Genomic DNA, 112,955 nt, shown 5'->3' with positions numbered 1-112,955 from the left:
GATCGAGCCGGCAGGTACGAAACGGATGTCGGCGACCGAAAGGCCGTGCACATCGGCGACCGCCGCGCGGATCGCCGCGATCGCCGGCGCCGGGTCAGCCCGTCGGGTGCCCGAAGCGCGTTCGGCGATGATCACCACATCGTCGACGTCGGCGGTGAACGCCGCCACGTATCCGCGGCGCACCATCGCCGACGCCTCAGCGACCGTGTTCTCGATGTCGTGCGGATAGTGCTGGCGACCGTCAACGACCACCACATCGGCGCGGCGGCCGGTGACATAAAGCTCACCGTCCAGATAAGTTCCGAGATCGCCGGTGCGCATCCATGCCGCATCGGCGGGTGCGCCGTGGGCGTGGCTGCCCTGGTCCAGTCGCGACTGCAGTGTGGCGCCGAACGTCAGGCGGGACTGCTCGGGCCGGGCCCAGTACTGTCGCGCGACGTTGTCGCCGTGCAGCCAGATCTCCCCGACCCGGGCGTCGGACTGTTCGGCGTGGGTTTCGGGGTCGACGATCACCGCCCACTGGCTGCGTGCGACCTGCCCGCACGACACCTGTGCCAGCGCGGTTTTCGCATCGGCGGCCACCGGTACCGCGCGTCCCTCGGCGAGCTGCGCGCGATCGAGGTGCACGACGGTGGGGGCGGCGTCGGGCGCGATGGTCGACACGAACAGGGTCGCCTCGGCGATGCCGTAGGAGGGTTTGATCGCCGTGTCGGGCAGCCCATATGGAGCAAACGCCGCGGCGAATGTCGAGATCGCGTCCACGTCGACCGGTTCGGAGCCCACGATCATCACGACGTTGCGCAGGTCGATGTCCTCGCCCGCAACGGGCAGGCCGCGTTGGGCGGTGTACTCGTAGGCGAAGTTGGGGGCGGCGGTGACCACCCGGCCCCGACGGGATTCGTCGGAGAGCGCGTGGATCCAGCGCTCGGGTCGACGCAGAAAGGCCGTGGGCGACAACAGCGTCGAATGACCGCCATACACCGCGGGAAAGCCGATCATCGACAACCCCATGTCGTGGTAGAGCGGCAGCCAGCTGACCCCGTGGGTGTTTCGGTCCAGCAGGTCGATGGACAGGATCATCTGGATCAGATTGGTGCCGACGGCGCGGTGCGTGATCTCCACGCCGACCGGGGCTCGTGTCGATCCCGAGGTGTACTGCAGGTGCGACACATCGTCGACATCCAGATCAACCGGCGTGAACGCCTCACTGGCCGAATCCGGGATCTCGTCGACCACGATGAGCTCGGGTCGGGGCTGGAACGCGTGCTGGGCCAGGAACGCCTCGACGGCGTCGGCGACGGCGCGCGTCGTGAGGATCACCGCCGGGCGGGCGTCGCTCAGGGCGGTGTCCAGGCGTTCGGCGTGACCTTGAAGTTCGGGGGCGAACAACGGCACCGCGACCATGCCCGCCTTCACCGCGCCGTAGAACCCGGCGACGTAGTCCAGGCCCTGCGGCGCCAGGATCGCGACCCGATCGCCCAACGACGCGACGCGTTGCACCGCCGCGCCGATCGCCCTGATGCGAAGCCCCAGCTCGATCCACGTCAGCTCGACGGCTCGACCGTCCGCCGATCCGGTGTAGTCGAGGTATCGGTAGGCCACCGTGTCGCCGAGGTGGGCGATATTGCGGTCGATGAGCGAAACCAGCGTCACCCCGGGCGGCAGAACGACGTTGCCCTCGGCGTCGAGGCAGTCCTCGATCTTCAGCAGACCCCTATGGTCGATAGATGTGGCCACGACCCCGAGTGTAATTAACGTGACGCGCAGTATCACGTATCTACACCCGGTTGTGACGCACAGTTGTCGAGAAGTGAGGAAACCATGACGTCACCCACGCCGCTGGTGCCGCCGTTCACCCGCGAGACCGCCACCGCGAAGGTGCGCGTCGCCGAGGATCTCTGGAATACCAGAGACCCGGAACGCGTCGCGAGGGGCTACACGCCCGACAGCTGGTGGCGCAACCGGTCCACCTTCGTGCAGGGACGCTCTCAGATCGTCGAATTTCTCACCGCGAAGTGGGCCAGCGAACTCGAGTACCGGCTCATCAAGGAGCTCTGGGCGTTCGGTGACGATCGCCTTGCCGTCAGATTCGCATACGAATATCACGACGACACGGGCCAGTGGTTTCGCGCCTACGGCAACGAGAACTGGGAGTTCGACGCCGGCGGACTGATGAAGACCCGTCACGCCAGCATCAACGACGTCGCCATCACCGAGGCCGATCGCCTTTTCCATTGGGACCGAAGCGGTCCGCGGCCGACCGACCATCCGGGCCTCACCGAGCTGGGGCTGTGAGCGCAGCGGTCGTGGCGGAACCGGCCTGCCGATAGGATCTCGTCATGGCTCAACTGGTGCAGGAGTACCTGGACCAGATCCGTGCCGAACATCTCGCCAACACCGACGGCGCGCTGGCCGACTACATCCCGGAATTGGCCCGCGTCGATCCCAATGCGCTGGGGCTGTCATTATGTCTGGCCGACGGATTCGTCTATGAATGTGGCGATTCGGCAATCGAATTCACGATCCAGTCGGTGTCGAAACCGTTCACATATGCACTCGCCCTCGACCGCATCGGCCAGCAGGCGGTGGATGCGAGGATCGGCGTCGAACCCTCGGGCGAGGCGTTCAACGAGATCAGCGTCGACGAGACCACCAAGACACCGAAGAACCCGATGATCAACGCCGGTGCCATCGCCGCGGTTTCGCTGATCCCGGGCAACAGCGCCGATGACCGGTTCAACCAGATCCTCGAGTTCTATTCGGCGTTCGCGGGGCGGCCCCTGTCGGTCGATCTCGACGTGTACGCCTCGGAGAAGGCCACCGGTAGCCGCAACCGCGCGATCGCCTACATGTTGCAGAGTTTCGGCGTGCTCGACGGCGATCCCGACGAGATTCTCGACGTCTATTTCCGCCAGTGCTCGATCAACGTCACGAGCACCGATCTGGCCAGGATGGCCACGACGCTCGCCCGTGGAGGGGTCGAACCCCGGTCCGGGCGGCGCTTGACCAGCGCCGCGGTGGTCCAGCGCACGTTGAGCGTGATGGTCACCTGCGGGATGTACGACGCCGCGGGGGACTGGGTAAGCGCGGTGGGCATGCCCGCGAAAAGCGGTGTCGGCGGCGGCGTCACCGCCGCGTTGCCCGGACAACTCGGGATCGGCGTCTACTCACCGCTTCTGGATGCCAAAGGCCACAGTGTCCGCGGTGTAGAGGTATGCCGCAGCCTGTCGGCCAACCTCGGGTTGCATTTCATGTCGGTCACCCGCGAATCCCGCTCGACCGTCCGGGCGTCCTATGACGCCCGTCCCGGTGTTCGGGTCTACGAACTGCACGGTGATCTGTTGTTCGCCGGGGCCGAGCAGGTGCTGCGCAACATCGAGCGGGAATACGACGAGTTCGACGTGGCCATCCTCGAGGTCTCGCGCGTCGACGACATCGACGCGACCGCCCGCCGCATGCTCGCCGGTATGCGTGAGTTCCTCACGGCGGCAGGCAAAAAGGGCTTTGTGGTCGATCCTGACGACACGCTGCGGTTGGCCGGTGTCCCGGACTCCCGGGCCACCGTCTTCACCACACTCGATGATGCGCTGAGCGCTGCCCCAGCCCGGAGAGCGTCAGACGGGTAACGCCAAGCGGGTGGGCTCGTCAAGGCCCCGCAGCGTCACCGTATCCCCGAAGGTCCAATGCGCACGTTCGCTTTCGGATGCGTTCAGCACCGTGGTCGACGAGGCCAGAACGTGGCAGGGCTGGGTCTTGGCCAGCTCGCAGAGCCGAGCCGCCTCGTTGACGGGTTCTCCGATCACGGTGTACTCGAACCGTTCTCGCGCACCGACGTTCCCGGCGACCGCGACGCCCGACGCGATGCCGACGCCCGCCTCGACCTCGGGTGTCTCCTCACGGATCCGCCGCACGATGGCGCGCCCGGCGGCCAGCGCGGCGTCCTCGGGAGACGGCAGGTCGTTGGGTGCACCGAAGACGGCCAACGCGCCGTCGCCCTCGAACTTGTTGACGAAACCCTGATGGCGGTCGACCTCTTCGACGACGACGGCGAAGAACCGATTCAACAGATCGACGACCTCGGTTGCCCGCAACCTCGTCACCAAGTTCGAAGAGCCGATGATGTCGACGAAGATTACCGCGACGTGCCGTTCTTCGCCGCCGAGCTTGGTGTGCTGTTTCTCGGCGGCGGCGGCGACGTCGCGGCCGACATGGCGGCCGAACAGGTCGCGCAACCGCTCCCGTTCCCGCAGCCCGCGCACCATTCTGTTGAATCCGCGCTGCAACTCGCCAAGCTCGGTGCCGTCGAAAACCACCAGCTCGCAACTCAAGTCGCCTTCTTCGACGCGCCTCAGCGCGGTGCGCACCACCCGCAACGGGGTTGCGAACAGCCAGGACAGCAGCCACATCAGCAGGAAACCGAAGCTCAGCGCGAGCAGTGCGATGATCATCACGGCGATGGCGAGCTGGGTCTGCGTCAGGTTGCGCAACCACACCGAGAACAGCGCGGTGATCACGATGCCGATCATCGGCACGCCCGAGCTGAGCAGCCACACCGTCATCGTGCGGCCCATGATGCCGCCGGTCAGTCGGCGCGGTGGCGGGGCGTACTCCAGCGCCTGCGCGGCCACGGGCCGCAGCGCGAACTCCGTCGTGAGATAACCGGCGGTGGCGACGATGACACCCGGGAACGCCAACGAGAACAAGAACCGGGGGATGAAGATCGTGTCGATCATCCCGTAGAGCGTCGTGAACAGCGCCGTTCCCACACCCCACAAGGCCAGCAGCGCCAAGGCCACCCGCCACGGAGCCGTGAACGTGTTGCGGTGATCCGCCGCAGTGGGCCGGCGTAGTTCGATGGCCCAGCGCAACGCGTTGACCGTGCGTTTGGTGATCCAGAAGACGCCGACCACCAACGCTGCGCCGATGTAGGCGGGCACAACGCCGAAAGGCAGCCAGGCGGGCACGTCGCTGATCGCGCTTGGCACCGGGAACGCCACCACCACCAACAGCAACGAGACCGCGATGCCGAGAAGGTTCCACGCCAACACGAGAACGGTCAGGATGATCTGGATTCGCACCCGACGCCGGGCCTGGCTCTCGGAGGCCTTGCCGAGCAGCCACGAGCCGTACTCGTGGCCCTCGGGTAGCCGCCCGCTCTGCCGGGTGAGGGTCTCGGCGATGCGGCCCAGGCGGCGCGCAAGACTGCTCTTCTTGGCGTTCATCTCGGCCTAGCCTAAATTGCCCGGGCCGCCCCCTAATGTGGTTCGGGTGCGTCTCGTCATCGCCCAGTGCACTGTGGACTACGTCGGAAGGCTAACGGCCCATTTGCCGTCGGCGCGCCGCCTGCTGCTGATCAAGGCCGATGGCTCGGTCAGTGTGCACGCCGACGACCGGGCCTACAAGCCGCTGAACTGGATGAGCCCGCCCTGCCGGCTGACCGAGCACCTCGACGGCCCCGCGCCGGTCTGGGTGGTGGAGAACAAGACGGGCGAGCAGCTGCGAATCACGGTGGAGGAGATCGAGCACGATTCCAGCCACGAACTCGGCGTCGACCCGGGGCTGGTCAAAGACGGCGTGGAGGCCCATCTGCAGGAGTTGCTGGCCGAGCACGTCGAACTGCTCGGGCCCGGATACACGCTGGTGCGCCGCGAATACATGACCGCGATCGGCCCCGTCGACCTGCTGTGTCGGGACGAGAACGGCCGTGCGGTAGCCGTGGAGATCAAGCGCCGCGGTGAGATCGACGGCGTCGAACAGCTCACCCGATACCTCGAGCTGCTCAACCGTGACACGCTGCTGGCGCCGGTGGCAGGCGTCTTCGCCGCCCAACAGATCAAACCGCAGGCGCGGACCCTGGCGAGCGACCGTGGAATTCGTTGCGTGACGCTGGATTACGACCAGATGCGCGGTATGGACAGCGACGAGTTCCGGCTGTTTTGATGCCTCGGCGTGGCAGGCCCTCCCGACGCAGGCAGTCGTCGACGCCGTTGCCGCCGATGCGCCGAATCGAAATCGGCCCGGACGGCTATGAGTACGAAGTCAGACCGGTCCCGGGCTCGCGTGCCACGAAGACCTACCGGTGTCCGGGCTGTGATCATGAGATCCGCGTCGGCACAGCGCATTTGGTGGTGTTTCCCGCAGCGGGCGGCGAGCAGGCCGTCGACGACCGCCGGCATTGGCACACCCCGTGCTGGACGCACCGGGGTACCCGCGGTCCGACCCGCCGGTGGTCTTAGTGGGTGGAGTCGTCCTCGGCGGGCTCGACCAGCTCGATGAGCACCCCGCCGGCATCCTTGGGATGGATGAAGTTGATCCGTGAATTGGCGGTGCCGCGCCGTGGTGCGTCGTAGATCAGGCGCACCCCGTCGGCGCGCAGGCGCTCCGAAAGCGCGTCGATGTCGCTGGTGCGGTAGGCCAGCTGCTGAATCCCGGGGCCGCGCTTGTCGAGGAACTTCGCGATCGTCGAGGTCTCGTCGAGCGGCGCCATAAGTTGGATCTGGGCGCTGCCGACCGGGGCGCCCCGCACGGCGAGCATGGCTTCACGGACGCCCTGGTCCTCGTTGACCTCCTCGTGCAACACGATCATTCCGAGGTGGTCGTGGTACCACTTGATGGCGGCGGCCAGGTCGGGCACCGCGATGCCGACGTGGTCGATCGCCGTCACCAAGGCGCTCGCGAGGACAGGACGGGCATCAACCTGCTCGGCGGTCATAACGCAACGGTAACGTTTACTAGAACCGTTTGCATATGCGTGATCGGTCACATCGGCGCAGACGATGCCTGGAGGTACTGAAATGACGACGTCGGTAATTGTTGCTGGAGCGCGCACTCCGGTAGGCAAACTCATGGGTTCGCTCAAGGATTTTTCCGGCAGTGACCTCGGTGGCATCGCGATCGCCGGCGCCCTGGAAAAGGCCAAGGTCCCGGCTTCGGCGGTCGAATACGTGATCATGGGCCAGGTGCTCACCGCCGGTGCCGGGCAGATGCCGGCCCGGCAGGCCGCGGTTGCCGGCGGCATCGGCTGGGACGTGCCGTCGCTGACCATCAACAAGATGTGCCTGTCCGGCATCGATGCGATCGCGCTGGCCGACCAGCTGATCCGGGCCGGGGAGTTCGACGTGGTGGTCGCCGGGGGCCAGGAGTCGATGTCGCAGGCGCCGCACATGCTGATGAACAGCCGCTCGGGCTACAAGTACGGCAATTTCACGGTGCTCGATCACATGGCCTACGACGGCCTGCACGACGTGTTCACCGACCAGCCGATGGGCGCGCTCACCGAGCAGCGAAACGAGGTCGACCGGTTCACTCGCGAAGAGCAGGACGAGTTTGCTGCGCGGTCGCACCAGAAGGCCGCCGCGGCATGGAAAGACGGCGTCTTCGCCGACGAGGTCGTGCCGGTGCAGATCCCGCAGCGCAAGGGTGACCCGATCGAGTTCACCGAGGATGAGGGCATCCGCGCCAACACCACCGTGGAGTCGTTGGCGAGCCTGAAACCCGCCTTCCGCAAGGACGGCACCATCACCGCCGGGTCGGCGTCGCAGATCTCCGACGGCGCGGCCGCGGTGGTGGTGATGAACAAGGACAAGGCCGTCGAAATGGGGCTGAGCTGGCTGGTCGAGATCGGCGCACACGGCGTCGTCGCCGGCCCGGATTCCACCCTGCAGTCACAGCCGGCGAACGCCATCAAGAAAGCGATTGCGCGCGAGGGCATCTCGGTCGATCAGCTCGACGTCATCGAGATCAACGAGGCCTTCTCGGCGGTGTCGCTGGCCTCGGCCAAGGAGCTCGGCGTGGAGCTGGACAACGTCAACGTCAACGGCGGGGCCATCGCCATCGGGCACCCGATCGGGATGTCGGGGGCTCGGATCACCCTGCATGCGGCGCTCGAGCTGGCCCGGAAGGGTTCCGGCTACGCGGTGGCGGCGTTGTGCGGGGCGGGCGGCCAGGGCGACGCGCTGGTCCTGCGCGCGGGATAGCGCCTACGACGCTGCGTAGTAAGCGCGGCGGGTTTCGGGCACAATGGCGGCCATGATTCGCGCCTTCGATCCCCGCCCGGTTGCCGGCTGGTTCCGGTTCGTCGCCCTGCTCGAGGCGGTCAGCTGGGCTGGGCTGCTGGTCGGGATGTACTTCAAGTACCTGGGCACCCCTCGGACGGAGATCGGGGTCAAGGTGTTCGGCATGGCGCACGGGCTGATCTTCGTCGCGTTCGTCGCCGTCGTCCTGCTGGCCGGAGTCGCGTTCAAGTGGACGCTCAGCACCTGGTTGCTGGCGTTGCTGTCGAGCATCGTGCCACTGGCCAGTGTGATCTTTCTCATATGGGCCGAGCGCAGCGGCCGGATCGGCGTCGGCGCGGCCGGTGGGGCCCTTGCACAACCGGGCCTGCCCGCACCCGAGTCGACGTGACAAACTTGTAGGCGTGACTCGACCCCGACCTTCCATCGCGGCCTCGATGGCCGGTGCGGTTGACCTGTCGGCGCTCAAGCAGCGGGCGTCAGCGGGCGACGGCGGTTCGGCAGCCCCATCGGGTGGTGTGGAGATCACTGAGGCCAACCTTGAAGCTGAAGTGCTGGTGCGGTCCAGCCAGGTGCCTGTCGTGGTGTTGCTGTGGTCGCCGCGCAGCGACGCCAGCGTCCAACTGGGTGATGCGCTGGGCAGTCTCGCGTCCGCCGACGGCGGAAAATGGTCGCTGGCGACGGTCAACGTCGACGCCGTGCCCCGGGTGGCGCAGATGTTCGGCGTGCAGGCCGTCCCCACGGTGGTCGCGCTGGCCGCCGGTCAACCGCTGTCGAGCTTCCAGGGTGCGCAGCCTCCCGAGCAGCTGCGCCAGTGGATCGACTCCCTGCTGAACGCCACCGCCGGGAAGCTGTCCGGCAGCGGGGATCCCGATCAGCCCGAGCAGGTCGACCCGGAACTCGCACAGGCGCGCGCCCATCTGGACGCCGGCGATTTCGAAGCGGCGCGCAAGGCGTACCAAGCGATCCTGGACGCCAACCCCGGCCATGCCGAAGCCAAGGGCGCGGTGCGCCAGATCAGCTTCCTTCAGCGTGCGACGTCGCGTGCGCCCGGGGCGATCGTCGCCGCCGACGCCAAGCCGGACGACATCGAGCTGGCCTTCGCGGCTGCCGACGTCGAGATCCTGCAGCAGAACGCCGCGGCGGCTTTCGACCGGCTGGTCGGGCTGGTGCAGCGGACCTCGGGCGACGATCGCGCCAAGGTGCGTACCCGGCTCGTCGAGCTGTTCGAGCTCTTCGACCCCGCCGACCCCGACGTGATCGCCGGCCGGCGCAAGCTCGCCAACGCGCTGTATTGATTTCCCGGCGGCTCGCTGTACCCCGCCGAGATCGACGAAATGGCGAAAACTACTCGCACTTTCCCGCCCGTTTGTCCCTTTGGGCGCGAAAGATGGGCGAGACCTCTCAGTCGGCGGGTTCGAACCACAGCGCGGCCAGCGGCGGCAGCACCATGACCGCCGACGCGGGGCGGCCGTGCCACGGCTCGGCGGTCGCCTCCACCGCGCCGTAGTTGCCGATGCCCGCGCCGTTGTAGATGTCGGCGTCGGTGTTGAGCACCTCACGCCACGTGCCCGCGTGCGGCAGGCCGAGCCGATAGCGCGTGTGCTCGGCACCGGCGAAGTTGAACACGCAGGCCATCACCGAGCCATCGTCGCCGTAGCGTAAGAAGCTGATCACGTTGTTGGCCGAATCGTTGGCGTCGATCCAAGAGTAGCCCTCGGGGCTGGTGTCGCGCGACCACAGCGCCCGCCGGTCGCGGTAGATCCGGTTCATGTCGTGCACCATGCGTTGGATGCCCGTCGAGTAGCTGTTCTCGTCGAGCTGATACCAGTCCACGCCGCGTTCCTCCGACCACTCGGCGCGCTGGCCGAAATCCTGGCCCATGAACAACAGTTGCTTGCCCGGGTGCGCCCACTGGTAGGCCAACAGGCCGCGCAACCCCGCGGCCTTGACGTGGTCGTTGCCTGGCATGCGGCCCCACAACGTGCCCTTGCCGTGCACCACCTCGTCGTGGCTGATCGGCAGCACATAGTTCTCGCTGAACGCATACAGCATCGAGAACGTGATCTCGTGGTGGTGATAGCTGCGGTGGATCGGGTCGCGTTTGATGAACTCCAGGGTGTCGTTCATCCAGCCCATGTTCCACTTCATCGAAAAGCCCAGGCCGCCAAGGTTTGTCGGGCGGGTGACACCTGGCCACGACGTCGACTCCTCGGCGATGGTCACCACGCCCGGGGTCACCTTGTGCACGGTCGCGTTCATCTCCTGCAGGAACTGCACGGCTTCGAGGTTCTCCCGCCCGCCGTAGATGTTGGGTGTCCAGCCGCCTTCCGGACGCGAGTAGTCCAGGTACAGCATCGAGGCGACCGCGTCGACCCGCAGGCCGTCGATGTGGAACTCCTGGCACCAGTAGAGCGCGTTGGCGACCAGGAAGTTGCGCACTTCGGCGCGGCCGAAATCGAAGACGTATGTGCCCCAATCGAGTTGTTCACCCCGGCGCGGATCGGAGTGCTCGTACAGGGCGGTTCCGTCGAACCGGCCCAGCGCCCAGGCGTCCTTGGGGAAGTGCGCGGGCACCCAGTCCATGATCACCCCGATGCCGGCCTGGTGCAGCGTGTCGACGAGGAAGCGGAACTCGTCGGGCGTGCCCAGCCGCGAGGTGGGGGCGTAGTACGACGTCACCTGATAGCCCCACGAACCGCCGAACGGATGCTCGGCCACCGGCATCAACTCGACATGCGTGAAGCCTTGCGACACCACATATTCGGTGAGCTGCTCGGCCAGTTCCCGGTAGCTCAGCCCCGGTCGCCACGACATCAGATGCACCTCATAGGTGCTCATCGGTTCGAACACCGGGTTCAGTTCGGTGCGCTTGCGCATCCACTCGTCGTCGGCCCACCGGTACTCGCTGCGGGTCACCTTCGACGCCGTCTGCGGCGGCACCTCGGTGGCAAACGCCATCGGATCGGCACGATCGCTGATCGAACCGTCTGCGCCGTGCACCCGGAACTTGTACAGACCCCCGACCTCGAAACCGGGCCAGAACAGCTCCCACACCCCTGTGGAGCCGAGCACCCGCAATTGCGCCTCGGTGCCGTCCCAGTGGTTGAAGTCCCCAATCAGGCTGACGCCCTTGGCGTTCGGGGCCCACACCGCGAACGACACCCCGTCGACCTCCCCGTCGGGTGTGGAGAACCGGCGCGGATGCGCCCCCAGCACCTCCCACAGCCGTTCGTGGCGGCCTTCGGCGAACAGGTGCAGGTCGATCTCGCCGAGGGTGGGCAAGAACCGGTAGGCGTCCGCGACGGTGTGCCGGTGGATCTTGCCGTCCTCACCGGCATAACCCACCTCGAGCCGGTAGTCGATCAGGTCGGTGAACGGCAGCGCGACGGCGAACAGCCCGGCCTCGACATGGGTGAACGCATACCGCTCACCGCCGATCAGCGCGACCACCTCACGCGCGTGCGGCCGGTAGGCGCGGATGACAGTGTGGTCGTCGTATTCATGTGCGCCCAGAATCGAGTGCGGATCGTGGTGTTCGCAGGCCAGCAGCCGGTTGAGATCGGCGGTATGCGGCCGCAGATGAGGGCTGGTGCGTGGATTGGTCTGCGTCATGCTCACTCCCTACGCAGCAGTTTCAGTCGGTGCTCCGGGGACAGCTGCGGCATGTTCAGCACGTGCGCCACGGCCTTGCCCGGATCGATGCGGACGTAATTGGCGTGGCCCCACTGGTATTCCTCGCCGGTGATCTCGTCGCGAACCCAGAAGCGGTCATGGGGCTCCATGCCCAACGCCGCCATGTCCAGCCACAAGGTGGCCTCTTCGGCGCCGAACGGGTTGAGCGTCACCACCACCAGCACCTGGTCACCCGTCACGGGATCGAACTTGCTGTAGGAGAGCAGCGCGTCGTTATCGAGATGGTGGAACTTGATGGTGCGCAACTGATGCAACGCCGGGTGGACCTGCCGAATCTCGTTGAGCTGGGTCAGGAACGGCTCCAGCGACTCACCGTCGGCCAGGGCGGCCTCGAAGTCGCGCGGACGCAGTTCGTACTTCTCGGAGTGCAGGTACTCCTCGCTGCCTTCGCGCACCGCGCGATGCTCGAACAGCTCATAGCCGGAGTACACACCCCACGACGGGCTCATGGTCGACGCCAGCACCGCGCGGATCGCGAACATGCCGGGCCCACCGTGTTGCAGGCTCTCGTGCAGGATGTCGGGGGTGTTGACGAACAGGTTGGGCCGCGCATAGTCGGCGTGTTCGACGATCTGCTGGCCGAATTCGATCAGCTCCCACTTCGCGGTGCGCCAGGTGAAGTACGTATAGGACTGCGTGAAGCCGAGTTTGGCCAGCCCGTACAGCCGGGCCGGGCGGGTGAACGCCTCGGAGAGGAACAGCACGTCGGGGTCGTGATTCTTCACCTCGCCGATCAGCCAGGCCCAGAAGTCCGGCGGTTTGGTGTGCGGGTTGTCGACCCGGAACACCTTGACGCCGTGTGAGATCCAGAACTTCACCACCCGCAGCACTTCCTGGTACAACCCGGCCGGGTCGTTGTCGAAGTTGAGCGGATAGATGTCCTGATACTTCTTCGGGGGGTTCTCCGCGTAAGCGATGGTCCCGTCGGGCAGCACGGTGAACCACTCCGGATGCTCACGCGCCCACGGGTGATCGGGCGCGGTCTGCAACGCCAGATCCAGCGCGACCTCCATGCCCTCGTCGCGGGCCGCGGCGACGAAATCGTCGAAATCCTCGATGGTGCCCAGCTTCGGGTGCACGGCGTCGTGCCCGCCTTCGTCGCTGCCGATCGCCCACGGTGAGCCGACGTCGTCGGGGGCCGCGGTCACGCTGTTGTTGCGGCCCTTGCGGTGCACCTTGCCGATCGGATGGATCGGGGGCAGATACACCACGTCGAAGCCCATTCGCGCGATCCTCGACAGCGCCTTGGTCGCCGTGGCGAAGGTGCCGTGAACGGGGTTGCCGCTCGCGTCCCACCCGCCCGTCGACCGTGGGAACATCTCGTACCAGGCGCTGAACCGGGCCAGCGGCCGGTCGACCCACACGCCGTACCGCTCGCCGCGGGTGAGAAGTTCGCGCAGCGGAAACCGCGACAGCAGCTCGGCCACCTGTGGCGACAGCGCCGCGCCCGCCCGCACGAACGGATCGCCGGGTTCGCGCAGCCGGGCCGCCGCGTCGATGAGCGGAAACCGCTCCCGCCTCGGCACCCCCGCGGCGGCGCGCTCCAGCAACCCGGCGCCGACCAGCAGGTCGTTGGACAGCTCACCCTCGCTCTGCCCGGCGTCCAGCTTGGCGGTCACGCTCTTGCGCCACGTCGCGATCGGATCGCCCCAGCCGTCCACCCGGAAGGTCCACAGGCCGACGGCGTCAGGGGTGAAGTGACCGTGGAACACATCCGGAGTCGTGCCGGTCGACATGGGCAGCAGCTGCGGTTTGATGCGCGACGTCGGGGTGACGACCTCCTCGACGGGCACCGCTTCCGGGGCCCGAACCAGGCCGGGGGGATCGTCGACGAGTTTCGGATACGCCGCGCCGTGGTAGCGCACCACCAGCGTGGCGGCCACGGCGTCATGGCCCTCGCGCCACACCGTCGCCGACACCGGCACGACTTCGCCGACGACGGCCTTGGCCGGGTACCGGCCGCCGGAAACGACAGGCGCGACGTCGTCGATTGCGATCCGACCGGTCACCCCACCACTCCTTACGTTCTGGACGTTGCGTCCTCGGCACCGCCCGGTCCGGCGTCGTCTGCGCGCGCCTCGAGAACCTCCTGGCCGCCCTATACCCACCGTAATGCGCGGCCCAACCCCCGGGGCGCCGAAGCGATCAGGGTTCCGGACTGCGGTGCGGCGAAAGGTCAGTAAGGTGGAGTCGCGTGAAAGCCCTGAGACGGTTCACTGTGCGCGCGCATCTGCCCGAGCGATTGGCCGCGCTCGAACGGCTGTCCATCAACCTGCGGTGGACCTGGGACAAGCCCACCCAGGATCTGTTCGCCGCCATCGACGAGGAGCTGTGGTGGCAGGTCGGTCGCGACCCGGTGGCGCTGCTGGGTCAGGTCAGACCCGGACGCCTGGACGAGTTGGCGGCGGACGAATCGTTTCTGGGGCGGCTCGACTCGCTGGTCGCCGATCTCGACGACTACCTGACCCGTCCGCTGTGGTATCAGCAGCAGCTGGAGGCCGGGGCCGAACTGCCCAACGGCATCGCCTACTTCTCGATGGAGTTCGGCGTGGCCGAGGTGCTGCCGAACTACTCCGGAGGCCTGGGCATCCTGGCCGGCGACCATCTCAAGTCGGCCTCTGATCTGGGTCTGCCGCTGATCGCCGTGGGGCTGTTGTACCGCTCGGGGTACTTCCGCCAGTCGTTGACCGCCGACGGCTGGCAGCGCGAGAGCTACCCGTCGCTGGATCCGCAGGGCCTTCCGCTGCGACAACTCATTGACAGCAGCGGCGATCCCGTGCTTGTCGAGGTGGCGATGCCCGATGACTCCCAGCTGCGCGCGCGGATCTGGGTGGCCCAGGTGGGCCGGGTTCCCCTGCTGTTGTTGGATTCCGACATCCCCGAGAACGACCACGGCCTGCGGGGGGTGACCGACCGGCTCTACGGCGGGGACCAGGAGCATCGGATCAAGCAGGAGATCCTGGCCGGCATCGGCGGGGTGCGGGCGATCCGGGCGTTCATCGAGCTGGAGGGCCGGCCGTCCCCGGAGGTGTTCCACATGAACGAGGGACACGCGGGATTCCTTGGTGTCGAACGGATCCGGGAGCTCATCGACGCCGGCTTGGATTTCGACACCGCGTTGACGGTGGTGCGCTCGTCGACGGTGTTCACCACCCACACGCCGGTGCCCGCGGGCATCGACCGGTTTCCCGTGGAGATGTTGCGGCGGTATTTCGGCGGTGCCAGCGACGGCCCGGCGGGGGAGATGTCGCGGCTGCTGCCCGGGGTTCCGCTGGACCGCATCATCGCCTTCGGCGCGGAAGACGACCCGACGAAGTTCAACATGGCGCACATGGGCCTGCGGCTGGCGCAGCGGGCCAACGGGGTCTCGCTGCTGCACGGCGAGGTCAGCCGCCACATGTTCAGCGCGCTGTGGCCGGGGTTCGATCCCAGCGAGGTGCCGATCGGCTCGATCACCAACGGCGTACACGCCCCGACCTGGGCGGCGCCTCAGTGGTTGGAGCTGGGTCGCGAGCTGATCGGGGCCAACCCGCAGGGGGAGCCCGCGGTGTGGGAACCCGCGGTGTGGGAGCGGCTGCACCAGGTCGATCCCGGGCACATGTGGTGGATCCGCTCGCAGCTGCGCAAGCAGCTCATCGAGGACGTGCGGGTGCGGCTACGCCGGTCATGGGCCGAACGTGGCGCGGCTGACGCCGAAATGGGCTGGATCGCAACGGCTTTTGACCCTGAGGTGCTGACCATCGGCTTCGCGCGGCGAGTGCCGACGTACAAGCGGCTGACGCTGATGCTGCGCGACCCCGAACGCTTGGAGCGGTTGCTGCTCGACGAGGAGCGGCCGATCCAGCTGATCGTGGCGGGCAAATCCCATCCCGCCGACGAGGGCGGCAAGGCGCTGATCCAGCAGGTGGTGAAGTTCGCCGACCGGCCTGAGGTGCGGCACCGCATCGCGTTTCTGCCCGACTACGACATGTCGATGGCCCGCCAGCTGTACTGGGGATGCGATGTGTGGCTGAACAACCCGCTGCGACCGCTGGAGGCCTGCGGCACGTCCGGGATGAAGAGCGCACTCAACGGCGGGCTGAACCTGTCGATCCGCGACGGCTGGTGGGACGAGTGGTACGACGGTGAAAACGGTTGGGAGATACCGACTGCCAGCGGGCTGGCGGACGAGAACCGACGCGACGATCTGGAAGCGGCCGCGCTCTACGATCTGCTCGAACAGTCGGTGACGCCCAAGTTCTACGACCGCGACGACCGGGGCATCCCGACCCGGTGGGTGGAGATGGTGCGGCACACGTTGATCGCGCTGGGACCGAAGGTGCTGGCGTCGCGCATGGTTCGCGATTACACCGAGAAGTACTACGCGCCGGCGGCCCAATCCCTGCGCAGGACGGTGCAACCCGGCGCGGACGGGGAGCCGTTCGGCGCGGCCCGCGACTTGGCGATCTACCGGCAGCGCGCCGAGGAGACCTGGCCGAAGATCCAGATCACCGACGTCGACAGCTCGGGGCTGCCGGACACCCCGCTGCTCGGCTCGGAGCTGACCCTGACCGCGATTGTGCAGCTTGCCGATCTGCGACCCGATGAGGTCACGGTGCAGGCCGTGCTGGGGCGCGTCGACGCGAGCAACAACCTGGTGAATCCGGTGACCGTGCCGATGCAGCACACGGAAACGACCGAGGGCGGCAATGCCAGGTTCTCGACGACCACGCCGCTGCCGGTCGCCGGTCCGGTCGGGTACACGGTGCGGGTGTTGCCTCACCATCCGCTGCTGGCCGGTGACAACGAACTCGGCCTCGTCACCTACCCGTGACACCCGCCCTCAAGGTGCCGATCGACGGCGGGCCATACGCGCTGGCCCCCGGCCCCGACGGCGCGCTGTGGGTGACGCTGGTGCACGCGGGCGCCATCGCGCGGGTCACGACGGCCGGTGATGTCACGGTGTATCCGGTTGCGCCGCAAAGCCGTCCGTCGATCATCACGGCCGGCCCCGACGGTGCGCTGTGGTTCACCCGCACCGGTGACGACCACATCGGCCGGATCAGCACCGCTGGCGAGTTGAGCGCGTTTCCCCTCGGCGAGGACCGCGGCCCCTACGGCATCACCGCCGGGCCCGACGGCGCGTTGTGGTTCACGGCCATGACATCCGGTGAGATCGGGCGCATCTCGGTCGACGGCGAGGTGACCGAATGGCACACCGTCGGCGGGGCACCGTCGATGATCACCGCCGGGCCCGACAACGCCCTGTGGTTCACCCTCAATCAAGCCAATGCGATCGGCCGGATGTCACCCACCGATGGACTGACCGTGCGCGAATTACCCACTGCCGCAGCCGGACCCGTGGGCATTGCCGCGACACACGACGACGCGGTGTGGTTCACCGAGATAGCCGCCGAGAAGCTGGGCCGCATTCCGATGCACGACGCGATCCAGGAGATCGACCTGCCAGGAAAGCCGCACGCGGTGGTGGCCGACCCCGGCGACGGGGTGTGGGTGACTCTGTGGGGCTCACACCAGATCGCCAGGGTCAGCGGCGACGGTGCGATCGTCACGATCGACCTGCCGCGGGGCAGCGAACCGCACGGGGTGGCGATCGGCGCCGACGGCGCCCCGTGGGTCGCGCTGGAGGCGGGGTTCGTGTTGCGGGTACCGGTCTGAGCAAATACTGGACACCTGTTCAGTGGTCGTGACGGCCCGGGTAGGTTGCCTTGTAGTGCGTCAATTAGCGCGACGTGTGGCGAAGGAACTTCAGCAGTGACACTTGGGACTGTGCTGCGGCGCGGCGTCGCCGTGTGCGCGATCGGGGGAGTGGTCGGTGGCCTGCACGCCGCGACGGCGGCGGCCGAACCGGCGGCGGAACCCGTCGTCGACGTCGTCCCGGGAGCACCGGCTCCGGAGGCCGCACCGGCACCCGAGGCGGCACCTGACGGCGCGCCACCGCCGCCGGATGGGGCGGTCGAGTCCACGCCGCCGGCGGTGACGGACACCCCCGACGGGTGGACGCTCACGCTGTCGGCCGAGGACGAGACGCAGGCCCCGATCCCGCCGCTCACCACGGCGCTGTCGACCCGCGAGTACGTCGTCGGCGGCACCTACACCGGTTCGATCACCGGCCCCGACGACACCCCGGCCGGCGGGACTCTCGAGGTCGGCTACGAGATCGGCTGCGGCATCGACATGAGCACGTCCAACGGCGTCTCGCTGACCGGCACCGCGGGCATCAACCCGTCGATGGGCATCCTGGGCATCGACGCCGCCGGCCCGATCGAGATCGGCGTGCTGCCGACCGTCGGCGCCAACATCGGTGGTGGCATCACCGTCGGCCTCAAACCCGGACTGGTCAACGTGGTCCCGGTGACGAAGAAGGAGTTCACCGGGGCCGACCCGTGGGTCAAGGTGAGCAACTTCCGGGTCCGGATCGACGGCTGCGTCGGCGAGTCCTTCATCCGCTCGTATGCGTTCCTGACCCGCTCGACCGACATGTCCGAAGCGGTGCTGGCCTGGTACGGCGTCACCAAGAAGGTCTAGCCCCTCCTTCGGGCGAAATAGCATTCCGGGTCGTCACGCGCGCGAATTGGCGACCCGGAATGCTATTTCGCGGGCTGCGGTAAGCACGCCGGTCAGGAGAAGCGCTTGAAGCAGCGCTCCTGGTCGCCGAGCACCCCGACGCGAAACGCGTCGATCCGCGAGAACCCGGACGGCACCGACTCGCCGTTGACGTCGCTGGCGACCAGGCCGTTGGTGAGGATGCCCGACACCGCCTCGTCGAGATCACCGGCGGTCAGCGCGACGGTGTTGCCGTCGGAGGTGGTGACCGAGCGGGACAGCTTCGTGGTGGCCACGCCGGTGAGGCAGGCGGTGCGCAGCGCGGACGCGGCGTTGTCGAGCGCGACGCCGCCGTGCTCGTGCTGGATGGCCTGCATGAAGCGCGACACCAGCACCGAATAGGCGGTGTTGTCGCCGCTGGCCAGCCCGCCGTCGCCGGTGATGTCGGCGGGGGTGCCCATCTCGGTCAGCTCATCGAGGTCGACGGCGATCGTGTTGGTGGCCGGGCAGTACGACACCGCCGGGCTCGGGCGGACGCCGGGGCAGTCGGCAGGCGCGAAGCGCAGCTGTGGGGGGTTGCCGGGCTGGAAGAGGATGTTCATCGCGTCGACGATCGCGCGCACCGACGACTCGCTGACCTCCCACTCGCCGGTCTCGTCCTCCCCGAGCAGCACGGGCAGATCGCCACGGCGCTGGCCGATCTCGCGCATGTCGATCGATTTGCACGCGGCAGCGCCGTCGGTGAAGCCGAACTGGAACGCCGAGAGCCTTTCGAACGCCGACCCGTGCTCGTCGATGCCGGCGGTGGGGTCGGTCTCGGTCATCAACGGGTCGCGGAACGCGATCACCGCGGCCAGCACGTTGTTGAGCCCCTCGCCGGTGGACAGGGTGAACCGCGATGAGTTGTCCTCGGCCACCCACCGCATGTAAACCCCGGCGAGACAGTCGGCCTGCTGTTCGGCGACCAGCGTGGGGGTGGCGATGTCGGCCAGCTCGGCCTGGCGTTGCACGTCGTGACCGTACTCGTGGGCCAGCACCATCGTGACGCCCATGTCGCCGTACGTCCGCTGCAGGTCGGGCAGCAGCTCGCCGCGATCCCAGCCGATGGTCCGGTCGTCGTGGCAGAAACCGGCGTTGACCAGACCGTAGGTGTCCTCGCCGCAGAACTGGACATTGTCGAAGCCGTTGGCGTCCCAGGAGTACAGCGCCTTGGCGCGGCGGAACGTGCCCCCGAACGGTTCGCTGAACGCGCCGTCCCAGAACTCCTCGACATCGCTGACGGCCTGGCGTGCCAGCTCGTCGATGTCGCTGCCGTCGGTGCCCTGGACCTTGCGCGTCGGTTCCGGGGCGTCGGAACGCAGCCCCGAAGGCCCGTCGGTCGCGGGCATCCCGGCGACCCGGAACGGGTCGGCGAACACCGAGACGGGTGTGCCCTGCAGCGTGGTCGAGCAGCCCGCCACGAGCACGGTAGTCGTCACCGCGATCGCGGCGCCCACCAGGTGTCGTCGCCCCATGGGGATATACCTAATACGCCCGATTTCGCCCAAAGGGACGTTTGGGCGTAATAGTGCGAGTGATTTTCGCCAATACGTCGATCTCGACGCAAAGACGCAAAGAGATGCGAAGAGATCAGGCGTCACGCAGCCGTTGCAGCGCCTCGCGCACCCGCGTCCGATCGGTCGTCGCCCAGAACGGCGGCAGTGACGCGCGCAGATAACCGCTGTAGCGCGCGGTGGCCATCCGCGAGTCCAGCACCGCGACGACGCCGCGGTCCTCGACGGTGCGCAGCAGGCGGCCCGCGCCCTGCGCCAGCAACAGCGCCGCGTGGCTGGCGGCGACGGCCATGAACCCGTTCCCGCCGCGCGCGGCCACCGCGCGTTGGCGCGCGGTGAGCAACGGGTCGTCGGGCCGCGGAAACGGAATGCGGTCGATGAACACCAGCGACAGCGACGGGCCCGGCACGTCGACGCCCTGCCACAGCGACAGCGTGCCGAAAAGCGAGGTCTCGGGATCCTCGGCGAACCGCTTCACCAGCGCCGACGTGGTGTCCTCACCCTGACACAGCACGGGGGTGTCCAGGCGCTCACGCATGATCTCGGCGGCGGCCTTGGCCGCCCGCATCGACGAGAACAGCCCCAGCGTGCGCCCGCCCGCCGCGGTGACCAGCGCCGCGATCTCGTCGAGTTGTTCGGCGTTGTTGAATGTCGCCGACTCCGCGGCTCCGGCGTTGAATGTCGCCGACTCCGCGGCTCCGGCGTTGAATGTCGCCGACTCCGCGCCTCCCGCCCCGCTGCCGCGATGCCCCGGCGGCGGCAGATGCGCGGCGACATAAAGGATGCCCGACTTCGCGTGCTCGAACGGCGACCCGACGTCGATGCCGCGCCATTTGGTGTCCTCGTCGCTCAGCCCCCACGCCGAGGCCATCGCGTCGAAGGTGCCGCCGATGGTCAGCGTCGCCGACGTCAGCACCGTCGTCGAGTGCTCGAACAGCCTGTCGCGCAACAGTGCCGCCACCGACAGCGGCGCCACCCGCAACACCGCGCGCACGTTACCGCGGTTGTCCTCGTGGTCCAGCCACACCACGTCCGTGCGGTCGGGGATCGCCGGGACGAACGAGTCGAGGATGCGCGACGCGGTGTCGGCGACGTCGGTCAGCGCCGTGACCGCCTCCGCGCGCGCCGACGCCGCCTTCGGATCACTCGGGCTGGTGTCGATCGCCGACCGCACCCGGTGGGCGGCATCGCGCAGCGCGGTCAGATACGTCGCCGTCTCGTCGTCGAGCCGGTCGATGCGACCGGGCGTGGCGTCGTGGATGGCCCACGAGATCGTCGCGGTCGCCGCCTCCAGCCGTTGCGCGAGTTCGGCGTCGACGAGACGCGCGGCGCGCCGGTGCGCTATCCCCAGCGAGGTCGCCGACAACTCGCCGGTCGCCACCGACGTCACCCGGTCGACCAGTTCGTGGGCCTCGTCGACCACCAGCAGGCGATGCTCGGGCAGCACGGCGGCATCCGAGATCGCGTCGATGGCCAGCAGCGCGTGGTTGGTGACGACGACGTCGGCAGCGCCGGCCTTCTCGCGGGCCCGTTCCGCGAAGCAGTCGGTGCCGAATGGGCAGCGCGACACCCCTATGCACTCCCGCGCCGAGACGCTCACCTGTGACCACGACCGGTCCGGCACCCCGGGCGTCAGCTCGTCGCGGTCCCCGGTGTCGGTGTCGGATGACCACGCGATCAGCCGCTGCACGTCGCGGCCGAGCGCGCTGGTGGCCATCGGTTCGAACAGCTCTTCCTGCGGCCGGTCCTCCGGCTCGGCCGCAGCTCCGTTGTGAATCTTGTTCAGGCACAGGTAATTTCCCCGGCCCTTCAACAGTGCGAACGCCGGGGTCCGGGGCAGGTTCTCGGCCAGTGCCTCCGCCAGCCGGGGCAGGTCGCGGTCCACGAGCTGGCGTTGCAGCGCGATGGTCGCGGTCGACACCACGACCGGTCCGTCGATCTCGAGGGCCCGCGCGATGGCCGGCACCAGGTAGGCCAACGATTTCCCGGTCCCCGTGCCGGCCTGCACCGCGAGGTGCTCACCGGTTTCGAAGGCGCGTGCCACCGCCTCGGCCATCTCGATCTGGCCGCTGCGCTGACTTCCGCCCAATGAGGCGACCGCCTTGGTCAGCAGGTCGGTGACGTCCGAAGTCGTGGTGCCTCCTAGGTTGCCCGCGCGACCATGCGGGTCGGGATCGCCGGCTCGCCGCGGGAGAGGGCCAGGCCGTGCCACGGCAAGCATTTCAGTCCGGCGCGGACCCGTTCGCGCGCGGTTTCCAGGCTGAGGTCGCCGACCGGTTCGCCGCCACGCACCAGCGTCTCGGTGAGCGGTCGCTCGAGCAGTCCGCGCTGGCTCGCGGGCGGCTCTCCGTACGGGTGGACGACCTCCTCGACCATGGTGCCGGTGGTCTTGGCCAGCCGGGTGGCCTGCTTGCGGCCGCCGTGGGATTCCTTGTGGCTGCTGCGCTTCTCCACCGGCATGCCGTCGACCTCGACCAGCTTGTACACCATGCCGGCGGTGGGGGCGCCCGAGCCCGTGACCAGCGCGGTGCCGACGCCGAAGATGTCGACGGGTTCGGCGCGCAGCGCGGCGATGCCGAACTCGTCCAGATCGCCCGAGACCACGATGCGGGTCCGGTGCGCGCCCAGCCGGTCCAGTTGGTCGCGGACCTGACGGGCCAGCACACCGAGGTCGCCGGAGTCGATGCGCACCGCGCCGAGGTCCGGACCGGCCACCTCGACGGCGTTGGCCACGCCGGCGGAGATGTCGTAGGTGTCGACCAGCAGCGTGGTGCCTGTGCCGAGCGCCTCGACCTGTGCCTTGAACGCCGCCTTCTCGTTCGGGCCGTCCGCGGTGGAGTACAGCAGCGTGAACGCGTGGGCGCTGGTGCCCGCCGCCGGGACGCCGTAGACCCGCTGCGCCTCGAGGTTGGAGGAGGCGCTGAACCCGGCGAGGTAGGCGGCCCGCGCGGCGGAGACGGCGGCCCGTTCGTGCGTGCGCCGCGAGCCCATCTCGATCAGCGCGCGCCCCTCGGCCGCCGACACCATGCGAGCGGCCGCCGACGCGATCGCGCTGTCGTGGTTGAGGATCGACAGCGCCAGGGTTTCCAACACGACGCATTCGCCGAAGGTGCCGTGTACCGACAACACCGGCGAGCCCGGGAAATACAGCTCCCCTTCGCCGTATCCGTCGACGTCGCCGCTGAACCGGTAGTCGGCGAGGTAGGCCAGCGTCTCACGGTCGCAGAACTCCGAGAGCAGCGAGAGGGCCTCGTCGTCGAAGGTGAACTGTGCCAACGCATCAATGAACCGTGCCGTACCGGCGACCACGCCGTACCGGCGGCCGTCGGGCAGACGCCGGGCGAAGACCTCGAACGTCGTGCGGCGGTGAGCGGTACCGTCGCGCAGGGCCGCCGCGAGCATGGTCAGCTCGTACTTGTCGGTGAGCAAAGCCAGGGACATCCCCGTGGACGTCGAGACCACACCGCAACCGTAGTAGTTCCAAGCCGCCCATATGCCCCGGCTATCCTTAAACGCATGGTGACGCCGGCCAAAGCCCGACCGGGGACCCGCGAGGAACGTGATGTCGCCACCTACGAGGCGACGGATGTCCCGTGGGTGACCATCGTCTGGGATGACCCGGTCAACTTGATGACCTACGTGACGTACGTCTTCCAGAAGCTGTTCGGATACAGCGAGCCGCACGCGACCAAACTCATGTTGCAGGTGCACAACGAAGGCAAGGCCGTGGTGTCGGCGGGCAGTCGTGAGGCGATGGAGGCCGATGTGTCCAGACTCCATGCCGCCGGCTTGTGGGCGACCCTGCAGCAGGACCGCTGACAGAACAGTGCGTAAATGGAAGCGGGTCGAGACTCCCGACGGCCCGCGCTTCCGCTCGGCGCTGGCCTCGCACGAGGCCGCCCTGCTGCACAGCCTGGCCACCTCGATGATCGGCATGCTCGACGAGCGCCAATCCTCTGCTCCCGCAGACGAACTCGAACAGATCACCGGGATGCGCACCGGAAACTCGGCGCCGCCGCAGGACGAGACGATGAAACGCCTGCTGCCCGACTTCTACCGCGCCCAGACCGATCATCCCGCCGGTTCGGGCACGGCTGAGTCGCTCAACAGCGCGTTGCGCAGCCTGCACGAGCCCGCGATCATCGACGCGAAACTGCAAGCGGCACAGCAGCTTCTGGACACTCTGCCGCGCGATGGCGGCAAGTTCGAGCTGCGTGAGGACGACGCGCACGCCTGGGTCGCGGCGGTCAACGACATGCGGCTGGCGCTGGGCACCATGCTGGGGGTCGAGGCGGGCGGACCGGACGCGTTGCCCGCCGACCACCCGCTGGCCGGGCACCTCGACGTGTACCAGTGGCTGACTGTGCTGCAGGAGTATCTGGTGCTCGGGCTCATGGGCAAGTCGCGTTGATCGGCGCGTGCGGACACACTCGCGAAAAGAGAACACAGTGACGGGTTCCATCACCGACGTCGCCGGCATCCTGGTCGGACAACACCACCGCGTCGACGCCGACGCCACGCTCGGGTCGGGGTGGGCCAGCGGCACCACGGTGGTGCTGGCGCCGCCGGGCACCGTCGGCGCCGTCGACGGACGCGGCGGTGCGCCCGGCACCCGCGAGACCGACCTGCTTCACCCGAGCAACTCGGTGCGCCACGTCGACGCGGTGGTGTTGTCGGGTGGCAGCGCGTTCGGGCTCGCCGCCGCCGACGGCGTGATGCGGTTTCTCGAAGAACAGGGCCGCGGGGTGGCGCTGGAGGGCGGGGTGGTGCCCATCGTGCCCGCCGCGGTGGTCTTCGACCTGCCCGTCGGCGGCTGGGCGTGCCGGCCGACGGCGGAGTTCGGCTACACCGCCGCCCGCAGCGCCGGCACCGAGGTGGCCCTCGGTACCGTCGGCGCGGGCACCGGCGCGCGGGCGGGCGTCCTCAAGGGCGGCGTCGGCACGGCGTCGACGACGCTGGAGTCGGGCGTGACGGTCGGGGCGGTGGTGGTGGTCAACTCGGCCGGAGACGTGGTGGACCCCGCGACCGGGCTGCCGTGGCAAGCCGAGGACATCGAGGCGCTGGGCCTGGTGGCGCCGCCGGCCGACCAGATCGCGGCCTACGCCGACCGGCACACCGAGTTCAGCCCGCTCAACACCACGGTTGCCGTCGTGGCCACCGACGCGGTGCTGAGCAAGGCGGGATGCGGACGCGTCGCCGTCGCCGCGCACGACGGGCTGGCCCGCACCATCCGGCCGTGCCACACCCCGTTGGATGGCGATACGGTGTTCACGCTGGCCACCGGCGCCGTCGAGGTGCCGCTCGACCCGGAAACCCCGGCGTCGATGTCGCCGGAGACACCGCTGCTCACCGGGATCGGCGCGGCCGCCGCGGACGTTTTGGCGCGGGCGGTGCTGGTCGGTGTGCTGGCAGCGGAGTCGGTGGCTGGAATACCGACGTACCGGGACCTGTTGCCCGGAGCGTTCGGGTGACAGCGCCGCACCGGCATTCCCGCAGCGCTTCACTCGGCGTTTCGCTGCTGGAATACAGTTTTGCGGCAGAAAGGGAGTGACTGTGCTGGTGATTCGGGCCGACCTGGTGGACGCCATGGTCGCGCACGCCCGCGCCGACCATCCCGACGAGGCGTGCGGGATCATCGCCGGGCCCGAGGGCTCCGATCGGCCGGAGCGGTTCATCGCCATGGTCAACGCCGAACGGTCCCCGACCTTCTACCGCTTCGACTCGATGGAGCAGCTGAAGGTGTGGCGGGCGATGGAGGAGGCCGGTGAGGCGCCCATCGTCATCTACCACTCGCACACCGCGACCGAGGCGTATCCCAGCCGCACCGACATCTCTCTCGCTTTCGAACCCGACGCCCACTACGTGCTGGTGTCGACCCGCGACCCCGACGAGCACGAGCTGCGCAGCTACCGCATCGTCGATGGTGTCGTCACCGAAGAACCCGTCAAGATCGTCGAGCATTATGAGGAGCATCCATGACCGTGAACGTCTCGATTCCGACCATTCTCCGCACCCACACCGGCGGAGACAAACGCGTCACCGCATCCGGTGACACGCTGGCGGCGGTGATCGACGACCTCGAGGCGAACTATTCGGGCATCCGCGAGCGGCTGATGGACAAGGCCAATCCGGGCAAGCTGAACCGTTTCGTCAACATCTATGTCAACGACGAAGACGTGCGGTTCTCGGGCGGGCTGGACACCACGATCGCCGACGGCGACTCGGTCACCATCCTGCCCGCCGTGGCCGGCGGTTGATCTTGGCGCGTTACGAGTCGCTGCTGGAGACGCTCGGCCACACCCCGCTGGTGGGGCTGCGCCGGCTGTCGCCGCGCTGGAACGACGAGGCCGATGGCGCGCCGCACGTGCGGCTGTGGGCCAAGCTCGAGGACCGCAACCCGACCGGTTCCATCAAGGACCGGCCCGCGCTACGGATGATCGAGGACGCCGAGCGCCGCGGCCTGCTGACACCGGGGGCGACAATCCTCGAGCCGACGAGCGGCAACACCGGCATCTCGATGGCGATGGCCGCGCTGCTCAAGGGCTACCAGATGATCTGCGTGATGCCGGAGAACACGTCGATCGAACGACGTCAGCTGCTCGAACTCTACGGCGCGCGGATCATCTTCTCGCCTGCCGAAGGCGGGTCGAACACCGCGGTCGCGCACGCGAAAGAGCTTGCGCAACAAAACCCGTCGTGGGTGATGCTGTACCAGTACGGCAACGAGGCCAACACCCTGTCGCACTATGAGGGCACCGGTCCCGAGCTGTTCGCCGACCTGCCCGAGATCACCCACTTCGTCGCCGGACTCGGCACCACGGGCACGCTGATGGGCACCGGTCGATACCTGCGCGAGCAGGTGCCCGATGTGCAGATCGTGGCCGCCGAACCTCGCTACGGCGAAGGGGTGTACGCGCTGCGCAACATCGACGAGGGGTTCATCCCCGAGCTGTACGACCCCGACGTGCTGACCACCCGCTATTCGGTCGGCTCGTATGACGCCATCCGGCGCACCCGCGAACTCGTCAAGGTCGAAGGCATTTTCGCCGGTATCTCCACCGGCGCGGTGCTGCACGCCGCCCTGGGCATGGCGGCCAAGGCGGTCATGGCCGGCGAGCGCGCCGACATCGCGTTCATCGTCGCCGACGCCGGGTGGAAGTATCTGTCGACCGGTGCCTACGCCGGTAGCCTGGATGAGGCCGAAGACGCGCTGGAAGGACAGCTATGGGCGTGACAGGCGGCTATCCCGGCGCGTCCGGGCCACCGCAGCGCAAGAAGCGCCCCGCCTGGGTGGTCGGCGGCCTGACGATCATCAGCTTCGTCGTGCTGCTCTGGTTGATCGAGCTGTGGGATTCGCTGACGGGACATCGGTTGGACGACAACGGCATCCGGCCGATGGAAAGCGACGGGCTGGTGGGCATCCTGTTCGCGCCGCTGCTGCATTCGGACTGGGATCACCTGATCGCCAACTCCGTTCCCGCGTTGGTGCTCGGCTTCCTGATGACGCTGGCGGGCATGTCGCGGTTCCTCTTCGCCACGGCGATCGTGTGGATCCTCGGCGGCCTGGGCACCTGGCTGATCGGCAACGTCGGCGTGCACTGCCCCTACGTCGGGGTGCCCTGCGAGACCAACCACATCGGGGCGTCGGGGCTGATCTTCGGCTGGCTGGCGTTCCTGATCGTGTTCGGCTTCTTCACCCGCAAGATCTGGGAGATCGTGATCGGCGTGGTCGTGCTGCTGCTGTACGGCGGCATCCTGCTGGGCGTGATGCCCGGCACCCCGGGTGTCTCCTGGCAGGGTCACCTGAGCGGGGCGGTGGCCGGCGTCGTCGCCGCCTACGTGCTGTCGGGGCCCGAACGTAAGGCGCGCGCACTTCGGCAGCCGGTCCAGTCGCCGCGCCTGCCGTCGTGACGGCACCGGCGGAACGCGCGGCGCTCCCTGTCGGCATCTTCGACTCGGGGGTCGGCGGGTTGACGGTCGCCCGCGCGATCATCGACCAGCTGCCCGACGAGGACATCATCTACGTCGGCGACACCGCCAACGGGCCGTACGGTCCGCTGACCATTCCGCAGATCCGCGCGCACGCGTTGGCCATCGGCGACGATCTGGTGTCGCGGGGAGTCAAGGCGTTGGTGATCGCCTGCAACTCGGCGTCGTCGGCGTGCCTGCGTGACGCCAGGGAACGCTACGCTCCGGTGCCCGTCGTTGAGGTGATCCTGCCCGCTGTGCGACGCGCGGTGGCCGCGACCCGCAACGGTCGCATCGGCGTCATCGGTACGCAGGCCACCATCGCGTCGGGGGCGTATCAAGACGCTTTCGGCGCCGCGCGCGACACCGAGGTGCACGCGGTGGCGTGCCCGCGGTTCGTGGATTTCGTCGAGCGGGGAGTGACCAGCGGACGTCAGGTACTCGGCCTGGCCGAGGGTTATCTGGAACCGCTGCAGCGCGCCGAGGTCGACACCCTGGTCCTGGGCTGCACCCACTATCCGATGCTGTCGGGCCTGATCCAGTTGGCGATGGGCGAGCACGTGACCCTGGTGTCCAGCGCGGAGGAGACCGCCAAGGACTTGCTGCGGGTGCTCACCGAACTCGATTTGCTGCGGCCGCACCCGGAGGATCCGGGCGCCCGTGGTGCACAGCGGGTCTTCGAGGCGACCGGTGATCCTGAGTCGTTCACCACACTCGCCGCCCGGTTCCTCGGTCCGTCGCTTGACGGTGTTCGACCTGTGCAACGTCACGTCGGCGCCCGGAAGTGATTTAGCGCAAGAAAGGGTTGCAAACGGGCAATGTCTTCGTCACACCGGTGTCGGGCATGGCAAGCTAGTGGGTGTGCGAATCACCGTACTCGGTTGCTCCGGCAGCGTCGTCGGGCCTGATTCGCCAGCCTCTGGATACCTGATCTCCGCGCCGGATACTCCGCCATTGGTCGTCGATTTTGGGGGCGGCGTACTGGGCGCGCTGCAGCGCTATGCCGATCCCAACGATGTGCATGTGTTGCTTTCGCATCTGCACGCCGACCATTGCCTCGATCTTCCCGGCTTGTTCGTGTGGCGGCGTTATCACCCGGCACCGGCCCAGGAACCCGGTGTGCTGTACGGCCCGGCGAACACGTGGGCGCGGCTGGGCGCCGCGTCCTCACCCGAGGGCGGGGAGATCGACGACTTCTCCGATGTTTTCGAGGTGCGTCACTGGGTGCACGACCAACCGGTGACCATCGGTTCGCTGACCGTGGTGCCGAAGCTCGTTTGCCACCCGACCGAGTCGTACGGTCTGCGCTTCACCGATCCGTCCGGTGCGACGTTCGTCTACAGCGGCGACACCGGCTACTGTGACGCGGTCATCGACCTGGCCCGCGACGCCGACGTGTTCCTGTGCGAGGCGTCGTGGACGCATTCTCCGGACCGGCCGCCGAACCTGCACCTGTCGGGCACCGAGGCGGGCCGGGCGGCCGCCCGCGCCGGCGTCGGCGAACTGTTGCTGACCCACATACCGCCGTGGACGTCGCGCGAGGACGTCATCAGCGAGGCGAAGGCGGAGTTCCACGGGCCGGTGCACGCCGTGGTGTGCGGCGAGTCATTCGACGTCCCCCGCAAGTGAGCTTTTTCGCCCAAACGGACATTTGGGCGCCACAGTGCGAGAAGTACGCGACAAAACGTCGATCTCGGCGATGACGGACCCACCCGATAGGGTTGGCCCGTGTCCACACGAGAAGACGGTCGGCGCGACGACGAACTGCGGCCGGTCCGCATCACCCGCGGCTTCACCACACATCCCGCCGGGTCGGTGCTGGTCGAGTTCGGCGAGACCCGCGTCATGTGCACCGCCAGCGTCACCGAAGGTGTGCCGCGCTGGCGCAAGGGCACCGGGCAGGGCTGGCTGACCGCCGAATACGCGATGCTGCCCGCGGCCACCCACCAGCGTTCGGACCGCGAGTCGGTCAAGGGCCGAGTCGGCGGGCGCACCCAGGAGATCAGCCGGCTCGTCGGCCGGTCGCTGCGCGCGTGCATCGACCTGGGCGCGTTGGGGGAGAACACCATCGCGATCGACTGCGACGTGCTGCAGGCCGACGGCGGCACCCGCACCGCGGCGATCACCGGCGCCTACGTCGCGCTGGCCGACGCGGTGACCTACCTGGCCGCCGCGGGCAAGCTGTCTGACCCCAGGCCGCTGTCGTGTGCGATCGCGGCGGTCAGCGTCGGCGTTGTCGACGGACGCATCCGCGTCGACCTGCCCTACTCAGAAGACTCCCGCGCCGAGGTCGACATGAACGTCGTCGCCACCGACACCGGGACGCTCGTGGAGATCCAGGGCACCGGCGAAGGCGCGACATTTCCGCGCTCGACGCTGGACAAAATGCTCGACGCCGCGATGGCGGCCTGCGAGCAGATCTTCGAAATCCAGCGCCAGGCACTGGAATTGCCGTATCCGGGGGAGCTGCCGGAATCACCGGAGCCGCCGAAGAAGGCGTTCGGAAGCTGACCTCGCTGCTGGTGGCCAGCCGCAACCGCAAGAAGCTGGCCGAGCTGCACCGCGTCCTCGACGCCGCCGGGGTGTCGGGGCTGACGCTGCTGTCCCTCGACGACGTGGCGCCGTTCGATGAGGCACCGGAGACCGGCGCGACGTTCGAGGACAACGCGCTTGCCAAGGCGCGCCAGGCGTTTCGGGCCACGGGGCTGGCGACCGTCGCCGACGACTCCGGGCTGGAAGTCGACGCGCTCAACGGGATGCCGGGGGTGTTGTCGGCGCGGTGGTCGGGCGTGGCCGGCGATGCCGCCGAAAAGGACCGAGCCAACATGGCGTTGCTGCTGGCGCAGCTTCGCGACGTGCCCGACGAGCGGCGGGGTGCCGCGTTCGTGTCGGCATGCGCACTGGTGCACGACGGGGGAGAGGTCGTCGTGCGCGGGGAGTGGCCGGGCAGCATCACCCGCGAGCCGCGCGGCGAGGGCGGCTTCGGCTACGACCCCGTGTTCCTGCCCGCCGGATCGACGAGGACCGCCGCCGAGCTGAGCCCCGCCGAGAAGGACGCCGTGTCGCACCGCGGGCGGGCGTTGACGGCGCTGCTGCCGGCGTTGCGCGAACTGGCCGCTCGAACGTGAATTTTGTATAGCCGATCTAATCGGTAGCATGCCCGGGGTGCGTGGCCGCCCCTCTTCTTCCGGCGTCGATGGCGCACGCACCCGGCATCCGGCCGTCATCGTCGCGGTCCTCGCCGCAGCCGGCATCAGCGTGTCGCTGATGCAGACCCTGGTGATCCCGCTCATCCCCGAACTGCCCGCGCTGCTGCACACCAACGCCACCAACGCGTCGTGGGTGATCACCGCGACGTTGCTCACCGCCGCGGTGGCGACGCCGGTGTTCGGCAGGCTCGGCGACATGTACGGGCCCAAGCCGATCCTGCTGATCTGCACGGTCCTGTTGACGGCCGGTTCGTTGCTCGTGGCGACGACGAACGCGTTGGTCCCCGTGATCGTCGGCCGCGCGTTGCAGGGCTTCGGCATACCGATCATCCCGTTGGGCATCAGCGTGCTGAGGGCGACCGTCCCGCCGCGCCGGGTCGGTACGGCGATGGGGTTGATGAGTTCCTCGCTCGGGGTGGGCGGGGCGCTTGGGCTTCCGCTGTCGGCGATCATCGCCGACCGGTTCGACTGGCATGCGCTGTTCTGGTTCGCCGCCGCGCTCGGGGTCGCATCCGGCCTGCTGTTCGCGGTGCTGGTGCCCCGGATTCCCGCGACGTCGAGCGACCGGTTCGACCCGCTCGGCACGATCGGGCTGGCCGCCGGGCTGGTGACGCTGCTGCTCGGCATCTCCAAAGGCGGGGACTGGGGCTGGACCAGCGCGACCACGCTGGGGATGTTCGTGACGTCGGTCGTCGTCTTCGGCTTCTTCGCGCTGTGGCAGTTCCGCACCGCCGCGCCGATCGTCGACCTGCGGACCACGTTGAAACGTCCGGTGCTGAGCACGAACATGGCGTCGATCGCGGTGGGGTTCGCGTTGTTCGCGATGTCGTTGATCGGACCGCAGGTCCTCGAGCTGCCGCCCGCGACGGGCTACGGGCTGGGCCAGAGCATGCTGCAAGCCGGTCTGTGGCTGGCGCCCGGCGGGCTGGCGATGATGGTCTCCGCGCCGATCGCATCGCGGGTGGCGGCGGCGCGCGGGCCGAAGTCCACGCTGATCATCGGCAGCCTGGTCGTGTCGGGCTCGTATCTGGCCGGGTTGGCGCTGATCGGCAGCGCGTGGCAGGTGTCCCTGTTCAACGTGCTGGTCAGTGTCGGGGTCGGGTTCGCGTTCGCGTCGATGCCCGCGCTGATCAACGCGGCTGTGCCGATCTCGGAAACCGCCGCGGCCAACGGCATCAACGCGCTCGCGCGGTCACTGGGGACCTCGATCTCCAGCGCCGTGGTGGGTGCCGTGCTCGCAGGCGCGACGGTCTCGGTCGCGGGCCACGAGTATCCGTCGCTGGCCGCGCTACGGATCGCGTTGGTGATCGCTGCGGGAATGGCTGCGCTGGCCGCGCTATTGGCCGTGCTGATTCCGGCGACAGTCGGCGGGGCCGACGACGGCGTCGTGCCGGAACGGGAGCCGGTCACAAGCCGAAGCGTTCCTTGATCTCCTTGGTCTGCACCTGCTCGACGATGATCCCGACGAGCGGAATGGTGCCCGCCAGCAGCACGCCGATGGTCTTGGCGATCGGCCAGCGCACCTTCACCGCGAGGTTGGCGGTGAAGAGCAGATAGACGAAGTACACCCAGCCGTGGACGACCGCGATCCAGTTCAGGCCCTCGACGTCGTAGACGTACTTCATCACCATCTCGTAGCACAAGGCGATCAGCCAGATACCGGTCGTCCAGGCGAGAACGCGGTAGCCCAGGAGCGCCTTGCGGATGGCGTCGATGGGGGTGGTGGGCGCGGGGGTTTCGGTCATGACGTCGGCTGTTCCTTGTCTTTCTGGGCGTCTTTCTCGGCGAGCTCGGCGAGGTAGGCGTTGTACTCCCGCAATGCGGGATCGGCGTCGGTGTCCGGTGGCGGGGTGTGGCGTTCGGGCAGGAGGCCGGCGGGGAGCTCGGTGACGGCGTCGTTGCCGGACTGCTCGGGTGGCGCCTCTTCGTAGCGGACGAACTTGTAGTAGGCGTACACCAGGAAGCCGGCGAACATCGGCCACTGCAGCGCGTAGCCGAGGTTCTGGAAATCGCCGGACGTGGACTCGAAGCGGGTCCACTGCCACCACGCCAGGGCCAGGCAGCCGGCGGCGCCGACGATCACCAGGGCGATGAGCGCCGGTCTGCTACGCCGTGTAGTGGACACCATTCAACGGTACCGCGACGGCCTTCGGCCCGACGAACTCATCCAGCCGCGCAGTGGCCGCTTTGCGGTAAATGGAGACGATGTATCTGCTCGACCGGGTCCAGGGGATATCGAGCTTGTCGAGCGCGGCGGTGAACAGTCCCAGAATGTCTTCGGATCGGTTTGTGAAGTGGTACCGGATGCTGCGTACCCCGCGATCGTTGGCGACGACGCGGCAGCCGTCGGAATGGATGAGGCCGAGAACGAACTCTTCGGTTGCCTGGTCGACGAGTGCTTGCTGCCAGGGCGCGAGTTTGATCGGCCTCTCATGCTTTTTGCCCGGACCGTGTGAGGAAATAGGCAGGGCCAGTGTCTAGAGAAAAGGTAGACATCGACACATCCGACACGCTGCACGAGTCCCGCGCGTTGACCTGGCATCAGCAATCCGATGGCGTAACAGCACCGATTGATAATCGGCGGATACTTTTTGTCGAGGGTGATCCGCAGGCGCCATACTCGACGTGTCCGTGAGATGTTCCCGTCCCCGAGGTATAGACCCAGCACATAGCTGTACGCGGCGGGCGGTAGGACTGAGAAGTCATGGACGACACCGCATTCGCTTTCGCGCGTGTGCCTCGACGCGATCTGCGGTTTGTTCCGCCAGTCCCGCACCGTAGAACGCGGTATACCGAGTTGACGTGCGACCGCCGAAGCGTTGGCGCCGGATGCGATGAGGCGCATTGCGGCCTCAAACTCTTCTGCTGACCGCACCCTCTGCCCCCGCCTTTCTGCGTTTTCCTCAAGATATGCGGCACGGCCGACATATCTGGGTGAAGGTTTTGGGCGGTACGATCGCCACGATGCGGGCGTGATGGAACGGCAGACATGCCGGCTTTAGGTGCCGGTGCTCGAAAGAGCGTGTGGGTTCGAATCCCACCGCCCGCACCACCCCTTGCGCGCTCGATCGTTCACCGAAATCTGCCGGACGGTCGTTCCGGCGACGACAGAGCGACCGTCACGCAGAACTCGGCGGTCCTCAGCGACGCCGGTCGAAGCTACGCGTTCTGAGGGGAAGTGACTTCCGGGTCGGCGGACTGCCTGACAAAGCAGACGATGCTGCCGGTGAATCCGACCGCCGCGATCACACCGAACACCAGGGCCAGGATGCCGTCGCCGACCGTCCAGCTGGCCAGCGCCACCGCGATGGCGATCACGCCCGCGATGTTGAGGATGAGCCCCGTCGTCGCTACCGCCTCTGACCAGGCCTCAGAACCGGTGTCCTCGGACGGTGCGGAGGTACGTCCGCGCATCAAGCTCTCCCATCGGCGATCCAAATCCAGATGCCGAGGAATTGACCGCTTGGACAGTTTCTAAACGTGGCGCGGGCGGTCCGTCGTCAGCCGAGGCCGGTCCCGACCCGTTTGCGGTACGTCGTGGGTGTCTCGCCGCAGAACTGCGTGAACGCCCGGGTGAACGAGCTGAGGCTGTCGAAACCGACCGCCGACGACGTCTCCTGCACCGATTGCCCCGGTGCAGCCAAGAGCGCCATGGCGCGCAGCATGCGGGCATGCAAAAGATATGTCCGCCAGGGGATTCCGAGCGTCTCTTGAAACAGTCGCCGCAACGTACGCTCGGACACGGCGACGGCCCGGCTGACGTCGTCGACGGTGACGATGTCGAGATTCGCCTTCGTGTAGGCCATCGCCGCGGCGACGATCGGGTGCTCGGAGGTGGGCAGGCTCAGCGGCGCCTCGTGATCGAGGGCTTCGCGGACCAGATCGGCCAACGTCCGAAAGAAGCTGTCGGGCACCCGCTCGTCCTCGGCGGAGCCCGGTTCGCGGTCGATCGGCCAGCGCAGTGCGTAGAGCATCATCTCCCGGATCAGCGGTGAGACCGCGATGATCCGGGCGCGGTCCCCGCCGTCGGGAAGCAGCAGCGGATCGAACATCACCGCGACGGTGCGAACGTCCGGGTTCATCCGTGCCTGGTGTTCCAGGCCGACGGGAATCCACGCCGCCTGTTGCGGCGGCAGCAGGTAGTGCGCCGAGTCGGTCTCCACCTCGACCACGCCGCCGACCGCGTACTCGATCTGGTGCACGTCGTGCGAGTGCCAACCCGTGACGAGTTCGTCGCCCTGGTACAGGTAGCTACCGGCCAGGGCCCGGCCACCGCGGCGCAGGTCGATGACGCGACGTGAACCTGCCGCGTTGGCCGATTCGGCCAATACTCTGTCCGATCGCGCAGAGACGGTCACGTCAACGCACGGTACTACTGGGGATATGAGTGAATCCCCGCGCCCCGAGGACCTGATCCTGGTGAGCATCGACGACCACGTCGTCGAGCCCCCCGACATGTTCCTGCGTCACGTGCCCGCTAAGTACAAGGACGAGGCGCCGGTCGTGGTGACCGACGACAACGGCGTCGATCAGTGGATGTATCAGGGCCGTCCGCAGGGCGTCAGCGGGCTGAACGCGGTGGTGTCGTGGCCGGCGGAGGAGTGGGGCCGGGACCCGGCCGGGTTCGCCGAGATGCGCCCGGGTGTGTACGACGTGCACGAGCGGGTCCGCGACATGAACCGCAACGGCATCCTGGCGTCGATGTGCTTTCCCACGTTCACCGGGTTCTCCGCGCGTCACCTCAACATGACACGCGAAGACGTCACCTTGGTCATGGTGTCGGCCTACAACGACTGGCACCTCGACGAGTGGGCCGGCTCGTACCCGGACCGGTTCATCCCGATCGCGATCCTGCCGACGTGGACGCCCGAGGGCATGTGCAACGAGATCCGCCGGGTGGCCGCCAAGGGGTGCCGCGCGGTCACCATGCCGGAACTGCCGCACCTGGAAGGGCTTCCGAGCTATCACGATGAGGACTACTGGGGCCCGGTGTTCCGCACGCTGTCGGAGGAGAACGTGGTGATGTGCCTGCACATCGGCACCGGCTTCGGCGCGATCAGCATGGCGCCCAACGCGCCGATCGACAACCTGATCATCCTGGCCACCCAGGTGTCGGCGATGTGCGCGCAGGATCTGCTGTGGGGTCCGGCGATGCGCAACTACCCGGACCTGAAATTCGCGTTCTCCGAAGGTGGAATCGGCTGGATTCCGTTCTATCTCGACCGCAGCGACCGCCACTACACCAACCAGAAGTGGCTGCGGCGCGACTTCGGCGACAAGCTGCCGTCCGACGTGTTCCGCGAGCACTCGCTGGCCTGCTACGTCACCGACAAGACCTCGCTGAAGCTGCGCCATGAGATCGGCATCGACATCATCGCGTGGGAGTGCGACTATCCGCACTCGGACTGCTTCTGGCCCGACGCGCCCGAACAGGTGCTGGCCGAGTTGACCGCCGCGGGCGCCGACGCCGCCGACATCAACAAGATCACCTGGCAGAACGCGTGCAACTTCTTCACCTGGGACCCGTTCGCCCGCACCCCGCGGTCAGAGGCGACGGTCGGGGCGTTGCGCGCCAAGGCGACCGACGTCGACGTGTCGATTCGCCCGCGCGCCGAATGGCGTCGACTCTACGAGCAGAAGCAGCTCGCCAAGGCCTGAGCCGGCGGCGCGCAGCCGGCTCTTCGCCGATTTCTGCACCAGGGCTGCTCGCGGGTGAAATCCGTGACCCGGGTGCAGAATTCGCGGTACAGGTGACGGCTCAGCGCCTCACCACATCAGGCCGCGAGCCATCTCCGACGGGGGGATCTCCTCCATCGAGATCAGGCCCGAAGGGGCGCGGCACACCCAGTCGATGACGTTGACGACGCGGGCGGCCGTGGAGACGCATCCGGCCTCGGTGACGTCGAGAACCGGGTGCGAAAGCAGGGTGTCGATCTCGACGCGCGGCTCACCCTCGATGATCACCTTGTGCACCCCGGAGTGCCCGTCCGGTGGGTACTCCCAGTCTGGCGCCGCCGCGGGGGTGAGCCGGGTGGTGTGCTCGACGGTGATGACGGGTGAGCCGGCGCGGAGTCCTTCGGCTGCGAAGCGCACCCCCGCCATGCCGCCAGGCTCGACGGTCATCATCTTGCATTCGATGCGCTGGTCGGTATACCACGGCTCGAAACGCTCGGTCACGTCGTCGAGTTCGATGCAGAGGTGGGCGGCGATGTTGCGCACCAGGCCCCCGAACATCGTGGTGATGACGCCCGGCAGGAAGGCCATCGCGGGGTTGTCGCCCGGCTTGCTGCCGAAACCCATTGCAGTGCCGGTGTACTCGTAGTCGTCGTAGTTGCCGTAGTCGAAGACCTCGCGGACGGTGACCGACTCCGCACGGGTCGTTAGGCTCAGCGCCGCCAGCACTGCGGTGTCGCCCGAGTACCCCGGGTCGATCCCGTTGACGTACAACGACGAATTGCCCTTCGCGCAGGCCTCTTCCAGCGGCCCCCGCAGCCAGTCGTCGGCCTGGCGCGGCGTCACCAGCCACACCATGGACGTCCCGACGACGTTGATACCGGCGGACAGAAAGCGCGACATCTGTTCAAGGGCCTCCACCGGACGCGTCTCGCCGAGGGCGGTGTAGACGACGCAGTCGGGCTTCAGCGCGATCAGCGCGTCGATGTCGTCGGTGGCGATGATGCCGGTCGGATCGCTCAGGCCGCACAACTCGGCGGCGTCGCGCCCAACCTTCTCGGGGCTGGCGGCGTGTACGCCGACCAGTTCGATATCGGGACGACCGATGAGCGCCCGAAGCGAGTGCTGACCAACATTTCCGGTGGAGAACTGGACCACTCTTCGCATTTCAAGCCTCGATCAGTAGTCGGGTATGGGCAGCGGCAGGTTATTCGATTCGATTCCGCCATCGACGTGGAAGATGGCGTTGGTCGCGTAGCAGTCCTTGGTCGATAGGTAGACGCAGAGCCGACCGAGATCCTCGACGTCGCCGAGTCGATGCAGCGGCGTGAGCGAGAGCATGGTGTCCAGTGCCCCCGGCATCATATCGAGGCCGCTTTGCAGTCCCTCGGTGGCGAACGAGCCGAGTGCGATGGCATTGACGCGGATCTTCGGGGCCAACTCCTGGGCCATCGCCCGGGTGAGCGCTTCGAGCCCACCCTTCGCGACGCAGTACGCGGTAAGCGCGCGGATGCCGAAACGTGCCGACCCCGAGGAGATGTTGACAATGTTGCCGTGTCCGGCCTCGATCATGTGACGGGAGGCGAGTTGACTCATGATGAACGCTGACGTGACACACCAGTCGAAGGTGTGCCGGAAGTCCTCGTCGGTGATGTCGAGAAACGACCCGAACGTCGAACCACCCACATTGTTGATGAGGATGTCGATGCGCCCGAATTCTTTCATCGCCGTGTTGACCACGCGTTCGCCGTCCGGTCGGCTCATCGCGTCGGCCACCAGGGCGAGTCCCTTACCGCCCGAATCCTCGATGCCCTTGATCGTGGCCACGATGTCGGATTCGGTGCGTGCCGTGCCGACGACGGTGGCTCCGGCCTCCGCCAGGACTCGTGCGATACCTTGTCCGACACCCTTGCCCGCACCGGTGACGATCGCCACCTGCCCGCCGAGATTGAACTGCTCCAGCGCCATAAGCGACTCCCTCGGTGAAATTGACTGAAGTCAATCACATATGTCAAGACCCCTCGCTGCTGTTGCTATCGTCAGGGCATGGCGGTGGTCGACAAACCCTCAGCGCGTGAGGCAAAACGCTTGCAAACCCGGGAGCGGCTGATGGGCGCGGCCATCGCCGAGTTCAAGCGGTCCGGGATGGCCGAGGCGGATGTCGGTGCGATCGTCGCGGCCGCCGGGGTCGCACACGGAACCTTTTTCTTTCACTTTCCCACCAAACAGCATGTGCTGCTCGAGTTGGAGCGCCGCGAGGAAGAGCGCATCGCCAAACAGCTCGGTCGGTTCGCCGACTCCAAGCGGAGTCTGCGCGCCGTTTTCGAGGAGGCGGTGCGCCTGGTGTTGGGCCTCGAGCGCCGCCTGGGCGCTGTGCTGTTCAAAGATTTTCTGGCCCTGCACTTCTCGCAAACCAGGCCGATGGATGAAAGCAACGAGCACCCCGTCATCGTCCGGGTCGCGCAGGAGATCGAGCGCGCCCAGCGGGCCGGTCGGGTCGCCCCCGAGGTCAACCCGACCAACAGTGCGGTGTTCTTTCTGCTCGGACTCTATGCCCTACTGACGACGACCCACGACTGGCCAACGCAGAGCTCGATGATCGACGACTACGTAGAGCAGACCCTGCGCGGCATCGAAGCGCGCTGATTGGTTGACTAAAGTCAGTCACACTGCAAAGCTCGGCCCGGGCGACGCAGGAGGTGACCCTTTGACCATGTCCGCCAACACCGTGGTCGGAAGCGGGCTCGACGAGCACATGGAGCGCTCGCGTCAGGTACAGCGGCAGGCCGACAAGTGGCTGATCTCCGGCAGCGTGCTGATCGGCACCGCGGCGCTCGGCATCTTCGGGCTGCCGCTGTTTCTGCGCGGCGTGTGGATTCTGCGCAACGCCGCCCGCGAAGGGCTGACGGTGCGGCCGATGCTGGTGACCTTGCTCGGATACTGCGTCATCGTCGACGCCGCGATCAACGTCTTCGGCTGGGCCCTGGATCTGGTCGCGCACCACACGCTGCTGGCGCGAGTGTTGTTGAACGGCTGGGGGGCAATGTTCGACGCCGGCTATTTCTGGCACTACAACGAGCTGTGGCTCGGCGGGGCGGCCGGTCCCGGCGAGAAGGCGCTCGAGGTCGGGCTGATCCTCACCGTCTTCTGCATGCGCATCGCCGCAGCGATCGGGTTCCTGCAGATGAAGCGGTGGGGCCACCAGTGGATGATCATCACCTGCTGGATGGGCGTGGTGATCTGGTGCGTCTACGTGTTCAACATGACGATGTACGCCGATGTCCGCTACGCCGGGGTGATCCTGCCCGTGGTCGGGTGGTGGATCTACGACATCTTCTACATCACGCCATTCTTGGCCATCCCGTATCTGCACTCGGTGAACAGGGAAATCTTCTCCGACTGACTATTGACTGACTCCACTCATTGACTACAGTCAGCGATTGCATTACAAAGGGCGGACCATGACCTCACAGGTGAAGGCGTCGGCGCGAGCAGCGCGACGGCTGCGGACGCGCGAACGCATCCTCGGTGCCGCGATCACCGAGTTCAAGAAGTCGGGCATGGCCGGCGCCGACGTCAACGCGATCGCCGCGGCGGCCGGAGTCGCGCACGGCACCTTCTTCTTCCACTTTCCCAGCAAGGAGCATGTGCTTCTGGAGTTGGAGAGCCGCGAAGAGGCGCGGATCGCGGCGGAGTTCGCCGAGTTTGTCGAACAGCGCCACGATCTGGCCACGACGTTGACCGCAGTGATCGACCTAGTGACCGATCTGGAACGCCGTTTCGGCCCGATGCTCTTCAAAGAGCTGCTGGCTCTGCACTTCTCTCCGACCAGACCGCACAAGGACGAGTGGACCGACCATCCGGTGATCGTCCTGCTGGTGCGCGAACTGGAGCGGGCTCGCGGTGACGGTGAAGTTCATCCGGAGGTCGACGCCTTCTACAGCGCCACCTTCTTCCTGCTCGGCATCTACGGCGCGCTGACCACGACAGGCAACGCCGAAACCCGCGACACGATGCTGGCCAAATTGGTCTCGACCGCCGTGCGCGGCTTGGAAGTGCGATGACCGGTTCGTACAGGCGACAACACAACAACCGAGGAGTTTGACGTGTGGGCGTGGATTTGGGAGATATTGCGCTACGTCGGGGCGTGGGGTGGGGCCGCCCTCGTCATCTGGTTCTGGTACTGGATGTTCTCCAGTCTCGGCACGTTCTAGGGCCACGATGACCGACCTGTCCGACGCGCACGCGCTCGCGATCGAACGAAGTTGCGCCGTCACGGCTGTCGCGTTGAGCGGCGAGCGCCGTGAAGGGGTGCGCCTCGTCACCGGCGAGCACCGCCAGTTCAGCCTGAGCGCGGGCCTCGACTACGTGCAGGTGCCGTATCCCTCGCTGGCGCGCGACTGGACCCGTCGAACCCTGACTTGTGGTGTCGCACTCCAATGTTCACCGTCCAAGGAGCGGCTCGCCGACTATCGGCTCAATGAGCTCGCCGCGCGGGAGCTTAGGGCGCTCACCCTGGTCGAGGCGGGCGTCGCACTGGGCTGGGTCGCCACCAACTGGCCGGGCCTGCTGGGCGAGGCGCAGCGGTTGCTACCCGGCCTCGAAATCCTGCCCGAGGACATGACCGCCGAAGCGATGCTTGACCGAGCGATCACGTGGGCGCGCAGCGGACAGCCCATCACCGATGTTCCCAAAGTGGTGGGCAGGCTGCCGCTCGCCTACACGGCCCCCCAGGGGTTGACCGACAAGCTGCGGCGCAGCTTCGGCCGGATGCCGTGGACCACCACCCAGAAGCGGCTGCCGCGTCCGTACTCGGTTCCCGTCGGCGGCGACGGCGGCGTGCGCAACCCGAACCTGCCGCCGCCGAGCCGGCCGCAGGACAACGACCTCGACGTCACGCCCGAACACCGGCCGGGGATCCCGTACCCGGAGTGGAACGCCTGGACGAAGAGCTTCATGCCGGATCACGTCGCGGTGCTCGAACGCGCTCATCCCAGCCGGGACCGGAAGCCCGGAGCGGTCTCGGCCGACTTACGCAAGTGGTTCGAGGAGCACACCCATCGGGCGATGAAGAGCCGGCTCGAGGACGGCAGCGACCTCGACGTCGACCAGTACGTGAACCATTACGTCGACCTCACCACCGGCGAGGCGATCGAGCCGCGCATCTTCCGCGAGCTGCTGCCCAGCAACCGCGACGTCACCACCGCCCTGCTGTTGGACGGCAGCTCGTCTCTGGGTGTGCACGGCGGACGGGTCTTCAAGCTCGAATTGGCATGCGCTGACGCGTTGTCGCGGGCGATGACGCTGGCCCGGGAACGGCACGGGATATTCGTGTTCACCGGCAACACCCGCCACCGGGTCGAGGTCAACTGCCTGAAGGACTTCGACGAGCGACGCTTCGTGCCACCGAGCCGCCTGGGCCTGTCGGCCGGTGGCTACACCCGGCTGGGTGCGCCGTTGCGGCACTTGACAAGCCGCCTGTTGGCGCAGCCCTCCGAACGCCGCCTGCTGATCGTGATCGGTGACGGGCTGATATCCGACGAGGGATATGAGGGCCGCTACGCCTGGGCCGACGCCGCGCACGCGGTCGAGGAGGCCAACGACGCAGGCGTCTCGATGTACTACGTCGGCGTCGGACCGACCCGGGTCGACCCGCTGCCCGAGGTCTTCGGACCTCGCCGGTCCCAACGCATCCGGCGCGTCGAGGACCTGCCTAGGGTGCTGGCCCACGTCCACCGCGAACTGGTCGCCGCCTGATCGACAACCAACCGAGGAGCCCCAGCCACCGATGACCACCGACACCTACTACGCCAACGGCAACGAAGTCCAGCTGTTCGAGCAGGCGTATCACCAGCGGCTACCCGTCATGCTCACCGGGCCGACCGGGTGCGGAAAGACGCGACTGGTCGAACACATGGGCGTGCTGCTGCGCCGGCCAGTCGTCACGATCAGCTGCCACGACGACCTGACCAGTTCGGACCTCGTCGGCCGGTTCATGGTCACCGGCGGCGACGTGGTCTGGACGGACGGGCCGCTGACCCGGGCGGTGAAAGCCGGGGCGATCTGCTATCTCGACGAGGTGGTGGAGGCCCGCCACGACTCGCTCGCGGTACTGCATTCGCTGACCGACCACCGACGCACGCTCTATCTCGACCGCGCCGACGAAGTGGTCCACGCGCCCGACACCTTCATGCTGGTGTGCTCCTACAACCCGGCCTACCGAAGCTCACTGAAGGAACTCAAACCGTCGTTTCGGCAACGCTTCGTCACGCTGCCGATGAACTACCTTCCGCCCGAGCGGGAGGCCGAGGTCATCGTGGCCGAAACGGGTGTCCCGCTGCCGACCGCCACGCGACTGGTCCGATGCGCCACCGCCATCCGCACCGCCGATGATGCGTTCCACTTCGAACCCCCGTCGACCCGTGTCCTGGTCACCGCGGCACACCTGATCGCCGCGGGCGCAACCGAACTGGATGCGGCCGAGGCCTGCGTGCTGGCGCCGTTGTCCAGTGACGGCGCCGTCACCGACGGTCTGCGTGAAGTCGCCGTGGCCACCCTGGCCGGCGCCGACAGCCCGAGCACCCCGCACTAGGAAGGAATCCTTATGGACCCCAAGGAGAGACAGCGCAAACGAGCGCTGATCATTCTGCAGATCGTCATCTACGGCTATCTGCTGGCGATGTTCCTCATCCAGCTGTACATGTCGTTCGAGCGGGGCTGGTGGACGCTGTGAGCGCGACGGCGACGACGGTCAGCCTCGAAGACCACCACGAAGAATCGCGACTTGCCCAACGCCGCGCCGACAAGTGGATGATCGTCGGCGCCGCGCTGATGGGCATGTGGGCCCCTGGCATCATCGGATTCCCGATCTTTATGCGCGGGGTGTGGTTACAGCGCCAGGCCGCGCGCGCCGGCCTGTCGGTGCGGCCGATGATCGTCACGCTGATCGGCTACCTGGTGCTCATCGACGGCTTCCTCAACAGCCTGGGTTGGGCGCTCGACCTGATCGGCAACCACACGCTGATCAATCGGGTGCTGATGATCGGGTGGGGCCACATGTTCGACGCCGCCTACTTCTGGCACTACAACGAGCCCTGGGTCGGCGGTTCGGCGGTGCCCGGCGAAAAGGCTTATGTCGCAGGGTTGATCCTGACCGTGTTCGCCATGCGGTGCGCCGCGGCGATCGGGTTCCTGCAGATGAAGCGGTGGGGCCACCAGTGGATGATCATCACCTGCTGGATGGGCGTGGTGATCTGGTGCGCCTACGTGTTCAACATGACGATGTACGCCGACGTGCGCTACGCCGGTGTGCTGTTCCCGGTCATCGGCTGGTGGATCTACGACATCTTCTACATCACACCGTTCTTGGCGATCCCGTATCTGCACACGGTCAACCGCGAAATCTTCTCCGACTGAACAGGTTAAGGAGCACAGCATGACGTCACCATCGGACGCGTCGACCACCGACGACAAAGACCCCGCCGAGGATCTGCCTCCGGGTACCACGCCCTATTACGCGCGCATGCACAAGTACATCAAGCGGGCGGTGCTCGTCTGCCTGATCGCCCTGGTGATCGAGGGCGCGTTCACCTTGCCGTTCATGGCGGTGTGGTACGGCTATCCGACGCTGAGCCTGACCGAGATCTGCAGCGGCCTGCTGAAGGTCCGCTACTCCGACGACACCCTCGAGTGCAAGGTTCCCTATCCGGTTCTTGGCCCACCGGAAGGCGCCGAGGGCAAGGACACCGCGCGCGACGAGTGGGGGATCCAGCCCGTGCCGAAGTACGACCGGATCGGGTTCCGCGAGTTGGTGCGCATCCACGAGGAAAGCGAAGCTCGCAAAGCCGCGCAGCAACAGCAGGATTCGGCGCCATGAGTCAAAGACCCGCTGAGGAACACGCGCAGAACTGGGATCTGCGGCACGAGGACTTCAACGACGTCGACTTCCTCTACGACGTCTACGACGTGATGCGACGCCGAGCGCCGTTCGTCCACACCGACACCCCGTTTCTCACCACCATGCCGGACAGCGCCTGGGTGGCGGTGCGCTACTCGGAGTGCACCCGGATCCTGCAGGACTGGGAGCACTTCTCCAGCAATCCGACGCCGGACGCGACCGAGGCGTTCGGCGGTGATCTGGTGATCACGCTGGACCCGCCCCGGCAGCAGAAGTTCCGCAAGGTGCTCAACCCGTACTTCTCTCCGGCGCGGATGAAGGCGCTACGACCCCAGATCCGCGACGAGACCGACCGGCTGATCGACGATTTCATCACCACCGGGCGCGGTGACCTCGCCCAGGTCGCATGGCGGCAACCGGGAATCGTGTTCTTCAAGTACGTGCTCGGGATGCCGGTCGAGGATGTGCCGCTGTGCATCGAACTCACCGACACCGCCCTCAACGGCGCCACCGAGGAGGAGCGGGGGCCCGCCTGGGGTGGGCTGTACCAGCACATCCACGACACCGTGACGGCACGCATGACGGGACCGCCCCGCGACGACATGATCGACGTGCTGCTGGCCGCTGAGATCGACGGGGAGAAGCTCCCGTTCAACGACGTGGTGGCCAACGGGATGCTCCTGGTGCAGGCCGGTCTCGAGACCACTGCAAGCGCGATGTCGTGGGCCTTCCACTACCTCGCTACGCACCCCGAGGAACGTGACCGGTTGATCGGCGAGCCGGAAGTGCTGCCGCGCGCGGTCGAGGAGTTCCTCCGGTTCGGCGGATCGATCCACGGGATACCACGCACCGTCACCAAAGAGGTTGAGCTGGCTGGCCATACGTTCCGTCCCGGCGACTCGGTCATCGTGAACTACGCCTCGGCCAACCGCGACGAGGAGATGTTCGTCGACGCCCACAAGTGCGTCCTGGACCGGCGCGACAACCGCCACCTGGGCTTCGGTGCCGGCGTGCACAGGTGCCTGGGTTCCAACCTCGCCCGGCTCGAATTGCAGGTGGGTCTGGAACAGGTGCTGACCCGGATGCCGACGCTCACCCTGGACGCGTCGAAACCGACCGTGTTCGTGGGCAACTCCATCACCCGCGGCTTCCGCTGCCTGCCCGTGGTGTTCGACCCCGCCGAGACGTCAGCGGCATGACCTACCGCATCGTCCAGTGGACCACCGGCAATGTGGGCAAGCGCTCGGTGCGGGCGATCGGGCTCAACCCGAAGCTCGAACTGGTCGGTTGCTACGCCTGGTCCAAGGACAAGGTCGGCCGCGACGTGGGCGAGCTGTGCGGCATCGAGCGGCTGGGGGTGACCGCGACCGACGACGTCGACGCGCTGCTGGCGCTGCGGCCCGACTGTGTGGTCTACAACCCGATGTTCGCCGACGTCGATGAGATGGTGCGGATCCTGCGGGCGGGCATCAACATCGTGTCGACGTCGGAGTTCATCACCGGCCACTTCCTCGGCGCCGGCCGGGACCGGGTCGTCGAGGCGTGCCGTGAGGGCGGGTCGACGATCTTCGGCAGCGGCATCAACCCCGGTTTCATCCAGCTGTTCGCCATCGTGTCGGCCGGATTGTCGGAGCGCGTGGAAAAGGTGAGCGTCACCGAGGCCATCGACACCACCATCTACAACTCACCGGCCACCGAGAAGCCGATGGGTTTCGGGTATCCCATCGACACACCGGACCTACCGGCGATCACCGCGAAGGGCTCGGCCATCTTTCGCGACGGTGTTCTGCTCGTCGCCGACGCGCTCGGAGCCGAACTCGACGAGGTGCGTTGCGACGTCGCGTATGCCCAGACCACCGAGGACCTCCACCTGCCCGGTGACTGGACGATCCCGAAGGGCTGCGTGGCCGGCGTCGACGTCGGCTGGAAGGGAATCGCCGCGGGCAACGAGGTCATCGAGATTCGGGGGCGATGGCGTAAGGGCCAGACACTGGACCCGGACTGGGACCTCGACATGGGCTATACCGTCGAGGTACGTGGCACACCGACGATCAAGACCACGCTGAGCTTCCTGCCGCCTGCCGACTTCGTCGGCGAGACGTTGGATGACTACATCATGCTGGGCCTGTCAATCGTCGCGATGCCGGCGATCACGGCCATTCCCGCCGTGGTGGCGGCCCCTGCCGGTATCGCCACCTATAACGATCTGCCACTTCTACTTCCGCGGGGGGTCCTCAATGCCTGAGAGAACATATCGGGTCATCCAGTGGATGACGGGAGACGTCGGGCAGGTCGGTGTTCGCCATTTCGCCCAGTGCCCGGTGTTCGATCTCGTCGGGGTGCTGGTGCACAACAAGGACAAAGTCGGCAAGGACGCCGGTGAAATAGCCGGCATCCCCCCGGTGGGGGTGACCGCGACCGACGACGTCGAATCGATCATCGCCCTAGATGCCGACTGCGTGTTCTACACACCGGTGATCATGGACGTCGACACCGTCTGCCGGCTGCTGCGCTCGGGCAAGAACGTCGTCACCACGAGCGGCTTCTTCCACCCGACCGAGAGATTCCGCGACGGCGGGGACAAGATCCGCGCCGCATGCGAAGAGGGCGGCGCGTCGTTTCACGCGGGCGGCATTCACCCCGGCTACGCGGGCGACATCCTTCCGCTCACGCTCGCGCGCGTGACCAGCCGGATCGACAAGATCCAGCTGTGGGAAGTCGTCAACGTGCTGACCGACGCCCCGATGGACCACATCGACTGGATGGGGTTCGGGAAGGACAAGGACAAGTTTCTCTCGGAGCCCACCATTCTCGGGCTCGGGGTCCCGTTCTTCGCGCAGTCGATGCAGATGGTCGCCGACGGTCTCGGTGTGAGGATTGACGACGTGACCGCCGCCGACGTGAAGGCCGCCGTCGCCACCGAGGACATTCCGCACGCCGAGGGTGCGATCCCACGCGGAACCGTTGCCGCACAACATCACGAGTGGACAGCCTGGGTCGACGGCGACCCGCTGATCGTCTACCACGCGATCTACCTGACCGGTGGGCCCGATCAGCTCGATCCGGCCTGGGACTGGGGAAGGACGCGGTACCGCATCGTGATCGAGGGCGACCCGTCGACAGAGCTGACAATGCACGGCCTCGTGACGGCCGACGGGACGATGACCCACCCGGGCTACGACTGGACGGCGATGGGCGCCATCAACGCGATTCCCGACGTCTGTGACGCCCCGCCCGGCTGGCTCACCCATTTGGATCTCGGTTTGGTGCAACCGCGCGGGCTGGTGCGCAAATGAGAACCGACGGTTCGCGGCTGCACCACGTGGTCTTCGCCGTCGCCGCGGAACGGCAAGCCGATGTTGCCCGGATGTTCACCGAGCTCGGCTTCACCTTCAATTCCGCCGAGCTGACCGAGCTGGGCGTGACGGTCCAATTGGACTGGGAAGGTGGGCTCGAGCTGATCAGCCCGATTCCCGGCTCGACGGCGTCGGTGGCGTTGTCGGTCAACGACTTTCTGGCCAGTCACGGCGACGGTGTGTATACGGTGGTGCTGCAGGTGCCCGATGCCGCAGCAGCCGAGGCGGTGACGGACCGCTACGGTGCGGTCACGCGATTCCGGCAAGGCTTCTCCGGTGACGGCTCCTATCTCGACGAGATCGATCTCTCTGTGTTCAACCTTCCCATCACCCTTCTAGCAACGAATGTGACATGACTGATATCTCTGCCAACCTGCCCCCGCCCGTCCGCTACGAAGACCTGCCGATGGCCCACGACCGCGGCGCGGGGTGGGCGAAACTCCGCGACCTCGGGCCGGTGCTGTACGGCGACGACTCGTACTACTTCACCCGCCGCGAGGATGTTCTTGCCGCGCTGCGTGATCACGAGACGTTCTCGTCCCAGACAAGCTACGACGACCTGATCAGCCCGGTACCGATGGTGCCGCTGGCATTCGACCCACCCGAACACACGCGCTACCGCCGCATCCTGCACCCGTTCTTCAGCCCGCAGGCACTGGCCGCCGTCTTGCCGACGCTGCAGGCGCAGGCCATCGACATCATCGACGACGTCGCACGCCGATCCGAGTGTGAGGTGATGGCCGATCTCGCCACGCCCTACCCTTCGCAGGTGTTCCTCACCCTGTTCGGGTTGCCGCTCGCGGACCGGGAGCGGCTGATCAGGTGGAAGGACGCGATCATCGCGGTCAGCCTGGCCAAGGATCCGGCCAGCGTCGACCTCACCCCGGCGGCGGAGCTGTTCGCCTATCTCACCGAGGCGGTGCACCGGCAACGGCGCGAACCGCAGGCGGGCATCCTGTCGCAGCTGCTGCACGGCGATGACCCGTTGACCGATGAAGAGGCGACGGGGCTGTCGCTGGTCTTCGTGCTCGCCGGGCTCGACACCGTCACCTCCGCCATCGGTTTCACCATCCTCGAACTGGCCCGTCGGCCCGAACTACGTATGCAACTACGCGAGAAGCCACGCGATGTCGACGTTTTCGTCGAGGAGATGATCCGGTTGGAGCCGCCTGCGCCGACAGTCGGCCGGCGCGTGACCCGACCGGTGACCCTCGCCGGCGTCACGCTGCCCGCCGGAGCCGAGGTCCGGCTGTGTCTGGGGGCGATCAACCGCGACGGCAGCGACGCCGCCTCTGGTGACGACCTGCTCATGGACGGCAAGGTGCACAAGCACTGGGGGTTCGGCGGTGGCCCGCACCGCTGCCTCGGTTCGCACTTGGCACGTATGGAGCTGAAGATCGTCGTCACCGAATGGCTCAACCGGGTACCGGATTTCGAACTGGCGCCCGGCTATGTCCCCGAGATCACATGGCCGTCGGCCACCTGCACCTTGCCGGAACTACCGTTGCGGCTCGGAGCAGCCACATAACGGCGGCCCAGAGGAGAGACCATGACCGTCGGTGCCGCCAAGCCCAGCGTCTTCGACGCCGGACTCCCTACGCTGGACTACGACGTCACCGCCACACCCCAGGAGATCTATCCGCAGTTTCAGGCCGCTCAGCGGGTCGCTCCGATTGCCTTGGGACCGATTGGACCGGAGGTGATTTCGTACGAGCTGGCCAGGTCGGTCCTGCGCGACCCACGGTTCGGGATCCCCAAGGGAATCCATCTGTCGGCACACGGCATCACGTCGGGTCCGCTGTGGGACAGGGTGACGCGCAGCATCTTGAACATGGACGGCGAAGAGCACCGTCGGCTGCGCGGGCTGGTCGCAAGGGCGTTCACGCCGCGGGGCACCGCGCGGATGGAGCCCACCATCCACACCGTCGTCAACGAGCTCATCGACCGTGTCGCCAACGACGGCGGGTGCGAGTTCGTGGCCGATGTCGCAAGGCCGTACCCGATCCCGGTGATCTGCGCGTTGCTCGGTGCGCCGCGCGAGGATTGGCAGCAGTTCTCGCGATGGGCAGAGGACATCTTCAAAATCGTCAGCTTCGACTGCGACATCGCCGAAGAAGAGCCTGCAATTCTCAAGGCGTGGAATGAGTTCGACGACTACATCGACGACATGATCGCGCACCGACGACACGGCCTCACCGACGACCTGCTTTCTGAGCTCATTCGCGCCGAGGTCGACGGGGACCGCCTCGATGCGGGCGAGCTGCGCATGCTGGCGTTCAGCATCCTGGTCGCGGGAACCGACACCACCCGCAGTCAGCTGGCCGCGTCGATGCAGGTGCTCTGCGATCATCCCGATCAGTGGGCGCTGCTGCAGGAGCGGCCGGACCTGGCCATGCCCGCCGTCGAGGAGACGATGCGGCATTCCCCGTCGATGTGCAGCACCGTGCGCAGCGCCGTCGATGACGTCACGATCGGCGAGTACACCTTCCCCGCGAACACGTTCATCATCGTCAACACCTATGCCGCTAACCGTGATCCGGCGATCTACGACGACCCGACCCGCTTCGACATCACTCGCGACGATCCCCCTCCGATTCTGACGTTCGGTGGCGGGGCGCACTATTGCCTCGGCGCCAACCTCGCGCGCCGCGAACTCGCCGAAGCGCTCAGGATCCTCGCGCGCCGGATACCGGGCGTCCGGCGCGTCGGGCAGGCGCCGTGGAAGCCGCTACTCGGCATGAGCGGGCCGACCGCGCTGCATGTCGAGTTCGACGTCGTCGCGTGAGGCGCGCGACCAGCCGCCGGGCAGAAAGCACGCCGACACGGCGGAGATCACCGACACCACGACGAGGTAGGCGACGATCGAGTTGCTGGTGTGCGTCGCCGCGTACAGCGCGGTGGCGATCGTGGGGGCGAACGCCGAGCCGACCACTTGCGACAGCGTGTACCCGATCGAAACCCCGCTGTAGCGCACGTCGGCGTCGAACGACAGGCTGAACAACGACCCGGTGACACCGGCGGCCGGGGCCATCGCGAAACCGAACACCAGCAACAGCGCGGCCAGAAACAGCGCGGGCCTTCCGGTGTTGATCAACGCGAAGGCCGGCCAGATGGACAGTCCCATCATGACGACCCCGGTGACGAAGACCGGTTTGCGTCCGAGCCGGTCGGACAGCGCGCCGAACATCGGATAGGTCGCGACAGCCACGACCGCGGCGACTGCAACCCCGAAAAGCGCTGCGGTGCGATCGATCCCGGCCACGGTCGTGGCGTAGGACACCAGGTAGGCGACGCAGATGTAGGCGAACACCCCTTGGGACAGGTAGGCGCCCGCGACCAGCAGAATCTGCTTCCAGTGCTTGCGCACCGCCTGCGCGATCGGCATCCGAGCCACTTGGGCTCGCTGCCGAAGCGCATCGAAGTCTGGGCTCTCCGTGACCGACAGCCGGATCACCAGGCCGATGACGATCAGCACGGCGCTGGCCAGAAACGGAAGGCGCCAACCCCATGCGAGAAACTGGGCGTCGGGCAGGCCGGAGACCGCGAAGAACGCGAGGGTGGCGGTCGCGGTGCCCGCGGGCGCGCCCATCTGGGGGAAGCCGCCGTAGAGGCCCTTGCGTTCGGCGCTCGCGTGCTCGACGGCCATCAGGGTGGCGCCACCCCACTCTCCACCGACAGCGAAGCCCTGCACCAAACGCAACAGCGTCAAGAGAATCGGGGCGGCCACACCGATGTGTCCATAGGTCGGCAGCAGGCCCATCAACACCGTCGCGGTGCCCATCAGCAACAGCGAGTACACGAGCATCTTCTTGCGGCCGATCCGGTCACCGAAGTGGCCGAACACGATGCCGCCGAGTGGGCGGGCGACGAAGCCCACACCGAACGTCGCGAAGGACAACAACAGTCCCATCGCCGGAGACGCTTCGGGGAAGAACAGTTTCGGAAACACGAGCGCGGCGGCCGTGCCGTAGATGAGGAAGTCGTAGAACTCCACCGTCGTTCCGATGAAGCTGGCGGTGGCGACCCGCACCGGCGAGGTCTGCCGCATCGAATTCGTCACCGACATGGTCTGTCGCTACCGCCGCGGTGGTCCCTGCCTGATCCGCGCTCGCGTCGCGTCCAGGGTGTTGTCTGCGGTGTAGATGTAGTCGATCCACCACGTGGCACCCGCCTCGGCGCACCGCTGGACCGTGGCGGTATCGGACGGTCCGGCGGTCCGGCCGAACGCGATGATATCGAAATCCGTTGCGGTGCTGCGTTGTTGAGAAATATAGGACCTCATGCTGGACAGGTCGTCGGGTTCGACCTCGAGGCCGTAGGGTCCGGTCGTAACCACGCCATCCCAACGTGCCGCACGACGCAGGGGCTTTTTCGACGGCCACGTGGCCGCCACCCACACCGGAACCCGGGGCCTCTGCAGCGGTGGCTCAAATGCGTCACATTCGACGCGGTAGTGGGTGCCATGGTGGTTCACGGGGGCGCCCGCCCACAGTGCCGCAAGCACATCGAGCGCCTCGTCGAGTTTGGCCGCCCGCAGGCTCGCGTCGCCGTCGTCGCCGAACGCGGTGTAATCCGGTAGGTGTGGATACCCCGCACCCACCCCCAGCACGACGCGGCCGCCCGAGAGGTGGTCGAGGGTGATCACCTCGCGGGCCAGTTTGGTGATGTGCCGTCGCGGTACCGGCGTGACCAGCGGCCCGAGCACGATGCGTTCGGTCCGCATCGCCATCGCGGTCAACGCGATCCACGGGTCGGCGGTCGGCTCCTCGAACTGAAGGTGGTCCCAGATGAAGAAGCCGTCCCAGCCGGCCTGCTCGGCATCGAAGGCAAGCTCCGACAGGACTCGAGCGTCTCCGCAGAAGCCGAAGTTGGGGGTGTAGAAGCCGAACTTCATCGTGGGGCAGCTTAATGAGAACGCGATTCCCGTGCGGGCCATATGGGCTAACTGCGGGCCGGCGACCATAGCTGTGTCGGTGACGCACGGCCGCGCAACAGCACTTCGGAACCCTGCGTCGTCCAATGACGTTGCTCGGCCGGGCTTGCGCGCTCGAACGCCGCGCCCGAACACAACACCCGGCTCTCATACTCCTTGGCGAGATCGGCCAGCCGAGCCGCCTCGTTGACCGCATCGCCGACGACGGTGTACTCGTAGCGGTTCTCCGCGCCGATATTGCCCGCGAACACCGGCCCTGAAGACACCCCGATGCCGAAGTCGACAGGCAGCCTGCGGAGTTGGTGCCGCAAGGCGCGCGCGGTGGCCAGCCCGGCCGTTGCCGGATCGTCGATCCGCAGCGGCGCGCCGAACACAGCGAGGGCGGCATCGCCTTGAAACTTGTTGATCAACCCGTGCTGCGCGTCGACCTCGGCGACGACGATCCGGAAGAAGTCGTTGAGCACCTCGGCGATTTCGTGCGGTTCGCGCGACGCCGCCAACCGCGTCGACTCCACCAGGTCGACGAACAGCACAGTGACGTCGCGTTCGTCGCCAGAATGGGAGTCGGTCTCGTCGAGCGCCCGGCGCGCCACTTCCTCGCCGACGTGACGGCCGAACAGATCTCGCAGCCGGTCACGTTCTCGAAGCCCGGCGACCATGCTGTTGAAACCTCGCTGCAGCCTGCCGATCTCCGACCACTCATAGACGTCGACCGTGTGGTCGATGCGGCCCCGCTCGACTTCGGCCATCGCGTCGACGACCTCGCCCACCGGGTCCGAGATCGACATCGACACCAGGATCATCGCGCGCAGCCCGAGCACGACGGCGACGAGCGCCAGCACCAACAGCGCCAGGTCGATCGAGGTGCTATGCGTGATGAGCCAGCCGCGAGACCGCATGATCAGCAGCAACGCGATCGCCAAGCCCGGCAACGCCGTACAGACCGTCCACATGAGCACCAGCCGGGCCCGCACGCCGGGGGCTTTCAGTCCCCGTAGCGCGGGATCGGGTGACACGCTGGCCAGTACCGGACGCAGAGTCCGCAGCGTGAAGAGGAAACCGGTGGCCACGGTGGCGACAGCGCCGAACCCGATGGCCGATGCGATGACCACCTGCACCTCGGTTCCCGCGTCGAGGTTGAGCGGGACCAGCACCGCGGCGGTGAGCACCCACGGCGCAACGGTGATCATGGACTGGCGTTGCAGCGTCTTGAGGGCCGTTTGCCGTTCGGCTTCGGTCGGTGCCCGGCCGGAACCGAGCCGGCGCAGGGTGGGTGCGACGATGAGCACGGCGCCCACGGCGGTGGTGGCCGTTCCGATGCAGATGAGCACCGCCGCGGTGACGATGTTCTCGGCGGTGGCGGCGCTTCCCCCGCTGAGGGACAAGACGATCGCGATGACCTCGGCGACCGTCAGCAGATAGGCCGACGCAAGGCCTGCCGCATAGCGGGCGAGCAGGCGGCGGGGCCTCACAAAGTGGAAGGTATCAGTCGCTTGCGGGGAGCGGCTTGGCTTCCTTGAGAGACAGCGGGGTGGTTCCGACGCTCAGCGTGCCCGCACCGGCCTTGGTCACCAGCACCTCGGCGCCGTTGTCGTCGACGTATCGCTTGCCCATCGCGTTGCCGTCCGCGAACGCGGGGTCGAGGGTCGCGTTCGGATCCTTTTCGCCATCCAGCGGCACCATCGGAACTCCGCCCGCACGGAGGTCGTCGAGGCTGTCGGCACTGCGCACCACGATCACCTGGGTGTCGCAGACCTGGCTCTGCAGCCGTGTGCCGTTCTTGATCATGTTCGGCTCCTTAGTTTTTCGCGCTTGTTCGCGAGAGTTCGTCGATCAGCTCGCGGCGCAGCACCTTGCCGGTCGCGTTGGTGGGCAGTTCGTTCCGGAAGACCACCCGGTCCGGTGTGCGCGATCCGCGCAGTTGCCGTCGGACGAACTCACGCAGCTCCTCGGGATCCGGGTTGGCGCCTGAAGTATCCGCGGGCACCACCACCGCAACGATGATCTGACCCCACTCGGGATCCTCCGGCCCCACCACGACGCAGTCGCGCACCATCGGATGCTCGACGAGGACGTCTTCGATCTCCGCCGGGGCGATGTTCTCCCCGCCGCGAATGATGGTGTCGTCGGATCGGCCGCCGATGAACAGGTAGCCGTCCTCGTCGAGCATGGCGACGTCCTTGGTGGGGAACCAGCCATCCGCGTCGAGCACCGACCCGATCTCGGCATAGCGGCCCGATACCTGATCGCCGCGAACGAACAACTCACCCGTCTCGCCGGGTCCGAGCACATCGCCGCTCTCGCTGCGGATCTGCACCTCGATCCCCGGCACGGGTTGGCCGACCGAGCCGAGCCTGCGCGCGACGGCGGCGTCATTCGCGTTCATCGCGGCGCGGTGATCGTCAGGAGTGAGCACGGCAATCGTCGAGCTGGTCTCGGTGAGCCCGTATGCGTTGACGAACCCGACGTCGGGAAGCAACCCGAGTGCTTTGCGCACCAACGGAAGCGCAACCTTGGAGCCGCCGTACGCCAGATTGCGGAGGGTGGGTAGTTCGACGGGGCCGGCTTCGAGCGTCGACACGATGCGGTCCAGCATGGTCGGCACCACCGTCGCCGTCGTCACGCCCTCTTCGCGCACCAGGCGCACCCATTGGTTCGGGTCGAACTGGCGCAGGTAGACCATCTTTCGGCCCGCGTACAGGTTCGACAGCGCAGCGCCCACACCGGCGATGTGGTAGGGCGGCACGCAGATCAGCGCGGCGTCCCCGGGTTCGGCCGACGCGAACTCGACGGTGCCGGTGACATAGCTCGTCAGGTTGTTGTGTGTGAGCTCAACGGCTTTGGGACGTGACGTCGTCCCAGAAGTGAACAGCACGATGCCGACATCGTCGGGATCCGGAAACTCAGGGATATCGGGGGCAGGTTCTATGGTGCGGGTGGCGGCGACGAACTCGTCGGCGCCGATCACCTGCTTGCCGGCGCCGGCGATGACGTCGAGGTACTGACCGTCGGCGATCACCAGCGGTGCGGGCAACCGGTCGATCAGCTCGCGCAGCCCGTCGCCGCTGAGACGGTAGTTCAGCGGTGTGAACGCCACACCTGCGCGTGCCGAGGCGAAAAGCAGCAGCGGCAACATGAACCCGCCGGTGCCGACGTAGGCCACGTGGGAAGCGCCCGACGCCGCGATCGCGCCCGCGCCACCGTCGGCGAGCTCGCTCAGTTCGGTTGTGGTCAGGCGCACTTCATCGGAGACCACCGCGGTCCGATCGGGATCGCTCGAGGATGCCATCTCGAGCAGCAATGAGATGCTCATTTGTCGACGAAGATATCAAGGATGGGATCGTTCCCGCCGCCGTAGCGCGACAGATCGGTGACGCCTGCCTCGGCGAGTAGAGCGGAGTCGATGTAGCACTGACCGTTGACGTCGGCCGGCGGCCGCGACAGGATCTCGACGGCCGCATCGCCCATGATCTGCGGATCGCGCGATCGCGCCGCCAGGTTCGCGCCGTCGGCCAGGTTCGTCACCGCCGCTGTCGCGATATAGGTCTCGGGCCACAGGCAGGCGAAACCGATGGAGTCGTACTCTGCGGCCCACCCGAGAGACAACAGTGTCATCCCGTACTTCGACAGCGTGTAGGACGGGTGCGCACCCAGCCAGTGCGGGTTCATGTTCAGCGGCGGCGCCAGGGTCACCACGTGGGCGTTGGCTGACTTGCGCAGATGCGGCAGCGCCGCCTTGGTGAGCAGAAACGTGCCCCGCACGTTGATGTCCATCATCAGGTCGAACTTCTTGGCGCTCAGCTGCTCGGTCGGTTCGGTGGCGATGGCGCTGGCGTTGTTGACGACGACGTCGATGCCGCCGAAGCGTTCGACGGCGGTGTCCACCGCGCGCTGCACGTCTTCTTCCTTGCGCACGTCGCCCACCACGGCGACAGCCTTCCCGCCGCCCCGGCCGGCACCCTTCCCGCCCGCCGCCTCCACCTCGGCGACAGCGGTGTGCACGGTGCCGGGCAGTTTGGGATGGGGTTCGGCCGTCTTGGCCAGCAACACCACGTTGGCGCCGCGTTTGGCCGCCGCGGTCGCGATCGCCAAGCCGATGCCGCGACTGCCGCCGGACACGACGAGCGTGCGGTCAGTGAGGGTGGACATGGACCTCCTCGGGATGGCCGCCTCGATGCTACGCGACGGGCACGCCCGACGGCAGTGGCGTTCTCATTTTACGCAAGTCCCATAACCGCTGTGTACGGGGTCGGCGCTGCCTGCCGAACCGCGGACCGTCGGCCCCACTCCGTGCGTGTTTGCAGTGTTCGGTATTGGCATTCTCATTTTTTGCAAGTACGTTATCCAGTGATGAGCGAGCCAGTACAGACCCCGTCGGGGATCCCGCTCCAACCCGTCTACGGACCCGACGACCGGGCGGCCGACCCGCCTGCGCCGGGTACGTACCCGTTCACCCGCGGCAACTTCGCGAGCGGCTACCGCGGCAAGACATGGACGTTCCGGCAGTACTCGGGATTCGGCACGGCCGAGGAGTCCAACCGTCGTTACCGCTACCTGCTCGACCAGGGCGGCACGGGCCTCTCGGTGGCGTTGGACCTGCCGACCCAGTGCGGCTACGACTCCGATGACCCGGAGTACGGCGAGGAGGTCGGTCGCGTCGGGGTCGCCGTCGACACGCTGGCCGACGCCGAGATCCTGTTCGACGGCATACCGCTGGACCAGATCAGCACGAGCTTCACCATCAACGGCACGGCCGCGATCCTGTTGGCGTTCTACGTCGCGGCCGCCGAGAAGAACGGCGTGCCGCGCGAGAAGCTCACCGGCACCATCCAGAACGACATCCTCAAGGAGTACGCCTCGCGCGGCACGTGGATCTGGCCGCCGGAGCCGTCGTTGCGTCTGATCGCCGACACGATCGAGTTCTGCGCGGCCGAAGTGCCGCGCTTCAACGCCATCTCGGTGGCCGGGGCGCACTTCCGCGACGCGGGCGCCAACGCCGTGCAGGAGATGGCGTTCACGCTGGCCGACGGGGTGACGTACTGCGACACGGTGATCGAGCGCGGTCGGATGACGATCGACAAGTTCGCCCCCCAGATCTCCTTCTTCTTCTACACACACGGCGACTTCTTCGAGGAGATCGCCAAATACCGTGCGGGACGGCGGCGTTGGGCCACCATCGTGCGCGAGCGGTACGGCGCCACCACCGACAAGGCGTCGATGTTCCGCTTCGGCTGTGTGTCGGGCGGAGCGTCGCTGTACGCGCCGCAGGCACAGAACAACCTGGTCCGGGTCGCCTATGAGGCGATGGCGTCGGTACTGGGCGGAGTGCAGTCGATGTTCACCGCGGCCTGGGATGAGCCGTTCGCGCTGCCCAGCGAGGAGTCGGCGACGCTCGCGCTGCGCACCCAGCAGATCCTCGCCTACGAGACGGGCGTGACCAAGGTGGCCGACCCGCTCGGCGGCTCCTATTTCGTCGAGGCGCTCACCGACGCCACGGAGGAGAAGATCATCGAGATCATGCACGATCTCGAACAGCACGGCGGCATGGTGCGCTGCATCGAGGACGGCTATCTGCAGGGTCTGATCGCCGACGAGGCGTTCAAGCTGCACCAGGAGATCGAGTCCGGCTCGCGCCCCGTTGTCGGCGTCAACAGGTTCGTCACCGACGAACCGCCCCCGGAGATCTCCACCTACGAACTCGACGCGGAGGGCCGCGATCTCCAACTCAAGCGGCTGAGCCGGGTTAAGGCAGAGCGCAGTGAGGTGGCGGTGAAGGAAGCCCTTGCCGCGCTTGCCAAATCGGCGGAAGGTGACGACAACCTGATGCACAAGCTGATCGACTGCGCCAACGCGTATTGCACCGTCGGTGAGATGGTGTCCACGCTCAAGTCGGTGTGGGGCGAGTTCCAGCAGCCGGTGGTGTTCTGATGACTTCCGCATCCGGAAACCCGGTCCGCGTCCTGGTCGCCAAACCCGGCCTGGACGGCCACGACCGCGGCGCCAAGATCGTCGCGCGCACACTCCGCGACGCCGGCTTCGAGGTGATCTACACCGGGATCCGGCAGCGCATCGAGGACATCGTCTCGATCGCGCTGCAGGAAGACGTTGCGCTGGTTGGACTCTCGATTCTCTCGGGCGCGCATGTGGCGCTGACCACCAGAACCGTTGACGCGCTGCGTGCAGCGGACGCCGGCGACATCGCGGTCGTGGTCGGCGGCACCATCCCGCAGGGTGATGTGCCCAAGTTGCTCGACGCCGGTGCGGCCGCGGTCTTTCCCACCGGGACACCGCTGGACACGCTCGTCGAGGAGGTACGCAAACTGACGTCCCCCGTGCGCGAGCAGACGTGAAAACCCCCCGAAGTCGGCGTTTTCGGGGGTTTTCACGTCTGCTCGCCGGGAGTGTTCCACCACAACGCGATCGGGAGAGGGCCACATGCGGCTGGGCGTGATGATCGGGGCCGAACGCGGCGACATGGCCCGCAAGGTCAAGAAGTTGCTCGACGACATCGAGTGGGCCGAGGCCGCCGGGATGGACACCGCGTGGATGCCGCAGGTGCCCAACGATTTCGACTGCCTGACCATGGTCACCCTGATGGGCACCCGCACGTCGCGCATCGAACTGGGCACAGCCGTCGTTCCGCTGCAGGCGCAGCATCCCATCGCGCTGGCCCGCCAGGCGCTGTCCGTGCACGCCGGCACCGGCGGCCGGCTGGCGCTGGGTGTCGGGCCGTCGCACCACTGGATCGTGCGCGACATGCTGGGCATCCCGTACGAGCGGCCTGCTGCCTATACCCGCGACTACCTCGAGGTGCTCAACGCCGCGCTGGCCGGGCCCGGTGACGTCGACGTCGAGAACGACACGTTCACCGTGCACAACCCGACGGTGCTCGGCGCCGAATCCCCGCTGCCGGTACTGGTGGCCGCGCTCGGACCGGTGATGCTGCGGATCGCCGGTGAGCACGCCGACGGGACCGTGCTGTGGATGGCCGACGAGAAGGCCATCGGCGAGCACATCGCGCCGAAGATCAACAAGGCCGCGGCAGAGGCCGGCCGGCCCGCGCCGCGCATCGTCGCCGGCATCCCGGTGTGCCTATGCGCGAACTCGGAGATCGACGCGGCCAAAGACCGCGCCGACCGGATCCTCGCCGAAGCGGAAACGTCACCGAACTATCAGCGGCTGCTGGACCGCGGCGACGCGCGCAGCGTCGGCGATCTCTGCGCGGCGGGCGACGAAGACGCGATCCTCGCGCGGTTCAAGAGGTTCGCCGACGCGGGCGTCACCGACCTGTCGGTGCGGCTGTTACCCATCGGGGACAACCGCGACGAACTGGTCGCCTCGAAATACCGGACGCGCGAAGTCATCGCCGAGCTCGCCAAGGCGGTCCGGTGACCCCTCCGTTGGCCGGCATCCGCATCCTGGAGGTCGGCGTCATGCTGGCCGGTCCGTACGCGACGATGCTGCTGGCCGACCTCGGCGCGGAAGTGATCAAGGTCGAGCCGCCCGGAGGCGAGATTTCGCGCCAGGTGTCCGACAGCTACTTCGCCAGTCTCAACCGCAACAAGCAAAGTGTCGTACTGGATCTGCGCTCGGACGCCGGTCGCGAAAGGCTGGGTGAGCTGGTCGCGAGTTCGCATGCGCTGCTGGTGAATATGAAGCCGTCGGCGATCAAGCGGCTGGGCCTGACCTACGAGTCGTTGCGGCAGTTCAACGAGCGGATCGTCTGTGTGGCGATGACGGGCTTCGGTCTGGACGGCGGCGACGACCCGGCGTTCGACTACGTCATCCAGGCGGCGACCGGGGTCGCGATGATGACGGGCGACCCGGACGGCCCGCCGACGCTGCCCGGCTATTCGTCGGCGGACAACTCCACCGGGCTGGCGGCGGCGTTGGGGCTGCTGGCGCAGATCGTGTCGGGCCGCGGCGGCCAGGTGGACGTCTCGTTGCGCGATGTGATGCTGTCACAGCTGAACTACCGCGCATCGGCCTATCTCAACGACGGCGCGCCGCCCCTGCGCTATCCGATGGGTGCGCATTCGTATTACGTTCCGGCGCAGCTCTTTTTGACCGCCGACGGCTATCTGGCGCTGTTCATCACCCACGACGCGTTCTGGCGCTCCTTCTGCGCCGAGGCCGGCATCGAGGGCTTTCCGACCATGGCCGAGCGCGCGGCCAGGCGCGACGAGGTGCTAGCGGTCGTGTCGGCCGCGCTGGCCACCGACACCGCAGCCGGATGGGAGGCGCGACTGCGTCCGCTCGGCATTCCGGTGGCGGCGGTGCGGACACTGCCCGAAGCGCTGGAGGCGACACCGGAGGTGGTGGTCACGGCCGGGAAGTTCCGGTTGGTGGGCAGCCCCATCCGAATCGACGGTTACGAACCGGAGTACCGGCCACCGCCACGGGTCGACGAGCATGGCAGCACGGGGCCGCTGGCGGCTCACTCGTCGTAGCTGACGCTGACCGACGGCGTTTCCGGAACAGCTTGGCAGGTCAGGATGTATCCCTCTTCGACCTCATCGGGTTCGAGGGCGTCGTTCACCCGCATGGTGGCGTGGCCGTCGAGCAGCTTGGCCATGCAGGTGCCGCAGTTGCCGGCTTCGCACGAGAACGGCGGGGACAGGCCGGCGCGCCGGGCGCTCTCCAAGAGAGTTTCGTTCGCCATCCGCGGCACCGAGACCTTCTTGTGGTCGAGGACGATCGTCACCTGTCCGTCGCCGCGGTCGGCGGGTGGGGCAGGCATCGGATCTGCCGTCATCAACCTCTCCTGGCATATGGATTCTATTTGAATGAGAATATCATTCTCGTTAAATGATACGCTATTCTCCATACATCGTAGAAACTCGGCAGCGGCCAGTGAGGACAGGGTGTGAGTGAGGCGACCGCGCTCGTTTTCGAGGAGCGCGAGTACACCCTGGCGGAACTCGACGACCTGGCCGCCGCGATGGCCGGGTTGCTCGAGCGACGCGGGGTGACGGCGGGCCAGCGCGTCGCGCTGATGTCGTCCAATCGCCCCGAGTTCGTCGTCGCGCTGCGCGCCATCTGGGGGCTCGGCGCCGCGGTGGTTCTGCTCAGCCCGGCATGGCGGCGCACAGAGGTCGAGCATGCGCTGGCGCTGACGAAGCCGGCGCACGCCGTCGGTGACCACCCGGTGCTCGCCGAGTTCATGCCGATGCTGCACCTGGACGAACCGGCGCCCCCGCAGCGGCGTGCACTCGGAGCACCCGACCCGGAATCCGACGCGCTGTTCGTCTTCAGTTCGGGCACCACCGGGATGCCCAAGGCGGTGCGCCACACTCACCGCGGCTTCGCCGAAGCGGTCCGGCACTGGCGGGAGGCCCTGGGGCTCTCGCCGGCCGACCGGATGCAGATCATGACGCCGCCGTCGCACATCCTGGGCTTGCTGAACATCGTGATGGCGCTCGACACCGGCGCGTGGATCCGGCTGCACCGCAGGTTCGACATCGATTCGATGTTGGAGCACATCGAAGCCGACCGAATCACCATCGAGATGGCTGTCGCGCCGATCGCGCTGGCGCTGGCCGGCCATCCGAAGCTCGAGTCCTACGACCTATCGTCCCTGCGCTACATCATGTGGTGCGCGACACCGGTCACCGAGAGCGTGGCCAAGGCCGTCGCCGACAAGGTCGGAGTTAACTGGGTAACCGCCTACGGCACAAGCGAATTACCGGTGATCTCATGCAACTCGCTGCACGGGGCGAGGCTGGACACCGTGGGCCGTCCCGTGCCCGGTGTGAGCGTACGCATCGTCTCGCTGAAAGACGGCGCCGTGCTGCCTGACCATGAGGTGGGGGAGATCCAGGTGCGAGCCGACTCCGTGATGGCCGGGTACCTGCCGGATTCTGCGACGGTTCAGGCGTTCTCGGACGGGTGGTACCGCACCGGCGACGTCGGCTGTCTCGACGACGAAGGGTGGCTGCGCATCACGGATCGGGCCAAGGAGATGATCAAGGTCCGAGGCTTTCAGATCGCCCCTGCCGAGATCGAGGCGGTCTTGCACGGGCACCCGGCCGTCAAGGACTGCGCGGTGTTCGGCGTGCCTGATCCCGTCGACGGTGAGGCGGTGGTCGCCGCCGTCGCGACCCGCGCTGAACTCGAGCCACGAGAGTTGTGCGAGCTTGTCGCCGAGCGATTGGCGTCCTACAAGCGGCTGAGCCGGGTGGTGATCGTTCCCGAGATACCTCGCTTACCTTCCGGGAAGGTATTGCGCCGAGTGCTGAAGGAGCAGCATGGATGTTCGACTGACGGCTGAACAGCAGCAGCTGAGAGATGCCGCGGCGAAACTCGCCGACGACCTCGGTCCGGGCTCCGTCGCCGAACTCGACGACGCCGAGCGCCTTGCCCGGCTGGAGAAGGCCGTCGACGCCACCGGCTTTCGCACGCTGCGCTCCGATGGGGGCTCCGGTGTCGAGGTGGCGATCGTCGCCGAGGAGTTCGCTCGCGGACTGGTCGACGTGCCGTTCGTCGGGCCGGTGCTGGCCGACGACCTCGGCCGTCGACTGGGTCGGCAGTACTCCGCGGCGGTAGTGACGCGAGGTGACGTCGATCTGACGAAAGCGCTTGCGGGGGTGGTGGAGTCACCCGCGGAGCTTCGTGACCTGAGCGACGACGACGCGACCCGTTGGCTCGCCTTGGCGCTCACCGTCACCTGCGCGGACCTGGTCGGCGCGGCGCGGGGAACGCAGAACCTGGCGGTGGAGTACGCCAAGGTCCGCGAACAGTACGGCGCGACGATCGGGTCGTATCAGGCGGTGGGTCACATGCTGGCCGAGGGGCTGGCGCTCATCGAGGGCTCGATCAGCGTGCTGCGCCATGCCGCGTGGGCGGTCGACGAGTTGCCCGCCGCCGAAGCGGTCGAGGCCGCACGGGTCGCCAAGATCTACTGTGCGCGTGCGGCGTTGACGGTCTGCGAGACGTCGATCCAAGTGCACGGCGGGATCGGCAACACCTGGGAATGCCTTGCGCACGTGTATCTGCGGCGGGTGCTGGCCGCCACCGAGACATGGCCTGTCAAGCTGGAGGAGCTGTCCATTGGACTTTCGTGATTCGCCGGAGGAAGCCGCGTTCCGCGAACGGTTGCGCGCCTGGCTCACCGAGCAGAAGGGGAAGTTCCCGACATCGGGGGACGAGTACTGGGCCGCCCAGGGCGCCTGGCACCAGGCGCTGTATGAGGCCGGCTTCTTCGGCACGTCATGGCCGAAAAAGTACGGCGGACAGGATCTTCCGCCGGTGTACGACGTGATCGTCGACGAGGAGATCGCCAAGGCCGGGGCGCCGGCGCGGCCGAGCCTGGGCTACCTGGTCGTCGGGCTGTCGCACCACGGCAGCGAGGAGCTGCGGCAACGCTTCCTGCCCGGAATGATCAACGGCACCGAGCGCTGGTGTCAGGGCTTCTCCGAACCCGGCGCGGGGTCCGATCTGGCGTCGCTGACCACGACGGCGACCCGTGAGGGCGACGAGTACGTCATCTCCGGCCACAAGATCTGGACCAGCTATTCCGATGTGGCCGACTGGTGTCTGCTGTTGGCCCGCACGGACAAGGACGTCCCGAAGCACTTACCGAAACACAAAAGCATTTCGGCGTTCATCGTCTCGATGCATCAGCCGGGCATCGAGCAGCGGCCGTTGAAGATGATCAGTGGCGTCACCAAGGAGTTCGGCCAGGTCACGTTCGACGGAGCGCGGGTGCCCGCCGATCAGATGGTGGGTCAACCCGGCGAAGGCTGGAAGTTGGCGATGACCGTCGTCAGCCACGAGCGGGAGCCCTCGACGCTGGGCTTCTCGGCCCGGTACGGAAAGCTGGTGCGGCAGCTGGCTTCTCAGGTAGAAGGCGTGACACCGCAGGAGCTGTCGTGGGCGTGGGTGCAGACCGAGATGCTGCGGTTGCACGTACGCAGGCGGTTGTCGGAGCAGCTCGACGGCATCACCCACGGCCCACAGGGCTCGCTCGACAAGCTGCTCATGACGTGGGTCGAGCAGTCCGTCGGACACGCGGCGCTGGCGACGGTCGGGACCAGCGACCCGGAGTTGTTTGGCGCCTACATGTACAGTCGCGCACAAAGTGTCATGGGCGGCACGTCACAGATTCAGAAGAACATCATCGCCTCACGGATTCTCGGGTTAGGAGCCTGATTTGTACGACCTGCCACCGGAAATCGACGTTCAAGCCGACGGCGCACTGCGCATCATCACGCTGAACCGGCCCGATGACCTGAACGCGGTCAACGACGCCCTGCACGTCGGGCTGGCGCGGCTCTGGGACGCGCTCAACGAGGACGCCGACGCGCGCGCGGCGGTGATCACCGGTGCCGGAAGGGCATTCTCGGCGGGTGGTGACTTCAATTACCTCGACGAGTTGCGCAACGACGAAGCGTTGCGCCAGAAGACGATCAAGCACGGTCGCGACATCGTGATCGGGATGGTGCGCTGCCGTATCCCGGTGGTCGCCGCCGTCAACGGCCCGGCCGTCGGACTGGGTTGCAGCCTCGCGGCGCTTTCGGATGTCGTCTACATCGCCGAACACGCGTTCTTCGCCGACCCGCACGTCACTATCGGGCTGGTCGCGGCCGACGGTGGTCCGCTGGTGTGGGGTTCACAGATCAGCCTGCTGCAGGCCAAGGAGTTCGCGCTCACCGGTGTGCGGATCAAGGCCCAGCGCGCTGTCGAACTCGGATTGGCCAATCACGTGGTCGAGGACCCGCTGGCCGAGGCCGTCGCGTGCGCCAAGAAGCTCATCGAGCTTCCGCAGCAAGCCGTGGAGGCGACAAAGCGTCTGATGAACTTGCAGCTGGAGAAGGCTGTGCTGGCATCGCTGGATTACGCGAACCTCGCGGAATACGTGTCGTTCGGTACCGCCGATTTCAACAAGATCGTCGACGGGCTGATCGACAAGAAGAACTGATCCGCCGCCGAAATAGCATTCCAGGTCGTTGCTTTGGCGAAATCACCGCCTGGAATGCTATTTCGCGCTAGAAGGTGAGGGCTTCGGAGCGCTGGATCGTGCCGGTGATGCCGCGGGCGTCCTGGCCGGCCAGTCGCACCGCCGCGTTGGCCATCGCCTCCGGCGGCTCGACCATCTCGGGCGGCACCTGCATACCGCCGGCGCCGGCCTGCCATCCTTCGGTCAACACCACCCGCGAGGGGGACAGACAGTTCACGGCGATGTTGTCCGGCCGCAGATCGGTGGCCAGCCCCAGATATAACCGTTCGACGGCCGCCTTGGACACCCAGTAGGCGTTGGAGCCGTGCTCGATCATGTCGACGCCGGTGGTGGTGATCGCGATCAGCGAACCGCCGCCGCGGGCGCGCACGTGCGGAATGACGGCCCTGGTCACCAGGAACACACCGGTCAGGTTCACGTTGAGGCACAGCTGCCAGCGCTTGAGCGGTGTCGACTCGATCGGTCCCAGCCACAGCACACCCGCGTTGGCGATCAACACGTCGATCCCGCCGAACTCCGAAACCGTTGCTGTGACCGCATTCTGGACCGACTCTTCGCTGGTGACATCGCATTGCACCGGTAACGCACGTCCACCGGCTGACGTGATGCGTTCGGCGACAGCGTGAATGGTCCCGGGCACCTTGCCCTCTTGTTCCGAACGCGCGGCGACGGCGACCGCCGCACCTTCCCGGGCGAGCGCGGCCGCCACCGTCGCACCGATGCCGCGGCTGGCACCTGCGACGAACGCGACCTTGCCCGTCAGCGTCACTGCCGGATCACTTCGGGGGGAACCGCAACGCTCCATCGAGGCGAATGATCTCGCCGTTGAGGTAGTCGTTTTCGACGATGCTCTGCGCCAGCTGCGCGTACTCCGTCGACCGGCCCATTCGCTTGGGGAACGGCACCTGTGGACCCCAGTACTGCTCGAGCTGGTCGGCCGCCTGGCCGTAGGCGGGCGTGTTGATGGTGCCCGGCGCGATGGTGACGACGCGGATGCCCAGCGGCGACAGGTCGCGGGCCGCGTTGAGCGTCATGCCGATGACACCGCCCTTGGCGGCGGCGTAGGGCAGCTGCCCGATCTGGCCTTCGTAGCCGGCGATCGACGCGGTGTTCACGATGACGCCTCGGCCGCCCTCCTCCAGGGGCTCGGTCCTGCCGATCGCCGCCGCGCTCAGCCGCATGACGTTGAACACCGCGGTCAGGTAGTACTTGATGGTCGTCTCGAAGGCGTCGAGTCCCAGCGGGGCGCCGTCCTTGCCGACCAGCCGCCCACCGCCGGCGGGGCCGCCGTGGGTGTCGACCGCGATGCGCAGCGGCCCGAGGGCCTCCGCCTCGGCGATCGCCGCGAGCACCGACTCCTCGGAGGTGGCGTCGGTGGGCACGTAGCGCACGCCGAGTTCGTTTTCGAGCGCCTTGCCCTTGTCGTCGGCGAGGTCGGCGACCACGACTTTGGCCCCCGCGCCCTGCAGGCGCCGAACCGTTGCCTCGCCAAGGCCGCCTGCACCGCCGACCACGATCGCGGCGTTACCTGCGATTTGCATATGGTTCCCCTTCTTGCAACTGGCACTCTCGAACTGAGAGAATAACATTCTCGCCCTCGTTTGGAACGGAGACACCATGCCTGAAGCCGTGATCGTTTCGGCGCTTCGCACGCCCATCGGCACCGCCATGAAGGGCACGCTTCGCGACACCGACGCCTATCGGCTCGCCGAGCACGTGGTGGGTGCCGCGGTCGGCGATCTGGGTTCGCATCAGGTCGACGACGTGGTGCTCGGTGAGGGCCTGTACGGCGGCGGTGTCGTGGCCCGGCATGCGGCGATCACCGCGGGGTTGACCGCGGTCCCGGGGCTTGCCGTGAACCGGCACTGCGCGGCGGGGCAGGCCGCGGTGCAGGCCGCGGCGGCCAGCATTCGCGCGGGGATGGACCAGCTCGTCATCGCCGGCGGGGTCAACTCCGCGTCCACGTCACCGCGGTTCAAGCGCCGAGCCGGCGAGGGGGACGAGCAGGACTGGGTCGACTGGTTTCCACCCACGCATCCGGACCGGCCGGACGCGCCGAACATGGACATGTCGATCACCGTGGGCTGGAACGCCGCGGTCAAGGCCGGGGTGAGCCGCGCCGAGATGGACGAGTGGGCACTGGGCTCGCACCGCAAGGCGATCGCGGCGATCGACGAAGGCCGGTTCAAGCACGAGATCGTGCCGATCGAGACGCCGCACGGCCTGTTCGACACCGACGAGCATCCCCGCCGCGACACCAGCCTCGAGAAGCTGGCCGCGCTCAAGCCCTTGCATCCCGAGATCGAGGGTTTCTCCATCACTGCCGGTAACGCATGTGGTGCGAACGACGGCGCCGCGGTGCTGGGGATCGCGAGTGATCGCCTCGGGCTGCCGGCTCTGGCCACCGTGCGCTCGTGGGTTTCGGTGGGGGTCGACCCGGCATCGACCGGGCTGGCTCCGGTGGAGGCGATTCCGAAAGCGCTTGCGCGGGCCCGGGTTTCCCTCTCCGATGTCGATGTGTTCGAGATCAACGAGGCGTTCGCGTCGATGTGTGTGGCGACCATCAAGCTGCTCGACATCGACCCCGAACGCGTCAACGTCAGCGGCAGCGGGTGCTCGCTCGGCCATCCGGTGGCCGCCACCGGCGCGCGGATGCTCGTCACGCTCGTGCACGAGTTGCGCAGGCGCGGCGGTGGGGTCGGCGTGGCCGCGATGTGCGCGGGCGGCGGGATGGGATCGGCTACGGTGATCGAGGTCCCGGCCCCGTAGACTGCGGAAGCGATGACCATCGACGAGCTCATTGCGGCGGCGCGCAGCGGCTCCACCAGGGCCGCCGGGCGCCTGCTGAGCCTGGTCGAAAGTTCCCGCCGCAACGAGGTTCTCGACGCGCTCGGCGCGGTAACCCCGCCACGTATCGTGGGCGTCACCGGCCCGCCGGGCGCCGGTAAGTCGACGATGGTGGGCGTGCTCGTCGGTGCCTACCGGGAGAAGGGCATGAGGGTGGCGGTGCTCGCCGTCGACCCGTCGTCGCCGTACAGCGGCGGTGCGCTGCTGGGCGACCGGATCCGAATGGCCGCGCATATCAACGATTCCGACGTGCTCATCCGCTCGGTGGCCGCCCGCGGTCACCTCGGTGGATTGGCCGCCGCGGTGCCCGCGGCAATCAGGTTGCTCGCCGCGCTGTCCTACGACCTGATCGTGCTGGAGACCGTCGGTGTCGGGCAGTCGGAGATCGAGATCGCAGCCGTCGCCGACCCGACGATCGTCATCCTCAATCCCGGTGGCGGTGACGCCGTTCAGGCCGCTAAGGCGGGGGTGCTGGAAGTCGCCGACATCGTGGTCATCAACAAGGCGGACCGCGAAGGTGCCGATCAAACTGTCCGTGACCTGCGCGGCGAGACCAGCGTGCCGATCCTGAAAATCGTTGCGACCCAGGGGCAGGGGATCGCGGAGTTGGTCGAGGCCATCGAGGCGCATCATCGTGCGGACAATCCCGGGCGACGCACCGCGCGGGCTCGCGCCCAGATCCTGTCGCTCGCGCAGACCCTGCTGCGTAACCATCCGGACCTGGACCGGCTTGCGCGGTCCGTCGCCGACGGCAGCGACGACGCGTATACCGCGGCCGAGCGGTTGTTCGGCCTGGCCGTCGAGCGATAGCGCCTACTCGCCGATCGTCGGCACGTCCGTGGGGAACGGCATCGCGGTCACCGTGCCGTCCGCGTTTCTCAGCAGCGCGTCGTAGCGGCGGCGCGTGATGAGCCAGGCGCCGCCCTGCCGCGTGTACTCGTCGTGGTACACACCCGAAATGTTCAGGCGGGTGCCCTCGCTGCGCTGGCCGATCTCCTGGACGAACCAGCGACCGATCGCCCGATCGGGATCGGCCGGGTCGAGGGCGACCACACCGGACATCAGACCCTGGAGGAAGACGTTCCAGCCGCTGAGCATCGAGGTGAAGAATTCCAGCATCGAGTCGCGGCCCCTGTACTCTCCCAAGTCCGGCGACTGCCAGACCCCCCCAACCGTGAAAGTCCCTGCGACCCCGGCCGGATCGCGGCGGGAGGCGGCATCGGCATACCGGTGGACAAGAGTGCGGATCGCGTGCTCGTCCGCCACGGCGTCGGCGGTCATTCGGGGATCCCCAGCATCCGACGGGTCATCTGTTTCAACTGTGTGCGCAACGTCTCGCCGTCCAGGTCGGCCAGGAGGGGGTGCATGACGGCGACGCTGATCGCGCTCGAGAGCATCGCCGCGTGCAACCGCGCTTCGACGCCGGCCTCCTTACCGAGCAGGGCCGCATAGAGTCGTTCGATGAACCGCTGAAACGGTTCGTATTCGGCCTGCAGCCTGATGATGACGGGGTCGAACTGCAGCGCGCTGACGATGCCGCGGCGTTCGATGGCCTGGTCGATCATCCGGTCCAGCAACACATCACGCGCGCGCGGCCCGTGCCCCTCGGCCTCTGCGGCTTCCAGCGCGTCCTCCAGCGTGGCCATCTCGCGTTCGGTGATCGCGATGACGATCTCTTCCTTGGTCTTGAACTGCCGGTAGACGGCCGCCTTCGTCACACCCATCTGGTCGGCGATCATCTGCAGCGACGTGCCGCTCACCCCGTGCTCGGCGATCAGCTTCAGTGCTGCATCCATGACGCGGGTCTGAGCGGCGGTGCGCGTGATCGCACTGAACACGGGACTTTTCTGGATGGATGTCACAGCGATGAGGGTAGCCCAGGATTGACCGTCGAGTAGCCGATCGGCTACCGTTGCAAGTTGCCGATCGGCAACCACGGAATCGGAGAGGAATCCGACGATGAGAAAGACCGATGGGGAGCTGATCCTCTTTTGGACTCTGCCTGCGGTGGCAGTCATCTGGATATCCGCGTTCTTCCTCTTTCCCGGCTTCGTGCAGCCGATGTCGCCGACGATGCCCGTGCAGGAGGTCGCCGCGTTCTACCGCGACGAGACCGCACGGATCCGCTACAGCATGATCTTGTTCAACTGGTTCGGCGTCGGGCTGATCCCCATCGTCATGCTGCTGGTGATGCAGGTGCGCCGCATGGCGCATCGCACGCCGATCTTGTCCTACAGCCTGCTTGCCTGCGCCGCAGGCCCTCCCACACTTTTTCTCATCGCCAACATGTTCTGGCTTCTCGGAGCCTTTCGGCCTGAGCGCGCACCAGAACTCACCCAGTTGTTCAACGATCTCGCGTGGATCACCTTCACCATCCTGGTGCCGTACATGATCGCCCAGTGCCTGCTGCTGGCGCTGGCGATCTACTGGGATCACCAGGAACAGCCCGTGTTCAAACCGTGGGTCGCGCACTTCAACATCCTCGTCGCCGTCGCGCTGATGCCCGCGGCGTTCACCGCGCTGTCGTTCGACGGGCCGATCGCCTGGGACGGGTTGTTGTCGTTCTGGGTCAAGAACACCGCGATCGGGATGTGGATCGTGGTGATGGGAGTCGTTCTCGGCCAGACGATCCGGCGCCAACGTGCCCAGCACCGAGTGGCCGCATGAGCGCATCCACCACCGAGCAGGCCACGATGCCGCAGCCGCCCGCCGGGTCGTCGGTGAGCCGCTTTCTCTGGAACTTCCGCCACCACCCGAAACGCGAGCTGTGGTTCGCGTGGTGGGTGATGGTCGTGTTCTACCAGCTCTACGGTGTGCTGTTCTTTCTCGTCACCCGCGTGCAGCCGCCGCCGAGCCCGGCATGGGACACCCCGTTGGTCGTCCAGTGGTTCAGCGAGCGTCATCTCGGCATCCTCGCCGGGTTCGGCGTCGTCTTCTTGATCACGGGCATGTGTGCGCCGATGAACGCTCTGCTTGCCTACTCGATGCGGCGCATGTCGGTCAGCCCCATCTTCGGTTATTCGTACCTGGCCATGTATGCGCTCAGCGCCATACCCGGCATGCTCGTGATGGCCATCGCGATGACTGTCGCCGCCTATCGGCCCGATCGGGATCCGGCACTGATCCAATGGCTTTACGATTTCGCGTTCCTGTCGTTCAGCGGCACCATGGGAGTCTTCCTGATCGGATCGGTTGTCTGGCTGATAGCGATCCTGCTCGACAAGAACGGCGTGTTTCCGAAGTGGTTCGCCTATCTGGGCCTCTGCAACGCGCTCACCGAAGTTGTCGTCGCACCCGCATGGATCTTCCAACGCGGCGTGTTCGCCTGGAACGGCGCGATCGCTTGGTGGATCAACATGGTGGTGTTCGTCACCTACACCGCAGTCTTCATCGTGTTGCTGCGCAAGATGATCGAACGCGAGGACTTCGGCACCGGCGCGCTGCCCGACCTACCGGGCAGGGACGCCCGTGAGCAGACGGCGACCGTTGGGGTGATTCGATGACCGACGTCGCCGATTCCAAGCCGCCGCGCCTGACGGCACCGCCGAGGCGGGCCGTGCCGGGGCAGCCGGACATGTGGGTGTTCGTCCTGTTCGAGTCGATGCTCTTCACCGGCTATTTCTCGGTGTATCTGGTCTCTCGCACCCAGAACGAGGAACTCTATCTTCAGTCGCAGGCAGACCTGGACCTGCGTTTCGGGGTCTTCAACACCATCGCCTTGCTGTTGAGTTCCTGGGCGATCGCACGGTGCGTCCAAGCGGCCCGTGCCGGCGCCTACCGGACGGCGTTGATCAGTGCCTACGCGACCATCTTCTTCGGCATGGTGTTCCTGGGATCCAAAGTCCTGGAATGGATCAAAGAGATCGCCATGGGAAACACGTTCACCAGCGACGAGTTCTTCGAGCACTATTTCTTTCTGACCTCGATCCACTGCATCCACGTACTGATCGGCTTCATCGTGCTGGGCGTCGTCGTCTATCAGTTGCGCAGCCCCGGCCGGCGGTCCCAGCAGCTCATCGAAACCGGGGCGACCTACTGGCACACAGTCGACTTTCTGTGGGTCCTGATCTTCGCCATGCTCTATGTCTTGAGGTGACCCGTGCGCGTTCTGTTCAAAAACCGGCTGCTCAACGTCTGGCTGATTCTGACGGCCATGACGATGATCTACGTCTGGATGGATCACTCGGTCGACGAGGACGGAACACTGAAGGCCAGCGCCGTCGTCACGGCCGGCGCCATCATCATCGCGCTCGTCAAGGTGCGCATCATCTTTCGCGAGTTCATGGAAGTACGCCATGCCCCGGCGTTCCTGTGCCGTCTCACCGACGGGTGGGTCGTCCTGATCGGCGCTTGTCTGCTGGGCAGCTACTTCGTCGGCTCGGCGGTCGCCGGCTAGGGCCGCGCCGAGACCGCCAAGCCCGCGCGATACCCGAACACCATTGCGGGACCGATGGTTCCGCCGGCACCGCCGTACGCCTTGCCCGTTGCTCCGGCCATCGCGTTCCCGGCGGCGAACAACCCCGGTATCGTCGCGCCGCTGACGTGCAGCACCCGGCCGTCGCGGTCGGTACGCGGACCGCCCTTGGTGCCCATCGCCCCGATCGACACGGGCACCGCGTAATAGGGTGGCGTGTCGATGGGGCCCAGCGTCTTGCCCCCCGCCGTCGTAGCCTTGTCGTCACCCCAGTACCCGTCGTAAGCACTTGACCCGCGGCCGAACTCAGGATCGGCCTCCTGGGCGACGCTGTCGTTCCATGCGCGAAGCGTGCGGGCCAGACCCTCGGCGTCGATACCGGTCTTGGCCTCGAGCTCGGGCAGGTCGGCCGACGGCGAAAACCAGTCCGGCGCCTGTCCGCCCGGCTCGATGCCGAGGAAGCCGTACCGCTTGAGATGCTGCGAGTCGAACACGATCCAGGCTGGGTCGTTGGCGTAGCCATGTTTCGGGTCGAGGTAGTGGAACGGTCCCGCCATCGAGTTGTACTCGCCCGCCTCGTTGAGAAAGCGCTTGCCCGCGCGGTTGACGATGATGCTTCTCGGCCGGGTGCGCTCCAGCCGGACACTTCGGCTGCGGGGATGTCCCTGGTACGTGTCGCCGGGCAACTGCACGATCGGCACCCACCAGGCCTCGCCCATGTTGGCCAGGTCCGCCCCGTGGGCCATCGCCATGCGCAGGCCGTCGCCGGTGTTGTTCGGCGGTGACACCGCGCCCCGCATCGGCCCGCGCAGGTATGCCTCGACCAGCTTCGGGTCCCACTCGAAACCGCCGGTGCCCAGCACGACGCCGCGGCGGGCACGCACGCGGATCTCCCTGCCGTCCTGGATGATTCGCACGCCAGTGATACCCAGTGCGTCGGAGACGAGCTCGACGGCCCTGGCGTTGGTCTGCGGCGCCACACCGCGGTCGAGCAGCCCCTTGAGCAGGCCTGCGATCAGTGCCGTGCCCGCCACGCAGTAGTCGCCCGAGTCGTCGTCCACCGATGCGTGGATCCGGGCCCGGGTTTCGGCGTCGATTCCGACGTTGCTGAAGTCCGCGGGAAACGACGTGATGCGGTCACGCCACTGTCCCAGCCGCGACAAGTCGAACGGTTTGGCGTTCAGCGAGCGTCCGCCGCCGGGACGGCCGCCGGGCAGCTCCGGCTTGTAATCTGGGAATCCCTCGGCGATCTCGAAGCGCAGCTCGCTGTTGTTCTCGACGAAGTCCAGCATCTCCGGACCGGTGCGGACGAACGTCTCCACCAACTCGTCGTCCATGTACCCCAGCGACTGCGCCCGCAGGTAGGCCATCGCGTCATCGACGGTCAGCTCACCGTCGGCAGACCGGGAATGCGCCGGAATCCAAAGAATGCCACCGGAAACCGCCGTCGTACCACCGACCGTCGTCGCTTTCTCGTAGACCTCGACCGACGCGCCGTTGGCCGCAGCGGTGAGCGCCGACGTCAGTCCCGCGGCGCCACTGCCGAGGACGACCACGTCGGCGTCACGGTCCCAATCCGTCATCGGTAGCTCCTTTCGGCTGCCGCGGTCCTCACCGGAGAATCGCGGATAGTTCGTTGGCCGCCCTGACAACGGCGTCCTTCCCGCCGATCACGACATCCTCGCGATGAGAGATGAGGTTGATGCAGGTGGGCGGCGACGGCGGCTGCCGCCGGACCGGAACGGCCAGCCCGTACGTGTTGGGTTCCACCTCACCGTGGGTGATCACCCAGCCCTGCTGCCGGGCCAACGGAACGAGGTCGCGTTCCCCCGGACGCGGCGGCATGCTGGCCAGCAGCGCGATCCCCGCGGCTCCGCGATCGAGCGGATAGCGACTGCCCTCGTGGAACGACAGCTGGTAGAAGACGGTGGTCGGCACGATCACCGCGATCGCGACCTGCTGGTCGCCCTCGGCGACCAGCAACGACACGGTGCTGCCGAGTTCGTCGGCCAGCGCGCGAAGCGTCGGCAGGCAGAGTTGGCGCAGGTTGTTGTCGAAGGACGCCCCCAGTACGGCCAGCCCGGCGGCCCCGCGATAGCGCCCGTCCTCGCCCTTGGCCACCAGCCGGAATTGCGACAGCGTCGAAAGCAGCCGGTACACGATCGTCCGGTGCACGCCGATGCTGTCGGCGACCTCCTGCGCGGTCAGCCCGGCCCGTGCCGTCGCGACCAACTGCAACGCGGCCAACCCGCGGGCCAATGTCTGTGATCCGGGGGCGCCATTGGGCACACCGGAACCGGGCTCAGCCTTGCGGCTGTCCCCGTGCTTTTGTCGGGCTTCGCCCTGACCCGGCGCCATTACGGCCCCCTCCTGGGTTTCCCTTGACATTCGCCACTCGTGAGAGTGATGCTCTGACTATAGTGCACGTAGATGTGCGATAAATGAGCAAAGTGCTTACAAATCACGAGAATTCGATTCTCTCCGAGAGAGGGCCGCGCGTGTCGGAGTTCGAGAGCATCTGGAGCGATCTTCAGGGCGTCCCGTTCTCGCAGGGCTACCTCGACGCCGCGGGAGTTCGCACCCGTTATCTGCACGCGGGCGATCCCGGCAAGCCCGCGGTGGTGTTTTTGCACGGCTCTGGCGGGCACGCCGAGGCCTACGTCCGAAACCTCGAAGCGCACGCCGAGCACTTCTCGACATGGTCGATCGACATGCTCGGTCACGGGTACACCGACAAGCCCGGGCATCCGCTCGAGGTCCACCACTATGTGGACCATCTGATCGCGGTGCTGGACGCCATCGGCGCCGAGCGGGCCCACATCAGCGGTGAGTCCCTCGGCGGTTGGGTGGCCGCCAGGGCGGCGGTCGATCGCCCCGAGCGCATCGACAAGCTGGTGCTCAACACCGCCGGCGGCTCACAAGCCGACCCCGAGGTGATGAAGCGCATCATCACGTTGTCGATGGCCGCGGCGGAGAACCCGACCTGGGAGACCGTGCAGGCCCGCATCAAATGGTTGATGGCCGACAAATCCAAGGGTTACGACGACATCGTCGCGAGCCGGCAACGCGTGTACCGGCAACCGGGGTTCGTCGCGGCGATGAAAGACATCATGGCGCTGCAGGATCCGGAGATCCGTGCGCGCAACCTGCTCGGGCCCGCTGAGTACGGGTCGATCACCGCGCCGACGATGGTGGTGTGGACGAGCGACGATCCGACGGCTGACGTCGCCGAGGGGCGGCGCATCGCCTCGATGATCCCCGGCGCGCGGTTCGAGTTGATACCCGGCTGTGGACACTGGCCGCAATACGAAGACCCCAAGGCCTTCAACCGCCTGCACCTCGACTTCCTTCTGGGGCGGCAGGGATGACCGAGCAGGTGGATGTCGTCATCGTCGGCGCCGGCCCCTCGGGCCTGACGCTCGCCAACATCCTTGGGCTGCAGGGCGTTCGAACGCTCGTCGTCGAGGAGCGCGACACGCTCATCGACTATCCCCGCGGTGTCGGTCTCGACGACGAGGCGCTTCGCACCTTCCAGTCGATCGGTCTGGTCGACCGGGTGCTGCCGCACACCGTGCCGAACCAGATTCTGCGGTTCTTCGATGCCAAGCGGCGGCTGCTGGCCGAGATGGCCCCGCCCGACGCCCGGTTCGGGTGGCCCAAGCGCAACGGCTTCGTCCAACCGATGGTCGACGCCGAATTGTTCGGCGGGCTGGCACGTTTCGACCACGTCGATGTTCGGTTCGGGCACCAGATGCAGACCTGTGCCGAAACCGACGATGGTGTCACGGTGAAGTTCGCCGGGGGGCAGGACGATGTACACGCCCGCTACGTGGTCGGGTGCGACGGCGGCCGCAGCGCGACGCGCCGGCTGATGGGTGTGTCGTTCGACGGCACCACATCATCGACCCGATGGCTGGTCGTGGACGTCGCCAACGACCCGCTCGGTCACCCGAACAGCGAGGTGGGCGCCGACCCGGCCCGGCCCTACGTCTCGATCTCCATCGCGCACGGCATCCGGCGTTTCGAGTTCATGATCCACCCCGACGAGACCGACGAGCAGGCCGACGATCCGGTGTTCGTCAGACGCATGTTGGCACAACGGGTTCCGTACCCCGACCGGGTCGACATCATCCGGCACCGGGTGTACACACACCACTCCCGCATCGCGGGGTCGTTCCGAAAGGGCCGACTGCTGTTGGCCGGGGATGCGGCGCACCTCATGCCGGTCTGGCAGGGGCAGGGCTACAACAGCGGAATCCGCGACGCGGCCAACCTCGGATGGAAGCTGGCCGCGGTGGTGACCGGGCAGGCCGACGACGCGCTGCTCGACACCTACGACGTCGAGCGCCGTAAGCACGCCAGGGCGATGATCGATCTGTCCACGATGGTGGGCCGGGTGATCTCGCCGACGAACCCGCGGGTGGCAGGCCTGCGCGATCGCCTCATCCACGCCGCGTCGGTGCTGCCCGCGCTCAAGCGCTACGTGCTCGAGATGAGGTTCAAGCCGATGCCTCGGTACCAGCAGGGCGCGGTGTTCCACGCTCCGCACCAAGCGGAGAACTCCCCGACGGGCACCCTGTTCATCCAACCCCGCGTCGACACTCGCGACCAGCAGAATGTGCTGCTCGACGACGTGCTCGGCCCGGGTTTCGCGGTGTTGTGCTGGAGCAACAACTTACGGGCCGTGCTCGGCGACAAGGCATTCAGCCGTTGGAAAGCACTGGGCGCCAAGTTCATCGAGGCGCGGCCGATGACCCAGCTGCACTGGCCGGGTCACGACGACGCCGATGTGGTGGTGGTCGGCGACAAGACCGGCACGCTGAAAGGCTGGTTCGACACCTACACCGACGCGGTGCTGTTCCTGCGACCCGATCGGTGCATCGCGGCCGCTTGCATCGCTCAACGCGCAGCCGAGACCAGCGAGTCGCTCCTCGGCGTCTTACGCCTGACACCGGAAGGAGGTTCAGGTTCCCATGACAACACTGGCTCTGTGCTGTATGTCGCACAGCCCGCTGCTGAATCTTCCGGGACCGTCGCGGGATCTCCTTGATGAGATCGAAGCGGCACTGGCAGACGCGCGTCAGTTCGTCACGGGCTATGACCCGGAACTGGTCGTCATCTTCTCGCCCGATCACTACAACGGGTTCTTCTACCGGACGATGCCGCCCTTCTGCATCGGCACCGCCGCACAAGGGGTGGGCGACTACGGCACCCACGCCGGCCCGCTCGACGTACCCGCCGAAATCGCCAACGACTGTGCCCGAGCGGTTCTCGAGTCCGGCATCGACCTCGCGATCTCGGCGAGCATGGACGTCGATCACGGCACGGTGCAGCCGCTGCAGAAGCTGTTCGGCGATGCGACGGCGCGCCCGGTGATTCCCGTCTTCATCAACTCGGTCGCCACCCCGCTGGGGCCGCTGCGGCGGGTACGCGCGCTGGGCGCTGCCGTGGGCACCTACCTCGCGACGCTGGGAAAGCGGGTGCTGGTCGTCGGATCCGGTGGGCTGTCCCATGATCCGCCGGTCCCGACGTTGGCGAGCGCCCCGCCCGCGGCGCTGGAGCGCATTGTGCACGGTGCGCCGATGACGGCCGAGCAGCGCCAGGCCCGCCAGGTCGCCGTGATGGAAGCCGCGCAGACGTTCGCCCACGGCGACAGCCCGTTACAGCCGCTCAACCCGGATTGGGACGCCGCGTTCCTCGAGTTGATCGACGCCAACCGGCTTGCCGAGGTGGACGGTTGGTCGAACGACTGGATCGAAAGGGAGGCCGGTCACTCCGCGCACGAGATCCGCACCTGGGTAGCGGCTTTCGCAGCGCTGTCCGCGCACGGGCCCTACCGGACCGGGCATCGGTTCTACCGCGCCGCACCCGAGTTGATCGCCGGCTTCGCGGTCAGGACGGCGGTGCTCGATGTCTGATCTGTTCGACCACTCGGTCGACGTGCTTGTCGTCGGGTCTGGCGGCGGCGGGATGACCGCCGCGCTGGCCGCCGACGCGTTCGGCCTCGACACGCTGGTGGTGGAGAAGTCATCGCACTTCGGTGGCTCCACCGCGCTGTCGGGCGGCGGAATCTGGGTGCCGGGGGCGCCGTCGCAACGCAAAGAGGGCTATCACCCTGATCCGGACGGCGTCGTGCAATACCTGCGGCAGATCACCGGCGGCCTGGTCAGCGACGAGCGCTTGCGCCAATACGTGCACTCCGCGCCGGAGATGATGGAGTTCCTGGAAAAGCTCAGCCCGTGGTTCGAGTTCGTCTGGAAACCCGGCTACGCCGACTACTATCCGGAACTGCCCGGCGGCTCCGCACTGGGCAGCACCATCAACGTGCCCGGCATCGACCTGCGCAAGCTCGGGGACGAAGAGCAGAACCTGCTGCAGCCACTGGCGCTGGCACCGAAGGGGATCTGGTTCGCGCCCAAGGACCTTCGGCTGTTCTATCAGGTGCGCCAGAACTGGCGGGGCAAGGCCGTGCTGGTGAAACTGGCCTGGCGGATGTTCCGGGCGAGGGTGTTCGGAGACCGGATGGCCGCGATCGGGCAGTCACTCGCCGCCCGCATGCGGCTGGCCCTCAAGCAGCAGGACATCCCGCTGTGGCTCAACGCACCCATGACCGAACTGATCACCGACGCCGACGGCGCCGTGACGGGTGCGGTGATCGAACGTGACGGCCGCGCGCAGCGGATCGGTGCACGACGCGGCGTGATCCTGGCCGCCGGCGGCTTCGACCACGACATGCATTGGCGACGACAGCATTTGCCGGCGCTTGACCGCGTCCGCGAACTGTCCGGCGAGGGGAAAGACTGGAGCTTCGGCAATCCGGCCAACATGGGCGATGGGATCCGGGCAGGGGAGAAGGTGGGTGCGGCCACCGAACTGCTCGACGAGGCCTGGTGGTTCCCCGCCATCTGCTGGCCGGACGGCCGGTTGCAGTTCATGCTCAACGAACGGATGATGCCGTCGCAGTTCGTGGTCAACGGCGCCGGCAAGCGGTTTATCAACGAGGCAGCGCCGTACATGGATTTCGCACACGCGATGATCGAAGGCCAAGAGTCCGGGATCACCCACATCCCGTGCTGGCTGATCACCGACATCCGCTCGTTCCACCGCTATGTCGTCGCAGGCCATTTGCCGATACCGAAGATTCCGTTCGCGCCGGTGCCCACCGGGTGGAAGGTACCCAAAGCGTGGTTGGAGTCCGGCGTCGTACACGAAGCCGCCAGTTGGGAAGAACTGGCAGACAAGATCGGTGTCCCGAGGGCACAGCTGCGCGAGACCGCGGAACGGTTCAACGAGCTGGCCCGCAACGGCCACGACGACGACTTCAACCGCGGTGATTCCGCCTACGACAACTACTACGGTGACCCGACGCTGCCCAACCCGAACCTGCACCCGTTGGGTAAACCGCCCTACTACGCGTTCCAGATCATCCTCGGTGACCTCGGGACGTCCGGCGGTTTGCGCACCGACGAGCACGCCAGGGTGCTGCGCGGTGACGACAGCGTCGTGAAGAACCTCTACGTGGTGGGTAACACGTCGGCGGCGGTGATGGGCCGCAGCTACGCCGGGGCGGGTGCGACCATCGGGCCCGCAATGACATTCGGCTACGTGGCGGCCAAACACATCGCCAACTCATCGACCGGCACCGGCATCCCGCCAGGAGCCAAGACCGATTCGACCGTCGACAAAGATCGAAAGGTAACCAAATGAAGATCTCGCTGTTCTACGAATTCCCGCTGCCGCGGCCGTGGAGTGACGACGACGAATACCAGCTTTTCCAAGACGGCCTCGACGAGGTCGAGCTTGCCGACAAGGCCGGCTTTTCGACCGTGTGGCTCACCGAGCATCACTTCCTCGAGGAGTACTGCCACTCCACCGCGCCGGAGATCTTCCTGTCGGCGGCGAGCCAGCGCACCAAGAACATCCGGCTCGGCTTCGGCATCATGCACCTGCCTCCGGTCGTCAACCACCCGGCCCGCGTCGCCGAGCGCGTCGCCACCCTCGACCTCATCTCGAACGGCCGCGTGGAGTTCGGCACCGGCGAGTCCTCGTCGGTCGGCGAACTGGGTGGATTCGGCATCGATCCCGCCGACAAGCGCGCCATGTGGGAAGAGGCGCTTGAGGTGTCGATCCGCTGCATGATCGAGGAGCCGTTTACCGGATTCGAGGGTCAGCACGTCCAGATGCCGGCGCGCAACGTGGTGCCCAAGCCGCGGCAGAAGCCGCACCCGCCGGTATGGGTGGCCTGCACCCGGCCCGCGTCGGTCGCGATGGCGGCGCAGAAAGGCCTCGGCGCACTGAGCTTCGCCTACACCGGCCCCGGACCGCTGGCCGAGCGGGTCGCCGGATATTACAAGGAGTTCGAGGAGAACGCCGTACCGGTGACCCCGCAGATGAACCCGAACATCCTTGCCATCGGCGGCGATCTGTCGATGATGGTGGCCCCGACCGATGAGCAGGCCATCGAGCGGCTCGGCAAGGGCGGCGGATTCTTCGCGTTCGGCATCATGCACTACTACATGACCGGTATGCACACGCCGGGCCGCACCGGTGTCTGGAAGCGCCACCTCGAGGAGATCGAGAAGGACCCGAGCATCGTCTACGGCCCCGGCCGCGGACCCATCGGCAGCCCTGCCACCGTGCGCGAGTTCCTACGCGGCTACGAGGAGAGCGGGGTCGACGAACTCATCCTGCTGCTGACCCCGCGCCGGCACGAGGAGACGATGGAGTCCATCGAGCTGATGGGCAAGGAGGTGCTGCCCGAGTTCATCGAGCGGGACGAAAAGGCCCGTGCGGAGAAGGCCAAACGTCTTGAGCCCGTCTTCGAGAAGGCGGAGGCCCGGCGGCCCGAGTCCACAGCGCCGGTGTTCGACGAGAGCTACGCGTTCGGCGGGCTGCCCACCGGCCGCCAGAACTACACGGCCAACGAAGTCGCGCTGGCGATGGACGAGATGACCGAGGGCATCGAGGAAGCGGCCAAGAAGCTCAAGTCAGGAGAAGGGTGGACCAGCCGCAACCCGGCTGCCGACCAGCGCTGACCCATGGCCGCGATTGACGACTTGTGGCGCTACGACGGCCGCCGAGTCGTGGTCACCGGGTGCTCGTCGGGCATCGGTGAGCGGGTCGCCCGCCAGGTCGCCGAACTCGGCGCCGAGGTGATCGGCCTCGACATCCGCCCGCCCACAGGGCGATCCGGCGAGTTCGTGGAACTCGACCTGTCGGATCCGGCCTCGATCGACGCGGCGGTCGCGTCGATCGGAGGCCGGGTCGACGCACTGTTCAACGTCGCAGGCGTCTCGTCGGGCATCGGTGACCCGCTGCGGGTGGTGCGGATCAACTTTCTCGGCACCCGCCAGTTCACCGAGGCGCTGGTGCCGTCGATGCCGCCCGGGTCGGCGATCGCGAACGTGTCGTCGCTGGCCGCGTCGGGCTACCGGCAGAACGCCGACGTCACCGCGGGGCTGGTCGCCACCACGACGATCGATGACGGAATCGAGTGGTGCAAGGGCCATCCCGGCGCACTCGCCGACGGCGGCGGCTACCGGTTGTCCAAGGAGGCGATCATCCTGTACGGCATGGCGAACGTCACAGCGTTGGGGGCCAAGGGAATCCGGATCAACTGCACCGCGCCGGGTGTCACCGACACGCCGATCCTCGACCAGCTGCGCAGCGCCTACGGCCAGGAGTTCCTGGACTCCTTCCAGACCCCGCTGGGCCGCACCGCCACACCCGAGGAACAGGCCAGCGTGCTGGTGTTTCTGAACAGCCGCGCCGCGAGCTACATCACCGGTCAGGTGATCTGGGTGGATGGTGGCACAATCGGCGAGACCGATCTCGCCGGGTCGGTACCGCGACGATGAGTACGAGGGACGAGTAATGGCCACCATGAAGGACTTTCGCCGCGTCGCCGACGACGTTCGCAACTGGGGACGGTGGGGCGACGACGACGAGTTGGGCACGCTCAACTTCATCACCCGCGAGAAGGTCGCCGAAGCCGCCGCGACGGTCCGGCAGGGCAAGGTGATCTCCCTCGGCGGCGACTTCGGCTCATCGGGTCCGCAGGGCGCTTTCAAGTTCCGGCACAACCCGATTCACGTGATGACCGTCGACGGCGGCGACGCGAACACGCTGTGCCAGTACGCACCACAATGGCTGCGCAACTCCGTCGCTCGCGAGCTCAGCGCATATTTCGCCGACAACCCGTTCCGCTTCAACGACGACATGATCGTGATGCCGCTGCAGGCCGGCACCCAGTGGGACGCGCTGTCCCACGTCTACTACGAGGACAAGCTCTACAACGGCTTCCCGGCGGACTCGGTGACCAGCTTCGGCGCGTTCCACTGCGGCATCGACAAGGTCGACGTGAAAGGCATCACCTCGCGCGGCGTGTTGCTCGACGTGGTGGCGCACCGCGGCGCCGAGGTGTTCTGCGAACCCGGAAACCCCATCACCCCGGCCGAACTCGACGACATCGCGGCCAAACAAGGGGTGCAGATCCGGCGCGGTGACATCGTCGTCGTGCACACCGGATGGTGGACGCGGTTTCTGTCCACCGGCGACGGCGGCGAACCTGGCTCGGGCCTGCACTGGACATGCGCGTCGTGGCTGCACGACCACGAGGTGGCGGCCGTCGCGGCCGACAACCTCATGGTGGAAGACCCCGACCCGGCCAACGGCGTGCAGGGCACGTTCCTGCCGATGCACATGCTGTGCCTGCGCGACATGGGCCTGATGCTGGGCGAGTACTGGGATCTCACCGGCCTGGCCGCCGACTGCGCCGCCGACGGAGTCTACGAATTTCAGCTGATCGCCCCGCCGCTGAAGGTGGTGGGCGCGGTCGGCGCACCCGTCAGTCCGATCGCGATCAAGTAGGTAGCCGATGACCGCAACTGCAACCGGCGGGGCGACGTTCGTCGTGGGCCTCGGCGGAACGCTGAGGGCCAACTCCTCGACCGAGCGAGCGCTTCGCTCCTGCCTGGCGGCGATCGCCCAACTTCTCACGTTCGCCCGCGCGGCATGGGAAACGACGTGACGGCCTACGAACGCAAGTCCGTCCTGGTCGACGGGCTCGTCACGAGCTATCTCGAAGCAGGACAGGGTGACCCGGTGATCCTGCTGCACGGCGGTGAGTTCGGCGTCAGCGCAGAACTCGGCTGGGAAAGAACCATCGCCGCGTTGGCCGAGCACCATCGCGTGCTGGCCCCCGACATGCTCGGCTTCGGCGGGACGGCCAAGGTCGTCGACTTCAACGACGGCCGCGGCATGCGGATCCGCCACATCGCGCGGTTCTGCGAGGAGATGGGGGTCGACTCCGCGCACTTCGTCGGCAACTCGATGGGCGCGGTCAACCTCTTCGTCGACACCACCTCGGAATCGCCGCGGCTGCCGGTGCGCAGCATGGTGACGATCTGCGGCGGCGGCGAGATCCAACGCAACGAGTTCTCCGCGGCGCTCTACGACTACGACGCCACGCTGGAGGGGATGCGCCGCATCGTCGAGGCGCTGTTCTTCAGCCCGGCCTATCCCGCCGACGAGCCCTACGTGCAACGACGTTACGAGTCCAGCATCGCACCGGGCGCGTGGGAGGCGTTGGCGGCGGCGAGGTTTCGGCGTCCAGGCCTGGAGCCGCCACCGTTGCCGTCGAGCAGACGTGCGTACGAACGCATCGCGGTGCCGACTCTGGTGGTGGAGGGCGGCGGCGACAAGCTGCTGCCTGCCGGCTGGGCAGCCGAGATCGCCGGCCAGATCCGCGGCGCCCGCTCGGCCGTCGTGGACGCCGCGGGGCATTGTCCGCAGATCGAGCAAGCCGATGTCGTCAACGGGCTGCTGCTGGAGTTCTTGGCCGAGCACAAGGTGGCGTCGGCATGACCCTGCCGTTGGCGCCGAGATCGACGTCTTGGCGGGATTTACTCGCACTTTCTGTGCGAAACGTCCCTTTGGGTGGAAATCAACGAGGAGGGTCATGACGGGGGAGCTGGACGGCAAGGTCGCGGTCGTCACCGGCGGTGCGTCGGGCCTCGGCGAGGGCCTGGCCCGGCGCTTCGCGGCCGAGGGCGCCAAGGTCCTGATCGGCGACATCGACCGCGAGGCCGGCGCCGCCCTGGCCGCCGACATCGGGGCCGACGCGCACTTCGTCGAGGCCGACGTCGCCGACATCGATCAGGTCAGCGGGCTGGTGTCGACGGCCATCGAGCGGTTCGGCGGCCTGCACGTCATGGTCAACAACGCGGGCGTGTCGGGCACCATGCACCGCCGCTTCCTCGACGACGACCTGGCCGACTTCGACCACGTGATGAGGATCAACGTGCGCGCGGTCATGGCAGGCACCCGCGACGCCGCCCGGCACATGTCGCAACACGGCGGCGGGTCGATCATCAACCTCACCTCGATCGGCGGTATCCAGGCCGGCGGCGGCGTCATGACCTACCGGGCGTCCAAGGCCGCCGTCATCCAGTTCACCAAATCGGCGGCAATCGAGTTGGCCCACTACGAGATCCGCGTCAACGCGATCGCACCGGGCAACATCCGCACCGCGATCGTGCGCAAGTCGGCCACGGGGGAGGACCTCGAAAAGCTCGAGCAGTTCGAGGCCGCGATCCGCGAGCAGATGCGCAACGACCGCCCGCTCAAGCGGGAGGGCACGATGGAGGACGTCGCCGAAGCGGCGCTCTACTTCGCCACCGACCGGTCGCGCTACGTCACCGGGACGGTACTCCCGGTCGACGGTGGCGCCGTCGCGGGGAAAGTCATCGTGCGCAAACCGAAATCCGAGAAACCGAACTAACCGAACCGAGCGTCCGCCCGCTCGGCGTGCTCTCGCACCAGCAGCGGAAACCTGCGGCGGTCCGGACGGAAGATGTCGTGCGGTGAGTCATCGAACTCGACCAGCTGTGCATCCGGAAACTCTCGCCGATAGCGCGCCCACTGTTCGTCGGTGACCAGAACGCGCTCGCCGCTGCGCACCGCCAGCAACGGAATACACAGCCGGGCAAGCTCTTTCCAGAACGAGCGCGGTCGGGCGGATTGAAACGTCTTCATCGCGGCGTCGTAGTCGAGGCGCTCCCGGACGGATGTTCCCCGCCACCGTCCGTCGAGCAGGCGACGCGGCGCGCCCTCCGGCAGCAACCGTTCCTCGGGGATGTAGTCACCGATCGCGAGCGATCGGACCCGCGCGGGATTGCTCAGCGCCCACTTCACCGTGTACGACGTGCCTCGGGAGAACGTCATCAGGTGTACGCGTCCGCGGGTGACGGCATCGACCACTGCTCCCACATCGGCGCTCAACGCCGCCAGGTCGTATCCGGCGGCCGGCGCATCGCTGCGGCCGTGACCCCGAAGCTCCACGACCACAGTCCGCCTGCCGAAAAGCGGCAGGACTTCGGCGTAATCCTCGGCGATGCAAGTCATTCCGGGCACGAACACGATCGGCGCGCCCCTGTCGTCGCCACCCGAGTCGAGGAAGTGCAGCCGGACGTCACCGTTGTCGCTGAAGCGGGATACCACCACGAGCACCGGACTCTAAGCGGTCGCGTGCGTCCGCGCAGCGCCGCCGTCGCGATTGTGCGCTTTCATACGCACACAGCGGCGTGTTGCGTACGGAACGGCACAGTCGCGGAGAGGCCGCACACGAATTTAAATCAATCGCTTGACTTAAGGTGATGGCGGTGGTTGACTGGTGACCGTGACCACAGTCCGCAGTGCTCGCGCCGAGCGCGCCAGCGTCACGCGGGAAGCGATCCTCGCTGCGGCCGAGTGCCTGTTCGCCGAGCATGGCGTGTACGCCGTGTCGAACCGCCAGGTCAGCGAGGCCGCTGGACAGGGCAACAACGCCGCGGTCGGCTACCACTTCGGCACCAAGCTCGACCTGGTGCGCGCGATCGAGCAGAAGCACCGGGTGCCGATCGAGCAGCTGCTCGAACGGATGGTCGCCGAGACCGCGGACTCCATGGAGCTGCGTGACTGGATCGCCTGCCTGGTGTGCTCGCTGACCGAGCACCTCGAGCAACTCGGCAACCCGACGTGGTACGCGCGGTTCGCGGCGCAGGCCCTGGCCGACCCGGCCTACCAGAAGGTCGTCGTCAAGGACGCGCTCGGTTCGCCTGCGCTGCAGCGGGTCGTCGACGGCATCACCCGCTGCCTGCCGGACCTGCCGATGGCCGTGGTGGCGGAACGAAACATCATGGTGCGCAACCTGATGATGCACACCTGTGCGGACTTCGAGCGGGCGTTCGCCGAGGGCACCGACATGGCGCGGTCGAACTGGAGGTCGGTGGCATCGGGCCTCATCGACGCGATCGTCGGGCTGTGGCGCGCGCCGATCACCGAGCGGTTCTGACATGAAGATCACCGTCGACCAAGACAAGTGTGTGTCCTCCGGGCAATGCGCCCTCAACGCCGGCGACGTCTTCGACCAGCGTGACGACGACGGCGTCGTCGTCCTGCTCAACGCCGCACCCGACGGCGGCGACGCCGACAACGTTCGCAAGGCCGCGGCCGCCTGCCCTGCACTAGCCATCCAGATCCAGGAGTGACAAGAGAGGCTTATGTCCGACACGTTGACCACCGGCGCGGCCGTAACGGCATCCGACATCCCGGAGTACCCCATGGAGCGTGACGCGCGGTGCCCGTTCGCCCCGCCGCCGCAGATGCTCAAGATGAACGAATCCAGGCCGCTGTCCCGCGTGCGGATCTGGAACGGCACCACCCCTTGGCTGGTCACCGGTCACGCCGTGGCGCGCGAACTGTTCGCCGACTCACGGGTCAGCGTCGACGACCGCCGCGAAGGCTTCCCGCACTGGAACGAGCACATGCTCTCGACCGTGTACAAGCGGCCCCGGTCGGTGTTCACCTCCGACGCCGAGGAGCACACCCGGTTCCGCCGGATGCTGTCCAAGCCGTTCACCTTCAAGCGGGTCGAGGGGCTGCGCCCGGCGATCCAGGCGGTGACCGACGAGTGCATCGACAACATCCTTGGCGGTGAGCAACCCGCCGATATCGTCGCCAAGCTGGCGTTGCCGGTGCCGACGCGCGTCATCAGCGAGATGCTCGGTGTGCCATACGAAGACCACGAGTTCTTCCAGCACCACGCCAACGTCGGGCTGGCCCGCTACGCCACCGCCGAAGAGGGCCAGAAGGGCGCGATGAGCCTCGCGGGGTACTTGATCGACCTGATCAAGAAGAAGATGGAGAGCCCGGCCGAGGACGCGGTGTCCGACCTCGCCGAGCGCGTCAACGCCGGCGAGATCAGCGTCAAGGAGGCCGCGCAGCTGGGCACCGGGCTGCTGATCGCCGGGCACGAGACCACCGCCAACATGATCGGCATCGGCGTGCTGGCGCTGTTGGAGAACCCCGAACAGGCTGCGGCGCTGAGGGATTCCGACGACCCGAAGTTCGTCGCCAACGCGGTCGAGGAACTGATGCGGTATCTGTCGATCATCCAGAACGGGCAGCGCCGCGTCGCGATCGAGGACATCGAGATCGCCGGCGAGACCATCCGGGCCGGCGAGGGCATCATCCTCGACCTCGCCCCGGCGAACTGGGATGCCGCCGTCTACCCCGAACCGGACAAGCTCGACTTGAGCCGCGACGCGGGCCAGCAGCTGGGCTTCGGTTACGGTCGGCATCAGTGTGTCGGTCAGCAGTTGGCTCGCGCCGAACTGCAGATCGTGTTCCACACCCTGCTGCGTCGCATCCCGGCGCTGCGCCTCGCCGTGCCGATCGAGGAGGTGCCGTTCAAACACGACCGCCTCGCCTACGGCGTCTACGAACTTCCGGTGGCCTGGTAGTCAGGTCCATCTCTCAGCCCGATTGGAGTGTCAACGATGTCAGCACCCACAGCCCTCTACCCGCCCGAAGGTTTCGGCGCGCCCAAGCACCGCAGGGGCCACGCCCAAGAGGGATGCGTGAGCGGACTTCCCAAGGGCACCGAGGTCTTCTCGGCCGACAATCACATCTCGGTGGCCGACGACATCTTCTACGAGCGCTTCCCCGATGAGCTCAAGGGCGCCGCACCCCGCATCTGGTACGAGGACGGCGCGTACATGGTCGGGATGAAGGGAAAGGCTTGGACCGGTGGCGATTTCGGCCGGGTGCTGATGCAGTACGACGACCTGGCCGGTGCCGCGACCAACAATATCGAGGCCCGGGTCCGCGAGCTCAAAGAGGACGGCATCGACAAGGAGTTGGCCTTCCCGAACGCCGTACTGGCGCTGTTCCACTATCCCGACAAGGCGTTGCGTGAGCGGGTGTTCCGCATCTACAACGAGCACATCGCCGATCTCCAGGACCGCAGCAACGGACACTTCTACGGTGTCGGGCTGATCAACTGGTGGGACCCCAAGGGGACCAGGAGCACGCTGGAACAGCTGAAGTCGCTGGGCCTGAAGACCTTCCTGCTGCCCTTGAACCCCGGCAAGGACGACGACGGCAACATCTACGACTACGGCAGCATCGACATGGACGCGGTGTGGGACGAGATCGAGGACGCCGGACTGCCGGTCAGCCACCACATCGGTGAGACGCCGCCGAAGACGCCATGCCAGCACAACAGCGTCGTGGTCGGAATGATGGTCAACGTGGACTCGTTCCGCGAACAGTTCGCCAAGTACCTCTTCTCCGGCATCCTCGACCGCCATCCCAAGCTCAAGATCGGCTGGTTCGAGGGCGGAATCGCCTGGGTGCCCACGGCGCTGCAGGACTCTGAGCACATGCTCGCCTCTTACCGGCACATGTTCAACCATGAACTCAGCCACCCGATCCGGCACTACTGGGACAACCACATGAGCGCGTCGTTCATGGTCGACCCGCTGGGCCTGCGGCTCATCGACCAGATCGGCGTGGACCACGTGATGTGGTCCTCGGACTACCCGCACAACGAATCCACCTTCGGCTACTCGGAGAAGTCGCTGCAGACCGTCGTCGACGCGGTCGGCCCAGAGGACGCCGTCAAGATCGTCAGCACCAACATCAAGAACTTCTTGGGGATCGCGTGACCACCTTCGCAGCACAGTCCACGCTGATCGACATCCCGGAGTTTCCGGACCGCAACCGGATGTACCGCGAGTGCGGGGAGAGGTTGCGCGACGCGATGCGCGAAAAGGGCGTCGACGCACTGGTTCTGCTCGGCAACGGCAACGTCGTCTACGCGACCGGGGTCAGCTGGCCGCTGCTCGACGCGGGCCTGTCGCACGTCGAGCGGCCGGTGGCGATCGTGCTCGCCGACGACCCACATCCACACCTGTTCATGCCGCTGCGTGAGGGGTCGTCGTCGCCATGCGAGGTGCCCGAAGATCACGTGCACCCCGCGCTCTACCTCGAATTCGACGAGGGCGTACAGCAGTTCGCCAAGGTGCTGGCCGATCTGGTACCCGCGGGCAGCACGGTTGCCGTCGACGAACTGACCGGTGCGATGCGCCGCGCGTCGAGCACCCTGTTTCCGTCCGGCCCGCCGTCGGACGCCGCGCAGGTGGTGGGGCCCGCAAAGCTCGTCAAGACGCCCGACCAGATCTCATGTGTCCGCAACGCCTGCCGCATCACCGAAGAAGCGATGGTCGACGTCCAGAAGGCGCTCGCGCCCGGCGTTCGCCAGATCGACCTTTCGGCGGCGTTCGTCCGGCGGGCCTTCGAACTGGGCGCCACGGCGAGCATGCTCGAGGCCATCTGGCAGGTGATGCCCACGACGAGAACCGGCGGCTCCGTCTGGACCACCACCGGGGATCTCGCCTTGCCGCTGCTGACCACCGAACGCGAACTCGAACGCGGCGACGTGCTGTGGACCGACGTCAGCATCACCTACCAGGGTTACTGCTCCGACTTCGGCCGCACCTGGCTGGTCGGCGACGAACCGTCCGATCGCCAGCACGCCCAGTTCGAGAAATGGCAGGAAATCCTGTCCGCGGTGCTGGCGGTCACCAAGGCCGGTGCGACCAACGGCGACCTTGCGCGTGCGGCGATCGCGGCCAACGGGGGAACCAAGCCCTGGCTGCCGCACTTCTATCTCGGCCACGGAATCGGCACCAACGCCGCCGAGATGCCCATGATCGGAACCGATCTCGGCCAGGAACACGACGACAGCTTCGTCTACCCCGCGGGCATGCTGCTGGTGCTCGAACCGGTGGTCTGGGAGGACGGGACCGGCGGTTATCGAAGCGAGGAGATCGTGGTGATCACCGACGACGGCTACCAATCCCTCACCGACTATCCCTACGCGCCCTACGGACGGAACTAAATGGCACTCGAGATCCTGCCCGACGCAGCCGATCTGCGCCGCGGTCGCCGCGAGCGGGCATTGACCCAGATGGAAGCCCACGACATCGACATCCTGGTGTTGGGCCGCCAGGCCAACGTACGGTATGTGACCGGCGCCCCGCAGCTCTGGGTCGCGGGCACCCGGCCGTTCGGACCGATCTGTGAGGTTCTCAGGTCGGGGGAGATCTATCTCAACAGCACCTGGGATGAAGGCATCCCGGATGAGATCCCCCACGAGAACCTCTACGGGCTGGCGTGGAACCCGATGACGCTCATCGAGGTGCTCAAAGGGCTGCCCGGTGCCGACACCGTCAAACGGGTCGGGACCGACGCGCTGACACCGACATTCGCTCAGCTGCTGCCGATGGCTTTCCCCAACGCCGAGCTCGTCGACGCCGAGCCCGCGCTGCGAGCGGCGCGCCGGATCAAGACCCCCGACGAGATCGCGGTGCTACGCGGTGCGCTTTCGGTGGCCGAGACGGCGCTCGACGCCGCGCGCGCCGAGCTGCGCGCCGGGGTCAGCGAGCAGTCCCTGACCGGTGCGCTGATGGAGGCGATGGCCGCCGGCGGCGTCAGCACCCCCGCCACCCAGGACGGCGCGTGGGCGACGAGCAAGCAGCATCCTTGGCAGCGCGCCCGCAGCGGCGGCCAGATCGAAAACGGCGATCTGGTCGCGTTTTCCGCGGGAGTGCTGGCCGACGGCTACCTCGGCGAGGTGGGACGCACCTGGCCGGTCGGCGACGTCGACGGCTCGGCGGCACTCTTCCACCGCTGGGATGAGCTGCGCGACCGGCTGATCGCGGCCTGCCGTCCAGGCGCTGCGGCCGGCGATCTGCTGTCGGTCTACGACGCCGCCGGCGAGCAACTGCCCGTGATGCAGGTCGCGCACGGGCTCGGCCTGGGCTTCGACCCGCCGGTGGTGACACCGCAGCTGAAAGAGACGTGCGCGCAGGAGATCCTCGAACCCGGAATGGTGCTCGCGGTCACCAGCTATGTGTGGGAGAACGGTGTCGGCGCGGTCTTCGGCCGCGACGCCGTGCACATCACCGCCGACGGACCAGAGGTCCTGACCAGCAGCCCTTCGGCGATGGGCGGTCAAGCCACCAGCGCGGGCGAGAACGCCGGCGTCGGTATCGGCTGAAGGGATACACATGTCTGAGAACGGGAATCGGCCCAAGCCCGAGGAGCTGATCCTCTACAGCAAGGACCCGAAGACCAAGATCGCGACCATCACGTTCAACCGGCCGGAGTTCCTGAACGCGCCGACGTCCGCGGCGCGGCTGCGGTACGCGGACCTGCTGCGGGCGGCGACGGTCGACAACGACGTCAAGGTGGTGGTGATCCGCGGTGTCGGCGACAACCTCGGCAGCGGCGCCGACCTTCCGGAGTTCATGGAGGGCAACGACAACACGGATCTGCGCCTGGCGGAACTGCGCCTCGAGGACGAGGGCGTCGGCGAGGTCACCTACCCGCCGAAAGGGTCGTTTCGACACGGAGCCACGATCAGCGCCTGGTATGCGAACGTGCAGGCCGGTAACCGCCCGCTGCAGGAGCTGAAGAAGATCAGCATCGTCGAGGCCAAGGGCTACTGCTACGGCTGGCACTTCTACCAGTGCGCCGACGCGGACCTGGTGATCTCGTCCGACGACGCCCTGTTCGGCCACCCGTCGTTCCGCTACTACGGCTGGGGTCCGCGGATGTGGACCTGGGTGCAGATGATGGGACTGCGCAAGTTCCAGGAGATGGTGTTCACCGGAAGGCCGTTCACCGCCGAGGAGATGTATGAGTGCAACTTCCTCAACAAGGTGGTGTCGCGCGATCAGCTCGAGGCCGAGGTCGACAAGTACGCGCGGGCGTGCGCCCGAAACCGGCCGGTGGACACCGTGTTTCAACAGAAGATCTTCTTCGAGGTGTTCAAGCAGCACCAGGGTGAATACATGGGCAGCCTGCTGTCGGCCTTCTTCGAGTCGATGGGCAGCGGCGTCGTCAACGACGACACCGACGACCTGGACATGCACGAAGCCATCGACAGCGGGTTGGCCGACGCGGTCAACGACAACGACATGAGGTTCCCGCCCGAGTTCCGGCTGAGCAAGTCCAACCGCAAGAAGAAGGACTAGTGGCAGCACCCGACCCGCCGCTGGACGGATACGTCGTCGTCGACCTCTCCACCGGCATCGCCGGCGCCTACTGCACCAAGCTGCTGGCCGACGGCGGCGCCAAGGTGATCAAAGTCGAACCCGCCGACGGGGATTGGCTGCGGAGGTGGTCGGCTTCGGGCGCGGTGATCGCACCGGGTGAGGACGGTGCGCTGTTCAGCTTCCTGGCCGGCGGCAAGCACAGCGTCGTGGCCGACCCGGACACCGACATCGACTTTCTCAACGCGCTGCTCGCCGACGCCGACGCGGTGGTGTGGTCACGGGGATCGTCGGTGGCCGAACACGTGCTGTGCACCCCGGCCGCGATCCGGTCGGCGCATCCACATCTGACCGTCACCGCGATCACCCCGTTCGGGCTGCACGGCCCGTGGAGCGACCGTCCCGCAACGGAGTTCACCCTGCAGGCGTGGTCGGGCGGCATCGTCGGGCTTGGTCGCGGCTCCGCCGACCGCGCCCCGGTCTTCGTCGGCGGACAGGTGGGCGGGTATCTCGCGGGGGCGTACGCGAGCGCGGCGACGCTGGCGTCCCGCATGCGCGGCGGCGCCGAACTCGTCGACGTGTCGATGCTGGAAACCCAGATCCTCGGCCTCACTTACTATCCGGTGTCCTACTACGAGATGCTGGGCAGGCCGTGGCGTGACGCGCGGCGGCTGACGGTGCCGGGGATCGCGCGGGCGAAGGACGGGCTGATCGACATCGGCTGCGGGACCGCGCAGCAGTGGTTCGACTTGTGCGCGATGACCGGGCACGACGACTGGATCGACGAGGATTCGCCGTTGTCGATCACCGAGCAGGCCAACGAGAAGGCCGACGAACTCTACGCGTGGGTGGAGAGCCATACCGTCGACGACATCCGCGATCTGGCGACCGCGTTTCGTATCCCCAACGCCCCGGTGGCCAACGGCGCCAACAGCGTCGAACTCGACCACTTCCGCGAACGCGGCTCGTTCGTGACCAACCCCCGCGGCGACTTCGTCCAGCCCGGCCCGCCGTATCGCATGCAGCCGGCAGTGCTGCGTGCACCCGCACCCGCGCCCCGCCTCGGCGAACACACCGCGCACTACCGCTCGCGAGAGAGAAGCCACGGTCGTGAGAAGGGCGAATTTCCGACCCGGAATGCTATTTCGGCGAAACTGCCCTTCGAGGGGCTGCGCGTGCTCGACATGACGACCTTCTGGGCCGGGCCGTCGTGCACCCACCTGCTGGCGATGCTCGGCGCCGACGTCATCCACGTCGAGTCGACCCGACGCCCCGACGGCACCCGGCTGATAGCCGGCATCCCGGTCACCGAGGACCAGTGGTGGGAGAAGTCGCCGATCTTCTCCGGGCTCAACACCAACAAGCGGGGTGTGACGATCGACCTGCAGAGCACCGCCGGACGCGAACTGCTCAACCGCTTCATCGCCACCGCGGACGTGATCGTCGAGAACTTCACCCCCCGGGTGCTCGACCAGATCGGGCTGGACTTCGCTGCGGTGCAATCCGTTCGGCCCGACGCCGTCATGCTGCGCATGCCCGGCTTCGGTCTGGACGGCCCGTGGCGGGACAACCCGGCATTCGCCTACGTCATCGAGGCGGCGTCGGGTATCAGCTGGCTGACGGGTTATCCCGACCGCAACCCGTACGAGCCGTACTCGGTGGGCGACCCCAACGCCGGCATCCATGCGCTCAACGCGCTGCTGCTGGCGCTGGAGCACCGGCGCCGCACCGGGCAGGGCGTGCTGGTGGAGGCCGCGATGGTCGACGCCGCGCTCAACGTCGCGGCCGAACAGGTCATCGAGTACTCCGCGTACGGCGCCCTGCTGCAACGCGACGGCAACCGGGGGCCGACCGCCGCACCGCAGAACCTGTACCGCACCAACGAGATCGACGAGTTCGGCCGCGAGGACTGCTGGGTCGCCATTGCGGTGGCCGACGACCGGCAGTGGGCCGGCCTCCGCGACGCGCTCGGCCACCCCGAATGGGCGTCGCACCCGGACCTGGACACCGGGGCGGGCCGTCGCGCCCGCCACGACACCATCGACGAGCACCTCGCGGCGTGGTGTTCGCAACGCACCGGCGACGACATCGTCGAAACCCTCTGGGGCCACGGCGTTCCGGTGGCCAAAGTGATGCAACCGCATCGCCAGACCGAACTGCCGCAACTGGCGGCCCGCGGCTTCTTCGAGGACGTCGGGCATCCGGTCAACGCCCGAACCCCGCACAGCACCCTGCCGTTCAAGCTGTCGCGTGGCCCCGAGCGCGTCCACGTGCAGCCCGCCCCGCTCCTCGGACAGCACAACCACGAGCTGCTGTCCGAACTCGGTCTGAGCGACGAGGAGATTGCCGACCTGCAGGCCAGCGGCGTGATCGGCAACGCCCCGGCGATGGGCCCGAGCAAGGCCAAGGCGTGACGGGATAACCTCAGCTCCGTGGCCATCGATCCGTCCGACATCCTGCTCACCGGCCGCGTCGCCGTGGTGACCGGCGGGGGAGAAGGCATCGGCAAGGGCATCGCCGAAGGGCTCGCGGCGTTCGGGGCGTCGGTGGCGATCTGGGAACGCAACCCCGACACGTGCGCGGCCGCCGCCAACCGCATCGCCGGCGCGCTCGGCGTCGTCACCGACGTGCGTGACAGCGACCAGGTGGACGCCGCGCTCAACCGCACCGTCGACGAACTCGGCGAGGTGTCGATCCTCGTCAACAACGCCGGCGGCACATTCCACTCGCCGCTGCTGGACACCACGGAGAACGGCTGGGATGCGCTGTACAAGAGCAACCTGCGTCACGTCCTGTTGTGCACGCAGCGGATCGCACGCCGGCTGGTGGAAGCCCGACGACCCGGCAGCATCATCAACGTGACGTCGATCGAGGGCGTGCGCGCGGCGCCGGGCTATGCCGCCTACGCCGCCGCCAAAGCCGGCGTCATCAACTACACCCAGACCGCGGCGTTCGAGTTGGCGCCGCACAGTGTCCGGGTCAACGCCATCGCGCCGGACCTGACGCTGACCGAGGGCTTGACGCGAATGTCCGGCGGGACGTTGCGGGCCGACTACGCGCCGGGAATCCCCATGGGCCGTCCCGGCCATGTCGACGAGATCGCCAGTGCGGCAGTATTTCTCACATCGGACATGGCTGCCTACATCACCGGGCAGACACTGCACGTCGACGGCGGCACCCACGCGGCGGGCGGCTGGTACCACCACCCCCAGACCGGCAGGCCGACGCTGGGCCCGCCGGCTCAGTGAGTCCAGCCCTGCGCGATCTGGTCCTCGAACGTGCGGTCGATACGCGCGAAGCGACGCTGGATCGACTCCCGTGATGCCCTGTGCGGCAGCACATACAGCCGGTTGGCCAGTATCGCGTCGGCGGTCAGCCGGGCGACGTCGTCGACGTTGAGCACCGAGTCGTCACCGGGAGCCGACGCCAACTGCGCCACGGTCGACGCCGGCGACGGGGTCGGTGGGCCGTAGTCCTCGCTGCGGACGCGTTCGGTGTTGGTCAGCAGGTTGGTCTCGACGATCATCGGGCACAGCACGGTCACACCGATGCCGTCGGCGCGCACCTCGCGGGACAGGGTTTCGGCGAGCGCGACGACGCCGTACTTGGCGACGCAGTACGGGCCCAGCCCGACGTTGGGGATCAGCCCGGCGAACGACGACGTGAACGCGATATGGCTGTCGGCATCCTGGGTGATCAGACGCGGCAGGAACGCCTCGACCCCGTGGATCGGCCCCCACAGGTCCACGTCGATGACGAAGCGCCAGTCCTCATGGCTCGCTTGCGCAATCGGTCCCGCGTAGGCGATGCCGGCGTTGTTGAAAACCAGATGCACCTCACCGAACACGCCGAACGCCTCGTCGGCCAGCCGGGTGACGTCGTCGAGCTTGCGCACGTCGCACAGCACGCCGTGGGCGTCGACGCCGTCGCCGCGCAGGGTCGCCACCGCCGCGTCCAGCGAGGTTTGGTCGATGTCGGCGAGCATGATCCGGGCGCCGCGCCTGGCGAACTCTTGTGCGCAGGCGAAACCGATACCGTTGGCGCCTCCGGTGATGACCGCGGCGCGTGCCTCGAAACTGTCCACGGCGCGACCCTATGCGGTCACGGCCGGTCGCGCGGGCGATCCCATGCGGGATCGCCCAATTCGCGGCGGATCGCACCCCACGGATCGGCGTACTGGCCGGGTTGTTTCCAGTAGGCGCCGCGGCGTTTCATCACCTCGCGCGCCAGCGGTGCGATCAGCCGGCCCGGATAGCGTTTCCACCCGGCCTGCGCCCGTATCTCGGCGAGCATGTCGGGCCACGAGTAGTGCTGGAACTGCAGGGCTTCCTGCGCGCGGGTGGTGTCCATCCAGTCGGTGACGAACCAGTCCTCGTCGCTGTCGGGATCACCGGGGCGTCCCGGGGGCAGCGCGCCGGGAACCCCGATTGCTTCCGCCAGGCTCGGGCCGACGTCACCTTGACGCAGATGATGTGAGTCGTCACCGGCGATCAGCAGGATCTCACGCACGACGTCGGCCGTCGTCGCCGCCGCGCACGCCCACGCGACGTCACGCACGTCGACGGTCTGCAGCCGCCCGTCGGTGGGCAACGCGCTCTCGAAGAACAACGCGTCGGCGCTGAACGGCAGCGCCGAGAGGTCCGTGCTGAGCACGCCGCCGAACCGCAACACCACCCAGTCCAGATTCGAGGACCGCACGATCTCCTCGCCCTCGGCCTTCTGCCCGCTGTACACATCGCAGGGCCGCATCGGGTCGTCGACCGTCAGCGGCGGCGTGGTGCGGTGCGGGTTCCGCGCACCGAAGACCGCGTTGCTCGAGGCGTGGACGAACCTCGGTGGCGTGGATTGCTCCTCGGCGAGCCGCACGAGGGTGGCCGTGGCGTCCACGTTGACGCGGCGCGCCAGCTTGGGGATGCGGTAGATCGGCGGGGCGATGATCGCGGCGAGGTGAAGGACCGTCTCGGGTGCGACGTCGGAGAACAGGCGCTGAGCTTGGGCGGGATCGGTCAGGTCGGCCCATCGGACCTCGACGCCGGTCGGCAGCTTCGCGGTCGCTTTGCGGTTCGCGGTCGTGTCGAGGTCGGTGGCCACCACGCGCCGGCCCAACTCGGCGAGCCGGCGCACGGTCGCGGATCCGACGAGGCCGAACGCGCCGGTGACGAGCACCGCGTCGGACATGCATCTCCTGGAGGGTTATCGCATTCTCTTTTTCGGAAAGTACCATATTCAATGGTCGTGACCGGATGCCTGCGAGGTTTGACCGGCCTGGAGAAGCGGGAAAGAAACGACATGGCAAGCAGCAGGGCGCGAAATGCAGAGCTCACCAAGTGGGATCCGGGGTTCACCCGACGCATCACGAACTTGGTCGGCCCGATCGTCCGGCGCTACTTCCGCGCACAGGTTCGCGGCCTGGAGTCGATGCCGCCGGCGGGCGGCGCGCTGGTGGTGTCCAACCACTCCGGTGGCATGTTCACGCCCGACGTGATGATCTTCGCGCCGAAGTTCTACGACAAATTCGGCTACGACCGGCCCTTGTACACCCTGGCGCACTACGGTGTGTTCCTCGGCAACGTCGGCGACTGGCTACGCCGGTCTGGCGTCATCGAGGCGAGCCGTGAAAACGCCGCTGCGGCACTGCGATCCGGCGGTGTCGTGCTGGTGTTCCCCGGCGGGGACTACGACGCGTACCGGCCCTCCGTCACCGGGAACGTGATCGACTTCAACGGCAGAACCGGCTATGTCCGCACGGCCATCGAGACCGGGGTGCCGATCGTGCCGATGGTGTCGATCGGCGGGCAGCAAACCCAATTGTTCCTCGCCCGTGGCGATTCGATCGCCCGCCTGGTGGGGCTGACCCGCGCGCGTATGGAGATCCTGCCGCTGAGCGTCGGTTTCCCCTTCGGCCTGTCGGTGATCTTCCCGCCGAACCTGCCGCTGCCCGCCAAGATCGTGATGCGCGTGCTCGAACCGATCGACGTGGTGGCGGAATTCGGCACCGACCCCGACATCGAGGCGGTGGACCTGCACGTGCGTGCGGTCATGCAGGCGGCGTTGGACGAACTGGCCGCCGAGCGCCGGTTCCCGCTACTGGGCTGAGGATTCTGCCCGTCAGGCGATCGTGTCGAGGGCCGCGCGGGTGTCGAGGTCGACGAACGCGGCGGCGTACCGTTGCGCCAATGCCAGGCAGACATCGGCTCCCTGCCAGGCGTCGCCGCCTGACAGCGTCGCCATCCAGATCGCCAGCCCGTGCGCGACGGACGCCCGGTACCGCAGCCAGATCTCCTCGGCCGTAGGCAGTTCCGCCGACGGCAGCCTCAGCGCGTCGCGGTACTCACCGAGCAGGTCACGCTCGGCGCGCCTGCGATCCTCTATCGTCAGCGCTCCCTGTAGGAAGTAGCCCACGTCCAGTGACCAGTTGCCGCGACGGACCATCTGCCAATCCAGAAAGCCGACCTCGTCGCCGGGCAGCACGTAGGTGTTGCCGATATGCGGATCACCGTGCAGCAGCGTCTGTTCCGTGGTGGTGAGCGTTCCGATGTAGCGCGCCCAGATGTCGACGAACAACTCCGTGCCGCTGAGGGCGGGAACCTCGGCGGGAACCGAGTCGCCCAACCGCTCGTGGGCGATGTGCAGCGGCGCGTACTCGAGCCCTTCGAACGCGACGAACGGTTCGACCCAGCCCAGCGCCGGGTTGGTCGTCAGGCGCTCACCCCAGTATCGGCTGTGCATGCGCGCCAGCCCGCGTATTCCGCTCGCCGCCTGGGCGATTGTCATCGGCCGCGTGGAGTCGCGGGGGTCGGCGCCGCGGGCGACGACGTCCTCCATGATCATCACGAAATTGCGGGCGTTCTCGTCGATGAGGGCGGTGTAGACCGCCGGGTGATCCAGCGGCAGCTCGATTCGCGACGTGAACAGCCGGGGTTCGTGGTACAGGCCGCTGGTGAGTGCGACGAGATCGGCGTGCTCCGGGTCGACCGCCTTGGCGAACACTGTCGCCGGACCCGAACCCGCCGAGTATGTCAATGCCAGCCTTGCCCGGCGGTTGGTGCCGTCGTCGCGCAGTGCGACGGTAACGCTGTCGACGGCGGCACCCGGATGATCACGAGCCAGCGCGGCCGTCATCCAATCCGGGGTGATCTCTTCCCACTCCCGCGGCAGCGACAGCTCCGCGACCGTCACGGCCGGTCCTACTTCAGGCAGCTGCCGCCGTCGACCGGCAGCGTCACGCCGGTGACGAAGCGCGCCTCGTCGGACGCCAGGAACAGCACGGCGTTGGCGATGTCCTCGGGCTCGACCCAACCGATCGGCAGCGTGTGCATCATCTGGGCGACGACCTTCATGTCATCGGGACCGGGGTTCTCCAGATCGGGGCGGAACAGCTTCATGGTGCCCTCGTTCATGAACAGCGGGGTGTTGACGTTCGTCGGGTGCACCGAGTTGACGCGGATGTTCTGGGCTCCGAGCTCGACGGCGAACGTCCGCATCAGGCCCACCACACCGTGCTTGGCGGCGACGTAGTGGCCGGTGTGCGGGTAGGCCTTCAGCCCGCCGACCGAGCTGGTGAGGATGATCGAACCGCCGCGACCGCCCTCGATGATGTGCGGCACGCCGGCCTTGACGGTCTTCCACACCCCGCCGAGGTTGACGTCGATCATTGCGGTCCAGTCGGTTTCGCTGGTCTTGTCCAGCGTCTGACCACCGTTGCCGATACCGGCGTTGGCGACGATGATGTCGAGCCGGCCCAGCTGCTCGACGCCGGTGTCGACCGCTGCCTTGAGCGCATCGAAGTCACGGACGTCGACCTCGGCCGTGTAGATGCGGCGGTTGAGACTCTTGACCAGGTCCGCGGTTTCGGCGAGGTCCTCCGGCGTCGACGGCTCGATCAGGTCGACCGTGTCGACCTTCTTGCAGATGTCGACGGCGATGATGTCGGCGCCTTCCTGTGCCAATCGCACCGCGTGTGCGCGTCCCTGTCCACGCGCAGCGCCGGTGATGAAAGCGACCTTGCCCTCAACACGTCCAGTCATCGGATACCTCGATTCGTTGTCGTTGCCGAAAGATGTCAGGGGACTACTCAGGGGATGAAGGTGGGCATGGCTTCCCAGCCCCGGACCGCCGTGGTCTGCGACGGTCGTGCGTTCTCCCAGTCGACCTCCCACGTCGGGAACCGCTTGAGGACTTCCTCGAGTGCGATCTTGCCCTCGAGGCGTGCCAGCGCGTTCCCCATGCAGAAGTGCGTGCCCGCTCCGAATGTCATGTGCGAGCGCTGTTCGCGATGAATATCGAAAACATCGCCGTCCGGTGGGAAGCGGCGGTGGTCCCGGTTCGCGGAACCGACGAGCATCAGCATCGCCGACCCCTCGGGCACCGTCTGACCGTAGTACTCCACATCGCGGGTCACGTAGCGGGCGATCTGCAAGGCGGGAGGCTCCCAACGCAGGATCTCTTCGATCGCCTGGGGGATCAGGCTGGAGTCGGCCACCAACTCGGCCCGCTGGTCGGGGTAGTCGGCGAGTGTCTTTCCCGCCCAACCGATCAGACGCGTTGTCGTCTCGCTGCCTGCGGTGGCGATGACGGTCAGATACATCAGCAGTTCGTCGCGGCGCAACTTGCGGCGCGTGCCGGTCTCGTCCTCGAACTCCGCGTTGAGCAGGTCGGTCATGATGTCGTCCGAGGGATGTTTGGTGCGGTAGTCGATGAACTCGGCGAACACCTCACCGGTGGCCATCAGGTCGACGGTGTCGCTCTGCAGGGTGGCCTCACCGTGGTCGGTCACCCGGCGCTGATCTTCTTCGGGAATGCCCAGCAGCATGCCGATGACCCGCATCGGCATCTGCTCGCCGAGGTCGTTGACGAAGTCGAACTTGTCCGAGCCGACCACCGGATCCAGGCAGCGCGCGGTGAACTCGCGGATCTGCGGTTCCAGCGCGAGCACCTTGCGCGGGGTGAACACCCGCGACAACAGGTTGCGGTGGATGTTGTGGATCGGCGGATCCTCGAAAATCAGTGTGCCGGGCGGGATCTCCATGCCCGACTTGATGATCTCGAGCAGCGCGCCGCGCCCCGAGATGAAGGTCTCGTGGTCGATGACGGCCTTGTTGACGTCTTCGAACCGGCTCAACGCGTAGAAGTCGTGCTTGTCGTTGTAGTACAGCGGCGCTTCTTCGCGAAGGCGGGCGAACACCGCGTACGGGTTCATGTTGAGGTCGATGTTGTACGGGTCGTAATACAACTCGGCGTCCGTGTCGACATTGTGGACGTCGGGATTCTCGGCGCTGATCGTCACGGGTTCGCCTCTCGCTGGACCAGGATCGCGTAAGACATTGGGCTCGATTTTGTCTCACAACTTTGGCATTCACCGTGCGCAGGTGTCAACCGCACAATCGTTTTGGGCAATTTATACTCTCTGCTTAGAAGAACGTGCTTCTCGGCCGGCTTCGGGGAAGCGGAGCAGCGCCTCCTGGGCATAGGACGCCACCAGCGCACCGTCGCGGGTCAGCACGTCGCCGCGCCCGAAGCTGCGACCGTGCGCCAGAAGCGGGCTGTGCTGGCGCAGCAGCAACCAGTCGTCGGTTCTGAAGGGCCGGTGAAACCACACGGTGTGCGAGGTGACGGCGGACGTGAAGTCCGTGCCGTTGCCGCGTTGGCCGACGCCCGCGATCGGACGCAGCGCCGTGCCGATCAGGGTCAGATCCGTGGCGTAGGCGGTCAGTGCCGGCGCCAGGGCGACCTCCGACTTGGGTGTGCGCATCCAGAATTCGAACGACGGCGGTCCGGTCGAGGTGGTGTTGAGATCGACTGTCGCGCGCGTCTCCCAGGGGATCAGGTCCAGCTCGAGGTTGTGCTCGGGACCGAGCACGGGCGGCACCGCTTCGACCTCCTGATGCTCGGGGCCGGCTTCGTTGGCATGCACCGAGATCGACGACGTCGCCACCACGCCGTGCGCCTGGGTGGCGGTGATCGTCATGGCGGCGAAGGAGCGTCCCTCATGGTGCGGCGTCGCCAGGAACTCGATCGGCTCGTCGGCACGGCCCTCGCTGGTGAACACCGCGTGTTGTGACTTGATGGCCTTGTCCGGGTAGGTCAGCGACGCGATGCGCAGGAACTGTGCGAGTAGTTGGCCACCGAACACCCGGTGGTAGTTCAGGCGCTGATTGCGGCCCTGATACCTGATTGCGTCGACGCGCGAAGCGGGCGCGGCGCTCGCGGTGAGATCCAGACACGCGAGCAGGTCGCGCCAGAGATCGGGCACCCGGTCAGTGTAAGTCAGCTTCTCGATGACGAGAACGTAATTCTCACGAGAACGTGATTCTCACCCTACGAGGCGGCGAAACCGTGGGCGCAGAAGTCCCATACCTCGTCGGCGGTGATCGGGTGCGTGGTGCCGCTTTCGTCGGCCTCGCCGCTGGACTGCGCGACGAACATCACGGTCTGCATGGTCATCGCGGCCATCCGCTTGGGGTTGATGCCCTCGCGGAGCTGGCCGGCGGCGGCGGCCTCTTCCATCAACTCGGTGAGCAGCGCGAGCAGGGGAGCGTGCGCGACCTTGACCTCGGCCGGGTGTGACACCAGCAGCCGCGGCGCGAAGTCGGTGAACAGCGGCCGCTTCGCGGTCGGGTCGGGGCGCGAGGACTCGAAGAGCAATTGGACGGCGACCTTCAGCCGCTCGATCGGTTCGTCCTCGGTCGTGGTGGCCGCGCGGATCTGGTCCGCGGAGCGGCTCAACGCGTCTTCGAACAGCGCGAGCAGAAGCTCGTGCTTGCCGTCGAACTGCAGGTAGAAGCTCCGCAGCGACTGCCGCGAGCGGTCAACGACCTCTTGCACCGTGAAGTCGGTGCTGCCCTTTTCGATGATGATCGCCTGGGCCGCGTCCAGGAAGCGCTGCACGCGTTGCGCAGCCCGCAGCTTCGCGGTTTTTATCGATCGCTCGACCGCGCGCTGCTTCCAGGCTGGTTCTTCGCTGGGGCTGGTCACCGGCGGCTCAGATGCGTGCCGATTCGGGAGAACATGGACTGACTGTACCGGAGAACGCCTTGCCATTGCGGTCCTCGACCCCCTCGCGGTAAACGTGTCAGAGATTGTAACTTTCTCACGATGAGAATAGTATTCTCATTTTGTCGATAACAGTAGGCCTTACCAAAAATTTGATCCAGCGGGAGTGCTGTGCAGCTCACCTTTGATGCTGACGTCGAAGCGTTCCGCGCCGAGTTCAGCGCGTTCCTCGACGAACACCTTCCGTCCGACGCCGACGCGCTCGCGCGGTCGTATTCCAGCAGCGATGTCCCTGGCTGGGCGCGCGACTGGCAGCGCCTCATGTTCGACAACGGCTGGTTGCTGCCCGGCTATCCGCCCGAGTTCGGCGGGCGCAATGCCACGCTGTTGCAGCAGTACGTGCACCAGCTGGAGCTGGCGCGCCGACGCGTCTATCTGACGTTCAACCCGCAGGGCGTCGGGATCGTCTCGGCCTCGCTGATCACGTTCGGCACACCCGAACAGCAGCGGTGCTGGGCGGTGCCGATTCTGCGCGCCGAGATCACCGCCTCGCTGGGCATGAGTGAGCCCGGCGCCGGGTCCGACCTGGCCTCGCTGCGCACCCGCGCCGAATTCGTCCCAGGCGCAGACGGCGGCCATTTCGTGGTCAACGGGCAGAAGGTGTGGACGTCCGGTGCGCACGACGCGGATGTGCTGCTGACCTTCGTGCGCACCGACCCCGAAGCGCCCAAGCACAAGGGGATCAGCGTGCTGTTGATCCCGACCGACCTGCCCGGTGTGGTGCGGCGGCCGTTCGCGTCGGTGTGCGACCAACACGACCTGGATTTCAACGAGGTCTTCTTCAACGACGTGCGGGTACCGGCCGAGAACCTCGTCGGGCCGCTCAACGAGGGTTGGCGGGTGGCCAGCGGATCGCTTGGACACGAGCGAAACATGTTGTGGCTCAGCTACGCCGACCGGCTCGCCGAGCTGGTCGAGGACTTCCGCCCGGCGTCGGTCGTCGACCATGACCGGTATGCGTCGCTGGTCATGGACAACCAGGCGCTGCGACTGCTCGGTTCGGTTGCGCTGGCCCGGGCCGCCCGTGGCGAGGAAGACGCGTCCGCGCTGTCGGTGCTCAAGCTCATGGGGTCGGAAGCCTCGCAGATGGCCACCGAATACGCGCTGAACGCAACGGGCGTCGACGGATTGGCGCACCCGAACATGTCCGGCCCGTACAGCGCGCAACACCTCGACGTGTACCGGTGTGGCTGGTTCGAGCGCTACGTCCGGACATTCGGCGGCACCATCGCCGGCGGAACCTCTGAAATCCAACGCAATATCATCGCCCAGCGGTTGCTGGGCCTGCCCCGAAACTGAAGGACCCACTGTGTACATCGAATACGAGGTCGCCGATCGCATCGCGACCATCACGCTGAATCGTCCCGAGGCGGCCAACGCCCAGAACACCGAACTGCTCGACGAACTCGACGCGGCGTGGACCCGCGCCGCCGAGGACAACGACGTATCGGTGATCATTCTCCGCGCCAACGGGAAGCACTTCTCGGCCGGCCACGACCTGCGCGGCGGTGGCCCGGTGCCGGACAAGATCACCCTGGACTTCATCATCCAGCACGAGGCCAAGCGCTACCTCGAGTACACGCTGCGCTGGCGCAACGTACCCAAGCCGTCGATCGCGGCGGTCCAGGGCAGGTGCATCTCCGGTGGCCTGCTGCTGTGCTGGCCCTGCGATCTGATCATCGCGGCCGACGACGCGCAGTTCTCCGACCCCGTGGTGCTGATGGGCATCGGGGGAGTCGAATACCACGGCCACACTTGGGAACTCGGACCGCGCAAGGCGAAGGAGATCCTGTTCACCGGTCGCGCGATGACCGCCGAGGAAGTGGCCGGCACGGGCATGGTGAACAAGGTGGTGCCGCGCGACCAACTCGACTCCGAGACCCGGGCGCTGGCCGAGCAGATCGCCAAGATGCCGCCGTTCGCCCTGCGCCAGGCCAAACGGGCGGTCAACCAGACGCTCGATGTGCAAGGCTTCTACGCGGCGATCCAGTCGGTGTTCGACATCCACCAGACCGGCCATGGCAACGCGCTGAGCGTGGGCGGCTGGCCGGTGCTGGTGAACCTCGACGAGATGAAGGCCAACATCCAGTAGCTCTACCTTCTTGCGCGAGCGTGCGTGTCTGAGGGCGACACGCCGACCAGAAGCCGGAGTTTGCGCACGGTCGCGCCACCGGCGACGTGGTGCGAGCGGCAGCCGCTTACGGTTCAGTTGTGCACGAGCGTGCGTGAAGTCGCGATTTGCAGCGGCGTGTCGCCCTCAGACACGCACGCTCGCGCCGAGAAACGGGCGCGCTCGCGCCAAAAGAAGATTTACAGGTCGGCGAGGCGTGGCACGGAGCCGCGGGCGCGTAACCCGGCGCCCACCTTGCGCGTGAGTTCCTTTGTGTTGCCGAGCAACCCGTCGAGCACCAGGGCCCGTTTCACGTGGCGATCCAGCTCATGCTCGGCGGTGAAGCCGATGCCGCCGAGCACCTGCTGGCAGTGTCTGGCCGCCGTCAGCGCGGCCTTGCCCGCCGCGGCCTTGGCCAACATCGCGGTCAGGTCGGGGCTCTCGGTGCCTGGCAGCCCGAGCGTCGCCTCGGCGCCTTCGATGGCCACCAGCGTCTCGGCCAGCCGGTGCCGGATCGCCTGGAACGACGCGATCGGCTTGCCGAACTGCACCCGGTCGAGCGCATGCTGGCGGGCCAGCGACAGCATCGCCCGCGCCGAGCCGATCAGCCACCAGCTGACCGCCCGTCGCGTCTCGCCCAGCCGCATCGTCTCACCGTCGGGCACCCGTCGCAGCGGCAGCCCGCCGAGCGTCGGCTCCGCGTTCGCCGAGCGTTCCCATACCACCCAGCCGCCGCCCGCGTACGGCATCGGCGGGGTGCCGCCGGGCAGACCGCCGATCGTCTCCAGCAGGACATCGTTGAGAATCGAAGCGTGCGAACCGGTTTCGCCCAGCAGTCGGAACACCAGCGGAATCGCCACGTCGGGTATGTCGGCGAGCATCTCGGCCCAGCCGAGCTCGGCCAGCGCGGCGTCCAGCTCGGCGCCGGACGTCGACAGCATCGTCTTGCGGAGGGTGTCTTCGAGCATCGCGAGTGACTCGGCGTCCAGAGTCTCCACAGTCACTCCTTTCCGAGGTCAAGGAGGCGACGGGCGATGATGTTGCGTTGGATCTCCGCGGTGCCGCCGTAGATGGTGGCCGCCCGCGAATAGAGATACTCGGTGCGCCAGTCGTTGTCGTCGAGTTCGATGACGCCGGGCAGCAGATCACGTGCGGTGTCATAGAGCTGCTGTTCCGCGCCGGCCAGCAGCACCTTGTCGATCGAGGTTTCGGCGCCGAGCTTGTGCCCGTCGGCCAGCCGGTGCTGGGTGGCCCGCGATCGGCACCGCAGCGTGTGCAGCGCCAAATACGTCTCGCCCAGGTCGGAATCCACCGCCTGGCCAACGCGTTTCACCTGGTCGACGAGCGCGTCGAAACGCGAGTACAGGTAGGCGATGCGTTGCCAGAAGCAGGTCGAGCGTTCGTAGGGAAGCAGGTCCATGGCCAACCGCCAGCCGTCGCCCGGCTTGCCGAGCATCCGGTCGGCGGGGACCGCGACATCGTCGAAGTACACCTCGCAGAACTCGTCGACGCCGTGCATGGTCCGCAGTGGGCGGACCGTCACGCCCGGCGTCTTCAGGTCGACGAAGAACGCGGTGATGGCTTCGTGGTTGGGGGTGTCCGGCCCGCCGGTGCGGGTGAGCAGCACACACCGGGTGGCGAACTGCGCGAAGCTGGTCCACACCTTCTGGCCGTTGATGATCCACGTGTCGCCGTCCTGCACGGCGCGGGTGGTCAACGACGCCAGGTCGCTGCCGGATCCGGGTTCGGAGAAACCCTGGCACCACGACTCCTGACCGGACAGCAGCTTGGGCACCATCTCGGCGGCCAGTTCGGGGCGCGCGTAGCCGATCATCGTGGGCGTCAGCACATCGAGCATCGAATACGGCCCGGGATGGTCGAGCCCGCGTCCCACCACCTCCTCGCCGACGATGGCGCGCAGGATGTCTGGACCACCCAATCCGCCTGCCGATTCCGGCCATCCGTAGCGCATCCAGCCGGCGTCGTAGAGCGCCTTCAGCACCCGAAGATGCTGCGCCTGGTGGGCCTCCAAGGAATCGTCACCGGCAGGAGGCGTCAGGTCATTGGTGTCGAGCCAGTCCCGCAGCGCAATGCGGAACGTGGCGGGGTCTAAGAGCGCGTCGCTCATCCCGCCTCCGGAGCCGCTCCGGCGGCGACATCGGGGTCGGGCCTTCCGATGGCGTGCGGGCGGCCGGAATCGTGGTCGCCGCTGCGCCGGATGAACGTCATCGAACGGGTTTTCAGCCGCCAACCGTCCTCGGTGCGGACATAGGTGTCGTTGTAGTACCCGATGCGCATGTCGTGCTTGGAGTGCTCGATGAAGCACAGCGGCTGGGTGCCGGTGGCCTTGTCGGGATCGTTCTCGTCCAGCGTCACCAGCGACGTGCCGGTCATGAACAACCCCTTCGGCGCGGCGTCGACCAGTTCGGGGAAGCGGGCCAGCGTGTAGGTCGACCCGAACGCGCTGTAGGTGCCGTCCGGGGTGAACACCGAGATGAGACCGTCGATGTCGCCCTGGGTGATGGTGACGGCGTACTTGGCGAGCAGCTGCTGGATCTCGACCAGATCGTCGGTTCGTGTCGGGTTGCCGGTCGGCCTACTGATTGGCGAAGTCATTTCGGAAAACCTTTCCGCCCTTCATGACGAAGTTGACGTTCCGCGTGACGGTGATGTCACTCAACGGATCTGATGGCACGGCGATGATGTCGGCGAGGTAGCCCTCGGCGAGACGACCCAGGTTCGGTTTGTTGATCAAGTCGGCCGCGACGACGGTTGCTGCGCGCAGCACCGCGGCAGGTGGCATACCCCATTCGACGAGCGTGACGAGCTCGTCGGCGTTCTTGCCGTGCGGTATCGCCGGTGCGTCGGTGCCGACGGCGATCTTCGCCCCGGCCTCGTAGGCCGCCTTGATCGACGTGCGTGCCTTGGGAAACATCTCGGCAGCCTTGTCCTGCAGCTCTTTTGGCGCCCGCGACACATCCATGGCCTCGGCCAGCCTGCGGGTGCTCACCAGAAAGCGGTCGTTGTCGACGAGCATCCGGATGGCCTGGTCGTCCATCAGGAAACCGTGCTCGATGCAGTCGATGCCGCACGCGACGGCGTGCTTGACCGCCTCGGCGCCATGGGTGTGCGCGGCCACGCGCAGCCCACGACGATGTGCCTCGTCGACGATGACCCGCAGTTCCTCATCCGAATAGTGTTGTGCACCGGCTTCTCCGGTCAACGACATCACGCCGCCGGAGCAGCACACCTTGATCAGCTGTGCGCCGTGCTTGATCTGATAGCGCACCGCTTTGCGGATCTCGTCGACGCCGTTGGCGATGCCCTCTTCGATCGTCAGCTCGAGCACACCCGGCATGAACGCGGCGAACATCGTCGGGTCGAGATGACCCCCGGTGGGGGTGATCGCGTGCCCGGCGGGAATCACCCGCGGTCCCTCGATCCAACCCGCGTCGATGGCCTTGCCCAGCGCGACGTCGAGTAGATAACCACCCGTCTTCACGAACAGCCCGAGATTGCGCACCGTCGTGAACCCCGCCCGCAGCGTGCGTCGGGCATTGCCCACCGCACGCAGTACCCGCGTCGCGGGATCGTCCTGGACCTGGGACAGGCCGGGGGTTTCGCCCCGGCCTCCCATCAGGAGGTTGACCTCCATGTCCATCAGCCCGGGCAGCAGGATGGCGTCACCGAGATCGATGACGCCGTCGCCGTCCCCTGATGCCGAAGCGCCGACGCCGGTGATCTGGTCGTCGTCGACCCGTATCACCCCGGGTTGGACGATCTCGCCGGCGTCGACGTCGAGCAGACCTGCTGCTTTGAGGGTCGGCACCCCTAGACCACCGGCTCCCGGACGCAGGTGATGTAGGTGGCGCCGCTGTCGAGCACGCGCGGCTGTTTCCAGACCTCGACCGGGAACGACACGTTGACCAGTGACTGCATCATGTGAATGAGCGCCTTTGCGTCGTCGGGCATTCCGTCCAAGGGGAATCTGGCGTCGCAGTATTCCATGACGGCCTCGAGGCGGGGAAACGCGGTGTCATAGAAATCCTGCATCTCCTCCATCGTGGAGGACAGCCGCTTCTGGTAGCGCTCTTCCTCAGTCGGCAGGCACCAGTCGGTGAACCGCTCGAGATCGGCGAACTCTTCAGGCAACTTAGGCATTGATCGCATCCTTCTGACCGGCCGACGACGAGGCCTTCCCATTGCCCGAGCCGTCGGTTAGACCTTTCTCCTTCTTGTATGCGTTCACGTAGTCCCACGCCGTCTTGTGCAGGTGACGCAGCAGGATCTCCTGGTCGCACAACGGGAAATCCTTGACCACACTGGTGCTGATCATCGTCTGCGTGGCCTCCAGGGTGTTGGCGTCCTGGAACGCGTACTCCTTGAACGTCACCGCCGCCAGTTCATGGGCAAGCCGTTCACGGGTGTTGGTGGCGGGCACGAAGTAGAGCGTGCACTCGAAGATGTGCTTGTCCACGTCGGTGGGCCAGTAGTGGTAGGTGAGGTACCAGCCCGGCGCCCACAACAGCAGTGTGAAGTTCGGGAAGAACTCGAACGAGTCCTGACCCCAGGCGTGATGGCGCGACGGATTGACCGCCGGCGGCAACTCGTCGGGCAGGATGCCCTTGATCTTCGGGCGGTCCCACGGTCCGAAAAGCCCGCTGTGCAGCACACGTTCGATGGGCTTGACCATCTTCAGGTCCTTCGGCGGGCTCATGCCGCCCCAGGACGAGATCATCGAGTGCCTGCCCTTGATGTCGTAGTGCAGGGCCTCGTAGCCGAAGCTGGCCAGCTTCTCGGCTTCCTCCTTGACCGCCTGCTTCATGTGCAGCACCGGCGCGTGGTAGAACTCCGTGAACGCGTCGATGAACAGCTTCCAGTTGGCGTTGACCTCGGCTCGGTAGGAATAGGTTTCGGTCATCTCGTGGAAGGGATAGCCCTCCAGACCCTTCGCGAACTCGCCGAGGTAGTCGATCAGCGGTTCGGCGTCGTCGTCGAAGTTGATGAAGATGAAGCCTTCCCACACTTCGCATCGCACCGGCACCAACCCGTAGTCGGCCTTGTCGACGTCGAAGAACTCACCCTCCTGCTGGATGAAGGTGAGATCGCCTTTGAGGTTGTAGCGCCACCCGTGGTACTTGCAGGTGAACTGGCGGCAGGTACCTGAGACCTCTTCACCCGGATAGTCGTTCCACACCAACTTGTTTCCGCGGTGGCGGCACAAGTTGTAGAAGGCGCGGACCTGGTTCTCGGTGTCCTTGACGACGATCACCGACGTGCCCTTGCCCGCGGACGGCATCTCCTTGGTGAAGTAGCTGCCCTTCTTGGGGAGCCGTTCGACCCGACCCACGTTCAGCCAGCACTTCCGGAAGATCGCCTGCTGCTCGAGCTTCCACTGCTCGGGGTCGATCGAGTCGGTGTAATCCACCGGTGCGGTGCCGAGTTCGGGCCAGTGCTCGGTCCAGCTGCCCTCAGCGGGTTTCGGGAAAAATGCCACTGTTCTACCTCTCTGCGAGTGTTTCGGAGTCGGGTTTCACGCCGAAAGTGTTGATCGCCATGGCAAGCGCGCCATAGCAGCCGATGGTGAAGACGAGATCCATGCGCTGACGCTCGTCGAGATGCTCGGACAGTGCCGTCCAGGTGGCATCGGAGATCTCGGACGTGTCCTCGAGTTCGTCGACAGCGCGAAGCACGGCACGGTCCAGTTCGTCGGTGGCCTCCCCCCGCTGAACCCCCGCGATGACTTCGTCGGTCAGCCCGGCCTCCAGGCCCATGCGCACGTGGTGGCGCCACTCGTACTCGCAGTGGCGCCTGTGCGCCACCCGCAACACCGCCAGTTCGCGTAACCGTTCGGGCAGGGTGGACGAGTACAGCAGATGGTTGTTGAAACGGAGGAAGGCTCGCGTCAGCTTCGGGTGGCGCACGAGGGTGGCCAGCAGGTTGCCGGTCTTCTCCGGGCAGCGCCGGTCGGCGGGGATGCTGGACAACGCATGGTCGACCGCCTCGTCCCACTGATCGGCGGGCAGCGGCTGGACTCGCACCGATAGCTTCCTCTCGATCACGAGAATCAGGTTCTCATATTTGGCTAATAGATTTCCACCTTTACCGCTCACGGTCAATCCCGACGGGCAGACGCGCCGGTCACGGTGGTCGCGCCTGTCGCCCAACTGCGCTGCCAGGAGGCCCCGCGGCGAGTTTCGGACATTGATTCTCGCGATGAGAGAAGCTAGTTTTCTCAGCTAGAGAACCTGACCGGTCTAGGGTGGGTGGCAGTGGCGACCCCGAGGAAGGGAACAGGCATGAACAAGGACGAGATGATCTTGGTCAGCGTTGATGATCACATCGTCGAG

At 67.0% G+C, this 112,955-nt stretch carries 115 protein-coding genes, 1 tRNA gene and 2 pseudogenes (1 of these 118 running past the window's edge); 75 read left to right on the top strand and 43 right to left on the bottom strand.

The window, feature by feature from the left end:
• Window positions 1-1,737: the 5' portion of a fatty acyl-AMP ligase gene (locus MELE44368_RS13115; protein WP_128108888.1), read on the bottom strand. Its footprint begins 75 nt before the window's first position; 1,737 of the gene's 1,812 nt are visible here — the first part of the coding sequence; its start codon is at window positions 1,735-1,737; its stop codon lies off the left edge, out of view.
• Between the two features lie 84 nt (window positions 1,738-1,821).
• On the opposite strand from MELE44368_RS13115, the gene MELE44368_RS13110 reads away from it, so the two are divergent.
• Window positions 1,822-2,295: a nuclear transport factor 2 family protein gene (locus MELE44368_RS13110; RefSeq protein WP_128108887.1), complete on the top strand. Its 474-nt coding sequence runs from the start codon at window positions 1,822-1,824 to the stop codon at window positions 2,293-2,295.
• 44 nt (window positions 2,296-2,339) lie between these two features.
• The gene (glsA, locus tag MELE44368_RS13105) at window positions 2,340-3,626 is read left to right on the top strand and encodes a glutaminase A (protein WP_128108886.1); all 1,287 of its coding nucleotides are present in this window, start codon (window positions 2,340-2,342) and stop codon (window positions 3,624-3,626) included.
• Here the strand turns inward: glsA and MELE44368_RS13100 are convergent.
• Window positions 3,615-5,222 (bottom strand): adenylate/guanylate cyclase domain-containing protein, encoded by a 1,608-nt coding sequence (locus MELE44368_RS13100; protein ID WP_128108885.1) that lies wholly within the window; start codon window positions 5,220-5,222, stop codon window positions 3,615-3,617. The genes glsA and MELE44368_RS13100 overlap by 12 nt on opposite strands.
• Before the next feature lie 46 nt (window positions 5,223-5,268).
• Here MELE44368_RS13100 and nucS point away from each other — a divergent pair, with 46 nt between their 5' ends.
• Together nucS and MELE44368_RS27100 are read left to right on the top strand one after the other, a co-directional pair.
• A complete protein-coding gene (gene nucS / locus MELE44368_RS13095) occupies window positions 5,269-5,940 on the top strand; it encodes an endonuclease NucS (RefSeq protein ID WP_128108884.1) in 672 nt (223 codons plus the stop codon).
• Complete coding sequence (locus MELE44368_RS27100; protein WP_128108883.1) at window positions 5,940-6,236, top strand: Rv1322 family protein; 297 nt, start codon at window positions 5,940-5,942, stop codon at window positions 6,234-6,236. Before nucS ends, MELE44368_RS27100 begins: the two co-directional genes overlap by 1 nt.
• Here the strand turns inward: MELE44368_RS27100 and mce are convergent.
• Window positions 6,233-6,712, bottom strand: coding sequence for a methylmalonyl-CoA epimerase (gene mce / locus MELE44368_RS13085; RefSeq protein ID WP_128108882.1), 480 nt, complete (start codon window positions 6,710-6,712; stop codon window positions 6,233-6,235). The two genes, MELE44368_RS27100 and mce, sit on opposite strands and share 4 nt — an antisense overlap.
• An 82-nt stretch (window positions 6,713-6,794) precedes the next feature.
• Between mce and MELE44368_RS13080 the strand changes: the two genes are divergently transcribed.
• The 3 genes from MELE44368_RS13080 to MELE44368_RS13070 are packed head-to-tail and all read left to right on the top strand — an operon-like array spanning window position 6,795 to window position 9,310.
• Window positions 6,795-7,976 (top strand): acetyl-CoA C-acetyltransferase, encoded by a 1,182-nt coding sequence (locus tag MELE44368_RS13080; protein ID WP_128108881.1) that lies wholly within the window; start codon window positions 6,795-6,797, stop codon window positions 7,974-7,976.
• 43 nt (window positions 7,977-8,019) lie between these two features.
• A complete protein-coding gene (locus MELE44368_RS13075; protein ID WP_128108880.1) occupies window positions 8,020-8,403 on the top strand; it encodes a DUF3817 domain-containing protein in 384 nt (127 codons plus the stop codon).
• 13 nt (window positions 8,404-8,416) lie between these two features.
• Window positions 8,417-9,310, top strand: coding sequence for a tetratricopeptide repeat protein (locus MELE44368_RS13070; protein ID WP_206613759.1), 894 nt, complete (start codon window positions 8,417-8,419; stop codon window positions 9,308-9,310).
• A gap of 106 nt (window positions 9,311-9,416) precedes the next feature.
• On the opposite strand, the gene glgB is transcribed toward MELE44368_RS13070, so the two are convergent.
• Window positions 9,417-11,627 carry a 1,4-alpha-glucan branching protein GlgB gene (gene glgB, locus MELE44368_RS13065; RefSeq protein ID WP_128108879.1) on the bottom strand — a complete coding sequence of 737 codons (2,211 nt, stop codon included), beginning with the start codon at window positions 11,625-11,627 and terminating at the stop codon, window positions 9,417-9,419.
• A 2-nt stretch (window positions 11,628-11,629) separates the two neighbouring features.
• Window positions 11,630-13,717, bottom strand: a complete 2,088-nt coding sequence (locus tag MELE44368_RS13060; protein WP_128108878.1) for an alpha-1,4-glucan--maltose-1-phosphate maltosyltransferase — start codon at window positions 13,715-13,717, stop codon at window positions 11,630-11,632.
• A 185-nt stretch (window positions 13,718-13,902) separates the two neighbouring features.
• Here MELE44368_RS13060 and MELE44368_RS13055 point away from each other — a divergent pair, with 185 nt between their 5' ends.
• The 3 genes from MELE44368_RS13055 to MELE44368_RS13045 all read left to right on the top strand — a co-directional run bounded on the left by MELE44368_RS13055 (window position 13,903) and on the right by MELE44368_RS13045 (window position 18,236).
• Window positions 13,903-16,521: a glycosyltransferase family 1 protein gene (locus MELE44368_RS13055; RefSeq protein WP_128108877.1), complete on the top strand. Its 2,619-nt coding sequence runs from the start codon at window positions 13,903-13,905 to the stop codon at window positions 16,519-16,521.
• Entirely contained in the window at window positions 16,518-17,366 is an 849-nt protein-coding gene (locus tag MELE44368_RS13050) for a Vgb family protein (protein WP_128108876.1), read from the top strand. The genes MELE44368_RS13055 and MELE44368_RS13050 overlap by 4 nt, the downstream gene beginning before the upstream one ends.
• 96 nt (window positions 17,367-17,462) lie before the next feature.
• Window positions 17,463-18,236 carry an MspA family porin gene (locus MELE44368_RS13045; RefSeq protein WP_241566595.1) on the top strand — a complete coding sequence of 258 codons (774 nt, stop codon included), beginning with the start codon at window positions 17,463-17,465 and terminating at the stop codon, window positions 18,234-18,236.
• A 92-nt stretch (window positions 18,237-18,328) separates the two neighbouring features.
• Here MELE44368_RS13045 and MELE44368_RS13040 read toward each other — a convergent pair whose 3' ends face one another.
• The 3 genes from MELE44368_RS13040 to MELE44368_RS13030 all read right to left on the bottom strand — a co-directional run bounded on the left by MELE44368_RS13040 (window position 18,329) and on the right by MELE44368_RS13030 (window position 23,248).
• The gene (locus tag MELE44368_RS13040; protein ID WP_128108875.1) at window positions 18,329-19,768 is read right to left on the bottom strand and encodes a neutral zinc metallopeptidase; all 1,440 of its coding nucleotides are present in this window, start codon (window positions 19,766-19,768) and stop codon (window positions 18,329-18,331) included.
• Window positions 19,769-19,883: 115 nt separating this feature from the next.
• A complete protein-coding gene (locus tag MELE44368_RS13035) occupies window positions 19,884-21,920 on the bottom strand; it encodes an ATP-dependent DNA helicase (protein WP_241566602.1) in 2,037 nt (678 codons plus the stop codon).
• 29 nt (window positions 21,921-21,949) lie between these two features.
• Entirely contained in the window at window positions 21,950-23,248 is a 1,299-nt protein-coding gene (locus tag MELE44368_RS13030; protein ID WP_128108901.1) for a nicotinate phosphoribosyltransferase, read from the bottom strand.
• A 75-nt stretch (window positions 23,249-23,323) separates the two neighbouring features.
• Between MELE44368_RS13030 and clpS the strand changes: the two genes are divergently transcribed.
• The 12 genes from clpS (at window position 23,324) to MELE44368_RS12970 (ending at window position 32,413) form a co-directional block, all read left to right on the top strand.
• A complete protein-coding gene (clpS, locus tag MELE44368_RS13025) occupies window positions 23,324-23,626 on the top strand; it encodes an ATP-dependent Clp protease adapter ClpS (protein ID WP_128108873.1) in 303 nt (100 codons plus the stop codon).
• Window positions 23,627-23,633: 7 nt separating this feature from the next.
• Window positions 23,634-24,218 carry an oxidative stress transcriptional regulator AosR gene (gene aosR / locus MELE44368_RS13020; protein ID WP_128108872.1) on the top strand — a complete coding sequence of 195 codons (585 nt, stop codon included), beginning with the start codon at window positions 23,634-23,636 and terminating at the stop codon, window positions 24,216-24,218.
• Window positions 24,219-24,255: 37 nt separating this feature from the next.
• A complete protein-coding gene (locus MELE44368_RS13015) occupies window positions 24,256-25,278 on the top strand; it encodes a P1 family peptidase (RefSeq protein WP_128108871.1) in 1,023 nt (340 codons plus the stop codon).
• 82 nt (window positions 25,279-25,360) lie between these two features.
• On the top strand, window positions 25,361-25,786 hold the full coding sequence (locus MELE44368_RS13010; protein WP_128108870.1) for a M67 family metallopeptidase: 426 nt from the start codon (window positions 25,361-25,363) through the stop codon (window positions 25,784-25,786).
• Window positions 25,783-26,064 carry a MoaD/ThiS family protein gene (locus tag MELE44368_RS13005; protein WP_128108869.1) on the top strand — a complete coding sequence of 94 codons (282 nt, stop codon included), beginning with the start codon at window positions 25,783-25,785 and terminating at the stop codon, window positions 26,062-26,064. The genes MELE44368_RS13010 and MELE44368_RS13005 overlap by 4 nt, the downstream gene beginning before the upstream one ends.
• 2 nt (window positions 26,065-26,066) lie before the next feature.
• Window positions 26,067-27,041, top strand: a complete 975-nt coding sequence (locus MELE44368_RS13000; protein ID WP_128108868.1) for a cysteine synthase — start codon at window positions 26,067-26,069, stop codon at window positions 27,039-27,041.
• Window positions 27,032-27,718: a rhomboid family intramembrane serine protease gene (locus MELE44368_RS12995; protein ID WP_128108867.1), complete on the top strand. Its 687-nt coding sequence runs from the start codon at window positions 27,032-27,034 to the stop codon at window positions 27,716-27,718. The genes MELE44368_RS13000 and MELE44368_RS12995 overlap by 10 nt, the downstream gene beginning before the upstream one ends.
• Complete coding sequence (gene murI, locus MELE44368_RS12990) at window positions 27,715-28,563, top strand: glutamate racemase (RefSeq protein WP_128108866.1); 849 nt, start codon at window positions 27,715-27,717, stop codon at window positions 28,561-28,563. The genes MELE44368_RS12995 and murI overlap by 4 nt, the downstream gene beginning before the upstream one ends.
• 67 nt (window positions 28,564-28,630) lie before the next feature.
• A complete protein-coding gene (locus tag MELE44368_RS12985) occupies window positions 28,631-29,404 on the top strand; it encodes a cyclic nucleotide-degrading phosphodiesterase (protein ID WP_128108865.1) in 774 nt (257 codons plus the stop codon).
• Between the two features lie 99 nt (window positions 29,405-29,503).
• A complete protein-coding gene (gene rph / locus MELE44368_RS12980) occupies window positions 29,504-30,286 on the top strand; it encodes a ribonuclease PH (protein ID WP_128108864.1) in 783 nt (260 codons plus the stop codon).
• Entirely contained in the window at window positions 30,283-30,903 is a 621-nt protein-coding gene (gene rdgB / locus MELE44368_RS12975; protein WP_206613761.1) for an RdgB/HAM1 family non-canonical purine NTP pyrophosphatase, read from the top strand. The genes rph and rdgB overlap by 4 nt, the downstream gene beginning before the upstream one ends.
• Window positions 30,904-30,931: 28 nt before the next feature.
• Complete coding sequence (locus tag MELE44368_RS12970) at window positions 30,932-32,413, top strand: MFS transporter (RefSeq protein WP_128108862.1); 1,482 nt, start codon at window positions 30,932-30,934, stop codon at window positions 32,411-32,413.
• Here the strand turns inward: MELE44368_RS12970 and MELE44368_RS12965 are convergent.
• Window positions 32,391-32,729: a DUF3817 domain-containing protein gene (locus MELE44368_RS12965; protein WP_128108861.1), complete on the bottom strand. Its 339-nt coding sequence runs from the start codon at window positions 32,727-32,729 to the stop codon at window positions 32,391-32,393. The genes MELE44368_RS12970 and MELE44368_RS12965 overlap by 23 nt on opposite strands.
• Window positions 32,726-33,109, bottom strand: a complete 384-nt coding sequence (locus MELE44368_RS12960; RefSeq protein ID WP_128108860.1) for a hypothetical protein — start codon at window positions 33,107-33,109, stop codon at window positions 32,726-32,728. Before MELE44368_RS12960 ends, MELE44368_RS12965 begins: the two co-directional genes overlap by 4 nt.
• On the opposite strand from MELE44368_RS12960, the gene MELE44368_RS27095 reads away from it, so the two are divergent.
• Complete coding sequence (locus tag MELE44368_RS27095) at window positions 33,102-33,440, top strand: hypothetical protein (protein WP_241566603.1); 339 nt, start codon at window positions 33,102-33,104, stop codon at window positions 33,438-33,440. The genes MELE44368_RS12960 and MELE44368_RS27095 overlap by 8 nt on opposite strands.
• 344 nt (window positions 33,441-33,784) lie before the next feature.
• Here the strand turns inward: MELE44368_RS27095 and MELE44368_RS27090 are convergent.
• Window positions 33,785-33,829: pseudogene (locus tag MELE44368_RS27090) on the bottom strand (hypothetical protein); the annotation flags it as partial.
• A gap of 121 nt (window positions 33,830-33,950) precedes the next feature.
• Between MELE44368_RS27090 and MELE44368_RS12950 the strand changes: the two are divergent.
• Window positions 33,951-34,036: transfer RNA gene (locus MELE44368_RS12950), tRNA-Leu, on the top strand.
• Between the two features lie 107 nt (window positions 34,037-34,143).
• Here MELE44368_RS12950 and MELE44368_RS12945 read toward each other — a convergent pair.
• Together MELE44368_RS12945 and MELE44368_RS12940 are read right to left on the bottom strand one after the other, a co-directional pair.
• Window positions 34,144-34,398 carry a hypothetical protein gene (locus MELE44368_RS12945; protein WP_128108859.1) on the bottom strand — a complete coding sequence of 85 codons (255 nt, stop codon included), beginning with the start codon at window positions 34,396-34,398 and terminating at the stop codon, window positions 34,144-34,146.
• Window positions 34,399-34,484: 86 nt separating this feature from the next.
• Window positions 34,485-35,342 (bottom strand): AraC family transcriptional regulator, encoded by an 858-nt coding sequence (locus MELE44368_RS12940; protein WP_128108858.1) that lies wholly within the window; start codon window positions 35,340-35,342, stop codon window positions 34,485-34,487.
• Window positions 35,343-35,367: 25 nt separating this feature from the next.
• Between MELE44368_RS12940 and MELE44368_RS12935 the strand changes: the two genes are divergently transcribed.
• Window positions 35,368-36,642 carry an amidohydrolase family protein gene (locus MELE44368_RS12935; protein WP_128108857.1) on the top strand — a complete coding sequence of 425 codons (1,275 nt, stop codon included), beginning with the start codon at window positions 35,368-35,370 and terminating at the stop codon, window positions 36,640-36,642.
• Window positions 36,643-36,750: 108 nt separating this feature from the next.
• Here the strand turns inward: MELE44368_RS12935 and MELE44368_RS12930 are convergent, their stop codons facing one another.
• Together MELE44368_RS12930 and MELE44368_RS12925 are read right to left on the bottom strand one after the other, a co-directional pair.
• Window positions 36,751-37,824 (bottom strand): NAD(P)H-dependent amine dehydrogenase family protein, encoded by a 1,074-nt coding sequence (locus tag MELE44368_RS12930; protein ID WP_128108856.1) that lies wholly within the window; start codon window positions 37,822-37,824, stop codon window positions 36,751-36,753.
• A 12-nt stretch (window positions 37,825-37,836) separates the two neighbouring features.
• Entirely contained in the window at window positions 37,837-38,625 is a 789-nt protein-coding gene (locus MELE44368_RS12925) for an SDR family NAD(P)-dependent oxidoreductase (RefSeq protein WP_128108855.1), read from the bottom strand.
• Window positions 38,626-38,703: 78 nt separating this feature from the next.
• Here MELE44368_RS12925 and MELE44368_RS12920 point away from each other — a divergent pair, with 78 nt between their 5' ends.
• From MELE44368_RS12920 to MELE44368_RS12860, 14 genes are all read left to right on the top strand, one after another.
• The gene (locus tag MELE44368_RS12920) at window positions 38,704-39,303 is read left to right on the top strand and encodes a TetR family transcriptional regulator (RefSeq protein WP_128108854.1); all 600 of its coding nucleotides are present in this window, start codon (window positions 38,704-38,706) and stop codon (window positions 39,301-39,303) included.
• Between the two features lie 67 nt (window positions 39,304-39,370).
• The gene (locus tag MELE44368_RS12915) at window positions 39,371-40,060 is read left to right on the top strand and encodes a hypothetical protein (protein ID WP_241566594.1); all 690 of its coding nucleotides are present in this window, start codon (window positions 39,371-39,373) and stop codon (window positions 40,058-40,060) included.
• Window positions 40,061-40,118: 58 nt separating this feature from the next.
• Complete coding sequence (locus tag MELE44368_RS12910; protein ID WP_128108853.1) at window positions 40,119-40,721, top strand: TetR family transcriptional regulator; 603 nt, start codon at window positions 40,119-40,121, stop codon at window positions 40,719-40,721.
• Between the two features lie 157 nt (window positions 40,722-40,878).
• The gene (locus MELE44368_RS12905) at window positions 40,879-42,414 is read left to right on the top strand and encodes a nitric oxide reductase activation protein NorD (protein ID WP_128108852.1); all 1,536 of its coding nucleotides are present in this window, start codon (window positions 40,879-40,881) and stop codon (window positions 42,412-42,414) included.
• A gap of 31 nt (window positions 42,415-42,445) precedes the next feature.
• Window positions 42,446-43,249: a CbbQ/NirQ/NorQ/GpvN family protein gene (locus MELE44368_RS12900; protein WP_128108851.1), complete on the top strand. Its 804-nt coding sequence runs from the start codon at window positions 42,446-42,448 to the stop codon at window positions 43,247-43,249.
• A 12-nt stretch (window positions 43,250-43,261) separates the two neighbouring features.
• Window positions 43,262-43,390 (top strand): hypothetical protein, encoded by a 129-nt coding sequence (locus MELE44368_RS27330; RefSeq protein ID WP_264032721.1) that lies wholly within the window; start codon window positions 43,262-43,264, stop codon window positions 43,388-43,390.
• Window positions 43,387-44,073 (top strand): hypothetical protein, encoded by a 687-nt coding sequence (locus MELE44368_RS12895; protein WP_198529383.1) that lies wholly within the window; start codon window positions 43,387-43,389, stop codon window positions 44,071-44,073. Before MELE44368_RS27330 ends, MELE44368_RS12895 begins: the two co-directional genes overlap by 4 nt.
• Window positions 44,074-44,092: 19 nt before the next feature.
• Complete coding sequence (locus tag MELE44368_RS12890; protein ID WP_046750217.1) at window positions 44,093-44,533, top strand: hypothetical protein; 441 nt, start codon at window positions 44,093-44,095, stop codon at window positions 44,531-44,533.
• Window positions 44,530-45,753 carry a cytochrome P450 gene (locus MELE44368_RS12885; RefSeq protein ID WP_128108850.1) on the top strand — a complete coding sequence of 408 codons (1,224 nt, stop codon included), beginning with the start codon at window positions 44,530-44,532 and terminating at the stop codon, window positions 45,751-45,753. The genes MELE44368_RS12890 and MELE44368_RS12885 overlap by 4 nt, the downstream gene beginning before the upstream one ends.
• Complete coding sequence (locus MELE44368_RS12880; RefSeq protein WP_128108849.1) at window positions 45,750-46,799, top strand: NAD(P)H-dependent amine dehydrogenase family protein; 1,050 nt, start codon at window positions 45,750-45,752, stop codon at window positions 46,797-46,799. Before MELE44368_RS12885 ends, MELE44368_RS12880 begins: the two co-directional genes overlap by 4 nt.
• Complete coding sequence (locus MELE44368_RS12875; protein ID WP_128108848.1) at window positions 46,792-47,850, top strand: NAD(P)H-dependent amine dehydrogenase family protein; 1,059 nt, start codon at window positions 46,792-46,794, stop codon at window positions 47,848-47,850. The genes MELE44368_RS12880 and MELE44368_RS12875 overlap by 8 nt, the downstream gene beginning before the upstream one ends.
• On the top strand, window positions 47,847-48,266 hold the full coding sequence (locus tag MELE44368_RS12870; RefSeq protein WP_046750213.1) for a VOC family protein: 420 nt from the start codon (window positions 47,847-47,849) through the stop codon (window positions 48,264-48,266). Before MELE44368_RS12875 ends, MELE44368_RS12870 begins: the two co-directional genes overlap by 4 nt.
• On the top strand, window positions 48,263-49,438 hold the full coding sequence (locus MELE44368_RS12865; protein ID WP_128108847.1) for a cytochrome P450: 1,176 nt from the start codon (window positions 48,263-48,265) through the stop codon (window positions 49,436-49,438). The genes MELE44368_RS12870 and MELE44368_RS12865 overlap by 4 nt, the downstream gene beginning before the upstream one ends.
• A gap of 21 nt (window positions 49,439-49,459) precedes the next feature.
• On the top strand, window positions 49,460-50,695 hold the full coding sequence (locus MELE44368_RS12860; protein WP_046750211.1) for a cytochrome P450: 1,236 nt from the start codon (window positions 49,460-49,462) through the stop codon (window positions 50,693-50,695).
• On the opposite strand, the gene MELE44368_RS12855 is transcribed toward MELE44368_RS12860, so the two are convergent.
• The 6 genes from MELE44368_RS12855 to MELE44368_RS12830 are packed head-to-tail and all read right to left on the bottom strand — an operon-like array spanning window position 50,639 to window position 56,992.
• Window positions 50,639-51,976, bottom strand: coding sequence for an MFS transporter (locus MELE44368_RS12855; protein WP_128108846.1), 1,338 nt, complete (start codon window positions 51,974-51,976; stop codon window positions 50,639-50,641). The two genes, MELE44368_RS12860 and MELE44368_RS12855, sit on opposite strands and share 57 nt — an antisense overlap.
• Window positions 51,977-51,985: 9 nt before the next feature.
• The gene (locus MELE44368_RS12850; RefSeq protein WP_128108845.1) at window positions 51,986-52,804 is read right to left on the bottom strand and encodes an LLM class flavin-dependent oxidoreductase; all 819 of its coding nucleotides are present in this window, start codon (window positions 52,802-52,804) and stop codon (window positions 51,986-51,988) included.
• A 47-nt stretch (window positions 52,805-52,851) separates the two neighbouring features.
• On the bottom strand, window positions 52,852-54,315 hold the full coding sequence (locus MELE44368_RS12845; protein ID WP_128108844.1) for an adenylate/guanylate cyclase domain-containing protein: 1,464 nt from the start codon (window positions 54,313-54,315) through the stop codon (window positions 52,852-52,854).
• 13 nt (window positions 54,316-54,328) lie between these two features.
• Complete coding sequence (locus MELE44368_RS12840; RefSeq protein WP_046750207.1) at window positions 54,329-54,631, bottom strand: hypothetical protein; 303 nt, start codon at window positions 54,629-54,631, stop codon at window positions 54,329-54,331.
• A 10-nt stretch (window positions 54,632-54,641) separates the two neighbouring features.
• A complete protein-coding gene (locus tag MELE44368_RS12835) occupies window positions 54,642-56,156 on the bottom strand; it encodes a class I adenylate-forming enzyme family protein (protein WP_128108843.1) in 1,515 nt (504 codons plus the stop codon).
• Window positions 56,153-56,992 (bottom strand): SDR family oxidoreductase, encoded by an 840-nt coding sequence (locus MELE44368_RS12830; protein WP_128108842.1) that lies wholly within the window; start codon window positions 56,990-56,992, stop codon window positions 56,153-56,155. Before MELE44368_RS12830 ends, MELE44368_RS12835 begins: the two co-directional genes overlap by 4 nt.
• A gap of 201 nt (window positions 56,993-57,193) precedes the next feature.
• Between MELE44368_RS12830 and MELE44368_RS12825 the strand changes: the two genes are divergently transcribed.
• From MELE44368_RS12825 to MELE44368_RS12810, 4 genes are all read left to right on the top strand, one after another.
• On the top strand, window positions 57,194-58,771 hold the full coding sequence (locus MELE44368_RS12825; RefSeq protein WP_046750204.1) for a methylmalonyl-CoA mutase family protein: 1,578 nt from the start codon (window positions 57,194-57,196) through the stop codon (window positions 58,769-58,771).
• Window positions 58,771-59,193 (top strand): cobalamin B12-binding domain-containing protein, encoded by a 423-nt coding sequence (locus MELE44368_RS12820; protein ID WP_128108841.1) that lies wholly within the window; start codon window positions 58,771-58,773, stop codon window positions 59,191-59,193. Before MELE44368_RS12825 ends, MELE44368_RS12820 begins: the two co-directional genes overlap by 1 nt.
• A gap of 85 nt (window positions 59,194-59,278) precedes the next feature.
• Window positions 59,279-60,235: an LLM class F420-dependent oxidoreductase gene (locus MELE44368_RS12815; RefSeq protein WP_128108840.1), complete on the top strand. Its 957-nt coding sequence runs from the start codon at window positions 59,279-59,281 to the stop codon at window positions 60,233-60,235.
• Window positions 60,232-61,293 (top strand): CaiB/BaiF CoA transferase family protein, encoded by a 1,062-nt coding sequence (locus MELE44368_RS12810; RefSeq protein ID WP_128108839.1) that lies wholly within the window; start codon window positions 60,232-60,234, stop codon window positions 61,291-61,293. Before MELE44368_RS12815 ends, MELE44368_RS12810 begins: the two co-directional genes overlap by 4 nt.
• Here the strand turns inward: MELE44368_RS12810 and MELE44368_RS12805 are convergent.
• Entirely contained in the window at window positions 61,281-61,598 is a 318-nt protein-coding gene (locus MELE44368_RS12805; protein WP_128108838.1) for a 2Fe-2S iron-sulfur cluster-binding protein, read from the bottom strand. The two genes, MELE44368_RS12810 and MELE44368_RS12805, sit on opposite strands and share 13 nt — an antisense overlap.
• A 111-nt stretch (window positions 61,599-61,709) precedes the next feature.
• Between MELE44368_RS12805 and MELE44368_RS12800 the strand changes: the two genes are divergently transcribed.
• The 4 genes from MELE44368_RS12800 to MELE44368_RS12785 are packed head-to-tail and all read left to right on the top strand — an operon-like array spanning window position 61,710 to window position 65,762.
• The gene (locus MELE44368_RS12800; RefSeq protein ID WP_128108837.1) at window positions 61,710-63,113 is read left to right on the top strand and encodes a class I adenylate-forming enzyme family protein; all 1,404 of its coding nucleotides are present in this window, start codon (window positions 61,710-61,712) and stop codon (window positions 63,111-63,113) included.
• Window positions 63,091-63,906, top strand: a complete 816-nt coding sequence (locus MELE44368_RS12795; RefSeq protein ID WP_128108836.1) for an acyl-CoA dehydrogenase family protein — start codon at window positions 63,091-63,093, stop codon at window positions 63,904-63,906. Before MELE44368_RS12800 ends, MELE44368_RS12795 begins: the two co-directional genes overlap by 23 nt.
• Window positions 63,893-64,993, top strand: a complete 1,101-nt coding sequence (locus tag MELE44368_RS12790) for an acyl-CoA dehydrogenase family protein (protein ID WP_128108835.1) — start codon at window positions 63,893-63,895, stop codon at window positions 64,991-64,993. The genes MELE44368_RS12795 and MELE44368_RS12790 overlap by 14 nt, the downstream gene beginning before the upstream one ends.
• A gap of 1 nt (window position 64,994) precedes the next feature.
• Window positions 64,995-65,762: an enoyl-CoA hydratase/isomerase family protein gene (locus tag MELE44368_RS12785; RefSeq protein ID WP_128108834.1), complete on the top strand. Its 768-nt coding sequence runs from the start codon at window positions 64,995-64,997 to the stop codon at window positions 65,760-65,762.
• Between the two features lie 67 nt (window positions 65,763-65,829).
• On the opposite strand, the gene MELE44368_RS12780 is transcribed toward MELE44368_RS12785, so the two are convergent.
• Both MELE44368_RS12780 and MELE44368_RS12775 read right to left on the bottom strand, forming a co-directional pair.
• Window positions 65,830-66,570, bottom strand: a complete 741-nt coding sequence (locus MELE44368_RS12780) for an SDR family NAD(P)-dependent oxidoreductase (protein WP_164890101.1) — start codon at window positions 66,568-66,570, stop codon at window positions 65,830-65,832.
• 7 nt (window positions 66,571-66,577) lie between these two features.
• The gene (locus MELE44368_RS12775; protein ID WP_128108832.1) at window positions 66,578-67,342 is read right to left on the bottom strand and encodes an SDR family NAD(P)-dependent oxidoreductase; all 765 of its coding nucleotides are present in this window, start codon (window positions 67,340-67,342) and stop codon (window positions 66,578-66,580) included.
• A gap of 76 nt (window positions 67,343-67,418) precedes the next feature.
• Between MELE44368_RS12775 and MELE44368_RS12770 the strand changes: the two genes are divergently transcribed.
• Entirely contained in the window at window positions 67,419-68,570 is a 1,152-nt protein-coding gene (locus MELE44368_RS12770) for a thiolase family protein (RefSeq protein WP_128108831.1), read from the top strand.
• A 12-nt stretch (window positions 68,571-68,582) separates the two neighbouring features.
• Entirely contained in the window at window positions 68,583-69,458 is an 876-nt protein-coding gene (meaB, locus tag MELE44368_RS12765; RefSeq protein WP_128108830.1) for a methylmalonyl Co-A mutase-associated GTPase MeaB, read from the top strand.
• A 3-nt stretch (window positions 69,459-69,461) separates the two neighbouring features.
• Here the strand turns inward: meaB and MELE44368_RS12760 are convergent, their stop codons facing one another.
• Together MELE44368_RS12760 and MELE44368_RS12755 are read right to left on the bottom strand one after the other, a co-directional pair.
• The gene (locus MELE44368_RS12760; RefSeq protein WP_128108829.1) at window positions 69,462-69,929 is read right to left on the bottom strand and encodes a nuclear transport factor 2 family protein; all 468 of its coding nucleotides are present in this window, start codon (window positions 69,927-69,929) and stop codon (window positions 69,462-69,464) included.
• A complete protein-coding gene (locus tag MELE44368_RS12755; RefSeq protein WP_241566598.1) occupies window positions 69,926-70,516 on the bottom strand; it encodes a TetR/AcrR family transcriptional regulator in 591 nt (196 codons plus the stop codon). Before MELE44368_RS12755 ends, MELE44368_RS12760 begins: the two co-directional genes overlap by 4 nt.
• 91 nt (window positions 70,517-70,607) lie before the next feature.
• Between MELE44368_RS12755 and MELE44368_RS12750 the strand changes: the two genes are divergently transcribed.
• Genes MELE44368_RS12750 through MELE44368_RS12735 form a run of 4 tightly spaced genes read left to right on the top strand, consistent with a single transcriptional unit; the run spans window position 70,608 to window position 73,044 of the window.
• On the top strand, window positions 70,608-71,315 hold the full coding sequence (locus tag MELE44368_RS12750; RefSeq protein ID WP_128108828.1) for a hypothetical protein: 708 nt from the start codon (window positions 70,608-70,610) through the stop codon (window positions 71,313-71,315).
• Window positions 71,312-72,151 (top strand): hypothetical protein, encoded by an 840-nt coding sequence (locus MELE44368_RS12745; protein ID WP_409366121.1) that lies wholly within the window; start codon window positions 71,312-71,314, stop codon window positions 72,149-72,151. The genes MELE44368_RS12750 and MELE44368_RS12745 overlap by 4 nt, the downstream gene beginning before the upstream one ends.
• Window positions 72,148-72,744, top strand: coding sequence for a cytochrome c oxidase subunit 3 (locus tag MELE44368_RS12740; RefSeq protein WP_128108827.1), 597 nt, complete (start codon window positions 72,148-72,150; stop codon window positions 72,742-72,744). The genes MELE44368_RS12745 and MELE44368_RS12740 overlap by 4 nt, the downstream gene beginning before the upstream one ends.
• A 3-nt stretch (window positions 72,745-72,747) precedes the next feature.
• Window positions 72,748-73,044, top strand: coding sequence for a cytochrome C oxidase subunit IV family protein (locus MELE44368_RS12735; RefSeq protein WP_409366120.1), 297 nt, complete (start codon window positions 72,748-72,750; stop codon window positions 73,042-73,044).
• Here the strand turns inward: MELE44368_RS12735 and MELE44368_RS12730 are convergent.
• Entirely contained in the window at window positions 73,041-74,645 is a 1,605-nt protein-coding gene (locus MELE44368_RS12730) for an FAD-dependent oxidoreductase (protein ID WP_128108826.1), read from the bottom strand. The genes MELE44368_RS12735 and MELE44368_RS12730 overlap by 4 nt on opposite strands.
• A gap of 28 nt (window positions 74,646-74,673) precedes the next feature.
• Window positions 74,674-75,420 (bottom strand): IclR family transcriptional regulator, encoded by a 747-nt coding sequence (locus MELE44368_RS12725; protein WP_241566593.1) that lies wholly within the window; start codon window positions 75,418-75,420, stop codon window positions 74,674-74,676.
• Between the two features lie 140 nt (window positions 75,421-75,560).
• Between MELE44368_RS12725 and MELE44368_RS12720 the strand changes: the two genes are divergently transcribed.
• The 10 genes and pseudogenes from MELE44368_RS12720 to MELE44368_RS12675 all read left to right on the top strand — a co-directional run bounded on the left by MELE44368_RS12720 (window position 75,561) and on the right by MELE44368_RS12675 (window position 85,843).
• On the top strand, window positions 75,561-76,430 hold the full coding sequence (locus MELE44368_RS12720; protein ID WP_128108825.1) for an alpha/beta fold hydrolase: 870 nt from the start codon (window positions 75,561-75,563) through the stop codon (window positions 76,428-76,430).
• Window positions 76,427-78,112: a bifunctional 3-(3-hydroxy-phenyl)propionate/3-hydroxycinnamic acid hydroxylase gene (locus MELE44368_RS12715; RefSeq protein ID WP_128108824.1), complete on the top strand. Its 1,686-nt coding sequence runs from the start codon at window positions 76,427-76,429 to the stop codon at window positions 78,110-78,112. The genes MELE44368_RS12720 and MELE44368_RS12715 overlap by 4 nt, the downstream gene beginning before the upstream one ends.
• Window positions 78,036-78,980, top strand: a complete 945-nt coding sequence (locus MELE44368_RS12710) for a 3-carboxyethylcatechol 2,3-dioxygenase (protein ID WP_128108823.1) — start codon at window positions 78,036-78,038, stop codon at window positions 78,978-78,980. Before MELE44368_RS12715 ends, MELE44368_RS12710 begins: the two co-directional genes overlap by 77 nt.
• Entirely contained in the window at window positions 78,973-80,769 is a 1,797-nt protein-coding gene (locus tag MELE44368_RS12705) for an FAD-binding protein (protein WP_128108822.1), read from the top strand. The genes MELE44368_RS12710 and MELE44368_RS12705 overlap by 8 nt, the downstream gene beginning before the upstream one ends.
• Window positions 80,766-82,097: an LLM class flavin-dependent oxidoreductase gene (locus tag MELE44368_RS12700; protein ID WP_128108821.1), complete on the top strand. Its 1,332-nt coding sequence runs from the start codon at window positions 80,766-80,768 to the stop codon at window positions 82,095-82,097. The genes MELE44368_RS12705 and MELE44368_RS12700 overlap by 4 nt, the downstream gene beginning before the upstream one ends.
• 3 nt (window positions 82,098-82,100) lie before the next feature.
• A complete protein-coding gene (locus tag MELE44368_RS12695) occupies window positions 82,101-82,919 on the top strand; it encodes a coniferyl-alcohol dehydrogenase (RefSeq protein ID WP_128108820.1) in 819 nt (272 codons plus the stop codon).
• Between the two features lie 25 nt (window positions 82,920-82,944).
• Window positions 82,945-83,931, top strand: a complete 987-nt coding sequence (locus tag MELE44368_RS12690; protein WP_128108895.1) for a cyclase family protein — start codon at window positions 82,945-82,947, stop codon at window positions 83,929-83,931.
• 7 nt (window positions 83,932-83,938) lie between these two features.
• Window positions 83,939-84,046, top strand: a pseudogene (locus MELE44368_RS12685) (FMN reductase); the annotation flags it as partial.
• Window positions 84,047-84,087: 41 nt separating this feature from the next.
• Window positions 84,088-84,927: an alpha/beta fold hydrolase gene (locus MELE44368_RS12680; RefSeq protein ID WP_409366119.1), complete on the top strand. Its 840-nt coding sequence runs from the start codon at window positions 84,088-84,090 to the stop codon at window positions 84,925-84,927.
• A 94-nt stretch (window positions 84,928-85,021) separates the two neighbouring features.
• Complete coding sequence (locus MELE44368_RS12675) at window positions 85,022-85,843, top strand: SDR family NAD(P)-dependent oxidoreductase (RefSeq protein ID WP_128108818.1); 822 nt, start codon at window positions 85,022-85,024, stop codon at window positions 85,841-85,843.
• Here the strand turns inward: MELE44368_RS12675 and MELE44368_RS12670 are convergent.
• On the bottom strand, window positions 85,840-86,565 hold the full coding sequence (locus tag MELE44368_RS12670; RefSeq protein ID WP_128108817.1) for an alpha/beta fold hydrolase: 726 nt from the start codon (window positions 86,563-86,565) through the stop codon (window positions 85,840-85,842). The genes MELE44368_RS12675 and MELE44368_RS12670 overlap by 4 nt on opposite strands.
• 175 nt (window positions 86,566-86,740) lie before the next feature.
• Between MELE44368_RS12670 and MELE44368_RS12665 the strand changes: the two genes are divergently transcribed.
• Genes MELE44368_RS12665 through MELE44368_RS12625 form a run of 9 tightly spaced genes read left to right on the top strand, consistent with a single transcriptional unit; the run spans window position 86,741 to window position 96,691 of the window.
• Window positions 86,741-87,394, top strand: a complete 654-nt coding sequence (locus tag MELE44368_RS12665) for a TetR/AcrR family transcriptional regulator (RefSeq protein WP_128108894.1) — start codon at window positions 86,741-86,743, stop codon at window positions 87,392-87,394.
• 1 nt (window position 87,395) lies between these two features.
• Window positions 87,396-87,590 carry a ferredoxin gene (locus MELE44368_RS12660; protein WP_128108816.1) on the top strand — a complete coding sequence of 65 codons (195 nt, stop codon included), beginning with the start codon at window positions 87,396-87,398 and terminating at the stop codon, window positions 87,588-87,590.
• Window positions 87,591-87,602: 12 nt separating this feature from the next.
• Window positions 87,603-88,844 (top strand): cytochrome P450, encoded by a 1,242-nt coding sequence (locus MELE44368_RS12655; RefSeq protein WP_128108815.1) that lies wholly within the window; start codon window positions 87,603-87,605, stop codon window positions 88,842-88,844.
• A 36-nt stretch (window positions 88,845-88,880) separates the two neighbouring features.
• The gene (locus MELE44368_RS12650) at window positions 88,881-90,050 is read left to right on the top strand and encodes an amidohydrolase family protein (protein ID WP_128108814.1); all 1,170 of its coding nucleotides are present in this window, start codon (window positions 88,881-88,883) and stop codon (window positions 90,048-90,050) included.
• A 59-nt stretch (window positions 90,051-90,109) separates the two neighbouring features.
• Entirely contained in the window at window positions 90,110-91,285 is a 1,176-nt protein-coding gene (locus MELE44368_RS12645; protein WP_206613760.1) for a M24 family metallopeptidase, read from the top strand.
• Entirely contained in the window at window positions 91,286-92,446 is a 1,161-nt protein-coding gene (locus MELE44368_RS12640; RefSeq protein ID WP_128108812.1) for a M24 family metallopeptidase, read from the top strand.
• A 10-nt stretch (window positions 92,447-92,456) separates the two neighbouring features.
• The gene (locus MELE44368_RS12635) at window positions 92,457-93,425 is read left to right on the top strand and encodes an enoyl-CoA hydratase/isomerase family protein (protein WP_128108811.1); all 969 of its coding nucleotides are present in this window, start codon (window positions 92,457-92,459) and stop codon (window positions 93,423-93,425) included.
• A complete protein-coding gene (locus MELE44368_RS12630; protein ID WP_128108810.1) occupies window positions 93,425-95,857 on the top strand; it encodes a CaiB/BaiF CoA-transferase family protein in 2,433 nt (810 codons plus the stop codon). Before MELE44368_RS12635 ends, MELE44368_RS12630 begins: the two co-directional genes overlap by 1 nt.
• A gap of 18 nt (window positions 95,858-95,875) precedes the next feature.
• Window positions 95,876-96,691: an SDR family NAD(P)-dependent oxidoreductase gene (locus MELE44368_RS12625; protein ID WP_128108809.1), complete on the top strand. Its 816-nt coding sequence runs from the start codon at window positions 95,876-95,878 to the stop codon at window positions 96,689-96,691.
• Here MELE44368_RS12625 and MELE44368_RS12620 read toward each other — a convergent pair.
• Together MELE44368_RS12620 and MELE44368_RS12615 are read right to left on the bottom strand one after the other, a co-directional pair.
• Window positions 96,685-97,527, bottom strand: coding sequence for an SDR family NAD(P)-dependent oxidoreductase (locus tag MELE44368_RS12620; RefSeq protein ID WP_128108808.1), 843 nt, complete (start codon window positions 97,525-97,527; stop codon window positions 96,685-96,687). The two genes, MELE44368_RS12625 and MELE44368_RS12620, sit on opposite strands and share 7 nt — an antisense overlap.
• A 17-nt stretch (window positions 97,528-97,544) precedes the next feature.
• Window positions 97,545-98,621: an NAD-dependent epimerase/dehydratase family protein gene (locus MELE44368_RS12615; RefSeq protein ID WP_128108807.1), complete on the bottom strand. Its 1,077-nt coding sequence runs from the start codon at window positions 98,619-98,621 to the stop codon at window positions 97,545-97,547.
• 111 nt (window positions 98,622-98,732) lie between these two features.
• Here MELE44368_RS12615 and MELE44368_RS12610 point away from each other — a divergent pair, with 111 nt between their 5' ends.
• Entirely contained in the window at window positions 98,733-99,539 is an 807-nt protein-coding gene (locus MELE44368_RS12610; RefSeq protein ID WP_128108806.1) for a lysophospholipid acyltransferase family protein, read from the top strand.
• Between the two features lie 12 nt (window positions 99,540-99,551).
• Here MELE44368_RS12610 and MELE44368_RS12605 read toward each other — a convergent pair whose 3' ends face one another.
• The 5 genes from MELE44368_RS12605 to MELE44368_RS12585 all read right to left on the bottom strand — a co-directional run bounded on the left by MELE44368_RS12605 (window position 99,552) and on the right by MELE44368_RS12585 (window position 104,483).
• Window positions 99,552-100,622, bottom strand: coding sequence for a phosphotransferase (locus MELE44368_RS12605; protein WP_128108805.1), 1,071 nt, complete (start codon window positions 100,620-100,622; stop codon window positions 99,552-99,554).
• A gap of 8 nt (window positions 100,623-100,630) precedes the next feature.
• Complete coding sequence (locus MELE44368_RS12600; protein WP_128108804.1) at window positions 100,631-101,470, bottom strand: mycofactocin-coupled SDR family oxidoreductase; 840 nt, start codon at window positions 101,468-101,470, stop codon at window positions 100,631-100,633.
• Between the two features lie 47 nt (window positions 101,471-101,517).
• Complete coding sequence (locus MELE44368_RS12595) at window positions 101,518-102,642, bottom strand: cytochrome P450 (RefSeq protein WP_276051215.1); 1,125 nt, start codon at window positions 102,640-102,642, stop codon at window positions 101,518-101,520.
• 198 nt (window positions 102,643-102,840) lie between these two features.
• Complete coding sequence (locus MELE44368_RS12590; RefSeq protein WP_128108802.1) at window positions 102,841-103,695, bottom strand: acyl-CoA thioesterase; 855 nt, start codon at window positions 103,693-103,695, stop codon at window positions 102,841-102,843.
• A 65-nt stretch (window positions 103,696-103,760) separates the two neighbouring features.
• Window positions 103,761-104,483 carry a TetR/AcrR family transcriptional regulator gene (locus MELE44368_RS12585; RefSeq protein ID WP_128108801.1) on the bottom strand — a complete coding sequence of 241 codons (723 nt, stop codon included), beginning with the start codon at window positions 104,481-104,483 and terminating at the stop codon, window positions 103,761-103,763.
• 123 nt (window positions 104,484-104,606) lie between these two features.
• Between MELE44368_RS12585 and MELE44368_RS12580 the strand changes: the two genes are divergently transcribed.
• Together MELE44368_RS12580 and MELE44368_RS12575 are read left to right on the top strand one after the other, a co-directional pair.
• Window positions 104,607-105,794 (top strand): acyl-CoA dehydrogenase family protein, encoded by a 1,188-nt coding sequence (locus tag MELE44368_RS12580; RefSeq protein WP_128108800.1) that lies wholly within the window; start codon window positions 104,607-104,609, stop codon window positions 105,792-105,794.
• Between the two features lie 10 nt (window positions 105,795-105,804).
• The gene (locus tag MELE44368_RS12575; protein ID WP_128108799.1) at window positions 105,805-106,587 is read left to right on the top strand and encodes an enoyl-CoA hydratase; all 783 of its coding nucleotides are present in this window, start codon (window positions 105,805-105,807) and stop codon (window positions 106,585-106,587) included.
• 218 nt (window positions 106,588-106,805) lie between these two features.
• Here the strand turns inward: MELE44368_RS12575 and MELE44368_RS12570 are convergent, their stop codons facing one another.
• The 7 genes from MELE44368_RS12570 to MELE44368_RS12540 are packed head-to-tail and all read right to left on the bottom strand — an operon-like array spanning window position 106,806 to window position 112,646.
• Entirely contained in the window at window positions 106,806-107,573 is a 768-nt protein-coding gene (locus MELE44368_RS12570; protein ID WP_164890102.1) for an acyl-CoA dehydrogenase family protein, read from the bottom strand.
• A 32-nt stretch (window positions 107,574-107,605) separates the two neighbouring features.
• Entirely contained in the window at window positions 107,606-108,733 is a 1,128-nt protein-coding gene (locus MELE44368_RS12565; protein WP_128108798.1) for an acyl-CoA dehydrogenase family protein, read from the bottom strand.
• The gene (locus MELE44368_RS12560; RefSeq protein ID WP_128108797.1) at window positions 108,730-109,221 is read right to left on the bottom strand and encodes a nuclear transport factor 2 family protein; all 492 of its coding nucleotides are present in this window, start codon (window positions 109,219-109,221) and stop codon (window positions 108,730-108,732) included. Before MELE44368_RS12560 ends, MELE44368_RS12565 begins: the two co-directional genes overlap by 4 nt.
• Complete coding sequence (locus MELE44368_RS12555) at window positions 109,202-110,434, bottom strand: metal-dependent hydrolase family protein (protein ID WP_128108796.1); 1,233 nt, start codon at window positions 110,432-110,434, stop codon at window positions 109,202-109,204. The genes MELE44368_RS12560 and MELE44368_RS12555 overlap by 20 nt, the downstream gene beginning before the upstream one ends.
• 2 nt (window positions 110,435-110,436) lie before the next feature.
• Window positions 110,437-110,766 (bottom strand): hypothetical protein, encoded by a 330-nt coding sequence (locus MELE44368_RS12550; protein WP_128108795.1) that lies wholly within the window; start codon window positions 110,764-110,766, stop codon window positions 110,437-110,439.
• Window positions 110,759-112,102 (bottom strand): aromatic ring-hydroxylating oxygenase subunit alpha, encoded by a 1,344-nt coding sequence (locus tag MELE44368_RS12545; protein WP_128108794.1) that lies wholly within the window; start codon window positions 112,100-112,102, stop codon window positions 110,759-110,761. The genes MELE44368_RS12550 and MELE44368_RS12545 overlap by 8 nt, the downstream gene beginning before the upstream one ends.
• A 4-nt stretch (window positions 112,103-112,106) precedes the next feature.
• Window positions 112,107-112,646 carry a carboxymuconolactone decarboxylase family protein gene (locus MELE44368_RS12540; RefSeq protein ID WP_128108793.1) on the bottom strand — a complete coding sequence of 180 codons (540 nt, stop codon included), beginning with the start codon at window positions 112,644-112,646 and terminating at the stop codon, window positions 112,107-112,109.
• Window positions 112,647-112,955: the final 309 nt, after the last annotated feature.

Origin of the sequence: Mycolicibacterium elephantis DSM 44368 (assembly GCF_004014805.1) — a bacterium.
Classification (GTDB): domain Bacteria; phylum Actinomycetota; class Actinomycetes; order Mycobacteriales; family Mycobacteriaceae; genus Mycobacterium; species Mycobacterium elephantis.
The sequence above is the reverse complement of the archived record's forward strand: the minus strand, read 5'-3'. Positions and strand labels throughout refer to the sequence as shown.

Coding starts and splice junctions, on each gene's coding strand:
- MELE44368_RS12795 (WP_128108836.1), top strand. CDS start 63,091: ATGGATGTTCGACTGACGGCTGAACAGCAGCAGCTGAGAGATGCCGCG.
- MELE44368_RS12615 (WP_128108807.1), bottom strand. CDS start 98,621: ATGTCCGACGCGGTGCTCGTCACCGGCGCGTTCGGCCTCGTCGGATCC.
- MELE44368_RS12930 (WP_128108856.1), bottom strand. CDS start 37,824: ATGCGAAGAGTGGTCCAGTTCTCCACCGGAAATGTTGGTCAGCACTCG.
- MELE44368_RS12565 (WP_128108798.1), bottom strand. CDS start 108,733: ATGAGCGACGCGCTCTTAGACCCCGCCACGTTCCGCATTGCGCTGCGG.
- glsA (WP_128108886.1), top strand. CDS start 2,340: ATGGCTCAACTGGTGCAGGAGTACCTGGACCAGATCCGTGCCGAACAT.
- MELE44368_RS12570 (WP_164890102.1), bottom strand. CDS start 107,573: ATGCTCGAAGACACCCTCCGCAAGACGATGCTGTCGACGTCCGGCGCC.
- MELE44368_RS12775 (WP_128108832.1), bottom strand. CDS start 67,342: ATGCAAATCGCAGGTAACGCCGCGATCGTGGTCGGCGGTGCAGGCGGC.
- MELE44368_RS12645 (WP_206613760.1), top strand. CDS start 90,110: ATGTACCGCGAGTGCGGGGAGAGGTTGCGCGACGCGATGCGCGAAAAG.
- MELE44368_RS12910 (WP_128108853.1), top strand. CDS start 40,119: ATGACCTCACAGGTGAAGGCGTCGGCGCGAGCAGCGCGACGGCTGCGG.
- MELE44368_RS12700 (WP_128108821.1), top strand. CDS start 80,766: ATGAAGATCTCGCTGTTCTACGAATTCCCGCTGCCGCGGCCGTGGAGT.
- MELE44368_RS12595 (WP_276051215.1), bottom strand. CDS start 102,642: ATGAACCCGTACGCGGTGTTCGCCCGCCTTCGCGAAGAAGCGCCGCTG.
- MELE44368_RS12725 (WP_241566593.1), bottom strand. CDS start 75,420: ATGGCGCCGGGTCAGGGCGAAGCCCGACAAAAGCACGGGGACAGCCGC.
- MELE44368_RS13080 (WP_128108881.1), top strand. CDS start 6,795: ATGACGACGTCGGTAATTGTTGCTGGAGCGCGCACTCCGGTAGGCAAA.
- MELE44368_RS12925 (WP_128108855.1), bottom strand. CDS start 38,625: ATGGCGCTGGAGCAGTTCAATCTCGGCGGGCAGGTGGCGATCGTCACC.
- MELE44368_RS12920 (WP_128108854.1), top strand. CDS start 38,704: ATGGCGGTGGTCGACAAACCCTCAGCGCGTGAGGCAAAACGCTTGCAA.
- meaB (WP_128108830.1), top strand. CDS start 68,583: ATGACCATCGACGAGCTCATTGCGGCGGCGCGCAGCGGCTCCACCAGG.
- MELE44368_RS12915 (WP_241566594.1), top strand. CDS start 39,371: ATGTCCGCCAACACCGTGGTCGGAAGCGGGCTCGACGAGCACATGGAG.
- MELE44368_RS12600 (WP_128108804.1), bottom strand. CDS start 101,470: ATGACTGGACGTGTTGAGGGCAAGGTCGCTTTCATCACCGGCGCTGCG.
- MELE44368_RS12880 (WP_128108849.1), top strand. CDS start 45,750: ATGACCTACCGCATCGTCCAGTGGACCACCGGCAATGTGGGCAAGCGC.
- MELE44368_RS27330 (WP_264032721.1), top strand. CDS start 43,262: ATGGACCCCAAGGAGAGACAGCGCAAACGAGCGCTGATCATTCTGCAG.
- MELE44368_RS12550 (WP_128108795.1), bottom strand. CDS start 110,766: ATGCCTAAGTTGCCTGAAGAGTTCGCCGATCTCGAGCGGTTCACCGAC.
- MELE44368_RS12715 (WP_128108824.1), top strand. CDS start 76,427: ATGACCGAGCAGGTGGATGTCGTCATCGTCGGCGCCGGCCCCTCGGGC.
- MELE44368_RS12705 (WP_128108822.1), top strand. CDS start 78,973: ATGTCTGATCTGTTCGACCACTCGGTCGACGTGCTTGTCGTCGGGTCT.
- MELE44368_RS12825 (WP_046750204.1), top strand. CDS start 57,194: ATGAGCGAGCCAGTACAGACCCCGTCGGGGATCCCGCTCCAACCCGTC.
- MELE44368_RS12935 (WP_128108857.1), top strand. CDS start 35,368: ATGAGTGAATCCCCGCGCCCCGAGGACCTGATCCTGGTGAGCATCGAC.
- MELE44368_RS12750 (WP_128108828.1), top strand. CDS start 70,608: ATGAGAAAGACCGATGGGGAGCTGATCCTCTTTTGGACTCTGCCTGCG.
- MELE44368_RS12635 (WP_128108811.1), top strand. CDS start 92,457: ATGTCTGAGAACGGGAATCGGCCCAAGCCCGAGGAGCTGATCCTCTAC.
- MELE44368_RS12655 (WP_128108815.1), top strand. CDS start 87,603: ATGTCCGACACGTTGACCACCGGCGCGGCCGTAACGGCATCCGACATC.
- MELE44368_RS12560 (WP_128108797.1), bottom strand. CDS start 109,221: ATGACTTCGCCAATCAGTAGGCCGACCGGCAACCCGACACGAACCGAC.
- MELE44368_RS12965 (WP_128108861.1), bottom strand. CDS start 32,729: ATGACCGAAACCCCCGCGCCCACCACCCCCATCGACGCCATCCGCAAG.
- MELE44368_RS12820 (WP_128108841.1), top strand. CDS start 58,771: ATGACTTCCGCATCCGGAAACCCGGTCCGCGTCCTGGTCGCCAAACCC.
- MELE44368_RS12875 (WP_128108848.1), top strand. CDS start 46,792: ATGCCTGAGAGAACATATCGGGTCATCCAGTGGATGACGGGAGACGTC.
- MELE44368_RS13110 (WP_128108887.1), top strand. CDS start 1,822: ATGACGTCACCCACGCCGCTGGTGCCGCCGTTCACCCGCGAGACCGCC.
- MELE44368_RS12830 (WP_128108842.1), bottom strand. CDS start 56,992: ATGTCCACCCTCACTGACCGCACGCTCGTCGTGTCCGGCGGCAGTCGC.
- MELE44368_RS12610 (WP_128108806.1), top strand. CDS start 98,733: ATGGCAAGCAGCAGGGCGCGAAATGCAGAGCTCACCAAGTGGGATCCG.
- MELE44368_RS12850 (WP_128108845.1), bottom strand. CDS start 52,804: ATGAAGTTCGGCTTCTACACCCCCAACTTCGGCTTCTGCGGAGACGCT.
- MELE44368_RS12865 (WP_128108847.1), top strand. CDS start 48,263: ATGACTGATATCTCTGCCAACCTGCCCCCGCCCGTCCGCTACGAAGAC.
- MELE44368_RS12675 (WP_128108818.1), top strand. CDS start 85,022: ATGACGGGGGAGCTGGACGGCAAGGTCGCGGTCGTCACCGGCGGTGCG.
- MELE44368_RS13100 (WP_128108885.1), bottom strand. CDS start 5,222: ATGAACGCCAAGAAGAGCAGTCTTGCGCGCCGCCTGGGCCGCATCGCC.
- MELE44368_RS12815 (WP_128108840.1), top strand. CDS start 59,279: ATGCGGCTGGGCGTGATGATCGGGGCCGAACGCGGCGACATGGCCCGC.
- clpS (WP_128108873.1), top strand. CDS start 23,324: ATGGTGACGCCGGCCAAAGCCCGACCGGGGACCCGCGAGGAACGTGAT.
- MELE44368_RS12660 (WP_128108816.1), top strand. CDS start 87,396: ATGAAGATCACCGTCGACCAAGACAAGTGTGTGTCCTCCGGGCAATGC.
- MELE44368_RS12805 (WP_128108838.1), bottom strand. CDS start 61,598: ATGACGGCAGATCCGATGCCTGCCCCACCCGCCGACCGCGGCGACGGA.
- MELE44368_RS12840 (WP_046750207.1), bottom strand. CDS start 54,631: ATGATCAAGAACGGCACACGGCTGCAGAGCCAGGTCTGCGACACCCAG.
- MELE44368_RS12860 (WP_046750211.1), top strand. CDS start 49,460: ATGACCGTCGGTGCCGCCAAGCCCAGCGTCTTCGACGCCGGACTCCCT.
- MELE44368_RS12730 (WP_128108826.1), bottom strand. CDS start 74,645: ATGACGGATTGGGACCGTGACGCCGACGTGGTCGTCCTCGGCAGTGGC.
- MELE44368_RS12585 (WP_128108801.1), bottom strand. CDS start 104,483: ATGGCAAGGCGTTCTCCGGTACAGTCAGTCCATGTTCTCCCGAATCGG.
- MELE44368_RS12710 (WP_128108823.1), top strand. CDS start 78,036: ATGACAACACTGGCTCTGTGCTGTATGTCGCACAGCCCGCTGCTGAAT.
- MELE44368_RS12690 (WP_128108895.1), top strand. CDS start 82,945: ATGAAGGACTTTCGCCGCGTCGCCGACGACGTTCGCAACTGGGGACGG.
- MELE44368_RS13030 (WP_128108901.1), bottom strand. CDS start 23,248: ATGTCCCTGGCTTTGCTCACCGACAAGTACGAGCTGACCATGCTCGCG.
- MELE44368_RS12970 (WP_128108862.1), top strand. CDS start 30,932: ATGCCCGGGGTGCGTGGCCGCCCCTCTTCTTCCGGCGTCGATGGCGCA.
- MELE44368_RS27100 (WP_128108883.1), top strand. CDS start 5,940: ATGCCTCGGCGTGGCAGGCCCTCCCGACGCAGGCAGTCGTCGACGCCG.
- MELE44368_RS12855 (WP_128108846.1), bottom strand. CDS start 51,976: ATGTCGGTGACGAATTCGATGCGGCAGACCTCGCCGGTGCGGGTCGCC.
- glgB (WP_128108879.1), bottom strand. CDS start 11,627: ATGACGCAGACCAATCCACGCACCAGCCCTCATCTGCGGCCGCATACC.
- MELE44368_RS13075 (WP_128108880.1), top strand. CDS start 8,020: ATGGCGGCCATGATTCGCGCCTTCGATCCCCGCCCGGTTGCCGGCTGG.
- MELE44368_RS12995 (WP_128108867.1), top strand. CDS start 27,032: ATGGGCGTGACAGGCGGCTATCCCGGCGCGTCCGGGCCACCGCAGCGC.
- MELE44368_RS12835 (WP_128108843.1), bottom strand. CDS start 56,156: ATGAGCATCTCATTGCTGCTCGAGATGGCATCCTCGAGCGATCCCGAT.
- MELE44368_RS12770 (WP_128108831.1), top strand. CDS start 67,419: ATGCCTGAAGCCGTGATCGTTTCGGCGCTTCGCACGCCCATCGGCACC.
- MELE44368_RS12650 (WP_128108814.1), top strand. CDS start 88,881: ATGTCAGCACCCACAGCCCTCTACCCGCCCGAAGGTTTCGGCGCGCCC.
- MELE44368_RS12760 (WP_128108829.1), bottom strand. CDS start 69,929: ATGACCGCCGACGCCGTGGCGGACGAGCACGCGATCCGCACTCTTGTC.
- MELE44368_RS12695 (WP_128108820.1), top strand. CDS start 82,101: ATGGCCGCGATTGACGACTTGTGGCGCTACGACGGCCGCCGAGTCGTG.
- MELE44368_RS13040 (WP_128108875.1), bottom strand. CDS start 19,768: ATGGGGCGACGACACCTGGTGGGCGCCGCGATCGCGGTGACGACTACC.
- MELE44368_RS12890 (WP_046750217.1), top strand. CDS start 44,093: ATGACGTCACCATCGGACGCGTCGACCACCGACGACAAAGACCCCGCC.
- MELE44368_RS12640 (WP_128108812.1), top strand. CDS start 91,286: ATGGCACTCGAGATCCTGCCCGACGCAGCCGATCTGCGCCGCGGTCGC.
- MELE44368_RS12885 (WP_128108850.1), top strand. CDS start 44,530: ATGAGTCAAAGACCCGCTGAGGAACACGCGCAGAACTGGGATCTGCGG.
- MELE44368_RS12900 (WP_128108851.1), top strand. CDS start 42,446: ATGACCACCGACACCTACTACGCCAACGGCAACGAAGTCCAGCTGTTC.
- MELE44368_RS12745 (WP_409366121.1), top strand. CDS start 71,312: ATGAGCGCATCCACCACCGAGCAGGCCACGATGCCGCAGCCGCCCGCC.
- MELE44368_RS13005 (WP_128108869.1), top strand. CDS start 25,783: ATGACCGTGAACGTCTCGATTCCGACCATTCTCCGCACCCACACCGGC.
- MELE44368_RS12740 (WP_128108827.1), top strand. CDS start 72,148: ATGACCGACGTCGCCGATTCCAAGCCGCCGCGCCTGACGGCACCGCCG.
- MELE44368_RS12945 (WP_128108859.1), bottom strand. CDS start 34,398: ATGCGCGGACGTACCTCCGCACCGTCCGAGGACACCGGTTCTGAGGCC.
- MELE44368_RS12870 (WP_046750213.1), top strand. CDS start 47,847: ATGAGAACCGACGGTTCGCGGCTGCACCACGTGGTCTTCGCCGTCGCC.
- MELE44368_RS12905 (WP_128108852.1), top strand. CDS start 40,879: ATGACCGACCTGTCCGACGCGCACGCGCTCGCGATCGAACGAAGTTGC.
- mce (WP_128108882.1), bottom strand. CDS start 6,712: ATGACCGCCGAGCAGGTTGATGCCCGTCCTGTCCTCGCGAGCGCCTTG.